This window comes from Bacillus sp. FSL K6-1003, assembly GCF_037964945.1.
Taxonomy (GTDB): domain Bacteria; phylum Bacillota; class Bacilli; order Bacillales; family Bacillaceae; genus Bacillus; species Bacillus mojavensis.
Window position 1 is genome coordinate 2815553 of the sequence record NZ_CP150176.1, and the last position, 115343, is coordinate 2930895.

Below are 115343 nucleotides of genomic sequence, written 5' to 3' on the forward strand. Positions count from 1 at the left end.
CGGCGTAAAGATCGTGCAGCAATCTTCAAATGGCTGGATGCTTGTTTCGTATGTGCCGATTTCCCGTGATTTCTCGATGATTTCTGTTTTATCCATGGCGATTAACGGACGCAGAATCGGTGTAGACGTTACCGCATTAATCGCGTACATGCTTTCAAGCGTCTGGCTCGCTACCTGCCCGAGGCTTTCCCCCGTAATAATCGCGAGCCCGTTTCTTTTTTCTCTGATTCTGTCGGCAATTTGAAGCATTAAGCGGCGGGTTGCCGTCATCGTATAGTTTTCAGGAATTTGTTTTTGGATCAGCTCTTGCGTCTTTGTAAACGGGACGATATGAAGCGTCATGCTTCCCCCGAAGCGAGACAGACACTTCGCTAAGTCCATCACTTTTTGTTTCGCACGTTCGCTTGTGTATGGCGGGCTGAAGAAATGGACAGCTTCTACTGAGAGTCCTCTTTTCATAGCGTAAAAACCGGCTACCGGGCTGTCAAAGCCGCCGGAAAGCATCAGCATTGCTTTCCCCGCTGAACCGACCGGAAGACCGCCGGCGCCTTTTTCATTGCGAATCGTCAAAAAGGTTGCTTCCTCCCTGATTTCAATTCTGAGCGGAATGTCTGGATTGCGGACATCAACTGTCAGACCTTCTGTATTTCGCAAAATATGGCCGCCGATTTCCGCGTTCATTTCATTTGTATCTAATTCAAACTGTTTATGCGCTCTCTTTGTCGCGACTTTAAACGTATCTCCAGGCTGATATTGATCCTTGATCGCCTGCAGGGCAGTTGTCTTAATATCATCAAGACGGCTCTCACACTTAATAGCCAGGCTAAAGCTTTGAATGCCAAACACCTGTTTCAAGTGAGGAAAAAGAGCCTCAGGGTCCACTCCATTTAATGTAATCGTCATACGATCCCGATTAGAAAAGTATTTTAATGTTGGATAGTCTTTCAGGACAAGCCTGACGTTTTGCTTTAAACGTTCAATAAAGCTTTTTCTGTTTTTTCCTTTGGTTGATATCTCCCCAAAACGAATTAATATATGATCGTAATTCATGTTCTACCTCATCATTTTTTTTAGTTTTTTGATGCCAGGCACAAGCGCGTTCATAAATGGCTCTGTCACATCGCTTGTCTGGCTGTAGTTTAAGCTGATTCTGATGCTGCTTCCGGCAATCTGCTCTCCCTTGCCCATCTGTAACAGGACTTTGCTCGGTTTATGTTCCTTTGCCGAGCAGGCTGATGTCGTTGAAACGAATATATCCTTTTCCTCCAGCATGTGCAAAAGCACCTCCGCTTTTATGCCCGGCACAGAAAAATTAATGATATGCGGGGCGCTATTGCTTTGAGGAGTATTTAAGACAACACCGTCTGAATCACTCAGCTTTTTCATAAACAATTCCTTTGCGGCCACCATTCTTTCAAGGTGATGATGATAATCATCAGCCGCAAGATTGATGGCTTTGGCTAGTGAAACCGCACCTGCTGTATGCTCGGTTCCTGCACGTATGCCTTTTTGCTGAGTACCGCCTGTTATCAGCGGGATAAGACGCGTTCCTTCCTTTACAAAAAGTGCACCTGTCCCCTTCAGTCCGTGGAATTTATGGCCGGATATTGAACAAAGATCAATGCCGGCATTCTCGATCGCCAAGGGAACTTTAAAGATGCCTTGCACATAATCAACGTGAAACAGAATGTTCGGATACTGCTTCAGCACTTCCCCGGCCTCTTCAATGGGCTGCACGGAGCCAACTTCATTGTTTACATGCATCATGCTGACAAGCACGGTATCTGGCCGAATCGCATCTTTCAGATCCTTAATGGAAACAAATCCATCTTCATTTACTGAAAGATAAGTTACTTCAAATCCGAATAGCTCTGTCAGCTGCTCCAAAGATTCAGTAACGGACGGATGTTCAATAGAAGTGGCAATGATATGCTTGCCTGTTTTTATCTTTGACAAAGCGGCTCCTTTTAAAGCCACATTATTAGCTTCTGTAGCACCTGATGTAAATACAATATCATAATTCTTTAGGCCCAAGGCTCTTTTTATTTGATTTTTGGCTGCCTGTAGCAGCTGTTCTGTTTCGGCTCCATATCGGTGCAAAGATGAAGGGTTGCCAAAATATCGGCTGCTAGTCTGTTCATAAACGTTCAAGACTTCATGATAAGGTTTGGTCGTTGAACTATTATCTAAATATATCATCTTTTTTTACTCCTTTATGAAAGCGGTACAAGGTATGATATTTATGTTACCATAACAAAATTTAATAGAAAATTACAAAAAGCTAGTATTGACTTCTAAATTTTTTACCATATAATAAGATTTGTTCGTTTCGTCATATTATCTGACAATTAATTGACAGAATATTTTAACATAATTATTAGGAGGATTTTCATGAAACACTCACTGCCTGTCAAAGATACCATTATTATTGGTTTCATGCTATTTGCGCTATTCTTTGGAGCAGGAAATATGATTTATCCGCCGGAACTTGGACAAGCAGCCGGACATAATGTCTGGAAAGCCATCGGCGGATTTTTACTGACCGGGGTAGGCCTGCCTCTTCTCGGAATTATTGCTATTGCATTAACCGGTAAGGATGCTAAAGGACTTGCTGATAAAGCTCACCCTGCATTCGGAACAGTATTTACCGTTGTACTTTATTTATCAATCGGACCATTATTCGCCATCCCAAGAACAGGAACCGTTTCTTATGAAATTGGTGCAGTTCCGTTTCTGACTGGCGTTCCTGAAAGACTGTCTTTATTAATTTTTACAATTATCTTTTTCGGCATTACTTACTATTTAGCGCTAAACCCAACCAAAGTCGTGGATCGAATTGGAAAAATTCTCACGCCTATTAAATTTACAATTATCTTAGTGATTGTTCTCAAAGCGATTATCACGCCAATGGGCGGTTTGGGCGCAGTTACAGAAGCATATACAGGTACACCGGTATTTAAAGGGTTTTTGGAAGGCTACAAAACAATGGACGCACTTGCCTCCATCGTATTTGGTGTTGTCGTTGTAAATGCTGTGAAAAGCAGAGGCGTTACACAATCAAAAGCTCTTGCCGCAGCCTGTATTAAAGCCGGAATAATTGCTGCATTAGGGCTGACATTCATTTATGTTTCTCTGGCTTACCTAGGTGCAACAAGCACGAACGCAATCGGACCTGTCGGTGAAGGAGCTAAAATACTATCAGCGTCGTCCCATTATTTATTCGGTTCATTGGGAAATATCGTACTTGGGTCAGCTATCACAGTCGCGTGTTTAACTACAAGCGTTGGGCTTGTCACTTCCTGCGGCACGTATTTTTCAAAGCTCATCCCTGCACTATCATATAAAGTTGTCGTTACCATTGTCACTTTATTCAGCCTGATTATCTCTAATTTCGGGCTTGCTCAAATTATCGCTTTTTCAGTTCCTATTTTATCAGCTATTTATCCGCTTGCCATTGTCATTATCGTTCTTTCATTTATTGATAAGCTCTTTAAAGAAAGACGTGAAGTTTACATTGCATGCTTAATCGGCACAGGATTATTCAGTATTTTAGACGGTATTAAAGCAGCCGGCTTTTCGCTCGGAGCTCTAAATACGTTTTTAAATGAGAATCTCCCGCTATACAGCCTTGGTATTGGGTGGGTAATTCCTGGAATTATCGGAGCAATTATCGGCTATATTCTTACCTTTTTCATCGGTACACCCAAACAACAGCTTAAAGAAATAAGTTAATATCATGGTCGTCTGCGTTACTGCGCAGGCGTTTTTTTAATAAAAAAGAGCCCGCTCATCAACTGCGGGCTCTTTTACGATCTGAATGTTAAGCGGATAAATCAGCTTTTATTTTTTTTACAGCACCCGGCGCAGCTTTCTCTACAGCTGCAGCCGCAATTTCATAGGACTGTTCATAATCATATGCGTAAAACCGTCTTTCCGCTTCTTTCAGCTGTTCAGATAAAATATGGTTCTGGCTTCTGAATCGGTTTCCGAACTGAATGATTTTTTCAATCAGCATAACCTGCTCTACCAATTCCTCTGATTCCCGGCTTGCCCTGTTCACGATATCTTCCGCTTCTTTCAGATGGGCTCCGGCTTCTTCCATATTTAAAGGAATTTCGTTTAATTGATTGACCGTCTCTTGAATGTGATGATGCGCGTTTTCCAGCATCTCTTGAATATGGCTTGGGATGCCCGGGATGTTGCTTATCTTCAGCAGTCTTGCAGTCTCAGAAATGGTTTTTTTCAGATTGCTGAGCGTCTCTCTCGCCTGCAGTTCTTCTTTTCTAAGAGCCTGCAGCTTTTCACGATAATCCGCATGGTCTTTTTTCACTTCTTCAATTTGCTTCTCAATTGATGCGACCTCTTCAACTAAAAGAGAGTAGGCGACATGCTCTGCATCCAGCTTATCTTTTACTGACGCAAGCAGCTTACCGACTTCATCAATGCGCTTTTCAAAGGCCTGCTGTTTGCCTAGCTCACCTGCTGTCAGTCTATAGCTTTCCTTCACCAGTTCAGTTTCCGCCTTTGTCTGCTCCTTCTCTTCTTTCAGCTTATCGTAAGCAATGATCAGCTCAGGCATTTTGCTTAACACAGATTGGCCTGCTTCAACTTCACCCTCGAGCTGCTGGTAAACAGATTGAATATTTTCGTCTATGAGCTGCAGTATGGCAGAGGCTTCATCAATATCCAGCTCAGTCATCAAAACATGTTCTGCCCGTTTCAGCTGATTTGACAGGTTTTCCAGTTCCTTATCAATCTGGATATGCTCAAGCTTATACCCTTTCTCTTTCATTTCGCGATATCCGTCTTTGAGCTTTGCAATCTGGCCCGGCAACGTCTGCTTGCAGTCGGCTAACAGTTTCGGCACATCATCTATGTACGACTGAAGCCGTTCAAGATTGCGATCCTGCTCAAGAAGAACTTTTCTTGCAGTAATGTAGTTCCCGCCCTCTGTCTCTTCTTCAAACTGTTTGATCCCGCTCCAGATCTCGTCAAGATCTGCTTCAAGGCTGTCATAAAGCTCTCCGTAAAGGTGGCTGTATGCCAGCAGGTTTTTTCGGGACTTTGAGTAGCGTTCTCTTACTTGTTCAATCTCTTCGCGGCTCTTTTCTTCACTTGTGACGAGATTGCTAATTTCCCGGAGTATCTTTTCAATGTTCGATTCCGCCGCTGTCAGGAGATCGTCGATATGAACGAGCACTTGATTGGCTTTTTTAAACCGGTATTTGTCCGCGCATTCTTCGGCATCATAAAGGAGCTCTTCAACTTTCGGCATATGGGCAGTGACAATCTCATCCCATTCTTCACGCCATTTCTCAAAGAACTCTTCTGTCTGCCCCGTCATTTTCAGATGTTTAATTTTGGACATTTCTTCCACTATCGATCGATTGAGAATTTCAATCTTCCAAGATTCCAAACGATCAATTTCCGTGTAGATTTTTTTCCTGAAAAAGTAGCCCGCTGCAAACAGCGCGAGCAGTACAATTAATAATCCAATGACAAACTCCATAATGAGCCCCCTTGCTGTTAACCTTAATCTGTCAGGGTGTTTTATTTATTCAGAAAGATTTCAGGATATGTATTGAGAAAAACTGTCGTTTTCATTGTTATTATGATACCATGTAACCAACATTTTTTGAGCAGAAATCAAAAACTTTTTGTGCAAAATCGGCAGGATTTGACTATTTTTTCACGGGGTGACACCAATGCTAAAGCGAGACGGACATATTCACACACCATTTTGCCCTCACGGAACAACAGACACACTCAGGCAATATGCGGAGGAAGCGATAAAAAAAGGCTTTCAATCGATTACGTTTACAGAGCACGCTCCTTTGCCTCCCTCTTTTACCGACCCGACACCGCAAAAAGACAGTGCGATGGCGCAAGCCTCTTTGGAACACTATATTAATGAAATTTCCGGTTTAAAAAGAGAATATCGCGGACAGCTTGACATACGGACCGGGCTCGAGGTCGACTATATCGCTGAATACGAAGGTGAAATCAAATCGTTTCTGGATGCATACGGCCCATTTTTAGATGACAGCATCTTATCCGTTCATTTTTTGCGCACGGGCTCGTCCTATCTGTGCCTTGACTATGATGAGCATACATTTAAAGAGCTGATCTCAGAGTGCGGAAGCATCGAAGCTGTATATGAACTGTATTACCGCAGCATTTATTCTTCTATTGTAACATCTCTCGGCACCTATAAGCCAAAAAGAGTCGGTCACATCACACTCGTCAAAAAATTCATCAGGCTGTTTCCTTATAAAATGTCAGATCATATTCGCAGACTTGTTTCTGAGTGCCTGAACGCTGTCGAGGAAAATGGAATGGAGCTTGACTTTAATACATCAGGTCTAAGAAAAACATACGCGGGGGATATTTATCTGGAGGACTGGATGATTGAGGCGGCGAAGCAAAAAAATATCCCGCTTGTGTTCGGGTCTGATGCCCATCAAGCGGGTGATGTCGGATACGCATATGTGAAGTTTACTGAACTGCGCTAATTTGTGACCGCATGTCTCCTGTCCGGAATACGCTTCTGATCCAAATCTTGATTTCTTCAAAATACATTTTATAAAAGTACGGCTCGTGCGGCTGCATATAGAGCACTTCTGAAATGTATTGAGGCTGGAGATAGGGCATCATCAAGAGAGATTTTAATTGAAGAATAAAATGAGGCAGCGGCAGCGTTAAATGTTCTCGCTGTTTTTCTCCTTCCTCAATAATCAGCTGGAAGATATACTTTTCCTTCATCAGGTACGTCGACATAATCTCTCTTATTAAAGTCGAATCAATGGTGACTTCCCGGTAGACAAACCGAGTTAATTGACGATTGTTATGCTGATAGGATAAAATATCGAAAACCAATTGGAGAAGCTGTTCCTGCGTGCTTTGAAAAGAGATGTTGCCTGCCGCTGTTTCAAGTGTTTTATTGTAGCCTTCGTAAAACTCTGAAACTAAGTGTTCCATCAAGCCTCCTTTGCCTTTAAAATAGTAGGAGATGTGCGCAACATTTACATCAGCTGACTTTGCGATTTCACGGACAGATGTGCCAGAAAATCCTTTTTGGTTAAAGAGCATGACAGCAGATTCAATAATTTTGTCTTTGGTGCTTACTTTCATACCGGCTCACTCCTTCCTCTTGTTACAAATTCAAGGAGAAGACCGGCTGTTCCTGTAAGAACTTATCGACAAATGCCGGCAGAAAAGCCGGGATTTTGTTTTATATTATAGAAAAAGTGAGGGTTTCCCATGTTTCATGTCGAACAACAATCCGGAGATAAAGAAAAAGACTATCAGCTTCTTCTAAAACAGCTCGAAGCCATAACAGAAGATGAAACAGATCAAATTGCAAACTACGCAAATGCGTCAGCACTGCTTTATCATTCATTGCCTGAGGTCAACTGGGCCGGTTTCTATTTTGCTAAGGAAGGGGAAGGACAGCTTGTGTTAGGGCCGTTTCAAGGTCTGCCGGCATGTGTCCGTATTCCTTTCGGTAAAGGCGTTTGCGGAACAGCATACGCAAACGGAAAAGTGGAGCGAGTTGCAGATGTAAACGCATTTCCGGGACATATTGCCTGTGATGCAGCATCTCAATCAGAAATTGTGCTTCCGATTCATGTAGACGGGAACCTAGTCGGCGTCTTGGACATTGACAGCCCTGTCAAGAACCGATTTGATGAGATCGATGAAAAGTATCTTTCACAATTTGTAAAAACCCTTGAAAAAGCTTTAGTGTAATGCATACAACAAAAGCCCAAAACATGTAGCGTTTTGGGCTTTTTTCATTTTTTTATCGACTCGTGAATCATCAAACGGTTTTTCCCGCTGCGTTTTGCGGTGTAAAGCGCTTCGTCTGCCTGGTGAACAAGTTCCTTCAAGGACTTTTTCGATTCTGAATCCCAGCAAGAGATCCCGCATGAAATCGTCACCTCAGGCTTTGTGCTTTTTCTCACTGCACAAACAAGCCTTTCGGTAATCCGTTTCCCGACGGCTACTGTCACATTCGGAAGGTAAACCGCCAGCTCCTCGCCCCCCCAGCGGGCGCCAACATCATGTTTTCGGATATTGCTTTTGATGACGGAAGCGACCTGTATTAAAATCTCGTCCCCTATCTGATGTCCGTACGTATCATTTACATTTTTAAAATTATCAATATCAACAAGAATAAACACGCCTTTTTGATGAATTTTCATGCTGTATTGAATTTTTTCATCTAAATAGACTCTTGAATACAGCTCTGTCAGCTGATCCGTTTTCACAAGATGCTCAAGGCGGTCGCGAAGCATCGAATTGGTCACAGCCAGCGTGGCGTGATGAATCAGCGCTTGGAACAGCTTGTACATTTCAAAGGTAAAAGCGTACATTTCCTTTTTCAGCAAAACGGCAAATCCCAAGAGCTGGTCATTCTCAATCATCGGAACAGCCATAAGCGAACCGTATCCGGCTTTTCCGAAAACAGACTGTCCATTTCCGATAAAAACACCCTTTTCTCCTTCGTACAGTTTTTCCTTTATTTCATTATATATATCAGACGACTTCGTTTCTTTAAAAAATGCTGTGCTCCCGGGAAGCAGTGTCTGCTGTTCAAAATGGTCAATATGGAAAAAACCCACTTCTTCAGCATGAAATGATTCAGCCATTCTCACAGCAAGATCGTTCATCGTATCCGTCAGCGTCAGCCGCTGGTTAAGACGGCGCGTTGTTTCATTAATTAATTCCAAGTTTGCAATACTTGTTTTGGATTGTTCATAGAGCTGGGCATTTTCAAACGCCTTACCCGCCGCATTTGCTATCAGTGACATTTCATCAAGGTACGCGTCGGTAAGGGGGCTGTCTCCCGCCCCATCTGCCATCAGCACGCCGTACGTTCCCTGCTGCCCTTTAATTGGAATGTAAGCGGTCGTTTCATTTTTCCGCAAAATGTCCCCGGATAGATAGACTTTAAGCGCAAAGGAATCGGCATCTTCCCCTTCCATATACAGCTCTGTTGCAGGAACACCTAAACATTGGTCCTGATCATGGGAAATAAACAGAGAAAATTGAAAGAGTGGAAACGTGGTGTGTAAGCTTTCAAGAAGCTTCTTCAGCACTTCCGTCTGATCGAGCAGCGAATGGAACAGTTCGGTCATCTTGTATATCTTTTTTTGATAGATTGTTTTGATATAAAGTCTTTCCTGTTTCATTGACTGATTCAAAAAAGAAGAAATCAAATCCGGAAGCTCTTCCGGAAACACTCCGTCCTGCCTGCATGTTAAATGAAAGCTCCTGCCGGAGACATGATCTTCAATAACAAAAAATGAGGCATTTATTTTCAATGCGGAAAAATGCACTTCCTCCTGTGCCATTTGTGCCATGTGATCAGATGGAGAAGGTAAAAGGGATACGCAAAGTGATGGAAAATATGTTTGAATAGCCGAAGTCAGCCATAAAAGAGAGTCGGTGAATGAGACCTTTTCAGATTTGGCTAATAAAAAATCGAGCATATGATAACGAAAGGCGGGTAATTGATCTTTTGTTTCTTCTATCATGTTTTATCACCTAAAAAGTTTACCACTAATTTTTGTTTATTATATCACAACAGCGAAGCAATAATGAACGAATGGTTGACTTCAAAACAAATAAATTATATAATGACCTTTGTGTGAAATATTGCAGCCTTTTTGTTCAGCTTCTATGTTTTCATTTTGTTCCTTATCAATAAGGTGTATCGTGTAACTCTCTGCTGCTGGAGCGAGGATACATGAAAACAAAATGTGCATGGTCGAATAGAACAGACGGTTTTTATTTTCCACAAAATAAAACCAAAGGAGGAGTCACATTATGGCTCGCTATACAGGTCCATCTTGGAAACTGTCCCGCCGTCTAGGAATCTCTCTTAGCGGAACAGGAAAAGAATTAGAAAAACGCCCTTACGCTCCAGGTCCACACGGCCCAGGACAACGTAAAAAATTATCAGAATACGGTTTGCAATTGCAAGAAAAGCAAAAGCTTCGTCACATGTACGGTGTAAACGAACGTCAATTCCGCACACTGTTTGACAAAGCTGGCAAACTAGCTGGTAAACACGGTGAAAACTTCATGATTCTTTTAGATTCCCGTCTTGATAACGTTGTGTACAAGCTAGGTTTAGCGCGTACTCGCCGTCAAGCTCGCCAATTGGTTAACCACGGTCACATTACTGTAGACGGAAGCCGCGTTGACATCCCGTCTTACCAAGTAAAAGCTGGTCAAACAATCGGTGTTCGCGAAAAATCAAGAAACCTTTCAATCATCAAAGAATCAGTTGAAGTAAACAACTTCGTTCCTGAATACCTTACTTTCGATGCTGAAAAGCTTGAAGGTACATTCACTCGTCTTCCAGAGCGTTCTGAACTTGCTCCGGAAATTAACGAAGCGCTTATCGTTGAGTTCTACTCTCGTTAATCGTTTAAAAACCCCCTGCCGCTATGCGGTCGGGGGGTTTTTTTCGTCTGCTTCTTCTACCGTTTCCTGCTGGACAACACTTTCTCTGGCCTGCTGCTCCCAATAATCCCGCTGCATTCTTTCTTTGGCGATCGTACACATGAGATTCACGGTGAGCTCTCCCTCCTATTGAAAAGGTGGTGAATGGTCGTGTTTGCCCTATCTAATATACTCTTTCCCTCAAATTCCTATGCACTAAACCAAAAACATCCTTTGCCAATTGGGCAAAGGATGTTTTTTTCTTATTTATACGTGACAAGGAAGTATTTTTTCTTCCCGCGGCGAAGCACAGTAAACTGATCTTCAATGCGGTCTTCAGCAGATAAAATATAGTCAATTTCTGTCTGGCGTTCACCGTTAATGTAAACGGCTCCGTTTTTAATATCTTCACGGGCTTGTCGTTTAGACGGTGACAGTTTCGATTCAACCAGCACATCTACGAGTGACAGTTCTTCAGCGCTGTCTTTTTCTAGAGAAGGCACATCTTTAAAACCGATTTTTACGTCTTGGGCAGAAAGCTCTTTAATATTGCCGCTGAACAATGCTTGGGAAATATTAATCGCTTGCTCCAGTGCCTCGCGTCCGTGAACGAGCGCTGTCACTTCTTCTGCCAGGCGTTTTTGCGCTTCACGCTTTTCAGGCGCTGTTTCAGTTTTTTCAGCGTATTCTTCGATTTCTTCTTTTGAAAGGAACGTAAAGTATTTTAAGTATTTCACAACATCACGGTCATCTGTATTGATCCAGAATTGGTAGAATTCATATGGAGACGTTTTTTCTTTATCTAGCCAAATTGCACCGCCTTCGGTTTTTCCGAATTTTGTGCCGTCCGCTTTCGTTACAAGCGGAATGGTAAGACCAAACGCTTTTGCTCCTTCTTCTTCAGATTTTCTGATCAGCTCAAGGCCAGCTGTGATGTTGCCCCATTGATCACTTCCGCCGATTTGCAGCTTACAGTTTTTCTCTCTGTACAGGTTTAAGAAATCATAAGATTGAAGAATCATGTAGCTGAATTCTGTGTAAGAGATGCCGGATTCGATTCTGGAGCTGACTGTATCTTTTGCCAGCATATAATTGATGCCGAAGTTTTTGCCGACGTCACGAAGGAAGTCGATCACATTCATGTTTCCGATCCAGTCGTAGTTGTTTGCCATAACAGCCGGGTTTTCCGCTGATTCAAAATCAAGAAATCTTGAAAGCTGATGTTTGATTTTTTGCGACCATTCGACAACGATATCAGCCGTGTTTAACGTACGCTCTGCTTTTTTTCCGCTCGGATCGCCGATTAAACCCGTCGCGCCGCCCACAAGCGCAATCGGATGGTGCCCCGCAAGTTGAAAACGGCGGAGTGTTAAAATTGGCAGCAGGTGCCCGATATGCAAGCTGTCCGCTGTCGGATCAAAGCCTGAGTACAGGCGGATTTTTTCTTCGTTCAGCTGTTTGTTCAGTCCTTCTTCATCCGTCATTTGCTGAATCAATCCGCGGAAGGATAAGTCTTCAAGTAAGTTTGTCATGAGATAAGGCTCCTTTTTTAATAAAATAAAAACGCCCCTTCGTGTAAACGAAGGGACGATTGATTATCGCGGTACCACCCTACTAATAAGAGCATACATACAGCTTTTTGCTCTTATCACTTTGCCTGATAACGGATCAGGTCCGTTCTTTCACTACTGAAAGCCTGAGCGGCTTTGTTTGCAAAAGCGGTTCATGAGTGTATTCGACATATCCGTCTGTGCTGATTTTCACCGGCCATCAGCTCTCTGGAACGTAAGGATATTCTACTTGTCTCAATCTTTACCTTTTCATATGAAGCTATATCATTTTTAACATAAATAAAATCCCGTGTCAACGGCGCCTTTTAATCCTCCATCGTTGACAGGTCTCCGGCCGGAAGATTCAGCTCCCATGCCTTCAGCACACGTCTCATGATCTTACCGCTCCGTGTTTTTGGAAGCTTATCCTTAAATTCAATTTCACGCGGAGCAGCATGGGCTGCAAGACCTTGTTTGACAAATTGACGGATTTCTTCCTTCAGTTTATCAGACGGCTCAAACCCTTCTCTGAGAGCGATAAAGGCTTTAATGATCTCCCCGCGCACCGGATCAGGTTTACCAATGACCCCCGCCTCCGCAATTGCTGGATGTTCGACAAGCTTACTTTCCACTTCAAATGGCCCGACGCGCTCACCGGAGGTCATGATGACATCGTCCACTCTGCCTTGGAACCAAAAGTACCCTTCATCATCCATGTAGGCAGAATCGCCCGACACATACCATCCGCCCGGCATAAAATAAGATTCGTATTTTTCAGGGTTGTTCCAAATCGTGTGCATCATAGATGGCCAGCCCTTTTTGATGGCGAGGTTCCCCATTCGATACGGCGGAAGCTCGTTCCCCTGATTGTCAACGATTGCTGCTTCTACACCGGGAATCGGTTTTCCCATCGAGCCTGGTTTTATATTCATGCAAGGATAGTTGCAGATCAGCTGTCCGCCCGTTTCTGTCATCCACCATGTATCATGAATCCGTTGGTTAAAGACTTTATGCCCCCATCTGATCACTTCCGGATTTAAAGGTTCACCGACACTCAGCACATGGCGGAGTGAAGTCAGATCATATTTGGCAGCCATATCATCTCCGGCTCCCATCAGCATTCGAAAGGCAGTCGGCGCGCTGTACCAGACGTTTACACCAAGCTGCTCAATCGTGCCATACCAGCTTTCCGGGCTGAATCGTCCGCCGACAATCACATTTGTCGCTCCGTTCAGCCACGGCGCAAAAATCCCGTACACCGTTCCAGTCACCCAGCCTGGGTCGGCCGTGCACCAGTAAATGTCCTCTTCCTTTAAATCAAGGACCCATTTTCCTGTCTGATACTGCTGAACCATCGCCTCATGGACATGAAGCACACCCTTTGGCGTACCCGTAGATCCTGATGTATAGTGAAGCAAATAGCCGTCTTTTTTGTCCATCCATTCAATGTCCAGTCTTGTGCTCTCATGTTTAGCCACTTCATCATAATGAATGATGTTTGTTCCGCTCTTTTCAGTCTGGCCGCCGACTATGAATATACGCTGTAAATCAGGGAGCTTGTCAACCGGAATCCTTTCTAAAAGCTCAGGCGTCGTGACAACAACCTTTGCCTCGCTGTTTTGAAGCCGGTCCTTAACAGCCCCCTCCATAAACGCTTCAAATAACGGCCCGGCGATTGCGCCGATTTTGATGGCACCTAGCATAATAAAATAAAGCTCGGGTGATCTCGGCATAAAAATAAAAACGCGGTCCCCTTTTTCCACATTTCCATACCGTCTCAGCACATTCCCGGCTCTGTTTGTTTCTTCTTTCATTTCTTTAAATGTGTATTTTTCATCCCGTTCTGCGTCCTTATAATAAAGCGCAACTTTGTTTTTTCGAAAAGATTCGGCATGACGGTCTATCGTTTCATAAGCCGCATTCAATTTCCCTGTCTTATGCCAAGAGAAATGTTTCTCTGCTTCGGACCAATCAAATTGCCGATACGTTTCTTCATAGTTTTTTAAATTATGATCCCCCTCTATTGCTGGCAACGCTTTCAAATTCATGTCCAAACATCCCCCTTTGCTGAAGTTGTCACATTTATTATAGTATATATTCATATTCTTCTCAATTTTTAAAATATAAACCATGTTGAAAACGCTTTATAATTTGTTATTCTTAAAGGAGGCATGTATTTTTTATAGAAATTGATGGGACGGTGAATCAGTGGAACATCATAAAACATATCACTCTGCAAACATCAAAACAGCAACCGGCTCCTTACTGATAGAAGGCCCTGTCTCTCCAGAGGAATTGGCAGGTTATGAGTTTCATAAGGATTTGACCGCATTTCGGCCGCCCCGGGAACAGCATGAAGCATTAGTCGATATTGCTGGCCTTCCTGAGGGACGCATTATCATTGCCAGAGACGGCCAAACCATTGTCGGCTATGTGACGTATTTATACCCTGATCCGCTCGAAAGGTGGTCAGAAGGAAATATGGAGGATTTGCTTGAGCTCGGAGCCATTGAGGTGGCGCCGGCATACCGGGGATGTTCTGTCGGAAAAACGCTTCTGACCGTCAGCATGATGGACGAACAAATGGAGAACTACATTGTGATGACGACAGAGTACTACTGGCATTGGGATTTAAAGGGGATGAAAAAAGATGTGTGGGAGTACAGAAAGATCATGGAGAAAATGATGAACGCAGGCGGATTGGTCTGGTTTGCAACCGACGAGCCTGAGATCAGCTCCCATCCTGCGAACTGCCTGATGGCGCGCATCGGAAAAAACGTCAGCCAGGAATCAATTGAACAATTTGACAGGCTCCGTTTTTATCATCGTTATATGTATTAACTGACACAGACAAAGGGGAAAAGATAATGATTGTTGAGCAAATCATGAAAAAGGATGTCATCACATTAACGAAAACGGATACGCTTGAAACGGCAATACACAAGCTGAAAGAATTTCATATCAGGCATTTGCCTGTTATTAACGAAGACCGCCATGTAATTGGGATGATTACAGACAGAGATATGAAACAGGCCAGCCCCAGCATTTTTGAAGAAAGCAAACGCAGCCGTTTTCTCACACGAAGCGTTGAATCAATTATGAAAAAAGACGTAGTATGCGCCCATCCGCTTGATTTTGTTGAAGAAATATCAGCAGTCTTCTACGAGCATGGCATTGGCTGCCTTCCTGTCGTGCACCATCAAAAATTAATCGGCATTCTGACAAAAACCGATTTGCTGCGGACTTTTGTAAAGCTGACAGGCGCTGACCAGCCCGGATCGCAGATTGAGATAAAAGTAAATGACATCACCAAAAGCCTCGCCGATATCAGCAGCCTCTGCCAAAGACTTCAGGTAAAAATACTGAGCGTTCTTGTCTATCCTCATGACGATTCCGGCGCAAAGGTGCTTGTATTTCGTGTCAAGACGATGAATCCGCTGCCGTTTTTGCAGGAATTGCAAAAAAACGGGCATCTCATCGTATGGCCGTCAGAGCATAGGGATCAGCTATGAGGGACAGTGTGTTCATTTATTCTCCCTCTTATCAGACCTATATGTTTCACCAGGAGCACCCCTTTAATCAGCAGCGTGTTCTCCTGACATATGATTTGCTCAAATCAATGGATGCCTTTGACGAGGGAGATATCGTCAGTCCGCGGCTTGCGGCGGAAGATGAGCTGGCTCTCGTTCATACGGACGATTATATCCAGGCAGTAAAGCTTGCCGGTGCCGGAAAACTTCCAGCCGAAGAAGGGGAAAGCTATGGGCTCGGTACGGAAGATACACCTGTCTTTGCAGGCATGCATGAAGCGGCCTCACTATTAGTCGGCGGCACCTTAACGGCTGCGGATTATGTCATGTCAGGGCAAGCACTGCATGCTGCCAACCTTGGGGGAGGCTTGCACCATGGGTTTCGTGGAAGGGCTTCAGGATTTTGCATATACAACGACAGCGCTGTAGCGATTCAATATATTCAGGAAAAATATCAAGCCAGGGTGCTGTATATTGATACGGACGCCCATCACGGAGACGGTGTGCAATTTGCATTTTATGATAACCCCAACGTATGCACCCTGTCCATTCATGAAACGGGACGGTATTTATTCCCCGGAACCGGTCAGATTCAGGAAAAAGGCAGCGGAAAAGGCTACGGATATTCCTTTAATATCCCGCTTGATGCTTTTACGGAGGATGATTCATTTATTGAAGCCTACCAGACAGCAGCTTCAGAAATCGCCGATTATTTTCAGCCGGATGTGATTATCAGCCAAAATGGCGCTGATGCCCATTACTACGATCCGCTGACTCATTTGTCGGCAACGATTTCCATTTACAATGAAATTCCGCGGCTTGCTCACGCACTAGCGCATCAATATTGCGGCGGAAGATGGATCGCCGTCGGAGGAGGCGGATATGATATTTGGCGAGTGGTGCCCCGTGCCTGGGCCCGAGTATGGCTTGAAATGAAAGGAATCGATCCGGGACATGACATACCACCTGAATGGATCGCAAAATGGCAAAAGCAATGCCCAGTCACCCTTCCGTCCAGCTGGAGCGACCCCGCCGATTTATATCCGCCGATTCCACGCAAGCCAGAAATTACAGAAAAAAATGCTCAAACCGTCAGCAAAGCGTTATATGCGGTACGATCAGAGCGCCAGGAGAAAACAAAATAAAAAAACGACCTTCACGAAGAGGTCGTTTTTGATTTTTTGATGACGATTTCCACACGCCGGTTTTCCTTCATATGTTCATTTGTTTTGTTATCCTTTACAGGCTTTGTATCCGCATATCCAACAGCGATAAACCGTTTTGACGGGAGTTTCTCTTTTGATGTGAAGTATTGAATGACCCCGCTTGCCCGTGCTGCGGATAGCTCCCAGTTGGACGGATACCTGTACGTTGAGATATTTCGGCTGTCTGTATGGCCCTCCACCTGAATATCATTTGGAATAGTCTGAAGAAGAACTGCAATTTGGTGAAGAAGCGTTTCGGCATTATTCAACACGTCAGCCTCACCCGAATCAAACAGCACCGCTTCCTGAAGAACGAGCACGACCCCGCGTTCATCCCGCTTTGCTGTCATTTTTGACTTTAGCTGATGCTCTCGAATGTATGTATTTACTTTTTGCAGCAGTTGATCCTGCTGATTCTCTTGCTTTTTCGCATCGGCTGACGGCGTGTCTTTTTGATCGATGGCTGTTTGGTCTGGCTGAAGCCCGCTGCCATCCTTTTGGATCGAGTTCACCGCTGCTTTAAATTTTTGCAGATCAATCTGCGACATCGAAAAAAGTAAAATAAAGAACACAAGAATCAGCGTAATCAGATCTGTAAAGGTTACCATCCAGCCGGAGGATGACTGATTGTTTTTCCTGCTTCCATTCCTTCGTTCAAAGCGCTCTCTTCTAAGCTTCATGTACAGATCCCTTTTTTGTCTTGACTTGATTAGGCTGCTTCCGCCATTCTTCCCGAGAGCTGAAAACGACGAGCTGGCTTTCCAGATTGCGCGGATTTTTTCCGGATTGTATCCCGATAATGCCTTCCACCATTACCTGTTTGATGAAGATTTCACTTTCTGTTTTTTCTTCAAGCTTGGCCGCAATCGGATTAAATACCATGTTTGCCAGCAATGAACCGTATAAGGTCGTCAAAAGTGCAACGGCCATATTGGGTCCAAGCATATCAGGGTCATTTAAATTTTTGAGCATCAGCACCAGCCCGACTAGTGTCCCGATCATGCCCCATGCCGGAGCGAATTCTCCCGCTTTTTCAAAAACGCGGCGCCCTTTGCGGTGCCGTTCCTCCATTGCTGCAATTTCTGAATCCATGACAAGCCGAATCGTTTCTTCATCCCAGCCGTCAACCGCCAGAAGCAGCCCTTTTTTCAAGAATGGGTCTCTGATTTCTCTAGCCTGGTCATCCAATGATAAAAGCCCATGTTTTCGTGCATGGTCGGAAAGGGAAACGAAGGTTTTCACAAGGTCCTTTACATTGTCTTCCTGGCGGATAAATGCCTGCTTTAACACAGTTGGCGTTTTTTTCAGCTCCCTCGGCGGAAAACTGATAAAAACCGCGGCGCAAAGCCCTCCTGTTACGATAAAGAAAGAAGTCAGATCTAGAAAAGAGCGGAAACCGCTTACTCCCGATCCGGAAATAATTCCAATTACAATAATAATCGTTCCTAACACAAAACCAACAGGTGTAAGATAATCAAAACGTTTCATCATTTCTCCTCACTCATACGAAAAAAGCAAGAATTCACCTTAGAGGTGAAGCTTGCTTTCTTGTTTTTCTTATGACTTGGTTGACTGTCTTAACTCTATACGATGCGGCAATTCGACAATATGCTCTTCCACCGGCTCTTTATTCATGAGCTTTGTCAGCAGTCTCATCGCAACCGCGCCAATATCATACGTCGGCTGAACTACTGTTGAAAGCTGCGGTCGAACCATCAAGCTTAATCTCGTATTATCAAAGCCGATAATGTCGAGATCCTCAGGAATGGACAAGCCTTGATCCTGTGCGGCATGTATAATGCCGAGCGCCATTTCATCAGTTGCAGAAAGAATCGCTGTCGGCTTTTTGTCCAGGCTCATGAGATGCTGAAGCGCCTCAAGTCCGGAATCATACGTGTAATCACCTTCAGCAACAAATTGTTCATGAAACGGAAGATTCGCCTCTTCAAGCGCCCGTTTGTAGCCTTGCAGTTTCTTTGAGCGGTTGATCGGTTCTGTCATCGAGCCAGAAACAAATGCAATATCAGTGTGCCCCTTATCAACCAAAAGCTTCACCGCGTCATAAATCGCCTGCTCGTAATCAATTGCGACTGATGGTGTTTCACCTTGCTCCTCAACAGAAGCGGCAAGCACAATCGGCACTGGGGAACGCTTAAATTCCGCTACATGCTCGTCCGTAATGTTTCCGCCCATAAATACGATGCCGTCGACCTGTTTGCCGAGCATTGTGTTTAATAAGTGCAGCTCTTTCTCCAAGTTTTGGTCAGAGTTGCTCAAAATGATGTTATATTTATACATTGTCGCGATATCTTCAATTCCTCGCGCAAGCTCTGAATAGAAAATGCTTGAGATATCAGGAATGATGACACCTACAGTTGTTGTTTTTTTGCTTGCAAGCCCTCTTGCCACCGCGTTTGGACGGTAGCCGAGACGGTCAATGGCTTCCAAGACTTTTTTTCTCGTTGTCGGTTTTACATTCGGGTTACCGTTCACGACACGGGAAACGGTCGCCATGCTTACATTAGCTTCTCTCGCTACATCGTAGATCGTAATATTGCTCATCCTAAAACCACTCCTTTTACTGGATACACTTATCCTTATCTATAGCATAAACACTTTATGTAGAGAAATGTCATAATGTCCGAATTTATGTCGTTTATGATTTGTAAGCGTAAGTCAGTAGTCTACATTATTTTTCATTATTCATCAAATTTAATTACTTCTCATGAAATTATACACGTTTTTATAGATGATGAAAACGTATACTTGAGTTTTATAATTAAATAAACGAGAAAGCGCAAAAAAAGGCCGCATATGCGGCCTTTTGTATTGATCTCATTCCATTAGGCGTTGACTTTCACCATTGGTTTCAGTTCATTCAGCCATTTTTCAAATTCAGGGATTGCCATTTGCTGAGCAGAGTCAGAAAGTGCGACTGATGGATCAGGGTGAACCTCTGCCATAACGCCGTCAGCACCGATCGCTAAAGCGGCTTTAGCTGTCGGAAGAAGGAGGTCACGGCGGCCTGTTGAATGTGTCACATCAACAAAGACCGGCAAATGTGTTTCCTGTTTCAGAATTGGCACAGCTGAAATATCGAGCGTATTTCTCGTCGCTGTTTCGTATGTTCTGATACCGCGCTCACAAAGAATAATTTGATCATTGCCTTGTGCCATAATGTATTCAGCTGCATTGATGAATTCCGAGATCGTTGCAGCAAGTCCGCGTTTCAGCAGGACAGGTTTTTTCACGGAACCTGCAGCTTTGAGCAATTCAAAGTTCTGCATATTACGCGCACCGATCTGAATTACATCAATATAATCAAGCGCTTCTTCAATATGAGCCGGAGTTACGATTTCGCTGATAACAGCCAGATCAAATTCGTCCGCTACACGTTTTAAGATTTGAAGTCCTTCTACACCGAGGCCCTGGAAATCGTATGGGCTCGTACGAGGCTTAAAAGCTCCTCCGCGAAGAATTTTAATCCCTTGTTTTTTAGCAGCCGCAGCCACTTCTGCTACCTGCTCATAGCTCTCAACCGCACATGGTCCGACGATAAATCTTTGCTGGCCATCTCCGACTTTTTCACCTTTGATATCAACGATTGTATCTTCAGGTTTTTTCTTGCGGGAAACAAGCAACGCTTTGCTGTGGTCTTCCTCCTGAAGCTCTAAACCTGCTTTAAAGATTTCTTTAAAAATGTGCTGGATAGTAGAATTTTCGAACGGTCCGTCATTGTTTTCAATGATTTTATTTAACATTGTACGTTCTCTGACAGGATCAAAGCGATTAACACCCTGCGCTTCTTTCGCTTTACCGATCTCTTTCACAACATTTCCGCGCTGGTTGATTAATTTTAAAATTTGCAAGTTTAATTCGTCTGCCTGCTGCCTTAGAAGCTCTAACTCTGTGTTGCTCATTTTTTTCATCCTTTCCCTGCACATTCATTTTTTATTTTGTAGTTAACATGCATCTTACTATAAGTAAAACCAAATGGAAATACTGAAATACAAAATTTTAAAAAAAGTCTACTTTATTACCCAAACGCTTTTAAGTGATAAAGTAATGTATGATGCTATCGTACATGATGTGACGAAAATGATCAATAGTTTTTTCAAAAAAAAAAAAGCGCCAGATCATACTGGACGCTTTTTTTCTAGGACAGATGCTGCTCAATCGCCGCTTCTGTAATTTGTGAATGTGAGGTATGCCACTTTACTTCACCGTTTTGGATCACGAAAACTTGAGGGCTTTCGTGCTTGACTCCGTATGTTTCTGCGATGAAATTTGACAGAGGCCGTGCCTCTTGTACTTGCAGATAGTAAGCCGGCACTTCTTCATGCTGATTTGCAAAGGCATCAAATTCGTGAAATGCGGCTTGGCTGATCGGGCATGTTAAGCTGTGCTTAAAAAACAAGAAAGTGCCTTCCTTTTCTGCAATACGTTTAAACTCTTCCTCAGATTGGATTAGCTGTTTTGCCATTAGTCAAGTCTGCTCCTTCCGGGCTCAGCGGTTGATGTGCTCGGCCTGTTTTTGTGCATCTTTCAGCTCGTCTTTTACGTCTTCTTTCGTTTGGAGGACTTGATCTTTTGCTTCGTCAGCCGCCTGCTTCGCTTCGTTTTTCATATCTTGCATAGCAGCTGATGACTCGGTATTGGCAGAATTTGAACGGTCTCTTAAATCTTTTACCTTGTTCATGATTTGTCCTGACTGATCTGCAACAAGCTGCGTGATGTTAGATGTTTTGTCTTTTGCAATGCTGACATATTGAGTGCCTTTTTCTTTTGCGTCTGCCGTCATTTTATCTGTTTTATCCCGCAGAGCGACAGCTTGATTTCCGAGATCGTCGCGAAGTTCTTTCCCAGATTTAGGTGCTAGGAAAAGCGCAGTGGTGGCTCCGATGATTCCTCCGATTAAAGTACCGATTAAAAAATCTTTACTATTAATTCCATCTTTGCTCATCATTATTCCTCCTCAAAGTGTTTTTCTCTCTTAAAGAGCTGATTTTTTCTTTTGCTTCCACTTCTCCCAAATTTCCATCGCTGCTTGGCTCCAGGTAACAACCTGATTGATTTTATCTTGGTTTTCTCTCACTGATGCCGATACAGAACCTGCCGCCTGCTTCATTGATGTATTGAACTGCTGTACAGAAGTTCCCACCCCTTGAACAGCATGAACGACCGTGTTCAGCTTTTCTGATTTTTCCTGAATGTCTTCAGCCAAGCGGTTGGTCTTATGTAAAAGCTCGGCAGTTTCAGTGGTAATGCCTTTCATTTGTCCCTCCAGCCCTTCTAGCGTGGATGCGACATGTTTTAATGTCAGCTGCAGTGACTTTAATGTTTTAGACAAATAGATCACTAAGACAAGAAATGCTACAGCGATTAATGCAACGCTTAAATAAAGAATGATTATCATCTTAGGCCTCCTTGCTGCAGGATATACTGCTGTTTACCCGTTATGTAAAATCATAAACATATGTGTTGGGCTGTATACATATTATTCTCCATTCCAGTTGAAAATCCTTTAAGAGGATTTCTCTTCAGATAAATAAAAAGCAGTGAGATCACTGCTTTTTATTATGCCATGACGTTTTCGTAGGCTCTCATATATTTTTGGATATCTCCTGCTCCCATAAAGATAAGAACGGCTTTATCATGAGCTTTTAAAACAGATGTATCATCTTCTTCAATCAGCTTGGCATTATTAATTTTTCCCTGCAGGTCGCCGATCGTCAGCTTCCCTGCGTTTTCCCGGGCTGACCCGAAGATATCGCATAAATACACACAGTCTGCCGCACTCAGGCTATCTGCAAATTCATCAAGGAATTGCTGTGTCCGCGTAAATGTATGAGGCTGGAATACCGCAACAATTTCACGCTCAGGATATTTCTGTCTTGCAGCCTCAATCGTCACTTTTATTTCTGTCGGATGGTGAGCGTAGTCATCAATTAACACTTGGTTTCCGAGCTGTTTCTCATTGAATCTGCGTTTCACGCCGCCAAATGATTTGAGGCCATGCTTAATAACACTGGCGTCAATTTCTTCATAATGGCACAACGCGATGACCGCCAATGAGTTCAATACATTATGATGGCCGTACGCAGGAATATAAAATGTGTCATAGAATGTATTGCGGACAAAGACATCGAAAGTTGTCCCTTCTGTACTTTTTACGATGTTTCTCGCTTGAAAATCATTTTCTTCTCCCGTGCCGTAATAAACGACAGGCACGTTCGCATGGATTTTCGGCAGATACTCATCGTCACCGCAGGCAATAATGCCTTTGTTAACTTGAAGAGCCATCTCCTGAAAAGCGTCAAACACATCGTCAATATTAGAGAAGTAATCAGGATGATCAAAATCAATATTCGTCATAATTGCATAGTCAGGCTGATAGCTTAAGAAATGACGGCGGTATTCACACGCTTCAAATACGAAGTATTCGCTGTTCTCATTTCCTGCGCCTGTTCCGTCCCCGATTAAGAAAGACGTTGGCTTTGCGTTTTGGATGACGTGTGCCAGCAGCCCCGTAGTTGACGTTTTGCCGTGCGCACCAGTAACCGCGACACTGGTGAACTTTTTCATATAGTCACCTAAAAACTTATGATAACGAATCACCGGAATTCCGTCAGACAGCGCTTTTTCAATCTCAGGATGCGTGTCTGGGAATGCGTTTCCAGCGATAACTGTCATGCCGGGTTTGATGTTATCCGCGCTAAAAGGAAGGACGGTGATGTTTCTCTTTTCAAGCGCCGTTTGTGTGAAAATGAATTTTTCGATATCCGATCCTTGGACAGTATATCCATTATCATGAAGTATTTGGGCAAGCGGACTCATACCCGTCCCTTTTATTCCAACAAAATGATAAACAGTCATAATTGTACCTCCAACAAACGTCTATCTGTTCCCCAGTATATGACGTTCATTTCAATTTGCGACCGCGGCGGCTGAAAAGCCGCCTGCGGCGTATCCTTATATTTTTTGTTATGTTCAGTATCCGGTTATTTCTTTCCGATTAAACCTGTATATCACAATTTCTATGCCCATCTGCTGTAAAGCGGCATAGGTGTTTAATGATCTATCCATTATCATACCATGTTTGCTGTGAAAATGAACCTATATTATTCGTTTATTAAATCACTTGCAGTGATCAGCACCTCTCGAGGCTTGCTTCCTTTCGCTTCAGAGATCATACCTTCTGCTTCCATCATATCAATCAGCCTTGCAGCCCGATTATATCCGATTCTGAATCTTCTTTGCAGGCTTGACGTGCTTGCACTGTTTTGCTCAACAACAAATTCACACGCCTCATAAAACAGTTCATCCTCTTCCTTTAAGGCAGAGCCTTGTCTTACCAATTCTTCTTGTTCAAACAAATAAGCTGGCGGCAGCTGGTTTCTGACATGGGAAACAACACGGTCAATTTCTCGGTCCGATACAAAGTTGCCTTGAAGACGGACCGGTTTTCCAGAACCGTTCTCTAAAAAGAGCATGTCTCCTTTACCGAGAAGTTTTTCCGCACCAGCCATGTCTATGATTGTTCGGGAATCAACCTGGCTGGAGACAGAAAACGCAATTCTCGTCGGGATATTCGCTTTTATCAGACCGGTAATGACATCGACTGACGGACGCTGAGTCGCGACAAGCAAATGGATTCCGCAGGCTCTTGCTTTTTGAGCAATTCGGGCAATGCTTTCTTCTACATCATTTGGAGCTACCATCATCAAATCTGCAAGCTCGTCAATGACCACAACTAAATACGGCAGTTTTTCGCCCGTTTGGTGATCGGAGGTTAATTGATTAAAACGATCAATATCGCGAACACCGGAATGGGCAAACAGTTCATAGCGCCGCTCCATTTCCTCAACAACCCATTTTAAAGCAGCTGTGGCCGCTTTGGCGTCTGTAATGACAGGGCTGACAAGGTGAGGAATCTTGTTGTAAGGCGCAAGCTCCACCATTTTCGGATCAATCAGCAGCACCTTCACTTCACTCGGATCAGCTTTATAAAGCAGACTCACTAAAATGGTATTGATGCACACGCTTTTTCCCGATCCTGTAGCTCCGGCGATAAGACCGTGCGGCATTTTTTTCAGATCAATGACAACAGGATTCCCCGAAATATCCAATCCAAGTGCTGACGTAAGCGGTGATGTGCTCGTCCTGAAAGCGGAACTGCGAATCATCTGGCGCAAATCAACAACCTTGCTCGTGCGGTTCGGCACTTCAATTCCGATCGTGTTTTTCCCCGGAATCGGCGCCTCAATTCGAATATCTCTTGCTGACAGGCTGAGTTTAATGTCATCAGACAGATTGGTGATTTTATTTACCTTTACACCCGGTTCAGGGTGTACTTCAAATCTTGTGACTGACGGCCCTTGCGTTACATGAACCACATTGGCCCGAACGTTAAAGTTTTTCAAAGTTAAATCAAGGAGCTGACGCTGCTCTTCTATCCACGCAGCATCGTCCTGAACTTGTGCTGGCGGCACATCAAGCAGTGAGACATTCGGGAACACATAGCTTCCGCGGCGCTCCCCTGCTTTTTGCTGTTTATGCGTATCGCTTTTCAGCATCATAACATTAAAAGGAACAGACGGTCCCTTCTGAAGTGCCGGACTTCGTTTAGGATTGTCACCAGACTTCTTGGCTCTGTTCTGCTGTTCTGCTGTAGCCGTGTGTCTTTCTGCCGCAGGGCTATCATCCGCCGCAGAATAGGATGGAGAACCCTCTTCTGTGCTATGTTCCGGTTGTGAATCACCTTCTATCTGGGCCACGGATGATCCAGGCTGGTTGTTTTCCTCTATCATTTGAGCTGATGCAGCTTCCGGAATGCTTTCTTCGTGAACAGTTGTTTCGCTGTCTGACTGTTCCTCTGCTTCTTGCAGGGCTTCTGGCACAGCCTCTCCCTCGTATCGTTCATTATGCACGAGAGGCTTTTCATGCTCATGGATTTCCATTTGTTCTGCTGGGGCTGAGAAGGTTTCAGCAGTTTCTGGATGAACGTTTCCTTCGTTGGCTGACGGCTCTTCCGCCTCAGTTCCAGCACCTGTCACAGTCCCTTCCCCATACCGCTCATCGGGTAAGAAATGCTCTTCCTTTTCAGGCTCTTGGATCTCTGTTTGTTTAGTCGAGACGGTGTCAGCAGTTTCTAGCACAGCTTCTTCATGGGCATTTACACCGTTGGCTGACAGGGTTTCTGCCTCCATTCCGGCACCTGTCACAGTCTCTTCCCAAGATGTTTCTTCGTGCAAGAAAGATTCTTCCTGCTGATCATTCATTTGCTCTGTTTCTTCTGACGGCATCTCAGCAGCTTTTGGAGCCATTTTTTCTCCAGCGGTTATTTTTTTGTCTGACAGCTCCTCTGCTGAGTGCTTTGCCATTGTTTCATTCGTACTTTTTTGGACGCCAGAAGGCTCTTCATCCAATCGGACATGTGAAAAGAGGGGTTCCTTCTGTTGCTGCGGCGGCCGGTCCGGCATCGAATAGCTGCGTTCGCGTTCGATTTCTTCTGAAAGCAGTGTTACCTTCTCTTCTACAGGTTCCGGCTTTTTTTGCTCACCTTTTTTTTCCGCAGATTGTTTCGGCATGTCCTTTTTCACAGATGGTTTTTGATTAAATCCATATACAGGCGAAGGGATATTTGTCGGTTTAAACGGTTTCTTGGCCGGCTCTGATTTTTCATATGTACGGTGCTCTTTTTCATTATTTGTGCGGTCTCTGTGCTGAGCAGCTCCCGAACGAGGCGCGGCTTGCGGTTCCTCCGATGGCGGGCGGCGCCTTCTCAAATCATTTTTTTGGTATCCGTCAGGCACAACCGGAAAACGGAACTTGCCTTTAGGATATTCGTAATATATTTTAGGATCTTCCAATCGTTTTAATTGTCCTTCGGAGTGATGCGATTCTTGCTGTTTCGGAACTTGAGCAGGTTTTGTCTCCCGTTCAGCATCCTCTTCACTCTCTCCTAAAAACAAATCAAAAAATTTATGAAGCCAACTCATAAGTCATCTCTAACTCCCTTATAGTTTTCTGGGACGATTTTTAGTATACCACTGCTTGTCGGCCCAGAAAAGATTAAGCTTTCAGCAAAACAAAGCCGCTAAACAAGAGCTTAGCGGCTTTTTTTACATGATTCGATTTTTTCGGCGTATTTATGGGAGTCTAAAACTGAAATGCGTCTCCAGCCTCATGGTCTCCTTCTAATACAAGGATTCCTTTTTCAGCAGGAGCGTCAGGCAATGCAAGCTCTTTTGCGGAGCAGATCATTCCGCTGGACGGTACGCCTCGAAGCTCAGCATCCTTGATGACAAGCCCGCTCGGCATCACAGCGCCGACTTTGGCAACAACAACTTTTTGGCCTTGGTCAACGTTAGGCGCGCCGCACACGATCTGAAGTGTTTCGTCCCCTACATTGACTTTACAAACGCTTAGTTTATCAGCATTCGGATGTTTTTCTTTTGATTCAACATATCCGACGACAAACTTTGGCGATAAATCAACGACTAATGTTTCTTCAATGCCGTTTCTGTTTAACGTTTCATTCACATCTTGAACGAATGTTTCTGAAAGGGCAACAGGGCCGTTTTCATCAATGGTTAAGTATGAAGACGCGTTAAAGATGTTAAAACCCGTCGTTTCATTTGTTTCGCTATTGAAAATTTTGACAACGTCGCCGTATTTTTCATAGCCTACTTGCTCGCGCGTTACGTCTTTTAGAGAGATCAGAAGTGTATCTCCCACACCTTCTTTATTATAAAAAGCGTTCATAAGTAAAAAATCCTTTCTAATCCTTTTTCGGACGGCTTTTTGCCAAGATAAACACCGGCTCCAGCTTTCCTTCATTGTATAGGAAAGAAAGCGCCGTAATCGGAACGGTGCCGCCTGCAAAGAAGCTCATCGACATTTGTCCTAAAATATCATACCCTGATTCATTCCGAATGTCAGCAAGTATCAGAACGTCCTGATGCGGAACAGAGATCGCTAGCTCACCTTTAGCATTTTGTTTATACTCATTTAAAATCGCTTCGTTCAGAATCCGGCTGGCGTCGTAACCGTCGTTTGCTCTGAAGAAGTAAAAGAGATTGCCGGCAACAGTATCCTCTTTGACAACCGTCGGCAGGGAGCGGAGGTTAAACGCAGCCGTTTCTCTGATACGCTCCTTCGTCCAGTTTTCTTTCTCCAGCATGCGCTGATCAATTAAACGATAGGTTTTGCCCAGATCAAGCGCGTAATAAATTCTTGTTTCTGCGGTATGCTCGTCATAAATAAGCGGAATCTCTTCGCTGGACTTGTCCGGAAAAGAGGTTGAGCGGATGACCGGATAAATACGGCTTTCCTTCCCGGTTATTTCCTGCGACTTTCCTTCCATAGCTGCCATGGCTTCTGATACATAATAAACGATCTCGTCAATGGCTTCGTCTTTTTTCAGTTCCCATTTTGCAATAATCGGCGGCAGGTCAAGCGTAATTCCTTTTTTAGTTGTTTCATCCTCAACACGGAGGGTGTCTTTTTCTCTGTCAAATAAAAAGGAGCGATTCTCGTGCTGAAGGCGCTGTTTCAATATGTCTGACAGCTTCCTTGAGGTCATTTTCAAACCGGATATCCTCCTTTACGCTTTTGCGAGAGAGTCAGTTAAAAACTGTTCAATTTCTTCTTTTGTTTTACGGTCTTTGCTCACAAAACGATTCACTTCTTTTCCTTCATTAAACACAACAAAGCTTGGAATGCCGTAAATCTCCCACTCTGCGCATGTATCAATAAATTTGTCGCGGTCTACATAGTAGTAAGTGAATTCAGGAAAATCTGCTTCCAATTCCGGTAGAAAAGGCTCTACAAAACGGCAGTCCGGGCACCAGTCGGCAGAAAACATAAATACAGCCCAATCATCCTTTACCGCTTTTTCCAGTTCTTGCGTTGTCTCGATTTTTTTCATCACATATCCCTCCAGTTGTTTATGTTCTTACATGTTAATTTATCGATACTCGTCCATTTGGATCATACCAAACTGCTTGCGGCAAAACCACTTATATGCAACGAATGAATATGTAAGATAAGCTTTCCCATTATCATTATCATATTTTATTTGCATTATCAAGCACGTTTCGTTTAACATTTTGTACATGAGGGTAAAATTGACAAATGGACATACAAAAGGAGGGATCCCGTTTGGAGTTTATCGTCTATTTAGCCGGGGAAATCCATAGCAATTGGCGTGAGGAAATCAAGGAGAAAACAAAATCACTGAAGCTTCCGATTACGTTTGTCGGCCCGATGGAGCACCACGACCGTTCGGACAATATCGGAGAAGAAATTATGGGCGCTCAGCCAAACGCAGTCTATAAGGACGACAAGGCTTCTGATATCAATAACTTCAGAACGGCTGTCTTGATGAATAAAGCAGACTTTGTGATTGCCTTGTTTGGCGAAAAGTACAAACAATGGAACACAGCAATGGATGCTTCCTATGCTATCGCAAAAGGTAAACCCCTGATCATTATTCGTCCTGAATCGCTCCATCACCCATTAAAAGAGCTTTCAAACAAAGCGAATATTACCGTTGAAACGGTGAACCAAGCGATTAAAGCACTTTCGTATGTATTTGAAACAAAATAAGAAAAAAGCTTGTCGACATGGCTTACAAGCCTTGCTCAACAAGCTTTTTCTACAGGTTTTACATATTTTCTTTAATTGCTTCAACCGTCTGCTTGTCACAGGCAGTTACGAGCTTTATCAGCATTTCTTTTGCCGCGGCGTAATCATCAATATGGATAATAGACGCATTTGTATGAATGTAGCGGGAGCAGACTCCGATAACTGCCGACGGAACGCCGCTGTTTGAAATATGCACTCTGCCTGCATCTGTACCGCCGCCGGAAACAAAGTATTGATATGGAATCTGATGCGTTTCAGCCATATCCAAAACAAATTCTCTCATTCCTCGGTGCATAACAGTTGTTCTGTCAAGGATGCGCAGCAAAAAGCCCTTCCCAAGCTGCCCAAACTGCTGTTTATCGCCGCTCATGTCGTTTGCCGGACTGGCGTCAAGCGCGAAGAACAAATCCGGTTTGATCATATGAGACGCTGTTTGCGCGCCTCTTAAGCCGACTTCTTCCTGAACGGTTGCGCCAGCGTAAAGCGTATTCGGCAGTTCTTTTCCTTGCAATTCCTTCAGCAATTCAATGCTCAATCCGCAGCCGTACCGGTTATCCCACGCTTTTGATAATATTTTCTTTTCATTGGCCATAATGGTAAACGGGCATACAGGGACTACCTGCTGGCCCGGTTTAATACCGATTTTGATGGCGTCTTCCTTATCATCTGCTCCGATATCAATCATCATATTTTTGATATCCATCGGACGGTTTCGCTGAGCATCTGTTAACAGATGCGGCGGTATGCTTGAAATAACCCCCGGAACAGGGCCGTTATCTGTTTGTATTTCTACTCTTTGCGCCAGCAGTACCTGACTCCACCAGCCGCCGAGCGTTTGGAACCTCAGTAATCCGTTATCTGTAATGGATGTCACCATAAATCCGACTTCATCCATATGTCCAGCCACCATGATTTTCGGCGCGTCCTCTCCGCCTTTTCTGACTCCGAAAACACTTCCCAGTCTGTCCTGAACGATATCATCGGCATATTTGGCAAGCTCCTGCTTCATAAACGCACGGACCTGATGCTCATTGCCCGGCGCTCCGGGAAGCTGCGTCAGTGTTTGGAAAAGCGCTTTCGTTTCTTGATTCATGTTTTCCCCTCATTTCTATGTAGTTCTTTTATTTTATTAGAAAAAATTCTGTTTTCCAAGCACTCTGATTGAATCTGCTCAATGAGCCGCGTATCGCTTAACAGGATTTGGCGGTTTCTGTATAATGAAAGTACGATCAATCAGGAGGTGCTTTATTTTGAAATTGCGTCATCTTCTTTTAGGAGCAGGACTTGGCATTTGTACGGCTGTTGTTGTGAAACAATATGTGATGAAGCCTTATATTTCTTCAGAAAGAGCGCTTCGTATCGTAAAATCCGCTTTTAAACAGCGTGGGCCGATTGATGGATCATGGATCTATACCCAGCCGGAGCCCTACAATGTGAATGGGGAAACCGTGCAGGTGTACAAGACCGGTGTTACACGGTCAGCTTTTGGAGAACTAGAGCAATATGAAGTGATGGTGGATGCGAAAACGGGGAGAATTGTAGATGTCATTGATACAATCGCGTCTTAACACCGGACAAGCGTAAAAGAGAGGAGCCGCTGCCCATGCAGCGGCTCTTTATATTATATCGCTCGAATCGGTTTGTATACCGGATACCACATCGCGTCCTGCACAGCCTGAATGATGTCCTCAGGCTCTTCAGTGGCCACGCCTTCCTTAATGGCGGTTTTAGCAACTTCAACTGCAACCGTTGCCGATACAGTCCGTAAATCTTCCACCTTCGGAAGCATCGGTGCGCCAGGCACTCCAACATTGACCATACTTGCGATCGCACGGGCACACGCTTCAAACATGCTGTCTGTAATCAATTTTGATTTGGTGACAATTGTACCAAGCCCAAGCCCCGGGAAGACAAGTGCGTTGTTGGCCTGTCCGATATGATACGTCACGCCGTTATAATCCACAGGCGGGAACGGACTGCCTGTCGTGATAAGCGCACGGCCTTCCGTCCATTCAATTAAATCTTGCGGTTTTGCTTCAGAAAGAGTCGTCGGATTCGACATTGGCAAAATCGCCGGCCGTTTTACGTGTGAAGCCATTTCTTTTACAATTTCTTCAGTAAATGCACCGGAAACTGTTGATGTACCGATGAGAATCGTCGGTTTCGCCTGACGGACCACCTCAAGGAGATCAATACCTCCGCCTTCGCCGTTGCGCTGATAATCTTTCACCTCATCAGCCTGACGGGCATAAGACTTTTGAAAATCAAGAAGCTGATCCATATCATCTGTTAACAGCCCGTTCCGGTCTATGCACCAAAAGCGCTGGTATGATTCTTCCTCACTAAGCCCCTCGCGCACCAATGCTTCACGCAGCTGTTCAGCAATTCCGATTCCGGCCGTACCCGCTCCGAATATCACGACTCTGTGCTCCTTCAGCGGCACTTTTGATGCTTTTGCACAGGATAAAACTGCCGCAAGTGAGACAGCACCTGTTCCTTGGATATCATCATTAAACGTACATACTTTATCTTTATAGCGTTTCAGGATGCTGCGCGCATTTTTCGCTCCGAAATCCTCCCAGTGAAGCAACGCATTCGGGAATGTCTCTCTCGCAAGTGAGACATATTCATCAATAAATTGGTCATAGCGTTCACCGCGAACTCTGGAATGCTGGTTGCCGACATAAAGCGGGTCGTTCAGGAGGCTCTCTTGATTTGTGCCCGCATCCAAAACGACAGCCAGCACTCTGCTTGGATCAATACCCGCAGCTGCCGTGTATACTGCAAGCTTGCCAATTGATATCGCTATACCGCCTACTCCCCAGTCTCCGATTCCTAAAATCCCTTCAGCATCGGTTGCGACAATTAAATCAATGGCATCACTTTTGTCTTTAAACTGTTTAAAGGCCTCTCTCATCCCTTCCGGGTCATCGATTGACAGATAGAGCCCTCTCGGCTTCCTGTATTCATGGCTGTATCTCTGAATGGCCGTACCTACTGTCGGCGTGTATACAATCGGGAGCATTTCTCCTAAGTGGTCATTTAACAAACGGTAAAACAGCGTTTCATTTCGATCGTGCAGTGCTGTCAAATAAACATTTTTACTTAAATCATCCGGCTGTGAGGAAAACTGTTCGTACGCTCTTTTTGCCTGTTCATCAATGGTCAATACCTTCGGCGGCAAAAAGCCATTCAATCCGAGCGCTTTTCTTTCCTCCTTTGTAAAAGCTACTCCTTTGTTCAAAAAAGGAACAGAGAGTACTTCAAGGCCTCTTAATGTTGTCTGAATTTCTCCTTCGTTCGTTACTTCGAATTGTTTCACCCTGCCTCTTCCTTTCTGAGCATAATTAGTACTAGGTTTGCTTTATTAGCCGGAAATCATGCAGGGTAAACATGAAAATATGCTATTGTTTCTTTCGTTTGAGTGATTCTGTAATCCTTTCGTCCCCATCCCATTTCAGTGCGCGATATTCGGCATCATGATAAAAAATAAACCATGCGTCTTTCTCCGCTGCATACGCCTGCCACTTTTGCTTTTGCGGTATAGAGGTCATCGGATAATCATCATAAGCCAGCACCCATAATGGATTGCGGTGGGCGTGTGTCGGCATCAAATCCGCCATATGTACCGCGGTTTCACCCGCATCCTCACATACAAGAACACAGTGGCCGTCACTGTGGCCCCCGGTATGATGCAGTGTAACTCCCTCTGTTATGGTGCAGGTGTTTTCAAAGGTTTTCACTTGGGCGGCAACAGCCTCCCAGTTTTCTTTCCAGTAGGTATTTTTCGATCTGATATTCGGATGGCGCATTTCATACCATTCAATAGATGAAGCGTAAATAACGGCATTTGGAAAAACCGAAACCAGATTATCGCCTTCGTATTCCGTCAATCCGCACGCATGATCAAAATGAAGGTGTGTCATGGCGATCACGTGAATATCTTCAACTGTTAATCCGAGCGCTGCTAAAGATGTTTTCACATTGGATTCTTGAGTCACACCGTAGTTTCTTTTTTGTTTTTCAGTCAGCTTGCCGGACCCGATACCGGCATCGACGATCACGTTTTTCCCGTCCTTTTGAATAAGAATCGGATCTGTCCTTAGTTCAATCTGGTTTTTTTCATTGACTGGATATTTTTTTGACCATAACGGCTTTGGAACAACACCGAACATGGCTCCTCCGTCCATGTGAGTCACCCCTCCGTCAAGCCAGGTTAACGTCGTGTTTCCAATTTTCATCGTTTCCATCTTCATCCCCCCTGTCATCATCGTAGCAAACAGCGCATAAAAAAAACAGACTCCTGCGTCAGAGTCTGTTTTACGCTCTCCATTCAACTTCAGCCCGATAAATCGGCTGGCCGAGTGCTGAGAATTTTTCTTCATATTCTGTCATGATGTTATCTTCCATATCGCTGTTATGCAGATCAAGACTGACATATGTCAGCAGCAATCCGTATTCCGAGAAGCTTTTCAGCGAGTACTCAAACAGACCGCGGTTGTCTGTTTTAAAATGAATTGCTCCGCCTTTCCCCATCACTTCTTCATATTTCTTGATAAAATGGGAATACGTGAGACGGCGTTTTTCGTGGCGTTTTTTCGGCCAAGGATCAGAAAAGTTTAAGTACACCCGTTTGACTTCACCCGGCTCAAACACGTCTGTCAACGTGTCCGCATCTATATTCAAAAGCTTCACATTCGGCGCTTCGCTATCTTTTACTTTCTGGACAGCAGTTACAATGACGCTTTTAAATAACTCAATGCCAATATAATTAATGTCGGGATTTTGTTTGGCCATTCCGGAAATAAATTGCCCTTTTCCTGTACCGACCTCGATATGGATCGGATTGTCGTTGCCAAACACTGTATTCCATTTTCCTTTATAATCAGCAGGATTGCTGATGGCAATATCTGCGTTTTCAGCCAAAAAGTCATCAGCCCAAGGCTTGTGGCGCATTCTCATATGATTGACACCTCTATCTATTATTTCGACTAACAACATACCATGAATTAAAAAGACCCGCAAGCTTGTTTTTAAAGGTGTGCCTTCACATAAAAAAAGAGGTTCCCGTCTGTCGGAACACTCGTGTCTCATGCATAAAACCATCCTGTTTTGAACAATTTAACCCGTAAGATACTGAAGGGATGTGTACCGTTTTATGGGTTTAAATTACGAGAATCAAGTTGATCTATTGAAGGACATTTTGACCGACCATCAATTAGACTGCTGCGGAACCGTCGCCGAATACGAACAGCTTGAACGTGTGATTAAATCGCTGATGGCAAACACCGAGATCGATTCACACTTAAAAAACGTGCTGGAAGATGTGTACCGATACAGCCAATCAGGAATATCGTCCAAATCCATCGACTCACACATACAAGAGCATCAGAACAGCTTGTCTCAATGGGTAGAGGAAATGGATTCATATTCCTGATTATTGAACAATCCGCTTCATCAGCATATGAAGTTCTTCCATTGCATCATGGAATTCTTTATCGTTTCCTTTGGATTTATGCCAAGCAATGTAAGTGATTGTTTCAGATAGCACATACCATGCCATTCTTAACCGAAGGCTTTCCGTTAACTCGATGCCGTACATGCCCAGCCAGCTCTCCCAAGCTGGCTTTTCAACGTAGTGGTACAGCAATGGCCCTAGATCCATCGCCGGGTCAGCGATCATGGCGCCGTCCCAGTCAATTAAATACAGCTGGTTGTCTTCAGACAATAGCCAGTTATTATGATTGACATCACAATGGCAAACGACTTTCTCACCGAAATGCACTTCATGCAGATGATCTTCTAAATACGTAATCCCTTCTTGAATCAGCGGCGAAGTTTGCTGCACAGCAAATACAGCCTGTTTAAGCTGAGACAGCAGAGCCCCTGGATTCAACGGTTCCTTTCCAAGTCTCTTCAGCATGTCCAGCAAGGCCTTTGATGTGTGTATTTTACGAAGCAATTCAGCAACGGACCGTCCGCTCATGTCTTTCGGCTTCAGCTCTCTGCCGGTCATCCAGTGCTGGGCCGTAATGACGTCCCCATTCTCCATCCGTTTTGTCCAAACCAGCTTAGGAACAATGCCTTCGGCGGATAAAACAGCTAAAAAAGGTGAGCTATTACGTTTTAAAAAAAGCTGCTGCCCGTTATGTTTCGCATAATATGCATCTCCTGTAGCTCCTCCGGCGGGGAAGATCTCCCAATCGCTACCTAGTAATTGTCCCAACCAGTTCATATCAATGTTCAACCCATCATTTCTTAAAATATTTTAGAATAAGGTCTATTCGTCTTCAGTGTATCCAGCGAATGCCTTTTTCGTACGAATCGTATGAAAAATAAAAAAGACAGCTATTGAGAGTCTCATATGCTAATCAATAGCCGTCTTTTAAATTTTAGCGCTATAGCACAAACTTCGTCAAGCAAAACTCGTAAGATCTCATGCTAAATATAAGATAACCGTTCCGATGCCGTTTACAGCAACCGCTTTCTTGATTTCTCCCGGATCAGCGCAAAACCCGTCAGTATCACATAGAAGCCGGTAAGCCTTATCTTTCGGCAGCTGCCATGTAACAGAATCAGGGCTGGCATGATGGAGGACAATGATTTCTTCCCATTCGTCGATTGCGCCGAGGCCAAACAGCCGGTATACAATAAGGTGCTCTTTGAGAGCCAGGCATTCAAGGCTGCGCTGAATATCCGCTGATGACGTAAGCCGGAATGCCGGATGCGCTTTTCTGAGCGAAATCAGCCTGCGGACATAATCAGCATCTTGCTTGAATGTTTCACGCCGCGACCAGTCCAGCTGGTTGATGCTGTCACTGGATTGATAGCTGTTTTCCACCCCCTGCTTCGTCCGGAAAAATTCCTGTCCGCTGTGAATAAACGGAACTCCCTGGGCCAGCAGAATGATTGCAGTCGCCAGCTTTTGCCGGCTTCTCTTTCGGCTGTCACTTTCTTGTGGAAGCGCGAGGCTCATTTTATCCCAAAATGTGTGGTTGTCATGCGACTCGACATAATTGATAGATTGACTCGGCGCAGACACAAGCGGAGCGGTCTCTTTCCATCCGGAAGATCCGGCAATCCCATGCATGACTGTTTCCGCTTTTTCGCCATTCCCAAGGGCAAAACCCGATGCCGCGATTTGAAAGGTATTCCCTTTAACAGCGTCACGAAACGAATCATTAAAAAAACCGACGCCCGGCATTTTTGAGGCATTCGCCAATGTCGCTTTCTGATCAGGCGGCAGCGGTGTTGCCAAATCCCAGCCTTCCCCAAAGAGAAGGATTCCGGGCTTTACCTCAGATGCTTTTTCTTTTATATGAAGAACCGTTTCGATATCTAAGATGCCGAGCAGATCAAAGCGGAAGCCGTCGACATCGTATTCCTTGAGCCAATACATGACGCAATCCGTAATGAATTTTCTCGCCATCCGCCTTTCTGAGGCGATGTCATTCCCGACGCCGGTGCCATTTGAAGGCATCCCGAATTGATCATGCCGGAAGAAATAACCGGGCACCGTTTTTTCAAAGGGCGAGTGCTCTCTTTGATATACATGGTTATAAACAACATCCAGGATGACACGCAGGCCATGCCGATGCAGGGTGTGAATCATTTGTTTTACTTCTTTGTTTCTTGTCTGAGGGTCGTGAGGATTGGAGGCATAGCTTCCCTCCGGGGCGAAAAAATGAAGCGGATTATAGCCCCAATTGTAGGCGGCAAGCGGGGTTTCTTCATTAACTCCGGCATAATCGTTTACCGGCAAAAGCTCGATATGCGTAACGCCAAGCTCTTTTAAATAAGAAAGTCCTGTAGAACTGCCATTTTTCGTTTGAGTGCCAGTTTCAGCAAGCGCCGCATACTTCCCCTTGTTCTGCATACCGCTGTTTTCATGAATGGAGAAGTCACGGACGTGCATCTCATAAATAATGGCATCAACGGGGTCTGAAAATGGTGTAAGCGAAGGAGCCGAGTTTGCTTGATCTGGGCGCAGCACGACCCCCTTCTCTCCGTTGACAGTCACAGCCTTTGCATACGGATCCACCGTTTCTGTCCATTCTAAATTGTTGCAGATCCGGTACACATACTCATAGCCGTGCAGATCTCCAACCACTGTAACGGCGTATACTCCATTTTCCATTCTTGTCATTTGGAACGTATGCCCGCTTTTTTCGGGATGTGACAGCTTGACGGCAGCTGACGTCGCAGCAGGCGCCCATACTTTAAATTCAGTATAATCCGAAGTGTAAACAGCTCCGAGCTCTCCGTCATAATAAAATGCAGCATCAAACGGATCCGTCCTGATCACTGCCCCGATTTGGAGATCGGTTACTCCGCCGCCGGATGCTTTGACATAATGCGTTTTCCCGAAAGTGACCGGCTGCTCAGCTACACATACATACTTGTATTTCCCTTCTATTTTCCATTCCTGACTGACTGTCAGAGGAATTTCCCCTGTATCTGTCTCTAACTGAAAAGGCGGCGTAAAGGTATCTTTTTGATCAGCAGGGATCAGAACCGTAATGATATTCATTTCATCGGCATACGCTTCAAAGCGGCGTTGGATACTGACCATCAGAATCTCTCTCCTCCAAAAACGTTTATGTTTTGATCCGTAACGGTGAGGGACTCGATGCCAGACGGAATGGGGTTGTACCCATGATTTCTCCGTCGGCATGGAACGGAATTTTGTCCTTCGTGTAAAACGTAATGTCTTTCGCTTTAAACATCGTCACGCCGTCCATTTTGGTGTGTTTTCCAAATGTCATCAAGCATAAAAACCAATACTTTTTCAAAAACGGCAGATTCTCAACAATGATGATATCAAATGCCTGTTCGCGCGGATTCGCAAGCGGGGCCGCCTTCATGCCGCCTCCGTAAAACGGATGATTGGAGACGACCGCAAACCAGACATGATGAAATTCCTGTGTCTCTCCTTCAATTGTACAAGCCAACGAAAACGGCTTAAAGGTAGCCGACGCGTACAAATGGGATAGCGGATAGACAAGAAAGCGGAGGCGCAGAAAATGGATCGCCCGTTTGAATGGAAATTCCAATGCCTTTTTATTGACGTATGCGTCAAAGCCGATTCCGATATGATTCAAAAAATAAAGAACCTGCGATTTATCCTGAAGCAAATTAACGCTTCCTAAATGAAACGTTCGCGTTAACGGACGCTTCAGCTGTCTGATTTCCTGAATCAGGTCTATTTTCTTAATGGAGAATCCTCTGGAAAAATCATTGTACGCGCCAGCCGGCACAAAACTCAGTTCGATATCATCAACATCTTTCAGTCCGTTGACGACTTCGTGCATCGTTCCGTCTCCGCCAATAACAATCAGGCGTTTCAGCTTATATTCCTGCATCGTTGAAATTTGCCGGGCGAGAACCTCGGCGTGTCCCGGATGCTCAGTTAAAAATGAGCGGTGCTCAATCTTTCGTTTCAGTAATTCCTTTTGTATCGACTTCCAAACACGCAGGCCTTTTCGGTGCCCTGCTGCCGGATTAATAATAAAAAACCATTGGCTCATCTTTCTCACCTGCTTATGTTATGAGAAAACCGCTCAAATCGTTCTGCTTTACTCCAGCCACTCTTGTCTGCGATAGGAGTCTGACAGGCAATAAGACAACATAGCCTTTGCAGCCTTTAATTGATGATGTTTTATCGGAGCAGTGTTTTTCTTCTGCTTCTCCATCCATTCCGCCAAGCCCCGTTTGTCCACTATTTCCAGACCGTACGGCGGTTCGGGGTAATCGATGTATGACGTTCTGCTCAGGAGTAATTTCGATACCGGAATATCAGCGCCTTTTTCCTTTACGATCTTCGACACAACAGATCCCGTCCGAAACAGACTCAACGCCGGATTTAATACCGATTCAGTCTGAGAGCCTGTTTTCTTCTCCCAAAAACGATGTTTAGATCCTATGTACACACTGTCTTCCTCTGCATCTATAAAAGAAACGCAGTAAATGTCAAGAGGTGAAATGATCACTATGCTTAATTCTACTGCCGCCTGCTGAATTTTGAGCACAGGCTTATACATAATAAAATAAGAATCTGGAAGCTGCTGGGCCAGAAAAAGCAAAATGCGGTCCTGCTTCACCTGGTTTGACAGATTTGACATCTCGGAAAGCGTAGAGCTTGCCCATTTGAGCTGAAATTCATATAAATGTCTTTTATAAAAGGAAGCAAGTGCCATCTTGCTTTTCGGCAGCCTTACATTTAGATCGTCTTCTTCCTCAAACCATTGGTGTCTCTCTTCTTGTATATCGGCTTCTATCTCTTCTTTTTTTCTTTTCAATGAAAATTTCTTCCGTTTCTGCACCGGTTCCGGCTGTTCAGCATTGGCTTGTCTTTCTTCATGCTGGCGCTCCGCTGCTTCTAATAGTGAAAGCCAGCGCTCTTTTTTCAGCCGTATAAACTGATTCATATAATGGTACGGATCAAGTTCGTATCTCGATATATAATCATATATTTTGATGATTTGTGCCATTTTGTTTCTCCACTCCGCATGAATTAAGTTAAAGGAAATTTGAATTTTTCCTCATATTTTGGTGATTGATTTAAGTGTATCTGAAATAGTGAAAATCGTTCAATAGCCGTTGAAACTTCACCGCTTTTAAACGGGACATGCGCCGGAAATCCCTCTTGACCTGTCCATTTTCTTGCCAGCGTCATATGGGGATGATACGCTCTCTTTTCCACTTTAAAGCCTGCTTGAAGAACAGCTTGTTTTGTATGCGCCCTCAGTGTTTCGAGCGCTGTATTCTCCTTCGGCTCCAAATGCAATACGCGCGGCTGCCTTCGGTCTCCGAACACATCTATTTTGTCAAATTCAATTGTAAACGGATTGGCATCTAAAGCGATCTCGGCAAGCGAGCCTTCAAGCTGATTGATTTGCGCTTCATCCGCCGCACCGAGAAAAATTAACGTGATATGGTAGTCAAGCGGGTGCACCCATTTTTGAAATGTGAGCGCTGGCTCGTTTTTTGCAGCCTGGTAAATCGGATTTGCAATTTCCGGCGGAATGGGCACGCCGATGAAATAATGAGGCCGGATATCTGACATCCGTCTGACACTCCCTTCTTTGACTGCTATTATTTTATCAATAAAGAGGCTGCGCGAATAGAGGAACCGCATATGAAAACACTCTCGCGCAAACGTTTATTATGTTAGGATATTATATGACACTTGTTTTATTCAGAAAGGAATGACAATGTTGAAAATCGTTGAAAACACTTCTGATCTTATAGGAGATACTCCGCTTGTGAGATTGAATCGGCTTCAGCCGGAAAACGCAGCACAAGTCTATTTAAAACTTGAATTTTTCAATCCAAGCGGCAGTGTGAAAGACAGAGCCGCTTACAATATGATCATAGAAGCAGAACAAAACGGCTTACTCAAGCCTGGCTCAGTTATCATTGAGCCGACCAGCGGAAATACTGGAATCGGACTCGCCATGAATGCGGCGGCCCGCGGCTATAAAGCGATTTTAGTAATGCCGGATACAATGACGAAGGAGCGGATCAACCTCCTCAAAGCCTACGGTGCAGAGGTTGTGTTAACTCCCGGATCGGAAAGAATGCCCGGCAGCATAAAAAAAGCAAAAGAGCTCGCCGAACAAATTCCGAACAGCTTCATTCCAATGCAGTTTGATAATACTGCTAATCCTGACGCGCATCGAAAAACAACTGCTCTTGAAATTGCCCGGGCAATAAAAGAAATCGGAAAACCGCTAGGCGCTTTTGTAGCTTCTTCCGGTACTGGCGGAACCATTACAGGAACCGGTGAAGCGCTAAAAGAACTGTTTCCGGATATTTTGGTTCATGTTGTCGAGCCTGCGGGGTCCCCGGTATTATCTGGCGGAAAACCGGGTGCGCATAAGCTGGTTGGGACAAGCCCAGGCTTCATCCCTCCCGTTTTAAATCAAGATGTGTATGATGAAATTATCAAAATCACTGATGAGGATGCGTATACGACAACCAGACGCCTAGCTGCGGAGGAAGGAATTCTCGTCGGGCCTTCTTCAGGCGCTGCCTGCTTCGCAGCAATTGAAGCAGCCAAACGTCTCTCTCCTGATCAAGTTGTTGTCTGTATGACAGCTGATACCGGAGAACGCTATTTATCAACTGATTTATGGTCATTTGTGTAAAAAAAGGACTGGCTTCAGAAGAAGCCGGTCCTTTTATTTTGCAAGTTCGTAGATGGCCTGCGCATATAAAGCAGTCGCTCTGAGGAGGTCATCAATTTCAATATATTCGTCCTTTTGATGCGCACTGTCGGGACGTCCGGGGAACAGCGGTCCGAATGCAACGCCGGCCTCCAAAGATCTCGCGTAAGTTCCCCCGCCGATTGAAATTAAATCAGCTTTTTTGCCCAATTGGCCTTCATATACCTTTTGGAGCGTTTTGACTAGCGGATGGTCTGCTGATACATGATGGGGCTTGCTGTCTTTAAATTCTCCAAGCTCAAATTCACTTGCGCTTTCAAATGCATCGCGGATCATTTTGCTTTCCGCTGTTACAGGATAGCGGATATTGATTCCAAGCTCGCCTCCCTGCCCTTCTGTATAGCGGAGTGTTCCAACATTTAATGTCAGCTCTCCGCTAATGTCATCCTCACAGGCGATATTCAGTTTCTTTCCTCTTGTATCATCTGAGAATTTATCTGTCACAACTTGAACAAAACGTTGTCCTGCTTCATCCAGCTCAGTTTGGCTCAAAAATTCTGCCAGTTTGATGCCGGCATTCACTCCATTGTTCGGTTCCATCGCATGGCAGGAAAGTCCGTGCATGCGCAATATCAGCTGACCGTTCTCAATCTCAGCTGCACCTTTTTGATCCGTCGCGCGGAGCATGTCTTGAAATGAGGCAAGAACCTCTTCTATATTTGATCCTTCGAGAACGGCTTCCGCAGCGTCTGGCACCATGTTTAAGCGAAGACCTGATGTAAACGAGGCAAGAACTGTTTCTGAAGCGGCTTTATTTGTATGGTGGTGCGGGATGAGAAGTGAAGCATCAATAATCCCTTTTTCCGCGTTAATAATCGGGAAGTCAGCATCTGGCGCAAAACCGAGAGTCGGCATTTCTTCGTGCTTGAAATAATGCTCCACACATCTCCAATCACTTTCTTCATCTGTTCCGATAATGATTCTGACACGTTTGGACAGCGGCAGATTCATGTCTTTGACGATTTTCAGCGCGTAGAACGCAGCCATCGTCGGACCTTTGTCGTCAATGGCACCCCTTGCATAAATCCGTCCGTTTCGGATGTCCGCTGAAAACGGGTCACTTGTCCATCCGTCTCCGGGCGGTACAACATCAACATGGCATAGAACGCCGACAATGTCTTCACCCTCACCCCATTCGATATGACCGGCGAACCCGTCAAGATTTTTTGTGGTAAATCCTTCTTTCTCTCCAAGCTCAAGCAAAGAGGTCAAGCTGGCATTTACCCCTTCTCCAAATGGTTTGCCGGGCCCGGCTGTTGTCTCGTCCATTACACTGTTGATTCTCAAGAATTCCTGCGTATCGCGAATCAAATCATCTTTTTTTCTGATCACTTCGACTTCCCAGTTCATAACGATCCCCTTTCTGCAATAAATCACTTGCAAAAACTAAATAAAACGAATAATATTAATGGTGTTTTGTTAAAACGTTCGTAATTGGAGGATACTATGTTTCATCTAAAAGAGCAGCAAACATCGATTAAACAAGAAATCATAGCTGGACTGACGACCTTTTTCACGATGGTCTATATTGTAGTGGTGAATCCGGTTATTTTAGCTAATGCCGGAGTTCCTTTTGACCAGGTCTTTACCGCAACAATTATCGCCTCCATTGTCGGAACGCTGTGGATGGCCCTGGCTGCAAATTATCCGATTGCCATTGCGCCCGGCATGGGCTTAAACGCTTACTTAGCCTATCACGTTGTAGGCGCAAGCGGCGGCGGCATCACGTACGCAACAGCTTTCAGCGCAGTATTCACAGCAGGGGTTCTCTTCATTATTCTATCGTTAACGCCTTTAAGAAAACAACTGATAGAAGCGATTCCAAACAATTTAAAATACGGCATCACAACAGGGATCGGGCTTTTTATTGCGTTTATCGGTTTACGGCAGGCAGGAATTATTACAGCTGATAAATCAAATTTGGTCACACTCGGCAACCTTCATTCGCCAGCGGTTATCTTAACGCTGATCGGCTTATTGATCAGTGTGATCTTGATGGTGCTGAATGTAAGCGGAGCGTTATTTATCGGAATGGCGGCTACCGCTTTGATTGCGTTTTTTACCGGCCAGCTGCATTTTCCTAAAGGCTTTATGTCTTTTCCGCATTTGCCTGAGGGATTGATTATTTCAAATCCGTTCTCCGCTTTTGGCGATGTGATCCATCACGGCCTGTACGCTGTCGTGTTTTCATTTCTGCTGGTAACGATTTTTGATACGACCGGTACAATGATTGGTGTGGCCGAGCAGGCCGGATTGATGAAAAACAACAAGCTCCCGAACGCGCGCAAAGCGCTGCTGGCTGATTCAACGGCAACCACAGTCGGTGCTGTTTTCGGCACAAGTCCGACAACCGCGTTTATCGAATCTTCAGCTGGCGTCGCAGCCGGGGGAAGAACAGGTCTTACGTCTTTCACTGTCGCGGTATTGTTTGCAGCTTCGATGTTTTTCAGTCCGCTTGTCAGCGCCTTATCCGGCATATCCGCCATCACCTCACCGGCTTTGATTATTGTCGGCAGCCTGATGATGGGTTCGGTGTCGAATATTAACTGGAAGGAGATGGACGAGGCATTTCCGGCATTTCTCGTTGTTCTGACCATGCCTCTTACATCAAGCATTTCCACAGGAATTGCCCTTGGCTTTATTTCGTATCCGATTGTGAAAGCAGCACGGGGAAAATGGAGAGACATTCATCCGCTCGTCCTTGTTTTTGCCGTTCTGTTTTTCATCCAGCTATTTATTCTATAACATACAGAAAACCCAAACGGCATCCGTTTGGGTTTTTATTTCATCAAAAAAGAGATAACGGCCGCTAAAAAGCAGCAGGAAACACAAGCATAGTGCAGCGTGTTCACACAGCTTTTTCTGGCCCGGTAATATTCATCACTTTCCTTATCAGCCCCAATTAAGATCGGCGCATCCATCACTTTGTCAAAAATTAGCGAAAGCACGTAACGGCAAACACCTGTATAAACCAGCAGCGCAACCACCTTAAGAAAGATGGGGGAAACGATCGTTAAAATCGCAAAAGCCGACAAAAGCATATACAGATGCCTCGCATACTCCCCATTCCTCAGCATGACTTTAAAAAACAATTCTTTATAGATTGTATACGTTGTCCGTTTCTTAAATATCCTTTTTGAATTCCGGAATAATAGTGGTTTTCTCCTCATCCTGTCCTTTACTCTCGGCATTCTCACATCCTGGCTTGTCATCATTACAAGACCTGCAAGAGTGAGCCTGATTTTTCTCTCCTCAAGCACCTCAGCCTCAAAAGCCGAAAACGAAGCCGTCTTTTTCAAACTGCGTATGTAAGCAAAAATAAAAAACATAACACCGACAAGCGAAAGCAAGTGCCACTCAGTAAAGGTAATCATGAGAAACGAACACGCAAAGAGCCCAGCCTTGAGAAAAAAGGCCGTGATCTGCCTCCAAATAGATCTTGGTTTCCTGATCCTTTCCTGCTTCATGGATAAAAAGACCGTATGAAGACCGAATGCATAGATCAATAGAGAAGCGCTTTCTGAAATCGTGACGCGTACAGAATCAATGATAAAGGGAAGTAAAAGAAAAAAGAGCAGGAGCCATTTGGCGAGCGTGAACAATAAGGAATACACCAATGCGTATTGTTTCATCTGGCGTATGATCGCTTTCTTTTGCAGTAAAAACACTTGGTCCGCTTCCAGTAAAAACGTATGTATGGAGCCTGTACAAACAATCAGTATACCGACAGCGTATAACCATCTCCATTCGACCCTCTCAGACCACTCGTAAAGAAGGCCGCTTCCGTTCGCCCACTCCACATACTGATAAATCACAAAAGCAAGCGCCGGCAGGACAATGTAGAGCGCAACCGTCCAATCAATGACAGCATGCAGCACCTTAAACTGATATCGATAAAAATCCAGCCATCTTCGAATAAAGAGAGACCGCCCCTTCATGCCTTTCCTCCTTGAATCGCCGTATAAAAACAGTCAAGCAATGACTGCCCGTCTAACCCTGTCTGCGCTTGAATATCCTTTAAAGTTCCATGAAGAAACAAAGAACCTTTATCAATCATGTAAAACCTGTCGCAGATTTTTTCAGCGGTATCAAGTACGTGTGTGCACATGAGAATGCCAGCTCCCCTTTCTTTCTCAGCCTTCAGCATGTCCACAAAGCGTTTTGTCGAAATCGGGTCAAGGCCGATAAACGGTTCATCAATCACATACATATCAGGCTTAGAAAGAAAGGCCTGAATCAGCATCAGCTTTTGCTGCATGCCCTTTGAAAATGTCACCGGCAACTCATGCATGACATGATCAAGCGAAAAGGTTTCAAGAAGACTTTGAGCCCGATATTCGAATTCACTCTGATCAATGCCGTGCAAAGTGCTGATCAGATCGAGATGCTCCCACAGCGTTAATTCCTCATAAAAGGACGGGTGCTCTGGAATATAAGCAAACGAGCAATCATTCCAAGCGATCGTCCCTTTAAAGTCTTGCGAGAGGCCGAGTATCGCCTTGATGGCTGTACTTTTCCCAGCTCCGTTCGCTCCAATTAATCCGACAAGCTCCCCTTCTCTGACTTCCAATAAAACATCGGTGAGCACTTTTTTTCGGCTTGTATACCCTGCTTGCTCTATCGATGCTTCCAACAACATTCTCACTCTCACTCACCCCCTAAGTCACATACGAAACAGAATAAAAAAAGTTTCTTTAACCATAATAATATTGTGCTGCAGTACATAGTAATCCAACAAGGATGGCGGCCAAACTCAAATTGGAAAAAATTTATCATACTTATTCCTAGATTCACTGCGGCGAAATCGTGTATAATGAAGGCAAATTATTTAAACATTACAGATGTCTGCCTTAGTTGCTATTCGTACGCAGTTGATTTCGTGAGTTGTGGTTAGTCAAGTCCATCCGATCTTATGATAGGGAGTGGTTTTTTGAAACCTTCAACAAACCGTATGCTAACTCGAATTAAATCAGTTTACATGTTTATCCAAGAAAAAGGTCTTGTGACAACACAGGAACTGGTTGACGAATTCGGCATTACACCTAGAACGATTCAAAGAGACTTAAATGTGTTAGCATATAATGATCTTGTTCATAGTCCAAGCCGTGGCAAATGGGAGACAACGAGAAAGAAAGTAAAGATTACCTCATAACATTAAAAATTACATAGGGCCGCCCTGTGAGCGGCCTGATAGATACAGGGCGAGGACGTTCTCAGCCTTGTTTTTGTATGCTTATATATAATAAAAATCCCGCATGTGAGATGCGGGATTTTTTCATACTTGCGGCTCGTTCAGCCTTTCAAGTTCTTCTTCTGTAAGCTCACGATATTCTCCCGGCGCTAGATCAGGATCCAAGGATACGCGTCCCATTGAGAGCCGCTTCAGATAAATGACTTCATTGCCGACAGCATTTGCCATCTGTTTGACTTGATGAAATTTTCCTTCTGTTATCGTCAGATATATCACGGTATGCTCTTTGTCGTTTGCCTTTATTTCTGCTTGTGCCGGTTTTGTTTTGTAGCCGCCTTCAATAAATACCCCATTCTCTAAGCTGGTGATATCTTCTGGCGAAATTTGCGACTTTAAGTGGACTTCATACGTTTTCGGAACATGCTTTTTCGGCGATAGCAGCCTGTGAGCGAGCTGACCGTCATTTGTCAGCAAAAGAAATCCTTCTGTATCCTTATCTAGCCGGCCGGCAGGAAACGGCTCAAATCTAAGTTCATCCGGCGTCAGCAAATCGACCACTGTCTTTTGCCGGCTGTCCTCAGTCGCTGACAGCACGCCCTGCGGTTTATTCATCATGATATAAATAAACTCGCGGTAATCAATCGGCTCGCCATAAACGGTCACCTCCTGTGCATCAGGGTCCACGTGTGCCTTGACATCTTTTGCCGGCTTTCCGTCGACCATGACGGCTCCCGCTTTTACAATCAATTTGACCTCTTTTCTCGAGCCATACCCGCTGTTGGCAAGCAGCTTATCTAGTCTCATGCCAATCTCTCCTTTCTATAAAAGAAAGCCCGCATCAAGCGAGCCCTCTCGTTTCAACATATTCTGTTACTCAGCGGCATGTCTGCCTTTCTTTAAGAACCCCGGTAAACGGCGGCCGAATATTTTCTGTAAAAAACCTAAACGATAAGCGCAATACAGGTAGACAGCTCCGCCGATCACAGCCGCAATCAGCACGACGATCGCAGCGTGCAGCTGGCCATCCTCGAAGGAGATGAAAAAGCTTAACACCCACTGGACGACTTTAACAGCTATCCCCATCACTGCTGACAAGAGCAGCATCAGAAGGCCCCGCTTCACTAATATTTTGTACGAATAGCCGGCATGCCGTTTGATCATGGTAAATCCGTATATCAGTGAGGCAGTATACCCGAGTGCCGTAGCTAAAATGGCACCGTCAGCCTGCATCAGCTTAATCAGCGGGACATTCAGCACAAGTTTGATCACGACACCGATCACCAGACTGACAACCGCAAATTTTTGCTTATTGATGCCCTGCAATATGGCGGCGTTGACAGTAAACAAAGAGAACAAGATCGCAACCGGCGAATACCAAAACAGGATGTCTTTCCCCAATTCAGGATGAAGGCTCTCTGATCCGTAAAAGAACGTATACACAGGACCTGCTAATACCGATATACCGACAACAGCCGGAATAATTAAAAACAGGATCGTCTGCATCGACTGATTGATCTGCTGATTTAACAGCTTGTAGTTTCTGCTTGTAAACGATTCTGTGATCGTCGGAATTAAGGTCAGTCCGAATGCCGTCGCTAGAGAAACCGGGATCATCACGAGCTTCTGCACGTAAAGTGTCAGAATGGCCATCATGTCCTGACTGATCGCTTGATGTCCCGCTTCAATCATCGCTTTGTTAAACGTATTTGTATCAATATAGTTATACAAAGGGATGGCTAGTCCGACAAACACGTAGGGAGCGGCATAGCTGAAGAGCTCGAAAAACATTTTCTTGTAGCTTAAATCTGCTGTAGGCCCCGTATTCGGCATCATCGCCAGCAGATTGCCTTTTCGCTTGTTCCAATAAATATACAATACGATCAGCCCGCCGAAGGCACCGATCAGCGCTGCGAAGGTTGCATAACCGACAGCGATCACAAGGCCGCCGTTTAAGACTTTCAAAATCAAGAAGGTAGCACTCAATAAGAAGATAATACGGACAATCTGCTCAACAACTTGAGAGACAGCCGTCGGCCCCATCATTTGATGACCTTGGAAAAATCCGCGCACAAGACTCATAATCGGCACAACTAAAAGCGCTAAGCTGACCATGCGGATGACATATACGACATGATCAATCGTCAAACCGTTATTATCTTTGCCCCCTAGCGATATTTCCGCAAAAAACGGAGCAGATAAATATAATATGAAAAAGGCAATCATTCCCGTTACAAGCATAACCGACATGCCCGCCTTCAGCATTTTTCTGCTTGTTTCATAATCCCCTTTGGAATTATATTTGGAAACAAATTTAGAAACGGCGGCTGGAAAGCCCATTGTGGCAATGTTCAAAAATAAAGTGTATTGATTGTATCCGTATTGAAATAACGCACCGCCTGTCGCTCCGACCATGATGCTGAAAGGAATTAAATAAACCATTCCCAGTATCCGTGAAATATATGTACCGAGCGTTAACACAAACGTGCCTCTTAACAGTTTGCTTGACATGTTTCCTCATCACCATTTTCTACGAAGATTCAACTTTTCTATTTTACCACAAATGGGCATATAGACGGTAATAAATACAAAAGCAATCTCAGGGAAGAATACAAGTTTGCGGCAAAATACGTTTAAGCAGAACCTGTCTTTCGCTATAATAGTACTGCGGACAGCGTTCCGCACACGAAATGTAAAAAGAAAGTTGATGATAAAGATGAAGCAGTATGACGTAATTGTAATCGGCGGAGGCCCTTCAGGTCTGATGGCTGCCATCGCAGCCGGGGAACAGGGCGCTGACGTTTTGTTAATAGATAAAGGAAACAAGTTAGGCCGCAAACTTGCCATATCCGGTGGCGGCCGCTGCAATGTGACGAACCGCCTTCCTCTCGAAGAAATTATTAAGCACATCCCCGGCAACGGCCGTTTTTTATACAGTGCGTTTTCCGAATTTAATAATGAAGATATTATCAAGTTTTTTGAAAATCTCGGGATCAAACTGAAGGAAGAGGATCACGGCCGGATGTTTCCGGTGACAGACAAAGCGCAAAGTGTTGTCGACGCGCTGTTAAACAGGCTGAAACAGCTGCGTGTGACGATTAGAACGAACGAAAAAATCAAATCTGTTACATATGAAGATGGACATGCGGCAGGCATTGTGACGAATAATGGCGAAGTGATTCATAGTCAGGCAGTCATTATCGCGGTTGGCGGAAAAAGCGTTCCCCATACCGGCAGCACGGGTGACGGCTATGAATGGGCCGAAGCCGCAGGCCACACAATAACAGAGCTGTTCCCGACAGAGGTGCCCGTCACATCTGCCGAGCCGTTTATTAAGAAAAAAACATTGCAGGGTTTATCGCTCAGAGATGTCGCCGTCAGTGTGTTAAACAAAAAGGGCAAAGCCATTGTCACACATAAGATGGACATGCTGTTTACTCATTTCGGCCTCTCAGGCCCCGCCATACTCAGGTGCAGCCAGTTTATCGTGAAAGAGCTGAAAAAACAGCCTGAAGTGCCCGTCAGAATTGATTTGTTTCCGGATATCAATGAAGAAACGTTATTCCAAAAGATGCACAAGGAGCTGAAGGATGCGCCGAAAAAAGCGTTAAAAAATGTGCTGAAGCCTTGGATGCAGGAGCGCTACCTCCTTTTCCTGCTCGAAAAAAACGGCATTTCGCCAAACATATCATTTTCTGAGCTGCCGAAGGAGCCTTTCAGACAATTTGTCAAAGACTGCAAGCAATTTACCGTTCTCGCAAACGGCACGCTGTCACTTGACAAAGCGTTTGTCACAGGAGGCGGTGTATCGGTGAAGGAGATTGACCCGAAAAAGATGGCGTCTAAAAAAATGGACGGCCTGTATTTTTGCGGCGAAATCTTAGATATTCACGGTTATACAGGCGGATACAATATTACATCTGCGCTCGTCACGGGCAGACTTGCCGGACTGAATGCCGGACGATTTTCCCTTACTTAAACACGAGATTTTCCAAACACTTACAGCATGCCGGGCATTTGAAAATTTCCCGCAAAAATGATAGGGTGAGATTTGTTTTGTTTCACCTGATTGCGGGGTAATTTACAGGAAGGAATGATCTGCCATCGTACGACCATACTAAGCCTGCGAGGAAGATATAGGCGTACACAAAAAAGTCAGAGGGTGAGAATGTTTGAAGAATATTTCTAGTGTATTTTGGATTGTGATTGTCATCACAGCCGCTGCCGTTTTGTGGGGCGTTATTTCTCCGGACAGCCTGCAAAACGTGTCTCAATCGGCACAATCGTTTATAACAGATTCATTTGGTTGGTATTATCTATTAGTTGTCTCTTTGTTTGTCGGGTTCTGTCTCTTTTTAATTGTCAGCCCGATTGGAAAAATTAAACTGGGGAAACCGGATGAAAAACCGGAATTCGGGTTATTATCTTGGTTTGCCATGCTGTTCAGTGCAGGCATGGGAATCGGCTTAGTATTCTATGGTGCGGCTGAACCGATCAGCCATTACGCAATTAGCTCTCCATCAGGTGAAACAGAAACCCCCCAAGCCTTCAGAGATGCGCTCCGGTACACGTTTTTCCACTGGGGACTGCACGCTTGGGCCATTTATGCCGTCGTGGCATTATGTATCGCATATTTTCAATTCCGCAAAGACGCGCCTGGATTAATCAGCAGCACACTGACTCCGATTCTCGGCGATAAAGTAAACGGCCCGATCGGTAAACTGATTGACTGTATCGCTGTTTTCGCTACAGTTGTCGGCGTTGCAACGAGTCTGGGGATCGGCGCAACTCAAATTAACGGCGGATTGAATTACCTATTCGGAATTCCGAATCATTTTATCGTTCAATTGATTTTGATTGTTATTGTAACAGTGCTCTTTTTACTATCGGCTTGGAGCGGGCTCGGAAAAGGCATTAAGTATTTAAGCAACACCAATATGGTGCTAGCCGGATTGCTGATGCTGTTTATGCTGGTTGTCGGACCTACCGTTTTGATCATGAACTCACTTACAGATTCAATTGGGCAGTATATTCAAAACATTGTTCAAATGAGCTTCAGACTGGCGCCGAACGATCCAGGCAAACGTGAATGGATCAACGGCTGGACGATTTTCTATTGGGCATGGTGGATTTCCTGGTCTCCATTTGTCGGCATTTTCATCGCTCGTGTATCCCGAGGCCGGACAATCCGTGAATTTTTGATCGGCGTCCTGGTGGCACCATGTATTTTGGCTTTCCTATGGTTCTCCATTTTCGGTGTTTCCGCAATGGACCTTCAGCAAAAAGGTATCTTTAATGTGGCGAAGCAGTCTTCTGAAACGATGCTGTTCGGAACACTGGATCACTATCCGCTGACAATGATCACGTCTATCCTGGCATTGATCCTGATCGCCGTGTTCTTTATCACATCAGCTGATTCAGCGACATTTGTGCTGGGTATGCAGACGACATACGGTTCATTAAACCCGGCTAACTCAGTCAAATTCAGCTGGGGTATCATTCAGTCTGCTATGGCAGCTGCGCTCTTGTATTCCGGTGGACTTGCTGCTTTGCAAAACACAGCGATTTTGGCGGCACTGCCGTTTTCAATTGTTATCCTGCTCATGATTGCTGCTCTTTATAAAGCATTGGCAAGAGAACGAAGAGAAATCAGAGCAGCAGAGAAATTCCAGAAACCGAGAAGCCCAAGAGTGAAAAAGGCTTAACCATAAAAAAGATCTTCCCGCAGTACGCGGAAAGATCTTTTTTATTTTCGATATAGAATGAGTGCGGAAAAACAGTAGAGCTGCTCGCCTTCAGGGTCGCACGCCGCTGAAACCGTATATTTGATATCAACCAGCTGCTCTTCCGATATTCCTTTTAAAAACGAATTGATCTCCGTTTGTAAATCTTTTTCATGCTCTTCATCAAACACTGCCACCTTCAGCATTTATCCGCTCTCCTTTCTCTATCACCCTATTCCATTTGGAATCAATATATGATAGAGAAATGTTTATCTCGTCTCCGGATGCAAAGCTTCTGGTGTAGGATGTTTCTTTGCCGGCTCATGATCCTGCTGCTCCAGCTTCACCAAGACGGCATAAGCAATCCTCATGTGGCAGTAGCTGATGAGACTGACGCTGAAAAAAGGGACAATTCCCGGCAGATAAGCAAGCAGGAAAAAGAGCGCAACAGTCAGCGCAAGCATGACGAGCGTATATTGTAAGTACGCCACACTCAGCAAGAGGGAAAACTTAAAATACAGGCGCTTCTTCCATTCAAAGTGGACGAGCAGCGGAAACACATAAAAAAGCATTGATACAAACAGAAAGCCAAATATCATAATGGCAAAGCGCAGGATATGCAATAAGAAGTGGCTTGGGTAAATAAAGGCCAAATCGATATAAATGATCAAACCGATTAACACCAGTACAGCACCGATCAGATTGGAACGGAGAAATTCAGCTTTGTATTCCCGCCAAAATGTCGGCAGCACCGGAATGTGATCCTGACCCTGAATCCATTTTCGCATGACAGCGAACAAAGCAGCAGTCGCGGGCATGACACCGAACACTCCGAGACCGATGATGGTAAAAAGCAGCCAAAGCAAATTGGTATACGCAAACCTCATGATCCATTCACAAAAACGCAGCACCCGTGCCATTGATCCGTCATGCTCCACGAAAGCCCCTCCTTTTCGCTTTTATACATTTTGCATGTGGAAAAGCTGTTTAATATCAATTGGTTTCTTTTCAACAACGGAGCGCCATATTCCCTCACCGACCGCGATAGAATAGGCTCCGGCTTCGGCTCCGGCCAAAATGTCATACTGGCGCAGCGGATCTTTGCCTATAAATAGATCAGCAAGCAAAAGCGGATCTCCTCCGCCGTGCCCTCCCTCATTTTTGACGACTTGAATGGTTTGCTTCGATTCAAAAAGAGGATAATACTCAATCGTCTGCTCGGGAAAAGCAAACGGGATTCTGGAAGGCTCATGGAATTCATTTGATTCAATACGTCCTTTTGTGCCGTTTATCGTAAGGCGATAGCCTTCGTATGGAGCGGAAAATATGATCGAGTAGCTTAACAGCGCACCGCCGTCATATTTGACAGCCGCCACATAGGTATCCTCAATGTCGATCTCATCGTCAAAAATGCACGCGTCAGGGCGATATGCGGTATATAAGCTTGATTGGTCTGCATCCGCCTTGAGATGATCATCCTTTACAGAAGCTTTAGAAGCACGGGGATGCCATCTTGCATAGTAATGGCATTTCTCTTTGACCCGGCATGTGCCGCAAAAACGCCCATCTTCTTCCGGCAGCGGATTCCACTCACTGTCCGGCCCGTAGTAATTCAACTCGCCGTAAGCAAATACCTCCGCCGGGTTTTGGCCGAGCCACCAATTCACCAGATCGAAATGATGAGTGGATTTATGGACAGAAAGACCGCCGGAAAATTGCCTGGATCGGTTCCAGCGTTTAAAATAGCTGGCGCCGTGATAGGTATCAATATACCAATTCAAATCCACAGAGGTGACCCTTCCTATTTTTCCTTCTAAAATCATCTCTTTGATTTTCCGATGAAACGGGCTGTAACGGTAATTAAACGCGACAGTAACCTTTCCTTTGCTTTTCGCTTCTGCCTCAAGCACCCGCTTTGCATCCTGCACCGTCGTTACCATCGGTTTTTCCGTTATGACATCCGTATCCCACTGAAGGCTTCTCAATATATAGGTGACATGGGTGTCATCCCTTCCTGTCACAATAACAATGTCTGGCTTCGAAACGCTCATCATACTGTCAAAATCTTCTTCTTTATACTCCGGTACGTGTGCAAGCTCCGGAAATGCCTCTTTGCAGACGGCAAATCGTTTCGGATCGGCATCCAGTAATCCCGTAATTTCATAAATGGTTGAAAACTGTTTGAGCAGCGGTTTGATAAACATGCTGAGGGCTCTGCTGCTTACTCCGCAAATGACGATGCTTTTCAATGGTCCCCACCCCTATCGGACTTCTGTTAATTGGGAAATCAGCTGCAGCGCTTCCTCTGTTTTTTCGGAGTATACAGGAATAAACGCCGCCATATTTCGATTCAGCCGAAAAGAATAGCCGTTCAGCTGTTTTTCCCCTTTCTCAATCCGAACGGCATAGACTGTTTTTTCTCCCGTTTTTTGATTTACGGCTGTATAAGGAGATGTTTTTTCCACTGGCAATTCGTCTAACGGCTGAAAATTTTCTGGATCATCGTATGCTGCAAACAAGTCTTCAGGCACGATAAAGACGTCACCCTCGTGAGCCGTAACTTCAGTCAGCAGCTTTTCCGGCAAAACAGGAAAGATATCCACCTTTCCGGTCCCCTGCCCAGCTGCCTCTTTTATTTTTTCTTGTACGCCTGCCTGGAGATCAGAAAAGAGGATGACATGCAATCCGTCCGGCCTGCTTGAGCATGATGCCAAAAAGAGCACTGAGACGATCACACAGAAAGCCGTACGTAAACCTGTCGTCATTTTTCTACTGTCCTAAAAAGACTCTCCGTCTCTGTCATGGCCAAAATAAACGCACCGGCCCCGTGCAGATCGTTTGTGCTTCTTTCGCGGCTGACATAATAGTCATAGAAACCGGCAGACGTTCCGACACAAATATCTTTGACGAGAAACGCACCGTCTTCTGTTGTTTCGGTTTTATGCTGAATCAAGCCTTGATACGCCTTTAACAGTGTTGTTTCGTAACCTCTGTCAAGATATCCTTTATTGATTCCTTTTGCGATTGCGTACATGTACAGGCAGGATCCTGAGCTTTCCAGCCAGTTATCGGACCTGTCGCCCTTATCAACGATTTGGTACCATAACCCCGTCTCCTTGTCTTGATAGCGGCAAATGCTTTCAATCATGTCCTGAAGCGTTTTTTTCCATACGCGACGGTTTGGATGCTTCTTCGGCAGCTCTTCAATCATGTCAGCGAGAGACATGACGTACCAGCCGATAGAACGCGCCCAGAATTCTGGCGAACAGCCTGTTTCTTCATTCGCCCAAGGCATTTTTTTCGCTTCATCCCAGGCGTGATAATAGAGTCCTGTTTTTGAGTCCTTCGTATGCTTCCTCATCAGTGATTCCTGCAGCACGACCTGATCAAACAGCTCTGGCTCCTGCTTCAGGTTGGCATATTTCAGCGCAAACGGCCCGCCCATATATAAGCCGTCAAGCCACATCTGATAAGGATAGCCGTCTTTATGCCAGAACCCCTGCTCAGACGTCCGGTTCAGCGTTCCATATAGTCCTCGCAGCCTTTTTGCGGCATTTACATACCGCTCATCACTCGTATGTTCATATAATGGAAAAAGAATAAGACCAGCTTGAATGGCGTCCAGCTCATCTCTTCTGAATAATAGATTGCCATAATCATCAATTAAGAGATCTGCATAAGCTTTCGCATACTCAAAATATCGCTTTTGTCCGGTTGCTTCCCACAGCCGCAATACACCGCATAAGAAAACACCTTGATGGTAGTGCCAGCGGTTTGCAGGCGGCAGCTCCTCCACTGTGTACGTGTTTATAATGGTTTTTGCCAATGCCTCCGCGTACGTAAGAGGCGATTTTACAGCGATTGATTGATCCATTGATCCCATCCCTTTCTTAATAAATTCCTTCCTCGCCGAATTTCTTTGCCAAACGATTCGCAAGCATGACCAAAATCAGCCCGACTGCCGCTTTAAATACGCCGACCGCTGTACTGTAGCTGAATTGGCCCTGTTTCAGCCCTGCAGTATAAACGTACGTATCAAAAATTTCCGCGACTTCTCTGTTTGTGGCGTTTAACAGCAAATATACATGCTCAAAGCCAAGCTCCAGCGTGTCCCCGATTTTCAAAATCAGCAAAACGACGATGACACTTTTGATAGCCGGCAGCGTAATATGCCACATTTGCCGCAGCCGTCCCGCTCCGTCCATTTTTGCCGCTTCATAAAGCTGGGGATCAACCGCTGTCATTGCAGCCAAGTAGATGATCGTTGACCAGCCCGCTTCTCTCCAGATGACCTGCAGAATATACAGCGGACGGAACCATTCTTCATTCAGCAGAAAATTGATTTTTTCGCCGCCAAAAAACGTAATCAGTTCATTAATCAGGCCTCCGTCTACTGTCAAAAGCACAAATGACAGCGATACAACAATGACCCAAGACATAAAGTGCGGAATATAAATCAGCGTCTGAACGAATTTTTTAAAGAGTGCGATCCGCACTTCGTTTAGAAGAAGCGCTAATAAAATCGGCACCGGAAAAAAGATGACCAGGTTCAAAGCAAAGAGCACGAGCGTATTTTTTAACAGGACAAAAAAGGTAGGCTCAGTAAACAGCCTGATAAAATGCTTCAGCCCGACCCACTCACTGCCCCAAATGCCGAGAAACGGCTGGTAATCCTGAAACGCAATCACGATTCCCCACATTGGAACATATTTAAAAAGCAAAAAATAAATACATCCCGGCAAAATCATAAAGTACAAATACTTTTGCTGCATCAGCTTATTTAGTAAGCGCTTTCTTTTTTCTTTTTTAAACATGACTGCGTCAACAGCCGGCGCTTGCGCTTCTGCTGTTTTCATCGTTTCAAAGCCTCCTTTCACGGGTTCTTGTTTTCACTGTAGCGCAGCCTGCAAAAGTCCGTCTACAATCATATGATCACATTCTGCCTGAGCCCTTTGTCATCAAGGGTTCCGCCTCTCTACCTGAAGAAAAGACACCGATATTAGAAAATGATTATTGACAATATCTATCAATCTTTGGATTAATTGTATTAAGGTGTTATGAAATGGGGGGTTTTATGAAAAGAAATCAATACAAGTTTTATTACAAACTCATCACGTTTTTTTGTTTACTCAGCACCATTCCCGTCATTTTGGTCGGTTTGTTTTCGTACGAGCACTCTCAGAAAACGGCCATCTCCAACGTTTCGGAGGAAAAACTCGACACACTCCAGCAGACCCAGCTAAGCATCGAGCACATCCTAAAAACCGTCGATCATTCTTTAACCCACTATGTGAGTTCGCCGCCTCTCCTCCGCACACTGTCCGAGCCTTTGCACTCTGACCAATTTCAAATCTATGACCAAGTGAACCAAGAGCTCAACTATTTGCAAAGCTTTGATACCGATTTGTCCAACATGACGCTTGTCAGCTATATGAAAAACTGGTACATGAACAATTCCGGTTTATACCGCATGAATACGGACTCCCTTCATGAAGCAGCCGAAGCCTATTCGAAAAACAAAGCGAGCCGGTCCTATTGGACGCTGGAAAAAAACAACCGTTTGATCTCCACAAAGGAAGGCGCTTCAGAAAGCTGCCGGTATAATATCAATTTGATTAAGCAGCTCCCGCTGAACAGCACAAACACGAAGGGACTGGCAGCCGCAAGCATCCCAAGCTGTTCGCTCGTTAAAAATATGCCTGATTATTCAAGCGCAAACAGCGTGTTTATCATTGATGAAAAAGGCCGTATCATCCTTCACAATAACATGTCTGATATAGGCGATTCTCTTCAGAACGACGACTTTGTCAACAAAATGCTGGCGCAAAGCTCCAAAAGCGGACAGTTTGAAACAGTCATTGACCGCATTCAATATAAAGTGACCTATCAAAAATCAGACTATAACACATGGACTTATTTTTCTCTTGTTTCCCTGCCAGAACTAAAAAAAGAAGCCAAGTCAATCGGCTGGATCACCTTTACGGTATGCTCTATTTTGTTAGCGCTTTCATTGTTGTTTTCTTGGCTGGGCTCCCGGCATTTTTATAAACCGATCCGGCTGCTTTATGACTCATTTGCGCGACACGGCGCCTTCCCAGAAAAACAGCCTCATCAAAATGAGTTTGAATTAATCGAGCAAAGCTTCAAGCAGCTCAAAAACAGAAATGACGACCTTGAAGAAACAATGAGACAGCAGGCCACTCATCTTCAGCAATATTTTATGGTCAGGCTTATGCTTGGAAAGCTGACGGATGAGGAGGTCAATAACCGCTTTGAAAGCCTCGGCTTAAAACAAAATTGGCGTCACCTCGCCTTGCTGGTGCTCCAAATTGACACGCTGAATCAGACACCGTATGAGAAAAAAGATATGGATCTTCTGTTGTTTGCCGTCAACAGCCTGATTGAGCGGAACATCCCGGCGGAAAAACGTCTTGCACCAGCGGTAGTTGATAAACAGCAGGCAACCATATTGATGAATGAGAGCGGGACAAAAGAGGAATTTATGGCCGAGTTGAATGATACTGCCCGGATGATTCAGGATACAGTTGAAGCTGAGCTGCACCTGTCTGTCAGCATCGGCGTCAGCCAGCCGTTTGGTGCATTAGCTATGGCAAAAAACGCTTATGCGGAAGGCTCAGAAGCGTTAAAATACCGGCTGAAAGCAGAAAACAAATCGATTATCTTTTATGAAGATCTGGATCAGAAAAAAACGTTCAAAACTCATTTTCCGAAGCAGCTTCAGCATGAGCTGTTCGATGCTGTAAAAGCCGGTGACAAGGAGAAAGCAGACAAATGCCTGCACGCGATTTTACAGTCGATTTTTACACACAACACCAACCCGTACCAATTTCAGATTGCAATCGCCCGTTTTCTGAACCATGTCATTGAGCTGATGCATGTGCTCGGAATTGAACTATTTGAGCTTGAAGAAAACAAAATGCTGTATGACCAAATTTTTGAGCTGAAGACATTCGAGGATACCGAAAACTGGCTGAAGCAAGAGTTCATTGATCCGATGACAGACAAAGTAAATGCCCGGGCCGATGCACAGTACAAAAATATTTCCGACAACATTATCCATATCATCCACCATGAGTTTGAATCCGATTTAACGCTGGACGAAATTGCCCGCAGGCTGCACTACAACCCGAACTACTTAAGCAGCATTTTCAAAAAAGAAATGGGCATTTCATTCAGCGAGTATGTCTCGAATTACCGTCACCATATGGCAAAAAGCTGGCTGGCTGAATCCGACATGGCGGTGAAAGACATAGCGGAAAAGCTCAAATACAAAAACTCGCAAAACTTTATCAGATCCTTTAAAAAGCTGGAAGGCATCACACCCGGCAACTATCGCCAGCAAAAAAGAAGCATATAAAAACCCAAAACCACTTGCACGTTTTGGGTTTTTCACTATTACTTTGTTTTTTTAAACGCTTCCTCGTATTCCTGAATAATCTGCTTTCCTCCGCTTGATTCCCATTTTTCAACTTCTTTATCAAACTGGCTTTCTGTGATTTCTCCAATCATATATTTATAGGTGGCATCGTCTATCATTTTTTTCAGTTCATCTCCGCGTTCAGACTCCGCGGCGGAATACAAGCTCTCTGCCGGATTGGAGACGATGATGTTTTCATTGTCTTCCGTCAGCTCCTCGTACGCTGTCCGCAGCGGATCACCGGTGTTTTTTAAGTAAGCTTTATCAATGGCGATTAAGGCGGACAGCGGCTGAATATCAGTCTGCCAATCTTTTACCTGGCTTTCTTTTCTTGTGAATGTTTTGCCTTTTCCTTTATTGTAATGGACCCCGTCAATGCCGTAAGTCATCAGACTGTAGACGTCCTCTTCGGCTATTCGGTCGAAGAACGCTAAAATCCGTTTCAGCTCGGCTTCTGATTTCACACTTGTTTTCGGGAAAGCAAATACACCGTTATGCCCTCCTGACGCCCATACACGCTCTTTTCCGTCAGGGCCTTTTATGCGGTTAATGATCTCCAGCTCCATTGATTTATCAGAGGCATTGTCACGCAAATTAACAGCGTCCACCATATTCCCGATATAGATGCCGGCCTTTCCTTGAGAAAACAGCTCCTGCTGCTGGGTTTTGCTTGTGACTGGAAAGTCTTTATTCATGTAGCCGTTATCACGCAGTTTTTTCATGTAATCCATTGTGTCTTTGTATTCTTTCGTCATGAAATCAGGCGTAAATTTTCCATTTGATTCCTTCCAGTCTGTCGGCATGCCTTCATATGAGCCAAGCGTCTTAAAAGCGCCGTAAATTAGATCATTTCGGTCAGTCAATCCGAATGTATCATCTTTTCCATCCTTGTCCGGGTCTTTCTCTGTAAACGCTTTGGCAACCTCATAAAGATCATCCAGCGTTTCCGGCGTTTTCAAATTCAAATTGTCCAGCCAGTCCTTCCGTATGACGATGCCTTGTCTCGAGAGGGGACGCTCTCTGTATATCCCGTAAAGCTTGCCATCGATTGTGACATTTTTATTAATGAGTTTATTCATCTTGTTTAAATTCGGATAATCTTTGATATAATCGCCGATTTCCCAGAACATTCCCGATCTGAAGGCATTCATGACAGACGAATTTTTAATGTCTTGAATCGTCACGATTTGCGGGAGATTGCCTGCTGCAAGCGCCGCATTCAGTCTGTCTTCTTTCACCGCATCAGGAACCCACGTGATGTCCAGTTCCGTATTTGTCAGCTTCTCAATTTCTTTGATCGCCCTGTCTTTCGGCGGCTGCTGGTGATACAAAATCGCCATCATAGACAGCTTTACCTTTGAATCCGAGTCCGCCTTGCCTTCAGCTGATGATTGATCAGCCCCTTTACAGCCCGCCAGCACTCCTCCGAGAGCAAACACAAGTACAAACAAAAGCACCCTCCATTTGTTTCCCATCATACCCCTCCGTTTCATATTTTTTATCCTTTGACAGAACCCAGTAAAGCGCCTTTTGCAAAATGCTTTTGAATAAATGGATAGACCAGCAGAACCGGTATGGTCGCTACCACTATCACTGCCATTTTGATCGTTTGCTCAGGCGGCGGGCTGCCCGAGCCCATTTCCGACATATCCCCTTGTACTCCGCTTGATACAATAACGATTTGGCGCAAAAGCACCTGAATTGGCCACTTAGCTGAATCATTTAAGTACAAGATCGCCGTCATATACGTATTCCAGTACGTCACCGCATAAAACAGTGAAATCGTTGCGATCGCTGGAAGAGACAGCGGCAGCACAATTTTGAAGAAAATGCCCAAGTCATTGCAGCCGTCAATTTTTGCGGACTCTTCCAGGCTCTCCGGGATGTTTTGAAAGAAGTTTTTCAGAATGATCAAGTTAAAGGCATTAATCGCTGTCGGCAAAATAAGGGCCCAGTAAGAATCAAGCAATCCAAGCGATTTGACCACCAGGAAAGTCGGAATCATTCCGCCGCTGAAGAGCATCGTAAATACGACGAGAAACATGAGCGGCTGCCGCCCAATTAAGTCGCGGCGGGATAAACCGTAAGCCATCAGTGAAGAAAGAAACATGCTGACCGCCGTGCCTACAACTGTCACAAACACAGAAACGAGCAAGCTTTTATAAATGATATCTGTCGAAAAAATGTAACGATAGGCATCGAGCGAAAAAGTGGTCGGTATTAAAATGAACTTTTTTGAAACCACTTCCTCTACTGTGGCAAAGGATGCCGCAATGACATGAATAAACGGAAGTACGCATATTAAAGCGAACATCAGCAAAAATCCGTAAATCAAAATATCAAACAGGCGATTTTTCAGTGAATGTGCGATCGTTCCCACCTCCTTTGTAAGCGTTGTCATTTTGTTAAAACGAGCTGCAGCATGTGACGATATCGTGTCTAAAATGTAGCAAATGTGTGATTGCCATGTCTATAATCATTTGAACACTGTCCCTTGCCCAGCGGCATCGGAATTGGCTTGTAACCGATCATAAAAGAAAAAGAGCATAATCTTAGAAAATGATTATGCTCTGTTATTGCCGTTCTCTTCTTCCTCTTTCAGAAGCTCGGCCGTATTGATTTGAGGTGTAAACCCAAGCTCCTGAACCGCGGATTCTATTGACCACGGCCTGCCGGGATTGTCAGAGACGGCGTAATAAGTGCCGTAACGGATATTCGTTTCAATGGCTGCTTTAAAAATCGACAGCAGGTCTGGATGGGAAAGAAGCGTTTTTTTCGTCCGGTCTTTCTCATGCAGTGTATCCATTTCATCTGTAACGACAGTTCCGATTCGAAGGTTGATAACAGAAAGCTTATTTTCCAGATAAAACAGGTGGCCGATATGTTCCGAGGTCAGCTTTAGGACGCCGTAGAGATTCTTTGACAGCGGATAGTCGTCGGTTGTGATTTCCCGCCCTAAGAGTGAATGCCCGTCCTTTTCGTACACATCTGTCACATGATTGCTGCTGGCGAAAACAACCTTTGGAATGCCAAGCTCTGCTGCCGCTCGGCACAAATAGTAGGTTGCTCTATAAAAAATATCCGTCATTTTTTCAAATTCAGCTACATCCATGACATCATATTTGATTTTGACAGCGAGTAAATTCACGATCACATCTGTATCTCTCGGAATCTTCTTTAATAGATCTTCATAGTTTGATGCGTCTGCCTGAATAGCGTGTGTTATGCCATCGTAACGGTTTTTATCCAGCACCGTCACCTCGTACTCAGACATAAGCCCTTCAGCCAATATCCGCCCAATCACACCATTTCCGCCAGCGATCAGCACTTTTCTCATATGTTCACTCCCCTTTTTTATAGATTGCCCATTTTCCCAGGGGATGACACTTTTTCAGCATTCATGGCTTCCTTTAGCCTTCATTAAAAAGTAACTGGCAGCTCCATAAGCGCTCTAAAACCAATTAGCTTCCGGTATCGCACTTCAGAAACAGCGAGCTGCAGGCTTGGCATGCGCTGCAGAAGAGTGTTGATTGCAATTTGTGCTTCTAACCGTGCCAGCGAAGAACCTATACAAATATGGTGGCCCTGCCCGAATGAAAGATGGGGATTAGGGCTTCTGGTGATATCGAACTCATTGGCATGCGCGAATACTTTTGGATCTCGATTGGCAGCCCCCAGCAGAACATAGACTTGCTCCCCTTGACGAATCATTACGCCATTCATTTCAATCTCTTCTGACGCAACACGGGCTGTCATTTGTGTGGGGCTTTCATAGCGTAAGCATTCCTCAACTGCGGTATGAATCAGAGCTGGGTTTTCTTTGAGCTGCAAAAACTGTTCTCGATGCTGCAGCAGACAAAGAATTGAGTTGCTGATGAGATTCACTGTTGTTTCGTGTCCGGCGATTGCCAGCAATATACACGTTGACGCCACTTCCTCTTCCGTCAGCTTATCAGCCTGTTCTTCCTTCAGCAGCATGCTGATCACATCATGCTGCGGATTTTGTTTCCGTTTTTGAATGAGCTCTCTAAAATACTCCTTCATCTTTCCTGTGATCTGATTGCCGTCTGTTAACACCTTTCTTGATCGGGTTAAATCAATTGTTTGAACGAGGCTTGACGCCCACTCTTTACATTGATCCCTTTCTTCTGCCGGCACACCTATGATCTTAGCTATAATGCAGCTTGCCAAAGGAAAAGCAAAGTCAGAAATCAGCTCCATCTTTTTTTCACCTTGCACTTGATCAAGCAAATGATGGACAGTTTCATTTATAAATGGGCGATAGCACTCTGTCATTCTCGGAGTAAATACCCCGCTGACCGGTAGACGCAGACGCCTATGATCAGGCTGATTCTGAAACAGCATCATCTGCTTCTGGACATGATTTAGATCCTTATATTTCATAGACGTCTCGGGCAGCGGGACACGTGTTTTGAATCTGGTATCTTTCAGAATTGCTGCCGCTTCCTCATATCCCGTGACATACCAGCCTGGATACTTTAAAACATTCCCTTTATATAAAGGGTGTACAGAACGTAATGTGTCGTAATAAGGATAAGGGTTTTTAAAAAACGCAGAAGGTGTAAGTGAAATTGGAATTGTCATATGCTCCCTTTCATGATTCTGACATCATCATTTTGACTCTATAAAAATAAAAGCAATCGACATGACACCGATTGCTTCTATTCTTGCTTTCAGCTATTTGCACTTAAACTGGCTTTCATTTCTTCGACCGATTCTACTTCAAATCCTAAATCACTCAGCATTTTATGATCCTCCGTCTCCTCCTGTCCGGAAGTCGTTAAATAATCTCCGACAAAGATGGAGTTGGCGGCGTACAGCCCCAATGGCTGCAATGAGCGGAGATTGACCTCTCTTCCACCAGAAATGCGGATTTCTTTTGACGGATTGATATAACGGAACAGCGCCAGCACTTTTAAACAATACAGCGGGTTTAATTCATTTACGCCTTCTAATGGTGTGCCGTCAATCGCATGCAAGAAATTCACCGGAATGGAATCTGCGTCAAGGGCCTTCAAGCTTTGTGCGATATCAATGACATCCTGCTTCGTTTCCTTCATCCCAATAATGGCGCCTGAACATGGAGACATGCCGGAGGTTTTTGCAATCTCAACCGTATTGACCCTGTCCTCGTACGTATGTGACGTGGTAATGTTTGAATGATTTCTCTGAGATGTATTGACATTATGATTATAGCGGTCTACTCCGGCTGCTTTCAGCCGTTTCGCCTGCTCCGGCTTTAACAGCCCGAGACACGCACAAACTTTCAGCCCATACGTCTCTTTTATTTCCTGTACTGCTTCTACGACCTGATCGACCTCTCTGTTGGACGGCCCCCTGCCGCTTGCCACGATACAGTATGTACCTATGTTCAAATCATGCGCCCGCTTTGCGCCTTCCAGAAGGGTTTCCTTTTTCACCATCCGGTAAGTCTCAATCGGCGCTTTCGAAATCGCAGACTGGGAACAATAGCCGCAATTCTCCGGACAGAGCCCTGATTTTGCATTCATAATCATATTGAGCTTCACTTTTTTTCCATAAAATCGTTTTCTGATGTGAAAAGCTCCATGCATCAAAAGCAAGATGTCTTCATCTGGACAGTTTAAAATAGAAAGCGCCTCTTCGTTGGTCACCTCTGCTCCGCCCAGCACCCTGTTTGCGAGTTCCATCCATTGATTCATTCTCCTACCCCCACTTGATTCATCAGTAATGATAGATCGATATGGTCTTTTACCATATGAAGAACCGTTTCTTTCGTCACGTTGGCAAGCTTAGGCGTTACCCCTAAAATCGGCACACCGCATAAGCGCTCAATCATCTCAGGATTGGTTTTTTCATCATGATCAGGAGAATCACTGATCCCATTGATGACAATTCCGGCAATTGGAAGACTCATCCTTTTCGCATATTGGACAGTTAAAAAGGTATGATTAATTGTTCCGAGATGAGGACGCGCCACAATGATCAGAGGAAGCTGCAACGCTTTCATGACATGACTGACTAAAAAATCCTCTCCCAATGGCACAGAGATTCCGCCCGCACCTTCTACGATGAAGCATTCATGTTTTTCTCTTATCCGCTCCCAATGGCGTAAGACTTCTTGCATTTTGACAGCCTTTCCCTCCATCTTTCCTGCAACGTATGGAGCTAGCGGCTCTTTGAATGCAAAAGGCGTAATCTCTTCATGTGAGAGACTCGTTTGCGACATCTCTTTCAGCAGGCTTGTGTCACTATTCGGATGATGACGAGAAATCCCGCTTAAAAATGGTTTAAATACTCCGACATCCATCTTATTTTCTCGCAATAAAGCTGCAAGACCGCTGGATATCACCGTTTTCCCAACTTCTGTATCTGTTCCTGTTACAAAAAAACCTCTCATGGAATGATGTTCAGCTCCTTTCCAATTGAACGAAATGCTTCCAGCAAATGATCAATATCCCTTATACTGTGCCCAGCTGTGATGGTTAAGCGGATACGGCTCTCTCCTGGCGCTACGGTCGGCGGCCGAATGGCAGGGGCGTAGATTCCCTTGTCCTGCAATTTTTCAGCAAATGTGACCGTTTTTCGGGTATCGCCCATGACCACCGGAATAATCGGTGTATGATGCCCCTTCACCGTATAGCCCATGTGCTTCAGATTCGTTTTGATCATCTGGATATAAGAAAATAAAAGCTCCCGTTTATCCTTGCTGGCTTCAATGATGTCTAACGCCTCATGGGCAGCTGCACAGCTTGCCGGCGGAATAGCGGTTTGAAAGATAAACGTTCTGGCATGGTTCAGCAGAAAGTCGATGATTACAGCTGAACCGGCAGCAAAACCTCCTTCCACTCCGGCAGCTTTGCTTAGCGTGCCGATGACAATGTCAGGACACACACCGAAATGGTCACTCGTCCCTCCTCCTGATTCACCCAAAACACCTGTTGCATGCGCATCATCAACAATGACATAAGCATGATAGCGTTTAGCAAGGGCGATGATCTGACGAAGAGGGGCAATCGTGCCATCCATGCTGAATACCCCGTCTGTGACGATAAAACGGCGCTGGTACCGCTGTGTTTCTCTCAGCTTTTCTTCAAGATCCGCCATATCGATATGACGATAAATACACGTATCAGCCTTAGACAGGCGGCAGCCATCGATAATACTTGCATGATTTAACTGATCACTTAAAATGACATCGCCTTTTTCAGGTAACGAAGAAAGAACACCGACATTGGCTAAATAGCCGCTTGAAAACAGTAAAGCCGCTTCTGTCCGTTTAAAACCGGCAATCTTTTTTTCGAGTTTTTCATGCCAGATCGAATTGCCTGTCGTTAAACGCGAGCCGCTGCTTCCTGCTCCAAATTGCTGCAGTGCTGCTTGGGCTGCAGAGATCAAACGGTTATGGTTTGCCAGACCTAAATAATTGTTTGACGACCAGACCGTTTGATTTTTGCCATTCATCGTTCCCTCTGGAATTGGAGGCCCGTTCATTGTTCTGAGTGTACGGTATACGCCGGCTCCCTTCGCTTTGTCTAACCGGCTGCTTAACCAGCTGTCAATGCTCAAGGCTCGTTACCTCTTGGATCGCTTCTTTCATAATAGACACCATTGCTTCTAGCTCTTCAGCTGTACTGGCAAGCGGAGGCAGAAATGCAATCACATCGCCGAGCGGTCTTGTCAGCATCCCCAGCTCTCTCATTTTCAAAGAAACTTTGTACCCCACACGCCGATCAGCAGGATAAGGCTGTTTAGTTTCCTTTGATTGAACAAGCTCTGCACCGCACATAAAGCCGAGCTGCCGAATATCCCCAACATGAGGAAGAGTATGCAAGTCTTGAAGAAGCAAATGGAGCTTTTCACTTTTTAGCGCAACTTGTTCAACGATGTTTTCAGATTCAAATAATCTCAGGTTTTCAAGAGCAACCGCACAGCCAAGCTGATTTCCTGTATAGGAGTGACCGTGGAAAAAGGTTTTTTGTTCTTTATAATCATCGTAGAATGCATGGTAGATGTCTTCGGTGGCAAAGGTGACAGCTATCGGCAAATAGCCTCCTGTAATGCCTTTTCCGGCAGCCATTAGATCAGGCTGAACATTTTCGTGCTCACATGCAAACATTTTCCCCGTCCGGCCAAAACCAGTGGCAACTTCATCAACAATCATTAAGACATCGTAAGCTGTACAAAGCTGGCGCACCCCTGACAAGTATCCTTCCGGCATCACAATCATTCCGGATGCTCCTTGAACCATTGATTCAATAGAAAGCGCTGCAATTTCGCGATGGTGTTCCTTTAGCAGCTGTTCAAGCGCATAGAGACACTCATCACGGCTCTGCACAGGATCACCGCTTTCAGAGCGGTATACATAAGGGATCGGAGCTTTATAACTGTCAAACATTAACGGGCCATAGACGTGGTGGAACAGTTCAATAGAACCAACACTGACGGCACCAATCGTATCGCCGTGATATCCATTTTTCATTGCGATAAATTTTTGTTTCTCAGGCTTTCCGATGTTCTTCCAATATTGAAACGCCATTTTTAAAGCAATTTCCATCGCTTCTGCACCGCTGTCTGAATAAAAAACACGCGTTAGCTTCTCCGGACTGATCTCAATTAATGTCTCGGCAAGTTCGGTCGCCGGAACGTTGGTCATGCCCAATAATGTGGAGTGAGCAATTTTTCCAAGCTGTTTTATGATGGCCTCATCTAATTCCTTTTTGCGGTGCCCGTGCACATTAAGCCAAACGGAAGAAAAGCCGTCATAATATTCCTTGCCGTTTATGTCTTTTACTTTGATTCCGTTGCCGCTCTCTATGATCAAGGGATGTTCATCATAGTCTTTCATTTGAGTAAAAGGCAGCCAAAGATGCTTTTTACTTTTTTCTATCAAATCTTGAGTCATCATCTTCCCCCCAATCAATGAAAATAGGCTGCTTTACCAGATAGTTTATGTAACTATTTACATTTTCTGAGCCGTCAGCAAAAAAGATGCGGCAGCCATCTTCATTCCCGTATTCTTTCATTGCTGTAATACGCTGATAGCCCAGTTTATGACTTGCAACATAGCCTGTTATGTAATCAGGGTCATCCGACCAGCATAATTCTGCAACAGCTGCCGGATGATCACTCACCTTTGAAGCAAGCGCAAGGGCCTCTTTTATTCTTGAATTGGACGGCATGTTATTGCGGAGCGCCCAATTTTCAAAATTGGCGTCCGGCCAATCCATTCTGGACACCCGCACACCTTTTTCGTGTGTTTGATCAATTCGTTTGCCAGTGTGAATATCAACCACCACCGCTCCCCTGATACCTGACCATTCAGAAATTTGTTGATATGCTTTTTCAATCACTTTTCTTGGAACACCCGCTCTCTCCAATAAGAATCGGGCAAGACTTTGTCCCTCTTCCGGGGATTCTACTTTATTTGTCTTCTTTGCTAATGGATGAATCGTCTTTACCGGCTCATGAACCTCTTCAAATTGAATTTGCATAAAATCCGGTTTTCCTCTTGAGTGGGATAATCCTTTTTCTAGTAAGGCATTCACCGTACGTTTCATATTATCGAACGTGATAAGCCGTTCTCCGCCGGATATATGCTTACCACCATCTTCGTGAGACCCATTCATAGAAGCTCTCATTCTGACACTGTAAAATGTTTCTTCTTGCATACCTTCTCGCCCTTTCAGCTTTGATTACAGAAGAAAGTAAACTATTTGTTAACCATTTATTAATTAAGGTTAACAAATAGAATACTATTATGTATATACAATTCTGTCAATATCAGAACGCCATTAAAAATCTATTTATCATGTATATTCCTGATACCTGTATTAATCCACTAGAAAAAGAAGAGACGGGCAGACGCTCGCCTCCTCACCTGTATAGAATCATTTCAGACAAACACTCAAAGCCTGCCTTTTTCACTGTCACAGCCACTTTTTCAAAAACCGAAGGGCTTCATGTCTCATCATAGCTGTCTCAAAATGCCCTGAAGCGGAGCGCACCATACGGTAACGATCAGAAACCCCTTTCTCAGCATACAAAGCTGTTAATTCTTTTTCGATTTTGTTCACACCCTCAACGGGTGTTAACCGATCATGTATGCCGACAAGACTAAGGTGCGGGCGTGGTGCGATCAGGCTTTGGATATCTGATGCAGAAAAGTGCTTGGCAAGCGCCGGAACGTAATAATAAAAGCCATGCCGGTCAAGGTTCTGTGTTTCAATCAGTACATGATGGTCAACCTGACTGCATAAATCCACACATGCCTTAATCCGTTCATCAAGCGCCGCTGTCCACCAAGCCATCAAGCCCCCCATAGACATGCCGATCGTTCCGATTCTGTCAGGCTGAATATCAGGACGGCTCTGCACATAATCAATGGCTCTTATACTGTCGTAAATCATCATGCCCCACATCACCCTGCCTGTGAGAAGCATCTCTTTAAAAATCTCGCTTTCTGTTTTTCCCCGTCTGTCTCCAAATCCCCAATGGTCGATTGCCAATACCGCATATCCGAGAGAAGTCAGCTCCCGAGCAAACGAGGGCGCCTTCAAATAATCCGCTCCCTCAAGCAGTTCACTTTTTCCCCGGTCATACTGCCCTCCATGTGAATGCTGAAAGAATATAACCGGGCACCGTCCTTTTGCCGCTTTCGGCTTCACAAAATATGCAGGCACCTTTTCAAGCCCATTTATATCAAGCAACAGCGTTTCAATCAAATATCCCTCTTTTTCCTCAATACGCAGCGTTTCCGCACCCGTATCCTTCCAATCAGGCAAATCACCAAGCAATCGAAACAGCAGCTCTCTTTTTTCGTTACTCATCCCATCACCCTCCCTCTTCGCTTATCTTCAATGTACGAGACAGATTTGTTTTTCCCTTTATTTTTTCACACAGCATATAGAAACAAAAATCGTAGTTTACTAAACTTTTACTAAATATAACGAAATATTCTGAAATTCATTATTGTAACCGCTTACTTTCATATGATAGTATCAATTTATCAAAAACGCATGAGTAAAATATGTCTTTCGTTTTAGTAAATCTCATCACATGAAAGGGAGCAACCATGGTTCGGATAAAAGATATCGCCTTAAAAGCCAACGTTTCAAGTGCTACTGTTTCGAGAATTTTAAATGAAGATCATTCGCTTTCTGTTGCGGGTGAAACGAGGCAAAGAGTAATCAGTATCGCTGAAGAGCTAGGCTATCAAACTGTCGCTAAACGCCGAAAAGCCCGCGGACAAAAACAGCGCGCTCAGCCGCTTATCGGGGTGCTGAGCTGCTTATCTCCCGATGAAGAACGGCAGGATCCTTATTTTTCTTCTATTCGCAAAGGGATTGAAAAAGAATGCTTTGAACAGGAAATTTTCATTACAAACTCCATCCATCTCGGTTCCTTCCAGGAGCATATGTTTCGGGAATTAGACGGCATCATTGTGATTGGCCGTGTCCATGACGAAGCCGTTCAACATATCAGCGGCCGATTGGAGCATGCCGTGTTTATCAATCATTCTCCAGATCCGCAGATATACGACTCGATAGGGATTGATTTTGAAGCCGCCGCACGCCAGGCAATTGATCACCTTTTCGATTTAGGTTACAAACGACTAGGCTATATCGGCGGGCAGGAGAAGGAACATACACTGAGGGACGGCCAAAGCATTCGCAGAACAATTGAAGACAAACGCCAGACTGCCTTTTTGCAGTCCGCCAATCCTCAGCCTGAACACGTCTTGGTCGGCGATTACAGCATGCGCGAGGGCTATCGTCTGATGAAAAAAGCCATCACTCAAGGCAATCTGCCGGAAGCCTTTTTTATCGCAAGTGATTCTATGGCTATCGGGGCATTAAAAGCACTTCGGGAAGCCGATCTGCATGTGCCGCGGGACACAGCCATTGTCAGCTTTAACGGCATTGAAGAAGCCGAGTTTGCCAGCACACCTTTAACCACGGTGAAAGTGTATACAGAGGAAATGGGCCGAACAGGCGTAAAACAGCTTCTCGACCGCTTTAACGGCCGAATAATTCCTCATCAAGTCACCCTGCCGACAACACTGATCATCAGGCAAAGCTGCGGATACACAGCTAAGGAAGTGACGCAAGAAAAACGTTCATCAAGATCATAAGGAGGAAAAGATGAAACACATATTTGTTTTATTTCTCTCTCTTATTCTGCTGATTTTGCCGGGCTGCTCATCTGAAGAAAGCACTGCAGATACGGGCAAAAAGACGTTAACCATTTATTCTACGATGTCAACGGACAGTGAAAGAAACACATTCAGAAAACTAGCCGCAGCGTTCGAAAAGGAAAGCGGCATTCGCGTCAGCATTCATTTCCCAGGCAATGACTATGAAAATATGATGCGTGTCAGAATGGCCGCCAATGATCTGCCTGACCTCTTTGATACTCATGGCTGGGGGAAAATCAGGTACGGGGAGTATACAGCCGATCTCCGGGATATGGACTGGACTCAGAAACTTGACCCGAATTTAAACAGCATTCTTAAAAACAAGAGCGGAAAGGTATACGCATATCCGATCAATCAGGCAAAGGACGGCCTGGCATACAACCGCAATATATTAGACCGCTTCGGCATCGATCCGCCCGAAACGATGGATGCTTTTATAAAAGCATTGAGAACGATTAAAGAAAAAAGCAATGGAGACATCGTTCCTTTCTGGTTCGCCGGATATGACAAAAGCTCTTTCGCCCAATATTATGACCAATTCGCAACACCTCTTCTCATCACAGACCCTGCCCATAATGAAAAGAAACAGCTCATTGACGGCACCTTCAATTGGAGCAAATTTACTTATCTATCAGATACCCTCAAACAAATGCAGAAAGAAAAACTCATTAATATCGATGCCGTAACAGCAAAAAAATCACAGCTCATTGAGTTGATGGCTCAAAATAAAATCGCTTTTACCATGCAGGGCGGCACCCTCGGTCAAGACGTCGCCCAAATTAACCCGAATGTACAGGTTGGGATTATCCCGACACCAGCTATACACCCCGGTGATGACCCGATATGGATTGACGGCGAGCGCTATACACTGGCAGCATGGAAAGACTCGCCTCATTTAAAGGAAGCAAAGCGATTTATCGCCTTTATGGCTCGTCCCGCCCATGCGAAAGAAATGGCTGAAGCCACCTCGCTTCCTTCAGGGCTGACCAATGTAAAAGCTGACATTTTCTATGCCAAAGACTATCAGCATTATCAGAATATGAAAGTCGAACCTTACTTCGACCGATTGTACTTGCCGAACGGGATGTGGGATGTGATGGGAACGGTCGGCCAGGAGCTTGCGGCAGACATTTTGACACCCAACGAGATTTCTAAAAAGCTGGGAAGAGAATATAAACGACTCCGGGAGCAATCTGAAACACAGGGAGCTGAAAACAATGAGTGAGATCGCCAGAGACGCACATGTGAAACAGGTCAAGCCGAATAAACAATCCTCACTTTGGTGGATGTATATTCCGGCTCTGCTCTCCGTTTTGATCTTCATGATTTATCCGTTTATAAAAGGCGCTTTTATCACCTTCACAAACTGGAACGGTTTTTCTCAGGTTTATCAGTGGGTCGGTTTCGCTCAGTATGAAAGACTGTTTGCTGATCCGGACACATGGCATATCTTAAAAAATACGCTGCTATACGGACTCGGCAGCACCTTTTTTCAAAACGTCATTGGGCTCCTGTACGCTCTGTTATTGAATCAAAGCATAAAAATGAAAGCGATAACAAGAACAATTGTGTATTTGCCGGTTATGATCAGTCCGCTCATTATGGGCTACATTTGGTACTTCTTCTTTTCTTATGACGGAGGCGCGCTTAATGACCTGCTTGGCATTTTCGGCATCAGCCCGATCAACGCGCTCGCCAGTCCGTCTTCGAACCCATGGATCATCGTCATGATTAACACGTACCAATATGTCGGCATCGCCATGATTGTCTATTTGGCAGGCCTGCAAAGCATTCCGAAAGATTACTATGAAGCAGCGGAAATGGATGGCGCGACACGGGGCCAGCAGTTTTTCGGCATCACCCTGCCGCTGTTAATGCCCTCGATCACGATCAATATGGTCATCAACATTATCGGAGGCTTAAAGCTGTTTGACGTGATTATTGCGCTCACTGCAGGCGGACCCGGAAACGCGTCGCAATCGATGTCAACGTTTATGTATGACCTGTATTTTAAACGGCAGGATGCCGGCTATGCTGCGACACAAGGCATATTTATGGCATTTGTCATTTTGATCATCAGCTTTTGCGCGCTTGCGTACTTTAAAAGAAAGGAGACGGAAATGTCATGAGAGCCGCCCGCTCAAACAAACTGCGGTTGATTACACTTCTTGCTGCCATTGTAGCCTGTGCGCATTTCATTCCTTTTTACATTCTGCTGACCACTTCATTGAAAGCAAAAGGAGATTACAGTTCCAAATGGCTGTTTCCAGCTGATATTTCCTTTCAAAATTTTTCTGAGGCATGGGAGCGCGCTTCACTAGGCAACTCGTTTATCAACACAATCATCATCACAGGCGTTTCGGCATTGTTATTAATCATATTCGGCTCACTGGCCGCCTACCCTCTTGCCAGGCGGGAAACCAAACTGAATAAAGCCGTTTTCGCGCTGCTGATTTCAATTATGATCATCCCTCCGTTAACGTCCATGGTGCCTTTATACAGAATGGTCGTGGACGCCGGTATGGTCAATACACACGCAGTCGCCATTTTGATTAATACAGCGGCGTATATGCCGTTAACCGTGTTTTTGTATTCCGGCTTTATCCGTTCGACCATTCCAAAAGAGCTTGAAGAAGCGGCAAGAATGGATGGAGCGGGAATGCTGAAAATCTTTTTTGTGATCGTGTTTCCTTTGCTGAAGCCGATCACTGCCACCATCTGTATTATTTCCTGTGTCTTTATATGGAATGACTATCAATTTGCGATTTTCTTTTTACAGGATCAGAAGGTGCAGACACTTACTGTTGCAATGGCCGGGTTTTTCGGAGAAAACGCCAACAATCTGCATTTGGTCGCCGCAGCTGCCATCATGGCGATGCTGCCGATGGTCATTCTGTTTCTGGCGCTGCAAAAATACTTTATTGCCGGACTGTCATCAGGAGCGGTAAAAGGATAATGAATTAAAGGAGGAACCGACATGAAAAAAATCACATTTATCGGTGCAGGGAGCACAATTTTCGCAAAAAATGTTTTAGGAGACTGCTTGTTAACGGAGGCGTTAAATGGGTTTGAATTTGCGCTTTACGACATTGATCCAAAACGCTTGCAGGAATCTCAGCTTATGCTCGAAAATTTGAGAGACCGCTATAATCCGAGCGTCGTTATCAACAGCTATGATGACAGAAAACTGGCTTTGCAGCATGCGGGCTATGTGATTAATGCCATTCAGGTCGGAGGCTATAAACCAAGCACAGTCATCGATTTTGAGATTCCTAAACGATACGGATTACGGCAGACAATTGCCGACACGGTGGGCATCGGCGGGATATTCAGATCACTCAGGACTATCCCCGTGTTATTTGATATCGCAAGAGATATTGAGGAAATGTGCCCCGACGCCTGGTTTTTAAACTATACAAACCCAATGGCCTCCCTGACTGGCGCTATGCTTCGCTATACGGATGTGAAAACGATCGGGCTGTGCCACAGCGTCCAAGTGTGTACAAGAGATTTATTTAAATCTCTCGGTATGGAGCACGCTGGGATTGAAGAACGAATCGCAGGCATCAATCATATGGCATGGCTGTTGGAAGTGAAAAAGGACGGCGCTGATTTATATCCCGAAATCAAAAAGAGAGCGAGAGAAAAGCAAAAAACAAAGCATCAAGATATGGTGCGGTTTGAATTGATGGATAAGTTCGGTTATTACGTCACGGAATCATCAGAGCACAACGCAGAATACCATCCTTATTTTATTAAGCGAAACTATCCTGAATTAATCAACGAGCTGCAGATCCCGCTAGACGAATATCCAAGAAGATGCGTGAAACAGATAGAAGATTGGGAGAAAATGAGGGATGACATTGTTAACAATAAAAACCTCACCCATAAACGTTCAAAAGAATATGGCTCAAGAATAATAGAAGCGATGGAAACGAATCAGCCATTTACCTTCGGAGGAAACGTGTTAAATACCGGGCTTATCACAAACCTTCCTTCCAAAGCGGTCGTCGAAGTAACATGCGTCGCCGACAGAAAAAAGATAACCCCGTGCTTTGCAGGAGAACTGCCTGAGCAGCTCGCAGCGTTAAACAGAACGAATATCAACACACAGCTGATGACCATTGAAGCTGCTGTTACACGGAAAAAAGAAGCTGTCTACCAGGCAGCTATGCTTGACCCGCATACAAGCGCAGAGCTGTCCATCAATGAAATTATTTCGATGTGTGATGATTTATTTGAAGCGCACGGCGATTGGCTTCCAGCATACAAATAAAAAAACTAGGGGTGATCTCTCCCCTAGTTTTTCGGTTTCGTTTCGCCTTCCCAGACCATCATGCCGCCTTCTACGTTGACTGTTTTAAAGCCTTGCTCATCCAAATACTTGCAGACATTCATGCTGCGCATTCCTGAGCGGCAGATAAAAGTGTACTCTTTGTCTTTATCGAGGGTGTCCATTTTTTCAGGAATATCTCCCATGCGAATATGAACCGCTTGCGGGATCATGCCTTCCGCAACCTCTTCATCTTCTCTGACATCAATCAAATACAATTCTTCATCCGCCTCGATTTTTTCTTTCAGATCGGCAGTGCTGATTTCATTTATTTTCAACCGATAACACTCCTATTCACGATGATGACTTTAAGTATACCAAAGTCCGTCAGTCGATTTCTATTAAGAGACTGATGAAAAAAATCCCCTTTTTGACCAAGGGGATTTTTTCAGGATTAGTTTGCCACAATATTGACAAGCTTGCCAGGCACCGCGATGATTTTACGAATGGTTTTGCCTTCAAGCTGCTCTTTGACCTTTTCATCTGCTTGAGCAAGCTGTTCCAGCTGTTCCTTCGTCGCATCTGCAGGAACCTGTAGTTTCGCTTTCACTTTTCCGTTCAGCTGAACAACAATTTCAACTTCATCGTCAACAAGTTTAGCTTCATCATATACAGGCCAAGCCTCATATGCAATCGTACCGCTATGGCCCAATTTCTCCCACAGCTCTTCCGCGAGGTGAGGCGCGATAGGAGATAGGAGCTTCACAAAGCCTTCCATATATTCCTTCGGCAGCTCTGACGCTTTATAAGCCTCGTTGATAAAGACCATCAGCTGAGAAATACCTGTGTTAAAACGCAGGCCCTCATAGTGATCTGTCACTTTCATGACTGTTTCATGATAGACGCGCTCCAATGTTTCACCAGCGCCTTCAACAATTTTTCCATTTAGCTCTCCGCTGTCTTCAACAAACAGACGCCATACGCGGTCAAGGAAGCGGCGTGCGCCGTCTAAGCCTGATTCAGACCAGGCAATTGAAGCATCAAGCGGTCCCATGAACATTTCGTACAATCTCAGCGTATCAGCGCCGTGAGATGCAACGATTTCATCAGGGTTGACAACGTTCCCTTTTGATTTACTCATTTTCTCGTTGTTTTCACCGAGAATCATTCCTTGGTTATACAGCTTTTGGAACGGTTCTTTCGTCGGCACTACACCGATATCGTATAGGAACTTGTGCCAGAAACGGGCATACAGAAGGTGAAGCACAGCATGCTCCGCGCCGCCGATATACATATCAACCGGAAGCCATTTTTCCATTTTCTCAGGTGATGCCAGCTGATCCGGATTGTGCGGATCAATGTAGCGCAAGAAATACCAGCAGCTTCCCGCCCATTGCGGCATTGTATTCGTTTCTCTTCTTCCTTTTTTCCCTGTTTCAGGGTCTGTGACTTCAACCCACTCTTTAATGTTCGCAAGCGGTGATTCGCCGGTGCCGCTCGGTTTGATTTCGTTTGTTTTCGGCAGAATCAGCGGCAGTTCTTCCTCCGGCACAGCTGTTGACGTTCCGTCCTCCCAATGAATGATCGGAATCGGCTCGCCCCAGTAGCGCTGGCGACTGAAGAGCCAGTCGCGCAGACGGTAAGTGACTTTCTTTTCGCCGTTTTTCGTTTCTTCCAGCCAAGCGATCATTTTTTCAATCGCTTCCTGTTTAGTAAGTCCATTCAGAAAATCAGAGTTCACATGCTCGCCGTCACCTGTGTACGCTTCTTCTTCAACATTTCCGCCTTTCACGACTTCCTTGACTGGAAGGCCGAATGTGTTGGCGAATTCAAAATCACGCTCATCGTGACCGGGAACAGCCATGACTGCACCAGTTCCGTATGAAGCAAGAACGTAATCTGCGATCCAGATCGGCAGTTTTTCACCGTTTACAGGATTGATCGCATAAGCTCCAGTGAAGACGCCTGTCTTTGTTTTCGCGAGATCCGTGCGCTCAAGGTCACTCTTTGATTGAATTTCTTTGATATAAGCTTCGACAGCTTCTTTTTGCTCAGCAGCTGTGATTTTTTCAACCAAAGCATGCTCCGGAGCAAGGACAGTGTATGTAGCGCCGAACAATGTATCAGGTCTTGTTGTAAACACCGTAAATGATTCATCATGTCCATCTATGCCAAAATGAACGTGCGCACCTTCAGAACGGCCGATCCAGTTGCGCTGCATGTCTTTAATGCTTTCCGGCCAATCAAGCTCTTCCAAGTCATCAAGAAGCCTGTCCGCATAAGCTGTGATTTTCAGCATCCACTGCTTCATCGGGCGTCTTTCGACCGGGTGGCCGCCGCGTTCACTCTTTCCGTCAATGACTTCTTCGTTGGCTAGAACCGTACCGAGTGCGGGGCACCAGTTAACCGGCACCTCATCAACGTAAGCAAGACCCTTTTCGTATAGTTTTAAGAAAATCCATTGTGTCCATTTATAGTATTCAGGATCTGTCGTGTTGATTTCACGATCCCAATCATATGAAAAACCGAGCGCCTGGATTTGGCGGCGGAAATTATCGATATTCTGCTTCGTAAACACTGCCGGATCATTCCCGGTGTCGAGGGCGTATTGCTCAGCCGGCAGACCGAATGCGTCCCAGCCCATCGGATGAAGGACGTCATACCCCTGCATGCGCTTCATGCGGGAGAGGATATCCGTCGCTGTATAGCCCTCAGGGTGTCCGACGTGAAGACCCGCTCCAGACGGATAAGGAAACATGTCCAGTGCGTAAAATTTTTGTTTCTCATTATGATCAAGAGTGGCAAATGTTTTGTTTTCCAGCCAATAATTTTGCCATTTCTTTTCTATCTCTTTGTGCTGAAAACTCAAAGTAAAAACCTCCTTCTGATTGAATACGGCGTTTATGTTCAAGTATTGACGGGACAGGGAGGATTATATTCAGAATATTCCCAAACTAAAAAAAACTCCCTCATCCCTAAAAGGGACGAGAGACTTTCGTTTTCCCGCGGTACCACCCTCGTTAGCGCGGCAGACGCCGCACTCACTTGATACTTTTAACGCAGTTATGCGTCAGCGGCTTTTCACCGCTGCAACTCTGAGGTGAGTTCGGAAACAAACTTGATTGACTTTCACCAGCCGTCAACTCTCTGAAACAATATCTGCTTCTTACTGCTCCTCTTCATTGTTCTTTTCGCAACCGTAATCTTAACTGTATTTTATAGAATTCTGTTCATAAGTGCAAGCAGGTTTGTATACAATGGGAATGTACCCTGAACGGGCGAAGATTGAGGACAATTATTCTGGTGGAGTTTTGGTTTGACGTTTCGACTCGGCCGGTTCGCCGCCGCTGTTCATTTCTCTTACAAAATCAAAGCTTCTGAGAACAGCTTCACCGCCGTAGCCTGAGATTATGGATAAGATGACAAGTTGAATTCCTGAATCGGGGTCAGCGGATAGTACAAGTAAAATGGAAGCCGTCATGCCGATAAACCAATCTTCCAAAAATCCAAGATAGATAAACCGCTTTGTCATCCTGGGTTTCTCCAGTCTGCCTCTCTTTTTCACATGACCGAGAATCCCCATGATTCCTCCAATTACACAAGCAATTAATACCTGATGCAGCATCTTCATCATCACCTTCCTAAAGCCCTTATTTCGTAAAGCGACTTCAGGCCATCCAGCCCCCTTAAACGATTCCGATGATTTTCGATATCTACATACTGGCAAATCTGAAAAAAGCTTGTTTCTTCCATTATATGTGAACACATGATCGGTAAGCTTGATGCATTAGATTCATTTTTCACCCAGTGACATTTACCTAGTCACTTATTTAGCATGTAGAAACCTTTCCGTTCATATGTTCAAACTCTGTTCTTATTTTTAGTGTATACGAGGACAAGCCCGAATGACAAACAACAAACTGCGCTTGCTTGAATCAGAACATGTGTTGTGCTACGGTTACTGTAGAATTCATTAAAAAAAGGGGAATATCAGGCTTTCGCACAGCAAGCTGGCGGCCTAAGGGGGAATTATATGGGTAGTTTTCAATCATTCGGAATAAAAGGACAGCTGGACGTCATCAAAAAAGCGCTTGATCACGCGCGAGTCGGTGTAGTGATTACAGATCCTGCACTTGAAGATAATCCGATTGTCTACGTAAACCAAGGCTTTGTTCAAATGACCGGTTATGAGGCCGAGGAAATTTTAGGAAAGAACTGCCGCTTCTTACAGGGGAAAGATACAGACGCTGGTGAAGTGGACAACATCAGAGCCGGTTTACAAAATAAAGAGCCCGTTACAGTTCAGATTCAAAACTATAAAAAAGACGGAACGATGTTCTGGAATGAGTTAAATATTGATCCGCTGGAAATAGAAGACAAAACCTATTTTGTCGGAATCCAAAAAGACATCACCAAGCAAAAAGAGTATGAACAGCTTCTCGAGGATTCCCTCACAGAAATTACTGCACTTTCAACTCCTATTGTGCCGATTCGCAACGGCATTTCGGCTCTTCCGCTAGTCGGCAACCTGACAGAGGAGCGATTTAATTCCATCGTCAGCACATTGACGAATATTTTATCAACATCCAAAGATGATTATTTGATTATTGATTTATCAGGATTGGCCCAAGTAAATGAACAAACCGCCGACCAGATTTTCAAGCTGAGCCATTTGCTGAAATTGACCGGAACAGAATTAATCATTACCGGCATTAAGCCCGAATTGGCCATGAAGATGAATAAGCTGGATGCTAATTTCTCATCGCTGAAAACATATTCTAATGTAAAGGATGCCGTGAACGTGCTTCCGATTATGTAAAAAGATCCCGCTCATCCGGCGGGATCTTTCTTATGAAGAAGAAACTGAAGCCTGCTTATTCGCTTTATCAGCTGATTTTAATCGTTTGTCGTATAAAATCGTCGTGACTATGCTGATCATAAGCAAAACCAAAAGAGATAAAACGAGAGCGTGAATGCCGGAATGATCGACGAGCACACCTCCGAACAAAGGCCCTATCATTCTGCCACCTGTCGCAGCGCTGTTCACAAACCCTTGATAAAACCCTTCTTTCCCTTTAGGCGCAAGCTTGTTGGCAATCGTTGGCACCGCAGGCCAAACAAGCATTTCCCCGATGGTCAAGATCACCATGGCAGCCAAAAACATTGGAAATTGCTTCGCAGTCAGCAGCATGCTGTAAGACACAATAAAAATGACAAAACCAATGATCATTTGCGCTTTTAGCGATTCAGCCCATTTTTTCACAAAAAAGCTGACAAGCGGCTGTCCAACCACAATTAAAATTCCGTTAATCGTCCACAGCACACTATATAAAGAAAGAGACATTCCGATACTTTGCGTGTACGATGCGATGGTGGTAGACCATTGAGAATATGCCAGCCACCCGAGCACATACCCGCTGCTCAATATGACCAGAGCCGTAAATTTCGTTTTGCTGCTTACAGCGTCATAATCAAGCACAGACGTTTGAGACACATCCTTCGTCTGAATGTTTCGAAATCCGAAATATACGATAAAGAAAAAAACCACATACAACGCGGCATTCGCCAAAAATACGTATGAAAACGAGAAAGACGCCACCACGCCGCCAAGCGCAGAACCGACGGCAACGCCTGCGTTTTGCGCGACATAAATCGCATTAAATGCCCTTCTTCCCCCTTCAGGCCACACTGATCCAGCCATTGCGTAACTGGCCGGAAAAACAACACCCGAACCAAACCCGACAATTGTAAGCAGCACAATATAAAACGGCCAATCATGAAAAAAGACGAGACCCACCAGACTTGCTAACGTAATCGCAATTCCGAGCATGATGGATTTAAACCCGCCGATTTTATCAAACAAAAACCCGCCGCATAAATTCCCTGCCACACTGGCGCCGGAATTCAGCATAAGGACAATCCCCGCGACCGTTAACGACTTTCCTAAATGATTATGAATATAGATCGTGTTAAGCGGCCATAAAAAGGATGCCCCCGTCACATTAATAAACATCCCTATCACTAAAATTTTCAATGCGCGCGGCATACTGATCCCCCTTTCTTATCTATAAAAGCTCATGAAAAAACGGAAACCTCAAAAGGCTCCGTACGAATCCAGTTATCATAGCACATTCATTCTATCTGTCTATCTCATATTTTTCAACAGATGAGTGTGAAAAAATCTAACAAATATTACTCAAAAATTGTAAAATAAATAGAAAAAGGGGTAAATTTCATGGAAATGGCATTCGCATTCCTCGGTTTTTTTGCATTTCTCTTTTCACTTGGCTATGGAGTATACCATCTCGTCAGATATGTGCTGAAAAAGGAAAAACGATTCTCTAAAAAACTCTTTTGGCCGCTTTTCATTGGAGGCCTCATTCTGCTCTTCACTGGAGCAGCTTTGTCAGAACCTGACGCCGCAGCAAATGCTGATAAAAAATATTCAGCTATAAACACTGAATATAAAAGTCTTAAACAAGAGCATGAAGCACTTGAGAAAGAGTATGAAGCCATCAGCTCTGAAGCAAAGAAACTGAAAGACAATACAAAAGATCAAGACAAGCTCAAGCAGCTGGAGAAAGAAAATAGTGAATTAAAAAAGACTCAGAAATCATTAAAAGCAGAAAATAAAGAACTTCAAGAAAAACAAAAACAGCTCAAAGAAGATACCAAAACAGCAAAGGCTGAAAATGAAACCCTTCAACAAGATAAAACAAAACTTGAAAAGCAATTAAAAGAGGCACAAAACCGAACAGCCAGCACGAAAGAAAACAGCGAACATTCTTCAACCAGCACGAATAAAAGCAACGAAACCAGCTCAGCTGATACAGCAGAAGGCTGTCTTATCAAAGACAGCAAAAACGGCATCTATCATACGCCGGGCAGTACATACTATGACCGGACGACAGACCCTGCTGACATGTTTTGTTCAGTGGAAGAGGCTGAGGCAGCCGGGTATCGGGCGCCGAAACGATAAACAGTAAAAGCTCCAGTTTCTCTGGAGCTTTTACTGTTTTACAATGCCGACTTAATCACCTTTTTATAATAAAGAACCGACAGAATACCGAAAATAGAATAGAGTGCAGTATATAACACCATCACCATAATCATCGGCGACCATACCTCTGATCCGAATAAGAACCAGCCGGATTGAACGGCAAAGTAACTGTGAAAGAGGCCGATCACCAATGGAATGCCGAAGTTATACATTTGTTTGATGCGTATCCCCTTCAGCAGGTCTCCCTGTGTAAAACCGAGTTTTCTTAGGATGGTATAGTTCGGTTTTTCTTCTTCACTTTCACCCATTTGTTTAAAGTAAAGGATACACCCTGAGGTGATGAGAAATGTTAATCCTAAGAAACCAACGATGAACATGACCATACCAAAAAGAGATTTTTGCGCAATACTTGTATCCAGCCTTGATAAATGTAGATCTTTCTTGTTCACCTTTTGAAAAAGCTCATTTGCTTTTTCAAGCTGATCTCCATGTTTCATATTGATGCCGATAAATTCAGATTGCGCCAGCTGAATGCGAGGGTCTTTATCTTTGTTCAGCTGTTTAAACAGGTTGTCATCTACTATGACTGCAGGCATTCCCCCGCTTGTAAACGTGTAGGATACAAGAAACTCTTCTCTTAATCCTTTATAGTGTAATGATTGTGTCTCATGCTTGCTTTTGACTTTAATGCTGCCGGAGTCTTTTAAAACCATTATTCTTTGCAGCAAGTCGGTGTAGCCTGAGAAAACCGCTTCCCCAGCCGCCACATCCACGCCTTTTACATCTTTATCGCTAACAACAGCGAGTTGTGTGTTGGCGGGATCGCTCTGCATCTCTTTCGAAGGTCCATCCATGATATTTGTGAGATCAACAGACGATTGCAGGACAGGCATTTCTTTTTTGACGTACGACATGTCATTTTCACTCAAACTGCTTTCAAATCGTTTGGCATCTTTCTCATTCATGAATGAAAAATCCGCCGCTACATTTTGTTCAGCAGTCTTTTCTGCCGAGTAATACGAAATATAAGCAAGGGATAACAGCCCGATGGCGAGCGCTGAAACGGTTGTGATAATCGTCAGCAGCAACGCGTTCGATTTCATTCTGAACATAATTGATGACAGTGACAGAACCTCTGAGATATTCAAGTAGCCGCCCTTGCTTTTCCGAATGATGTTCGAGATAAACGTAACCGATCCTTTATAAAAGAGAAACGTCCCGATAATGACGGACCCTAAGATAAGACTCATTGCGAAAAACAGTTCGTTTATGGTCTTGAATTTTCCGCTAAACAGCTCAGAAGACACGTAGTATCCCGTTAAAATCAACACGATGCCTAGCGCACCAATCAGCATCTGGAAAAAAGAGATTCTCTTCACTTTATCCTCAGTGGAAGACGTTACGTTAAACAAAGATAAAATGCTTTGTTTTTTGATAAACGTATAATTCATGATCATAATCAAAAGATAAATGCCGCAGAACACAATGATTGTTTGCACCAAGGCTTGCTCAGAAAAATGCAGTTTCGCATCAGCTTTGACATCGACGATTTTGAACAAGATCATGAGCACAAGCTTTGATATTGAAAATCCGGCAAAAACCCCGATGGCTAACGAGCCGAAATACAGCATGATATTTTCCGCACTTAAGATACGAAAGATTTTGTGCTTTGTCATTCCGATTAGTTGAAACAGCCCGATCTCTTTACTCCGTCTTTTAATAAAAATGGTATTGGCATACAAAATAAAGATTGATACAACAGCCACAAGTAAAATTGAAGCGGTTTTAATAGCCGCGGCGCCTTTAATGGAAGCTTTTACTTCATTAATGGACGGGTCATATTGGAGTGTGACAAATGCGAAATAAAGCGCCACACTAAAGATTAAGGCAAACACATAGAGGTAATAATTCCTGATATTCTTTTTCAGATTTCGCAGAATGAGCTGATTAATGTTCATGCTGCACCCCGCCTAACACGCCTTGTGTTTTCATGATATCCTGGAAAAACGTCTGCCTGTCTTGGCCCCCTTTATTCAGCTGCGTATACATCAAACCATCCTTAATAAAAATGACTCTGCCGCAGTAGCTCGCTGCAACGGGATCATGGGTAACCATAATAATTGTGGCGCTGCGTTTTTGATTGAGCTGGCTCAGTTTATTTAATAGATCAGAGGCTGACTTCGAATCGAGCGCGCCGGTCGGCTCATCAGCGAAAATAATGCTCGGGTCATGAATAAACGCTCTTGCGGCGGATGTTCTCTGCTTCTGGCCGCCGGAAATTTCATTCGGGTACTTATCCCGCAATTCATAAATTCCCAATTCCTTCGCCACTTCCTCAAACTTGCGGTGTGCTTCCTTTTTAGATATTTTCGTGATCGATAACGGCAGAAGGATATTTTCTTTCACTGTTAATGTGTCTAACAAATTGTAATCCTGAAAGATAAAGCCTAAGTGCTGTTTTCTAAATTCAGCCAGCTGCTTTTCCTTCAGGGACGTCATTTCATTTCCGTTAATGTTGATCGTTCCGTGACTGACCTTATCTATCGAGGACAGAACGTTAAGCAAAGTGGTTTTGCCCGACCCTGAAGCACCCATAATGCTGACGAATTCGCCCTTTTCAATGTGAATATCGATGCCCTTCAGCACTTCCTGTTTATTCAGCTTATTACCATAGCTTTTTCGAATTTTATTCGCTTCTAAAATCATCATGTCCGTAGTCTCCTTTATATTGGATACTGTTATTATAAAAAGGATCGACGGGCTTTTCCTTCGATTAGGCGAACAAAAAAGAAAAGCATGTGACATTTTCGTCACATGCTAATGACATGTTCGAATTGATTTCGTTTCGGAAAGGTTAAAGTAAAGGTTGTTCCAGCTCCAAGCTCTGAACGCACATCGATATCGATCAACAACGGTTTTGCGGCTCTCTTTGCCAGATACAGCCCCATGCCCGTAGAAGACTGATTATGATGATCGGTTGTAGATGTAAACCCTTTATCAAAAATTCGTGAGACATCTTTCCTGTCAATGCCCCTTCCAAAATCTTTTACCTCAAGAACCTTCCGCTCGTCTTTTTCATAGCTGTTGATCACAATATCAGCTGCTTCACTGTATTTTACGGCGTTGGTCAGCAGCTGCCTGATGATAAAGGACAGCCATTTCGCATCGCTCAAGACTTCCTCTGCCTCCAGCTGAATATCAAACCCGATTCCTTTCTGTATACACCACGATTGCAAGTCTCTGATCTCTTTAATAATCAAGGGCTTAAGCTTGATCATCTCTAAAGACAGATCATTTTCGATAAAGGACATGCGCTTTTGATGAAGCTGCTGATCAAGAAGCAGATGGATGCGCAGCCACTCATACGATAGCTGGGATTTTAATGATGGTTCTTCCATCCGATCGATGATTAAATGCAGTGCTGTTAATGGCGTTTTGACCTCATGTATCCACGCCATCAGTTCATCTTTTTCATTTTCTAATGCCAAGCGATTCCGCAATGCAGATTGCTTCAATTGTTCCGTTTGTCCGGTGATGCTTTTTTCAATCAACTCTTCAAACGGCGTCTCCGGTTCACTTATGGCGGTGACATCAAGATTATTTTCCCATTCTTCAAGGCTTTTATAGAATGCGGTTTCTTTCCGAAAACGGATAATAACAAACACAACAAAGATCAGGACACACAAATAAACAATATAAAGAACATTTTCAAATGGAATAGATGGATCGACAAAGGCAATCAACAAAATCAGAATTTGCTGCAGCAAAAATGCGGCAATCCAGCTTCGTCTTTCAATCAGGAATGCTTTAATCATAGAAATGATCCTCTTCCTTCGCCATGTAGCCTTGGCCGACCTTCGTCTCGATATATGTCCCAAGTTGCAATTCATCCAATTTTTTCCTCAGGCGGTTGACATTGACGGTCAGCGTATTATCGCTGACAAAGCGCTCATCATTCCACAGGCTTCTGATTAACTCCTCACGGCTGACAATCTTGTTTTTTTGTTCAATTAAGTGTTTTAAAATAAACATTTCATTTTTAGTCAGTTCAACAGAGCCTTTGTCATTGCTGACGAGGTTCTGCTCCGCGTCTACAGCAGCCCCGCACCATGTTTTCAGCGTGCCGGGCTCCGTATTATAGTGGTATACACGCCGGAAAATGGCTTGGATTTTCGCAATCAGCACATCAAAATGAAACGGCTTTTGAATAAAGTCATCCGCTCCCAGCTGCATCGACATGACCATATCAGCAGGGTGGTCACGGGAGGATAAAAAGAGAATCGGAACATTTGACCGGGAACGGATCAGCCGGCACCAATGAAACCCATCAAATTTAGGGAGCTGAACATCAATAATGACGCAATCGGGTTTGATTGACGCAAATTTCTGCATCACTTGGCTGAAATCCTGAATGCCGTATACATCATAGGACCATCCCGTTAAACGCTCCTTGATTTCATGAAACAGCGATTTATCATCTTCTATCAGCAAAAGTTTAAACAATGGACTCACCGCACTTTTTCCTTTTTTTATGTCAAGTGTATAGCAAATCTTGTTGATGCGCTATACAGAAAAAGCCGGCTGGTTCAGCCGGCTTTTCTTGATTACAACTCTCTTCTTAATGCTGTCAGCACGTTGGTTTTTGTTGCTTTTCGGGCTGGGTTCATACCCGAGATCACAGCGACACCGCCGCAAATCACAACCGCAATGATGACAAGGCTGAGCGGAATATAAGAAAACGTATAATTCAGATCGCCCGCTTCGCCTCCGCTTGTCGCCGCGAGAATCATCGGAACGGCCAGATTGACAAGGTAACTCACGCCGTAAGAAATGATAATTCCGATCACACAGCCTAAAATTCCGATATACGCACTTTCCATCAAGAACATTCGGCGAATGATAGACGGACTTGCCCCAATCGCTTTCATAATGCCGATCTCCTGCGTTCTTTCTGTAACCGCCATCGTCATCGTGTTAAATATTCCAATGGCTGAAATGATAACCGCGATACATCCGACAAAGATCAGGCCGATTTTGAAGACCATGAAGAAGGTGTTGGCTCCTTCAAGCTCGGTAGTAACTGATGTGACATAGTATCCGTCATCTGTTAGATCATTTGTCAGCTGTTCCACATTCTCAAATTTATCAGCATAAACGCCAACATTTTTTTCAACATTTCCGCCCTTGAAGTCCAAAAATTCCGAAAAGTCCTTCTTGAACTGGTCACTAATGAAGATGTTTGAATCCTCCATCCAATCTTGAGATGGTTTTTTTGTAATACCGACAATTTTAAAGTCATACGTTTTTGTTTTCGTAACATCCCCTGTTTTAGGATCTGTTTTTGATACACTTAATTCAATCGTTTTGTTCAGGATGTCTTTCGTGTAGCCCTTTGGTTCTTCTATATCCTCGGGGTTTCCTTTTGCTTCTTCGATTTTTTTGTTATATTCTTCAGATTCTTTTTTCGTCAATAATCTCTTTGCAAAGTCGTATCCAACTACGATTTCATTTTCCGACTTTGCGACTCTTCCTTTTTCTAATTCCATATTTGCTTTTAATTCATCGTTCATATTGGTAAAAATGAGATTAGAGCTTTCATTTGTGCGATTTCCTAAAGTTGCTTTGTTTGGCTCATACACTTGCGTTCGTTCTACAACTGACCTTACATGATCATACTTCTCTAAATCAGCTTTATTAATAGGCTTATCCCCTTCCTTGCCCATTACACTGACTTTAGTCACAATTTGCTGGCTCATCGTCATATCTGTGATCGTCTTTTGAATCCCAAATCCTACGGACGACAGCACAACCAAAAACGCACACGCCATTGTTGTCGCAAGAATGGTCATAAAGACGCGGAGCCTGTTTTTCTTCATATTTCTTCTGATAAAATGAACCTGATCCTTAAATCTCAACGGTAATACCTCCTTTTAACACACCGTCATGCAACTGGAATTTTGAGTGTCCGATTGAAGCCACTTCATCATCATGAGTAATAATCACAAATGTAATGCCCCGCTCACGGTTCAGCTGCTGAATCAATTCCAGCACTTCCTGTTCCGTTTCTGAATCAAGGCTTCCCGTCGGCTCATCCGCTAAAATAATCGACGGATTTAAAATCAGCGCTCTCGCAATGCTGACACGCTGCTGCTGTCCGCCCGACAGTTCATTAGGATAGTGAGCGGCATGGTTTTCAAGACCGACGCGTTTCAGCATATCCTGTACCTTTTTCTTGCGCTCTGACGGCTTGATCCCTTTTAACGCCAGCGGCATTTCAACATTCTCATACGTCGTTAAGCCCGGGATGAGCTGAAAGCTTTGAAAAATAAACCCAAAGTGTTCAAGGCGGAACTGAGCCCATTCCTTTTCATTAAAGCCCGTAACATCAGTTCCGTTAATCACAATACGCCCTTTTGTCGGTGTGATGTAGCCTGATATCAAATTCAGAAGTGTTGATTTTCCTGATCCGCTTCGTCCGACGATACAGGCGATTTCTCCTTTCGCCACAGTCAACGAGACATCTTTTAAGACAGGCACTTCATTCTCACGGCCCTTTTTTCCAATCGTGAAAGAATGGTTAATATGCTGAACTTCAATCATCTTTTCTCTCTCCCTTATAAATGTTTTGTTTTTTTATAAATCGCAAAATAGCTGATAAGAAAACCAATCACGGCGCCAGCAGCCATGCCAAATATGTAGCCGACGAAGCTTTCCGTTGCGGCAAATCCAAAATACCCGAAGCCCATGATTCCAATGATAATGACAATGACCTGTACCGGGCGGTCTAGCGGTTTCCACAAAAAGAAATATCCGTTCCGTTCATTAGACAGTTTGACAAAACTGATGTAGCCGATGATGTAAAAGATGATCGTCATGATGGCCGGAATCACTAAATAATGTGGAGAATCCTCAACCCAATTCGGCACAGCGTAAGTAACCGGAAATAGATACTGCACCCATTCGGGCACAGGGCCATGTATAAACTCTACTGTTCCGCCAAGAAGGATTTCCAGGTTGATAGCAGGAAGAGTCATGAGCAAAAAAGGCAAAATCGTAACAGTAGCTGAAACCAATAGCTGGGCAAAAATATGGCCTGTCAAAGCTCCCCCCGCCATGACCAGAGAATAAGCCAGCAAACTGATGATGATCATTCCCAGGCTATAGTGATGAAAATAAACGGCTTGCTCGGGTTTCAAAAGCACTAGGAGCAAAACAGATAAAACATATCCAAAGATTTGCGGTGCCACAATCACAATACCGCCAGTCAGAAACTTCGCATTAAATATCTGGCCTCGCGTATAAGGAAGGCTTAATGTAAAATCAAAGAGGCCCTTGCTTCGTTCTATTCCAAGCTGGCTGACAGCCAAAACGACACCCCAAATCCAAAAGAGTGAGATAAATGTGCCATTTAAATAGTTAATCGTAAATACGCAGGTTCCGACCCACTCGTTCTGATTAGCCACGCAGCCTTGATATGAGGTGTACGTATTTAAAACGGTAAAAGGATTGCTAAGCATAAATACCAAGAAAATCATGGTTAACAGAGCTTTATTTTGCTTCCACTCTTTATAAAACAGCCCGGAATCCGGCACATCACTTCCCTCCAAACCTAAGTGTTTTTTAATTTTTAGTTTTCTTATAAATAGAGAAGTAGCTCACAAAAAATCCAACTACAGCTCCAAAGATCATTCCAAAAATGTAACCAATAATGGAATGTCCGGCAGAATATCCAAACAAACCAAATCCGAGAATGCCAAAAATGATAACCAAAATTTGTACCGGACGGTCTAATCTCTTCCAAATGAAAAAGTATCCGTTTCGCTCACTTGGATGCTTTTTAAAGCTGATATAGCCAATCAAGTAAAACAGAATGCTCAAAATAGCTGGAATCAATAAAATAAATCCGTTATCAAAAATCCAGTCATTTCCAACATAAACAAAAGGAAATAGATACATGAATTTGTTTTCCAATTCATAATAACCTTTTATGGAAGAGAAAAACTCATATATATGGAAATTAAAAACGATCTCTAAATTGATTATCGGCAATGCAATCATTAAATACGGCAATATAGCTGCAGAAAACGCCGTTAACAGCTGGGCAAAAGCATTACCCGTTAACGCTCCGGCGGCCATCACCAGTGAGTAAGTCATAAAGCTAATCACGATCACCCCAACGCTGCTGTGCTCAAAATAGTAGACGTGTTCAGGGCTATAAACAAGAATTAGCAGCCATGCAAGTAAAAAGCCAATCAATTGAGACAGTACAATCACAAAACTGCCTAACCAAAATTTCGTCTGGAAAATGTGGCTTCTGTTATATGGGAGGCTTAATATAAAATCCATCGTGCCTTTCGAACGTTCCATGCCCAGGAAGCAGACCGCCAAAATGACACCGGGCACCCAGTTGAGATCTATCAGATTGCTTATGGAATAATTCACAATAAAATCACAATATTGCGGGTCTAGGCGGTCAAAGCATCCTTGATAAGATAAATACGTATTAACGATAGAAAGCGGATTTGCCAGCACCAAAAACACAATACTTAACAAAATCACCACTTGATTCTGCTTCCACTCTCGATAGAGGAGACCTCGGTCTACCATCTCCGCTTCCCTCCAAACTTCGCGATGAATACTTCTTCCAAGTTGACAGGAAGCTCATTCCACACTTTTGGCTTCAGCTCTCTTAAAAAGCTCTTTTTCTCCTCATCGCTTTTTGGGATCAGCACCGTATAGAACACACCGGCCTGATCGAGCATCGGAATGTTTTGCTCTCTGATGGCCAAATTGACATCTGTATCGAAGGCCATTTGAATTTTAATGTATTCTTCTTTTAACTCATCAATATCCATGACGTTGGTCAGTCTGTTATCTTCGAGAAAACCAATTCGGTTGCACATCCGTTCAATATCCTCAAGGCGATGGGAGGTGATCAGGATGCTCGTATCACGCTCAGCCACTTCATCGACCATCAGCTGCAGTACATCATGCCTTGTCACTGCATCTATTCCGTCCGTCGGCTCATCAAGAAGAATCAGCGCCGGTCTCGCCGCAAACGATAGAACGAGTGACAGCTGTTTTTTCAAGCCCGTCGACAGCTCACGGTACTTTTTCGTTTCCGGAATTTCGTATCTGTTCATCAGCTCATTCGCGTAGGTGACATCAAACTTCGGATAAATCCTTCTCAGGATGTCAACAAGCTGCTTGTATGTATACTTGTCATAAAAAGGATTCTGAACAGGCATGTAGATGATATTCTGTTTCACCTTCGGATGCTTTTTGATTTCTACGCCGTCAAACAGAATCGTTCCGCTGTCCGCGAAAATAATTTGCTGGATTAAACGGAGCATCGTCGTTTTACCCGATCCGTTCCGGCCGAGCAGCCCGAAAATTTCCCCTTTTTCAATTGTTAAAGAAACGTCTTTTAATACTTGATTGCCGTCAATCGTCTTTGACAGCTGTCTTAATTCAATCATCACTCTCGCCCCCTTTCACATCAGCGCTGATTTCCTTTATCCATTCTTGCAGTTTCTCCAGCTCAACCCCCGCATAATGTGCATCGATGATGAGCTGTTTGAGTTGCTCTTTAATCATCGTCATCTTCCCTTCAACCAGTGTCGTTTTTGCATTTTCCGATATATAGGTCCCTCTGCCCCGCAGCGTTTCAATAATACCCTCTCGCTCAAGCTCTTTGTACGCTTTGCTGACAGTATTCGGATTCGCAATAATGATCGTCGCCAATTCTCTGACAGAAGGAAGCTTATCACCAGGCTTCATGATCCCTTTCAAACAAAGCTCTTTCATTTGCTGAATAATTTGTTCGTAAATGGGCGTTGAGCTTCTTGGATCGATTTGAATCATTTACTTCCCTACTTTCTATACGATCTGAACCTTTCATAAATAAAACGAATCAATTATACTTTTTTGCCACTCAAAACCGATCATCACAAGGACAAGAAAAAAAGAACAAGCGATCATAGATGCCGCGATCAGCATTGGCACGTTACGTTTGTTTTGTTTTTTATGTTTCATAACTGCCTCCCTTAAATTCAATATATAAATGATTTTCATTAGTGTCTATAGTGTATTACTTCAATTAGTACACTTAACACAATAAATACTTTGCAGTGCAAAGTCAATCCTTTTTTACAAAAAAACGGACCCTTATCAAAAGGGTCCGTTTCTTACACATCAAGAGGGTGCTGCAAGATCATATTATTTTGCAAAGCTTGAAGCTGAAGTCTCATTCTGTACAGCTGTTCTCTCTGCTGATCATTTGATGACAGCCATAGTTTATTCAAGGCATTTACCGCATTTTCAATCTGCATTTGCGCATCACTGTATTCTTGGTCGTTATAATGCTCTTGTTTAGAAGCGATTTTCAGCTGTTCTTCAGCATAATCATACGCCTGCATACATTGTTGGAGATGTTCATCTACTGATTGTCTTGTTGCCACAGTAACCCCTCCTCTTGGTAATGGAAACTTTCCATCATCCATAGTGTAGCCTCATCAGACATGATTCAATAAAGAAATTTATGGTCGATATTCATTTGTTCTCATATGAAATGCGTGCTACAATTTTAGGATGCAATTGTACGCAAGGAGGCACATTAATCGTGATTCAGAACAATCCTTTTCCTTATTCAAATACGGAAAAACGCTATCATACATTAAATTATCATCTCAGAGATCATTTCGGGCATAAGGTATTTAAAGTAGCGCTTGACGGCGGCTTTGACTGCCCGAACCGTGACGGCACTGTCGCTCACGGCGGCTGTACCTTTTGCAGCGCTGCGGGCTCCGGTGATTTTGCAGGAAACCGGGCCGATGATTTAATGACGCAATTCCACGACATTAAAAACCGCATGCATGAAAAATGGAAGGACGGGAAATATATCGCTTATTTCCAGGCTTTCACCAATACACATGCGCCAGTTGACGTGCTTCGAGAGAAATTCGAGTCTGTTCTCGCGCTTGACGATGTGGTCGGCATTTCAATCGCCACACGGCCGGACTGCCTGCCGGATGACGTTGTTGAGTATTTGGCAGAACTCAATGAACGCACGTATCTCTGGGTGGAGCTCGGGCTTCAGACAGTTCACGAACGCACAGCTCTTCTGATTAACCGGGCACATGACTTTGACTGCTACGTTGAAGGTGTGAACAAGCTAAGAAAACACGGCATACGCATCTGCTCGCATATTATCAATGGACTTCCTCTGGAAGACCGGGACATGATGATGGAAACGGCAAAAGCAGTGGCAAATTTGGACGTACAGGGTATTAAAATCCATTTGCTGCACCTGCTGAAGGGCACGCCGATGGTGAAACAATACGAAAAGGGAAAGCTGGAATTCCTCTCTCAAGACGATTATGTGCAGCTCGTCTGTGACCAGCTTGAGGTCATCCCGCCAGAAATGATCGTACACCGTATCACTGGTGACGGGCCGATTGAATTGATGATTGGGCCAATGTGGAGTGTGAACAAATGGGAAGTGCTCGGCGCTATCAATAAAGAACTTGAAAACCGCGGCAGCTACCAAGGTAAGTTCTTTCAGCGTCTTCAGGAGGAATCAGCCTTATGATTCTGAAAAAGATTCTTCCTTACAGTAAAGAGCTGCTGAAAATGGCCGCAGGGGACGGAGACATTGTTGTTGACGCCACAATGGGGAACGGGCACGACACCCTGTTTTTAGCTGAACTTGTCGGTGAAAACGGCCATGTATACGCATTTGATATACAAGAATCAGCAGTGGCCAATACGAAGGAGCGGCTCGGTGACACCTATCAAAACCGGACAAATTTATTTCATAAAAGCCATGACAAAATTGCTGAATCACTTCCGCAGGAAACACACGGGAAAGTAGCGGCCGCTGTGTTTAACCTTGGCTATCTGCCAGGCGGGGACAAATCGATTACGACAAACGGCAATTCAACGATTCAAGCAATTGAACAGCTTCTCAGCATCATGAAAGATGAAGGCCTGATTGTTTTGGTCGTCTATCACGGCCATCCGGAAGGCAAAACTGAAAAAAACGACGTGCTCGACTTTTGCCGGGACTTGGATCAGCAAGCAGCCCGTGTCTTAACATACGGATTTATCAATCAGCAAAATGACCCGCCGTTTATTATTGCGATCGAAAAAAAAGCTCAAATCAGCAAATGATTTGAGCTTTTTTCTTTGAGTTTTTCATCCAGGCTATCTTTTGAAACTTTCTGTAGGCTCTGCCGTTGATATAAAAGAAAAAGGAGGTTTTTCCGCTTGCTTTGATCAGCTTCTTCGCGAGCCGGCCCATTTCCTTTTGGCCCGCCACTTTATCATCAGACAAATAGACACCCAGCAAGCCGCGGTTGATTAAGCGGTGAAAGTTTTCGTGCGGAATGCCGTGCAGATGTTCATCGGCTTTCTGAATAAAGTGCTGCAGCCGATTCATCATTTCTTCATGCGACTGATAATACGAGCAGAAATTCAAGTCCCCTTCAAGCAAGTCCTCCTCCTGGTCAATCAAATAATCAAGCAGAATATGAAGACCTTGTATGTAAGGAAAATAACTGTTGCGGATTTTTTTTGCGGTGCTTTCAGTAAAATCAGGCTGAAACGAATATGCGACAAGACAGAAAATGCCTAGCGTGGAGCCTGCACAAGCTGAGAATTCATACCATTCCATCTCAGGAAGCTCTGATTCATATTGGGTAAACCACTTTTCAAGGCGCGGGACGCGCTCATGCTCTACAACGTGCTTATGCACCTGCAAATCGCAATAATAGCCGCAAAGCTCCAGCAAATAAGGTTTAATCATGTCGTAGTGTTCAATAGAACCGAGGACACGCTGGCACGTTTTCACCAATTCCTGCAAATATCCGCTGTCATCCTGCTCGTCCCTGAATTGATAATAATTTTGCGGTTCAGCTCCCACTGTCAACGCGTCCTGCATAGAGGTGTGAAGCATTCGAAAATCTTCCGGGTCAAGTGAGGTGCTGCGGTCGCACAAATTGTCCAGGTAGTCGCTGATTGTTTGATATGCGATGATGAACTCAACACATTTCTGCTTATGACTCCCTGACAATAAGGCCAATATGCCGCCGCCTTCACAGTGAAACGTTTTATCTCGAATACTTGCGGTTGCCTGTGCTTTTAATTCACTGTTTTTAATTGCTTCTGATTTTTGCTTCCATATGTTCAGCTCTTGATGAACGAGCGGAAAAATTTCACGATATACTTTGGCCATCAGTCCAAAAGGATGTTCCGGTACTGTCAACACATGCACCCCCCAGTTCAAATATATTGATCAGTAAATGCTCTTGCGGCTTTAAAAACGTCTTCTCTTTCCGGTTCATTAAATATTTCATGATAAAGCCCTTCCCATTCTCTATATGACTTATTGTGGGAAGCAACCCCTGAAAACCACTTGATGACCTTCGTTTTGTCGACCAGCTTGTCATCTCCGGCCTGCATGACTAGAAGTGGCACCCTTAGAAAAGCCTCTGTCGGCACCATGGCAGACTCGATAGTTTTTAACAACTCTCTGTACCATCTGACAGAAACCTTCGTGACAAAAAGGGGATCGTTCTGGCCTGCTTCGATGACATCTTCATTCCGTGTCGCCATATCAATCGATAATCCTGAATCAACTTTAAGCGACGGAGCAATGACATTCAGCCCCTTCGATGCAAGATCAAGCACTTTATTGACTTTAATTTGCAGCCCGAGACACGGTGATGATAAAATAATTCCCGTAATGCGGGGGTTTCTCTGCTGTTTAAACCATTCAATCGCGATCAGGCCGCCCATGCTGTGGCCGAGAAGAAAAACAGGCAGTTCAAAGGTTCGCGCTTTATCGATCCAAGTATCTACTTCATCAATGTATTCTTGAAATGAGTGAATATGACCCCTGGCCCGGGTGGTTGTCCCTTGTCCCGGCAGATCACCCATTACAACGTGATAACCCGAAGATCTCCACATTTCACTCAGCCATTTATACCGTCCATGATGTTCACTTGCCCCGTGGATTATAACAATCACTGCCACAGGTCTGTCTGCTTTCCAGGTCCACATGCGGTTCACCTCATACAAAAATTAAATAGAGAAAGAAGGATGAAAGATATATGATTTACCCTTATAAGGAATACACGCCAAAAATCCACCCAACGGCTTTTGTAGCCGATAATGCAACAATTACCGGTGATGTGGTCATCGGAGAACAATCCAGCATTTGGTTCTCAGTGGTCATAAGAGGAGATGTAGCCCCGACCAGAATCGGTAACAGAGTCAATATCCAAGATTTAAGCTGCCTCCATCAAAGCCCGAACCGGACGCTTCTCATTGAAGATGACGCCACGATAGGCCATCAAGTTACACTCCATAGCGCCGTGATCCGCAAGAACGCCTTAATCGGCATGGGTTCAATCATCTTAGACGGAGCCGAAATCGGTGAAGGCGCCTTTATCGGTGCCGGCAGTCTTGTTCCGCCGGGAAAAATCATTCCTCCAGGCCATCTTGCCTTCGGCCGCCCGGCAAAAGTCATCCGCCCTTTGACGGATGAAGACCGAAAAGACATGCAAAGAATACGGTCTGAATATGTAACAAAAGGTCAATATTATAAATCACTTCAGCAAATGTAAGACCAGCTTCGTTTTACTTTACCATTTTTCAAAATATTATTTAAGCGATAACCATCGCTGACCCGAACCAAATAGCAGTTCGGGTTTTTAATTTTCCATAAAACGTTCACAAATCAAAACAAACGTGTGACTTTTATCTTATCATAAAAAATGAGACGCCACTGTAAGCAGTCTCTGCAAAAAACTTATTCCTATTCTCTGCTCTCTATGAGTAGCTTTACTTAAACAAAAAAGAGCCCGCCGGGAGCTCTCTTTGTCAGCTGATCTGTTGTTCAGTTGACACAGCTGCGTTTTTCTTATGAAAGCCTTTGCCATAATAAACGGCTATCAAAATCAGAAACCAAATCGGACCGACAATAACGGCGACTCTTGTTTCCGGACTATAAGCCATCAGGATAATGACAAATGCTAAAAAGGCCAATGATAAATATGACGTGAATGGGTAAAAAGGCATTTTATATTTTAATTGCTTTTGATCCTTTGGCTGCATGCCCTTACGATATTTGATCTGAGAAAGCAAGATGATCGCCCATGTCCAAATCGCCCCGAACGTGGCAATGCTTGTGACCCAAGTAAATACCTTCGCAGGCACAATATAGTTTAACAGCACACCGACTAATAACGCACCCGCAGAAGCCAGTACGGCCTTACCCGGAATGCCGCCTTTGGTCAGCTTACCGTATGCTTTTGGCGCCTCGCTCTGCTCCGCTAAGTTAAAGAGCATGCGTCCGGTGCTGAATATGCCGCTGTTGCAAGAAGACAGCGCTGCCGTCAGAACGACAAAGTTAATGATGCCTGCCGCATATGGAATCCCCACTTTTTCAAACGTGAGTACAAAAGGGCTTCCTTGTGAGCCGATTTCCTGCCACGGATAAATGGACATGATCACAAATAAAGCACCGACGTAAAAAATCAGGATACGCCAAAATACCGTATCAATCGCTTTCGCTAATGACTTTTGCGGGTTTTTGACTTCGCCGGCCGTCACCCCTATCATCTCAATGCCTAAATACGCGAACATCACCATTTGAAGTGACAATAAAACCCCTTTTATTCCATGAGGAAAAAATCCGCCGTTGCTCCATAAATTACTGATGCCTGTAGCAATGCCTCCATTGCCGACGCCTGCAATGATCATTAATAAACCGACAGCAATCATAGAAAGGATCGCGACAATTTTAATCAAAGCGAACCAAAACTCCAGCTCTCCATACGCTTTCACGGCCAGGAAATTGACACCAGTCATAATCACCAGCGCCGACAATGCCCAAATCCAATTTGGCACATCCGGAAACCAGTATCCCATATAAATTCCGACAGCGGTGATTTCCGCCATACAGGTTACAACCCATAAGAACCAGTAATTCCACCCGGTTAAGTAGCCTGCGAGCGGACCTAAGTAGTCACGTGCGTACCTGCTGAAGGAGCCCGCGACCGGCTTTTGAATGGCCATTTCCCCAAGCGCCCTCATAATAAAAAACATAACCAGACCGCTGCAGGCATATGCCACCAAAATTCCTGGCCCTGCTAATTGAATAGCTGATGCGGAGCCAAGGAAGAGTCCCACTCCTATGGCAGCCCCTAAAGACATTAAAGAAATATGCCTTTCTTCAAGACCGCGATGCAATTCTTGTTTTTGTTTTTGCATGTTCCCTTCTCCCCTAGAAAAAATATCATTAAATCATTCTTCTGAATATTTTGCACGAATGTGCAGGGTAATCAATGATGATGGAGAAATACTGGTATAATAACAAGGCTTTCGACGAATCGAAAGCCTTATCTGTTAAACAAAGATGACTTCTTTAGGCTGATGGCTCAGCTCTTCAGGCATATACCGTTTTTCGATATTGATGCTGTGCCAGATCATAAAGATGAGCACTGTCCAAATTTTACGGCTGTTATCAGCCTTGTCGGCACAATGGTCTTCAAGAAGCTGAAGAACGTAATCCTTATGGATATAAGCGTCCGTTTGGCTTTCTTGAATAATGCTGCGCACCCATTCGTTCATTTCGTTTTTCAGCCAATGACGAATCGGTACAGGGAAACCGAGCTTTTTGCGGTTCAATACGTGATCCGGCACAATTCCTTCAGCAGCTTTGCGAAGGAGATACTTCGTCGTACCATTCTTTGTTTTCAATTCATCAGGAATTTTAGAAGCAACGTCAAATACGACTTTATCAAGGAACGGCACACGCAATTCCAAAGAATTCGCCATTGTCATTTTATCCGCTTTTAGCAAGATGTCGCCTCGCATCCAAGTGTGGATATCGACATACTGCATTTTGTTAATATCGCTGTATGAGCTGCTTTCTGTAAAGTAAGGCTTCGTCACATCGCGATACGAAAGGCTAGAATCATAGTGCTTCAGCAGCTGTTCCTTCACGGATTCTTCAAAGATCTTCGCGTTGCCGATATAACGCTCCGGAAGCGGTGTACAGCCGCGCTCAAGCAGGCTCTTTCCTCTCATTCCCTCAGGCATAACCGCCGCTACGTGCAGAAGCATCTTTTTCAAGCCGGACGGAATGCGTTCAAACGGTTTAAGAGAAAGCGGTTCACGGTAGATGTTGTATCCGCCAAACAGCTCGTCCGCACCTTCGCCAGATAACGCAACCGTTACGTGTTTTTTCGCTTCTTTCGCCACGAAATACAATGGAATCGCAGCCGGGTCTGCAAGCGGATCATCAAAGTGCCATACGATTTTAGGAAGCTCGTTCATATATTCTTCCGGAGAAATGACTTTGCTGATATTTTCAATGCCCAGTGCAGCGGCAGTTTCTTTCGCTACATCAACTTCACTGAAGCCCTGCTGTTCAAATCCGACTGAAAATGTTTTTAAGCTTGGATGAAATTCTTTCGCAACGGATACAATAAACGAAGAATCGATTCCGCCTGAAAGGAATGAACCGACGGGCACATCACTTCTCATATGAACTTTTACAGAGTCATAGATAGCGTCTCTGACTTCTTTGACAAGTTTATCTTCTTCCGTCTGAACAGGCTGGAAACGCGCCTTGAAATACGTTTTGAATGTGATATCGCCGTCAGGGCGGATTGTAAACTGAGAACCCGGCTCTACTTTTTTCACATCAATATCAAGCGTGCTTGGCTCAGGAACGAATTGGAAAGACATATACTGCTGTAATGCTTCTTTATCTATTTCAATATCATTTTGTGCTGCCATTAAACTTTTTCTCTCTGAGGCAAAATAAACCTGATCATTGATCGTTGTGTAATACAACGGCTTAATGCCGAATGGATCTCTTGCTCCATAAAGCACATGATCGTTTTTATTCCAAATCAGAAAGGCAAACATGCCGCGCAGCTTGGAAGCCGCTTCTTCTTTATAGTGACGGTAAGTCGCAAGAAGAACCTCTGTGTCCGAATCTGTGTTGAAAGTATAGCCCTTTGCTTCAAGCTCTTCTCTCAGTTCGATATAGTTATAGATTTCCCCGTTAAAAATAATCCAATATTTCTCATCTTCATATGATAAAGGCTGTCCGCCATTTTCCACATCAATAATGCTGAGCCGTCTGAATCCGAATCCAACGTGCTCATCATGGTAATATCCATCACTGTCAGGACCGCGGTGAACGATCATTTGGTTCATTTGTTTGATTAGTTCTTCTTGATCAGCGGTTTGAGTTAACGGATGCTTGTTAAAAACCCCGACAAATCCACACATAGTATTGCCTCCATATTTAAAATTGTCATCATTGAACCCCTATTTATAGACGCTGTGAACAGTATTTGGTTTCACAGTTATGTAAAAAAATAAACATGGATACATCGATAAAAAAGGGAAAGCCGCTTAACCAGTAAGCGGCTATAAAATTATTCTCCTAACGCTTCTTTACGCAGCTGTTCCGCTTTGTCTGTACGCTCCCACGGAAGGTCAACATCGTGGCGTCCAAAGTGGCCGTACGCAGCAGTCTGTTTGTAGATCGGACGGCGTAAATCAAGCATTTTGATAATGCCGGCAGGTCGTAAATCAAAGTTATTGCGAACAACTTCAATCAGTTTTTCCTCTGAAGCTTTTCCGGAACCAAATGTATTGATTGAGATGGACACAGGCTGTGCAACACCGATCGCGTAAGCAAGCTGCACTTCACATGAATCTGCAAGCTCAGCCGCAACGATGTTTTTCGCAACGTATCTTGCAGCATAAGCAGCTGAACGGTCTACTTTCGTCGCATCTTTACCAGAAAACGCGCCGCCGCCGTGACGTGCGTAGCCGCCGTACGTATCAACGATGATTTTACGTCCTGTAAGCCCTGCATCCCCTTGAGGTCCTCCGATGACGAAACGGCCTGTAGGGTTAATGAAGTATTTTGTTTCTTCATCAATTAATTCTTCAGGAACAACCGGATTGATGACATGTTCTTTAATATTGCGCTGAATTTGCTCAAGCGTAATTTCAGGATGGTGCTGAGTTGAAATAACAATCGCGTCAATGCGGACAGGTTTGTTATTTTCATCATACTCAACCGTTACCTGTGTTTTGCCGTCAGGGCGAAGGTAAGGAAGAACATCTTCTTTACGCACTTCACTCAAGCGGCGGGCTAGTTTATGAGCAAGTGAAATCGGAAGAGGCATAAGCTCTTTCGTTTCGTTGCACGCATAACCGAACATTAAACCTTGGTCACCCGCTCCGATTGCTTCGATTTCTTCGTCGCTCATTGTGCCTTCACGGGCTTCAAGTGCTTGGTCTACACCCATTGCAATATCAGCAGACTGCTCGTCAATTGATGTCAGGACCGCACATGTTTCCGCATCAAATCCGTATTTTGCACGTGTGTATCCGATTTCTTTAATCGTTTCACGAACTGTTTTTGGAATGTCAACATACGTAGAAGTTGTGATTTCTCCGCTGACAAGAACCAGCCCAGTTGTCACAGACGTTTCACAAGCAACACGCGCGTTAGGGTCTTTCTTTAAAATTTCATCTAAGATGCTGTCAGAAATCTGGTCACAGATTTTATCCGGATGCCCCTCCGTAACAGATTCTGATGTAAATAAACGACGATTTTTACTCATGATTTGCTTCCTCCTGCACAAGGCCTCCCGAAAGACCTTATATATATGATACGGAACTCGCTCCCTCTTATACAATGTTACGTTTATATTAGAGATGTTAATTGGCATATTTATGAAATAAAAAAACCTTTTCCGTTCGAGGAAAGGGTTTGGTCTTTGTGCCTTTCACTCTTATCGCTCAAGGAATCATTCAACCTTGCATCAGGTTAGCACCTTGGTTGTCTCACGCAGTTTGAACATAATGAATAATAGAGAAACCGGTTGCTGGGCTTCATAGGGCCTGTCCCTCCGCCAGCTCGGGATAAGAGTATCCGCTCAATGAAATATCTTATCGTAAAAGGGTTTGCAATGTCAATATGAATCAGGAGAAATAGACGCCTTTATTGCGGAAAACAATGGAAGTGCACACACAAAAAACGATAAATAGTATAGACTATTTGAAAATATATGTTATACTAATTCACAATTAGCAACACACAAATAAAATGATAAAGGAAGGTTTCTTATGAACTCAGTTGATTTAACCGCTGATTTGCAAGCCTTATTAACAAGTCCTAATGTGCAGCATAATTTATCTGCAGCTCAGCTTACAGAAAAAGTACTTTCCCGTAACGAAGGCATTTTGACATCCACGGGTGCTGTCCGGGCGACCACAGGCGCTTACACTGGACGTTCGCCGAAAGATAAATTCATTGTAGAAGAAGCAAGCACAAAGAGTAAGATCGATTGGGGTCCGGTGAATCAGCCTATTTCCGAGGAAGCATTTGACCGGCTGTACACGAAAGTTGTCAGCTATCTGAAACAACGAGATGAGCTGTTTGTTTTTGAAGGATTTGCCGGTGCTGATGAAAAATACAGACTGCCGATCACGGTCGTTAATGAATTTGCATGGCACAATTTATTTGCCAGACAGCTGTTTATCCGTCCAGAAGACAATGATAAAAAAACAGTCGAACAGCCGTTTACCATTCTTTCCGCTCCGCATTTCAAAGCGGACCCAAAAACAGACGGCACACATTCAGAAACCTTTATTATTGTTTCTTTCGAAAAGCGGACGATTTTAATCGGCGGAACGGAGTATGCCGGAGAAATGAAAAAATCGATTTTCTCCATCATGAATTTCCTGCTGCCTGAGCGAGATATTTTATCCATGCATTGCTCCGCTAATGTCGGTGAAAAAGGCGATGTCGCGCTTTTCTTCGGCCTGTCGGGAACAGGAAAGACCACCCTTTCGGCGGATGCTGACCGGAAACTGATCGGTGATGATGAACACGGCTGGTCGGACACTGGTGTCTTCAATATCGAAGGCGGGTGCTATGCCAAGTGCATTCATTTAAGCGAAGAAAAAGAACCGCAGATTTTTAAAGCAATTCGGTTTGGATCCGTTCTCGAAAATGTTGTTGTAGATGAAGATACGCGTGAAGCCAATTACGATGATTCCTTCTATACAGAAAACACACGTGCTGCTTACCCGATTCATATGATCGACAACATTGTGTCTCCAAGCATTGCGGGCCACCCGTCAGCGATTGTATTTTTGACGGCTGATGCATTCGGCGTTCTGCCGCCAATCAGCAAGCTGACGAAGGAGCAGGCTATGTACCACTTCTTAAGCGGTTATACGAGTAAACTAGCCGGAACCGAACGCGGCGTCACGTCTCCTGAGACGACATTCTCCACATGCTTCGGTTCACCGTTCCTTCCGCTCCCGGCTCATGTATATGCGGAAATGCTCGGCAAAAAGATCGACGAACACGGCGCAGACGTTTACCTTGTCAACACAGGCTGGACCGGCGGCGGCTATGGCACAGGGGAACGCATGAAGCTTTCATACACACGGGCGATGGTAAAAGCAGCGATTGAAGGCAAATTAGAAAATGTACAAATGACCACTGACGATATTTTCGGCCTGCACATCCCGGTTCATGTTCCAGGTGTTCCCGATCACATCCTTCAGCCGGAAAACACGTGGAATAACAAAGAGGAATACAGAGAAAAGGCTGCGTATCTGGCAAACGAATTCAAAGAAAACTTCAAAAAGTTCACAAATACAGATGCCATTGCGCAAGCAGGCGGGCCACTCGTTTAAAAAGCAAAAGCCAAGAGCAATTCAGCTCTTGGCTTGTTTTAATTGACTGTATGCAAGGAAGTCAGCTTGTACGTAATGATTGTCCGCCCGTCTGTCCATTCAAGCTTCTGCACTTCAGCTGTGCCTGACTTTTCACCAGACTTTGTTTTGCTCACATCCATCGGAATCTCCATCGGATAAATGCGATACCCGTCTTTCTCTAATCTGAATATATTTTCATCTATGCGAACTTCTTTTCCTTTTGTCACAATTAATGTATTAAATTCCACAGGCATTCCCAAATTGAAATCCCCTTTCGTTCTCTTTTTTCTATATCATAACATATTTCACCGTCAGCGGTTTTTCATCCATTGCGTGAGCTGCCGCACAATACGCCGGTTTTCCTTCGGCGGAAAATAATGTGTGAATGTACTGTAATACCACGTCTCTACAGGCTTGTGCAGCTGTTTTAATTTCTCCTCAAATAAATAGGAATGCTGAATGGAAACATTTTGATCTTTTTCTCCGTGAATTAATAAAACGGGGGCTTCAATTTTGTTCACTTGATCAAAAGGCGTTCGCCATTTGTATTCGTCAGGCACCTTTTTCGGCGTTCCCCCAATTACTCTTTTCATCATTCTGCGCAAATCCTGCCGCTCCTCATATGTAAGATTCATATCACTGACGCCTCCCCACGAAACGAATGAAGCCGCATGCCGTCCCATTTCAATCGCAGTAAGCATTCCCATTATGCCGCCTCGGGAGAAACCGAAGATATGAATTCTGCCCTTTTTTACTTGAGGATGCTGCTGAAGCAGGCGAAAAGCAGAAAAAGCATCCTCTCTGTCTTCTCCTGCAAAATCCTCGTTGCCTTCTCCTCCCTGGTTCCCCCTGTAAAAGGGGGCAAATACAACAAATCCTTGGGACGCAAACTGGATAATTCGGCCCGGTCTGACCATTCCAACGCTCTTAATGCCGCCGCGCAGATATAAAAATCCGTCATATCGCCCAGGTGCCGCCGGCTCCGCCAGCAGCCCTTTCACTTTTAAGCCATTTGAAAGGTAGCAGATGGAATACAAGCGCACATGCTTGCTCGGCGACGGAAATCTTCTTTTCTCAACAATCAATGCTCCCGCCTCCTTTTTCTTTATTCTTTCCTGTCTTTAAAAATAAATCCTGTAACGCCGGATTAGGCATTCACACATTTTTATACCCATCATACGATATGTAAAGCAAAAAAGGATATTAACTTGATGCTAAATAAGGAGGTTGTCATGTGAACAAATGGTTAAGGCTGGGCTGTTTCTGCGTTTGCAGTGTGTTTCTCATCATTGCCCTGAGTGCTTGCAAGCAGGAAGAAACACTCACGAAAGTAAAAGTAGCCGAAGTGACCCATTCCATTTTTTATGCACCTTTATATGTTGCAGAATCTAAAGGCTTTTTCAAGGATGAAGGCCTTGATGTTGACGTCAATACGACCTGGGGCGGCGATAAAACGATGACTTCGCTTCTTTCAAACGGCTCGGACATTGCGCTTGTCGGATCAGAAACATCCATTTATGTCAAAGCGCAAGGAGCTAAAGACCCTGTCATTAACTTCGCACAGCTGACACAGACAGACGGAACGTTCCTTGTCGCAAGGGAAGATGCCGAAAATTTCAACTGGGACCAGCTGAAAGGGAAGACGTTTCTCGGCCAGAGGAAAGGCGGTATGCCGCAAATGGTCGGCGAGTATGTGCTGAATCAACATCACATTGACCCGCAAAAGGATATTGACCTTATCCAAAACATAGACTTCGCCAATATATCCAATGCCTTTGCTTCTGGAACCGGTGATTATGTCCAGCTTTTTGAGCCAACTGCTTCACTCTTTGAGAAAGAAGGCATTGGTCACATCGTTGCTTCGTTCGGAGAAGAATCAGGCCAGGTTCCTTATACGACATTTATGGCAAAACAAAGCTATTTAAAGAAAAACGAAGATACAGCCGTCAAATTTACGAGAGCTATTTATAAAGCCCAGCAGTGGATAGGTAAACACTCAGCAAAGGACATTACAGAAGCGATTAAAAATGAATTTGACGATACAGATCCAGATGTCATCGAAATGTCCATCGAACGCTACAAAAAACAACATTCTTATTCTCCAGACCCACTTCTCAACGAAAAAGAATGGGAACTGCTCCAAACAATTATGGATCAGTCAGGTGAACTGCCAAAGCATATTCCATACAGTGAACTTGTGAACAAACAAATCGCCGAAAAAGTCACCTCAGAAAAATAGGAGGCGCCATCTATGTCTTTTTTACATGTCGACCATGTAACCCATACTTATTTTTCTTTGAAAGAAAAAACGACGGCCGTACAAGACATTCATTTCGATGCCGATAAAGGCGATTTCATCTCCTTTCTCGGTCCGAGCGGCTGCGGAAAAACAACACTGCTTTCCATAATTGCAGGCCTGATCGAACCTTCGGAAGGCAGAGTTCTGATTGAAGGCCGTGAGCCGAATCAAAAAGAACATAACATTGGCTACATGCTTCAGCAGGATTACTTATTTCCCTGGAAATCCATTGAGGAAAATGTGCTCCTCGGTTTGAAAATCGCCGACACACTTACTGAAGAAAACAAGGCCGCAGCACTTGGTCTTTTGCCGGATCTGGGTCTCGTTGATGTTGAAAAGAAATATCCTAAGGAGCTGTCAGGCGGGATGAGGCAGCGGGCCGCGCTTGCAAGAACTCTTGCCCCAAACCCAAGTCTGCTTTTGCTTGATGAGCCATTTTCCGCGCTTGATTTTCAGACGAAGCTGTCTTTGGAAAACCTCGTTTTCCGCACATTAAAGGAGTATCAAAAAACAGCGGTGCTTGTCACTCATGATATAGGGGAAGCGATTGCGATGAGTGATACCATCTTTTTATTTTCTAATCAGCCGGGCACCATTCATCAAATTTTTACAATCCCTAGAGAATTGGCTGCGATGATGCCTTTTGACGCCCGTCAGGAGCCATCCTTCCAGACGCTGTTTCAAACAATATGGAAGGAGCTGAATTCTCTTGAGAAACAGCAAAGAAACAATTGATCTGCTTCATGAGCAATTTCAATTCAAACAGAAAAAAGAGAAATGGAATGTGCATTCTTTTCAGCTTGCGATATTTATCCTCTTTTTCTCCGGATGGGAGATCGCAAGCAGACAGGGCTGGATTGATCCTCTGATCTTCAGCTCGCCGTCAGCCGTGTGGCGTTTACTGATTGAAAAGCTTGCTGACGGCTCATTGCTGTCGCATATCGGCGTTACTTTATTTGAGACGGTGCTTGGCTTTTTGCTGGGGACTTTCCTGGGCACGTGTCTTGCCGCGTTGTTATGGTGGTCCAATCGGCTTGCCAGGATATTAGATCCATATCTGGTCATTTTAAATGCTATGCCGAAAGTGGCGCTCGGGCCTATCCTGATTGTCGCGCTCGGTCCCGGCTTTGTCAGCATTATCGCGATGGGGGCGGTCATTAGCGTCATTATTACAACCATCGTCGTTTATACCGCCTTTCAAGAGGTGGATGAGAACTATATTAAAGTAATGAAAACATTCGGCGCAAACAAGTGGGTTATTTTTAAAGAAGCGATTCTTCCCGCATCTTCGCCCGCTATTATTTCAACATTGAAGGTAAACGTCGGTTTATCGTGGGTCGGTGTCATCGTAGGCGAATTTCTTGTTTCAAAGGTCGGATTAGGATACATGATTATTTACGGATTCCAAGTCTTCAATTTTACACTCGTCTTCTTAAGCTTGTTGATTATTGCTATATTTGCCACTCTGATGTATCAGGGCGTAGAACTGTTAGAGAAGAAATGGACGAAGGGCAGAACATAAAAACCCGGCAGATAGCCGGGTTTTTAGTTGATCCATCCCGCTTCTTTCAGCTTTTTCAAACTGATGGGAAGCACAGAATCCTTCATAATAAAGCTGAATTTTTTATTACGGGGCAGGTTTTCTGGAAGTTCTTGAAACAGAACCGGTCCTTTCGTTTCAAAGTAATCGGCTTGCTTTTCAAGCTTCTCTATATCTGCAAAATATATATTTTTCACAATAACCTTTTCTTTTCCGAGAACTTTATACTGTCCGAGATACTTGAGGCTTTTCACTCTCGCCCCTGTTTCTTCCTTTACTTCTCGAAGCGCCGCCTCTTCCGCGCACTCCATCGGTTCCACTTTCCCGCCCGGAAACTCAAAGCCTCTGTCCTCATGTTCTGTCAAAAGCCATTTGTCACCAAAACGGCAGATGACCCAGACATGCTTCGGGCTGTCCGAAAAGGGCTGATTGTCAAAGGAGAGCTGAACAGTATTCTGATAATAATCTTTAAACTCGTACATGTTTATCCCTCAAATCCGTTCCTAGCTATCTTCCATACATCATACCACAGTTACGTTTCTTCGGTAGCTTTTTATCAAAAAATAAGGGAAACCCAGCGCGCCATCCGGATTTGAAACGTTAGACCAGCTCGTACAGCTTTCGGCCCCATCTCTTGTTAAAATGTGTAAATGACTGGCGCTCTGGGCTTTATTATGACCCGCGAACAGTTAAAAGTTACGGTTTGCGTCTGAATTTATTTTTTAGCGTTTCTAATAGATCCACAAGCATTTCCGGAACGGGTATACCGAGAGAGCTGGCTGTCACAACAATTTGCACAGATTCATAAAGAATATAAAACATAATGGCCAAGTCACGTATCGATCCCTGTGTATTTAGCAGCTGGTCAAAAAAGTGGCAGACAGAGATCAGAGCCAACGTAACTAATTTTTTGACAAAACGGGCAAAAACCTTCTTTAACACCAGTTTGTGAATAATTGTTTCCTTCAAGGTCGTACTGATAAATTCAATTGCCATAAGAGACAGCAATATGAGGAATGAGTACTGAAAACCTCCGAAGAAAAACCCCGCTGCTGAAACGCTGACTGCAATTAACGAAAAGATGCCAAAGTCTCTATCCATTTATCCCAACATCCTTTCACAGAAACGGCCTTACCATATACTATGGAAAGCATGCCGAACGGATTGGATTTTTCAGAAAAATGGACTAGTTGTCGCCTATTTTTGCGAGCAAACAAAAACCGGACATCTTCACGAGATATCCGGCCTTTCTTTTCTATTATCCAAGGTAAGCTTTCAGCATCCAGTTATGTTTTTCAATATTTTGATGAATTGCAAGAAGCATGTCCCCTGTTGTTTCGTCTCCGACCTCGTCGGCTAAGTCCATGCCGCTTTTCAGTTCTTCCGCGATAACTGTAAAATCATCATACACACTCTGAACCATTTGTTCTGCTGTTTCGTTTCCGTTCGCTTCTTTTACTGAAGCTGTTTCCAAAGATTCTTTCATTGTCGCGATCGGTTTTCCGTTCAAAGCCAAAAGACGCTCTGCCAAATCATCAATATAAGTTGCAGTCTCGTTATAAAGCTCCTCAAATTTTTCATGAAGTGTAAAGAAATCTTTTCCTTTTACATACCAGTGATAATTATGTAGTTTCACATACATGACTGTCCAGTTGGCTACTTGTTTGTTCACGGCTTGAATTAATTGTTCTGACATATTATCGTCCTCCTTGTTTATATTAAGTGTATACCCTTCATATCGTACGCTAAAACCTTTATTTTACCCGTCTGACACAATGTCTTCCACTATGTTACAATTATTGAAAACGGGAGGTGGAATCATGACGCTTCTCATCACGATAAGTATTCTGATTGTGCTGGCTGTTTTGCTCATAAGCGTTTGGACGACTGTAAAAGCCTATAATGTAAAGCACACGATTGACCCTCCTCAAGAAGGAAATGCTCCCGATTCAGATCCAAAAGGTCAATGATGGTGTGATTGATCTTCTTCAGGTTTCTTGATGGCAGCATCGGCGTCTCCGACTTGGACTTTTAAGGTCGGCATGCTGTGCTGTTTTTTTGCAGTTACATGAGATTGTACAGTGTATACGCCATCTTTCTTAAACTCCGTCTCAAATCGGTATACGCCATCTTCCTGTTTGGCTTTAAACATCTTGCTGTCATTTTTTTCTCCGTCTTTCCATACCTCAAATTCCACTTCATCAGCATCTGTCACCGCTTCATCTCCGTAAGAAACCGCCGCTTCATAAGCAGCATGCTCTCCCGGCTTCACTTTTTCCGGTCCGGTGAGTTTTACATCTAATACTTCAGGCGTCTCAGCTGCTGTATGTGCTTTGTTCTCCTCTGATCCGCACCCATTCAATAAAAAAACAGCAGAAAAAAGTACTGCAGCGACCATCTTTTTCATTCCATCACCCTTTTCGTGTTTACCTCAATAGTAGCAAACGCTTACAGCAAATGGTATACAAAATCTGCACCGTCACAAAAAAGACCTTTTTGCCCGAAAGCAAAAAGGTCTTTTTTCTATTTAGCCAAATACTTTTAGCAATTCTTCTTTATCCTGTGACAGCCAGAAACGCATCAAACGTTTTGCGCCTTCCAGGTCATGAAGCTTCGCCTGGCCGCACTGCTTTTCATTGGCAGCCGGAATTTCGGTAATTTCTACCGCTTCCTTCATTGTGTCTTCAAGCAGATCAACGATTTCCGCAGGAGTCGGCTCACCGCTGACAACAAGATAGTAGCCGGTTTGGCAGCCCATTGGTGAAATATCAATAATATCAAAATGATCATATTTCTCAGCATGAGTGCGAATCGTAAACGCAAGCAAATGCTCGAGGGTATGGATTGTATCAGGCTTCATTGCCTGTTTATTCGGCTGGCAAAAACGAATATCAAATTTATTTACAACGCCGTCTGTTCCTACTTTATGCACACCGCAATGTCTTACGTATGGGGCAACAACAGCATTATGATCAAGTTCAAAACTTTCTACTGAAGGCATAATGGCACTCTCCCTTTTTTTAAAATGTATATTTATTATAACATACCTTTCCGATAAGAATTATCGAATAACTTTTCAAACCGCGTTATTTTTCTTATACTTGCATCAGAAAGGTTGCTGAAGACACATGAAAACCATATTTATTGCTCTGATCAGAGGGTACCAAAAATTCATCTCGCCGCTGACGCCGCCAACATGCCGCTTTTATCCGACTTGTTCACAATATGGAATCGAAGCCATTAAAACACACGGCGCCCTTAAAGGCGGATGGCTGACTCTCATACGGATTTTAAAATGCCATCCATTTCATCCGGGCGGTGTCGACCCCGTCCCAGAAAAAAAGCGCAAAGATTAATCGTTATAGCCATTTACGACAACATCCAGTTTTCCTGTCTCAGGATTAATGACTAAACCATGGACAGGCACAGTTTCCGGGAACAGCGGATGATGTTTGATGACGTCCACACTGTCTTTTACGCTCGCTTCTACTGAATCGAAGCTTTTAAACCATTGATCAAAGTCGACTCCGGAGTACTTCAGTGTTTCGATGCGTTCTTCCGGTATTCCTCTTTCCTTTATTTTATTGAGCATGCTTTCGCTGCTGATTTTGCTCATGCCGCAATCGTGGTGTCCGATTACACAGACTTCATCGGCGTTCAGTTCGTACACTGCTACCAGTAAACTTCTCATAATGCTTCCGAACGGGTGTGTAACAAGCGCACCGGCACTTTTTATAATTTTGATGTCACCATTTCGCATATTCATCGCATGCGGCAGCAATTCAACCAAACGAGTGTCCATGCAAGAAAGAATCGCCATTTTTTTATCTGGGAATTTTGATGTTTGATACTTTTCATAATCTTTATGTTCAATAAAAGTTTTATTAAATTCAAGAATATCATTGAGAAGACTCATAGCGGTATTCCTTTCCGGTCTTTTTTCTCCAATATATCACAGCCACTGCCTTTCGTCATCCTACCGGCATGATGTTGAGACCAGAAAAAAAGGCACGCCCTGCGGCTGCCTCATTTTCCCATGTTGTATCTTTTGTTGAACTGCTCGACTCTTCCGCCTTTTTCATTGAATTTCTGGCGGCCTGTATAAAACGGATGAGTATCTGAGCTTACCTCTACTTTAATAACCGGATATGTGTTTCCATCTTCCCACTCCGCTGTTTCTTCCGATGTTTTGGTAGACCTGCTCAAAAAGCGGTATCCGCTGTTTACATCCTGAAATATTACTTTGTGATTCTTTGGATGAATTCCTTCCTTCATGTCTATCTCTCCTTATTAAATCGTAATAATTACGTTTTATTTTATAACCTAACAAACATTTTGTCAATCTCCTTACATGTTTCCCGATCTTTCGCTTCATAAACCTCAAGCTTTTAAGAACAGGAAGAATAATCTAACCGAGGAAGCAAATAATAAACCCATATTACATACAGATCGTTTTGTGAAAGGTGGTTTATTATTGTGGATGATTTAGTTTTGGCTAGGAGTCTTTTTGGTACGACAATGGGCTTTCATATCATTTTCGCAACCTTGGGAGTCGGTCTGCCGCTCATGATTTTAATAGCTGAATTGATCTATCAAAAAACGAAGGATGACCATTATGCCATCATGGCGAAGAGATGGACGAAAGCACAGGCTGTTTTGCTGGGGGTCGCCATTCCGACCGGAACCATTGCCGGTACTCAGCTCGCGCTTTTATGGCCGGGTTTTATGGAAGTCGTCGGCCGGGTCATGTCGCTGCCATTCCAAATTGAAATCTACGCTTTTTTTATCGAAGCCCTTTTTATGTCGATTTATGTATATGCCGCAGACCGTTTATCGCCGGTTATGAGGATTATCGCTGTTGTTTTTGTGCTGATCGGGGCCGCGGCGTCCGCGATTCTGATCACGAATGTCCATGCCTTTGAAGGAACACCAGCCGGATTTAAAATGACAAACGGAAAGATAACTGATGTTGATCCGTGGGCCGCGTTTTTTAACCCAAGCTTTTTTGTAACCGCCGGCCATGTCGTTCTGTCTGCGTTCATGACAGGAGCCTTTATCGTTGCTTCTGTTGCCGCATACAAAATGATCCGGTCCAGAAAAAAAGAAAACGTCTATCGCTTTCACCGTAAAGCCCTGCTGCTCGCGCTGACGGTCGGCGGTATCTTTTCATTGATAACAGCCTTAAACGGGCACGAATCAGCACAAATGCTGCATGAATATCAGCCGGAAAAGCTCGCCGGAGCAGAGGGCCTTTTTGAAACAAGATCCCATGCCCCGCTTGCAATCGGAGGATTTACCGATCCGGAGGAGGAAAAAGTGAAATGGGCAATCGAGATTCCGTGGGCATTAAGCTTTTTGGCAGCCAACAGTTTTGACACTGTTGTAAAAGGATTAAATGCGTTTCCGAGAGACGAATGGCCGCCGCTTTTTATTCACACGTTGTTTAATGCGATGGTTGGTGTCGGAATGCTTCTTATTCTTTATTCCATTATCGGTGTCGTCTGGAGAAAAGTATTAAAGAAAGATCGTTTTCCAACCTGGCTGCTGGTGATTTTCATGACAGCCGGTCCTCTCAGCATGATTGGTATTGAATTTGGCTGGATTTTCGCATGTACGGGGAGACAGCCGTGGGTCATCTATCATCTGCTGAAGACATCAGATGTTGTCACGACGACAGGCTCGATCGGAGTGCTTTTCCTGTTTTTCACCTTCGTTTACGCCGTGTTGGGCGCAGCTGTCGTTTATGTACTGCTTTACTATTTCAAAAAGCACCCTGTGGATGAGGATTTAAATACAGCGGAGTCTTAATAGCTTCGCAAACAGGAAACTAAATGGAAGGAAGATCGACAAATGGACATTTCAACGGACGCTCTGATCGCCATCTCAATTATTTGGGGTTTTGTGTTTATTTATGCCGTCATGGCCACAATGGATTTCGGAGCGGGATTTTGGTCTATGATCTACTTAAACAAGGAGCATATGAAGGCGACTGATATCGCGAATCGCTTTCTATCGCCGACTTGGGAGGTCACTAACGTCTTTATCGTGGCCATTGTCGTTGCGCTTTTCAGCTTTTTTCCAGGTGCAACGTTTGTGCTCGGAACTGTTTTATTAATTCCCGGCAGCATTATTTTATTGCTTTTAGCAATCCGAAGCGGTTTTCTCGTTTTTTCAAACACAGCGAAGGAAAGGAAATTGTTAAGATATATTTCCGGCATCTCCGGTTTTATTATTCCCGCTGTTCTGATTTTGGTTCTTCCGGTGACACATGGTGGATTTATCGAAAGCACAGACGGGGTA

General features: G+C 44.2%; 115 protein-coding genes, 1 riboswitch and 2 other annotated features (2 of these 118 running past the window's edge). Of the genes, 34 read left to right on the top strand and 81 right to left on the bottom strand.

The annotated features are described in order from the left end of the window. Both thiI and NSU16_RS14420 read right to left on the bottom strand, forming a co-directional pair. On the bottom strand, window positions 1–1050 hold the 5' portion of the coding sequence (thiI, locus tag NSU16_RS14415; RefSeq protein WP_010335307.1) for a tRNA uracil 4-sulfurtransferase ThiI. Its footprint begins 156 nt before the window's first position; only the first 1050 of its 1206 coding nucleotides appear in the window; it begins with the start codon at window positions 1048–1050; the stop codon falls past the left edge of the window. A gap of 3 nt (window positions 1051–1053) precedes the next feature. Beyond that, on the bottom strand, window positions 1054–2199 hold the full coding sequence (locus tag NSU16_RS14420) for a cysteine desulfurase family protein (protein ID WP_339191301.1): 1146 nt from the start codon (window positions 2197–2199) through the stop codon (window positions 1054–1056). 192 nt (window positions 2200–2391) lie between these two features. Between NSU16_RS14420 and brnQ the strand changes: the two genes are divergently transcribed. Further along, the gene (gene brnQ / locus NSU16_RS14425; RefSeq protein WP_010335308.1) at window positions 2392–3732 is read left to right on the top strand and encodes a branched-chain amino acid transport system II carrier protein; all 1341 of its coding nucleotides are present in this window, start codon (window positions 2392–2394) and stop codon (window positions 3730–3732) included. Window positions 3733–3820: 88 nt separating this feature from the next. On the opposite strand, the gene ezrA is transcribed toward brnQ, so the two are convergent. Next, window positions 3821–5509, bottom strand: a complete 1689-nt coding sequence (ezrA, locus tag NSU16_RS14430; RefSeq protein ID WP_168748524.1) for a septation ring formation regulator EzrA — start codon at window positions 5507–5509, stop codon at window positions 3821–3823. A 196-nt stretch (window positions 5510–5705) separates the two neighbouring features. On the opposite strand from ezrA, the gene hisJ reads away from it, so the two are divergent. Next, complete coding sequence (gene hisJ / locus NSU16_RS14435; RefSeq protein WP_339191303.1) at window positions 5706–6512, top strand: histidinol-phosphatase HisJ; 807 nt, start codon at window positions 5706–5708, stop codon at window positions 6510–6512. Here the strand turns inward: hisJ and refZ are convergent. Then, window positions 6496–7131 (bottom strand): transcriptional regulator RefZ, encoded by a 636-nt coding sequence (gene refZ / locus NSU16_RS14440; protein ID WP_010335311.1) that lies wholly within the window; start codon window positions 7129–7131, stop codon window positions 6496–6498. The two genes, hisJ and refZ, sit on opposite strands and share 17 nt — an antisense overlap. Window positions 7132–7260: 129 nt before the next feature. Here refZ and NSU16_RS14445 point away from each other — a divergent pair, with 129 nt between their 5' ends. Beyond that, complete coding sequence (locus NSU16_RS14445) at window positions 7261–7749, top strand: GAF domain-containing protein (RefSeq protein WP_168748526.1); 489 nt, start codon at window positions 7261–7263, stop codon at window positions 7747–7749. A 44-nt stretch (window positions 7750–7793) separates the two neighbouring features. Here the strand turns inward: NSU16_RS14445 and NSU16_RS14450 are convergent, their stop codons facing one another. Further along, window positions 7794–9539 (bottom strand): diguanylate cyclase, encoded by a 1746-nt coding sequence (locus tag NSU16_RS14450; RefSeq protein WP_339191305.1) that lies wholly within the window; start codon window positions 9537–9539, stop codon window positions 7794–7796. 292 nt (window positions 9540–9831) lie between these two features. On the opposite strand from NSU16_RS14450, the gene rpsD reads away from it, so the two are divergent. Continuing rightward, window positions 9832–10434 (top strand): 30S ribosomal protein S4, encoded by a 603-nt coding sequence (gene rpsD, locus NSU16_RS14455; RefSeq protein ID WP_010335313.1) that lies wholly within the window; start codon window positions 9832–9834, stop codon window positions 10432–10434. A 21-nt stretch (window positions 10435–10455) separates the two neighbouring features. On the opposite strand, the gene NSU16_RS14460 is transcribed toward rpsD, so the two are convergent. The 3 genes from NSU16_RS14460 to acsA all read right to left on the bottom strand — a co-directional run bounded on the left by NSU16_RS14460 (window position 10456) and on the right by acsA (window position 14050). Then, entirely contained in the window at window positions 10456–10584 is a 129-nt protein-coding gene (locus tag NSU16_RS14460) for a hypothetical protein (protein WP_032731292.1), read from the bottom strand. Between the two features lie 131 nt (window positions 10585–10715). Continuing rightward, window positions 10716–11984, bottom strand: a complete 1269-nt coding sequence (gene tyrS / locus NSU16_RS14465) for a tyrosine--tRNA ligase (RefSeq protein ID WP_095714526.1) — start codon at window positions 11982–11984, stop codon at window positions 10716–10718. A gap of 48 nt (window positions 11985–12032) precedes the next feature. Then, window positions 12033–12274: a binding site (T-box leader), on the bottom strand. Between the two features lie 54 nt (window positions 12275–12328). After that, entirely contained in the window at window positions 12329–14050 is a 1722-nt protein-coding gene (gene acsA, locus NSU16_RS14470) for an acetate--CoA ligase (protein ID WP_339191308.1), read from the bottom strand. Window positions 14051–14210: 160 nt separating this feature from the next. Between acsA and acuA the strand changes: the two genes are divergently transcribed. The 3 genes from acuA to NSU16_RS14485 are packed head-to-tail and all read left to right on the top strand — an operon-like array spanning window position 14211 to window position 16677. After that, window positions 14211–14843: an acetoin utilization protein acetyltransferase AcuA gene (gene acuA / locus NSU16_RS14475; protein ID WP_168748530.1), complete on the top strand. Its 633-nt coding sequence runs from the start codon at window positions 14211–14213 to the stop codon at window positions 14841–14843. A 26-nt stretch (window positions 14844–14869) separates the two neighbouring features. After that, window positions 14870–15514: an acetoin utilization AcuB family protein gene (locus NSU16_RS14480; RefSeq protein WP_268448340.1), complete on the top strand. Its 645-nt coding sequence runs from the start codon at window positions 14870–14872 to the stop codon at window positions 15512–15514. Further along, a complete protein-coding gene (locus NSU16_RS14485; RefSeq protein WP_339191310.1) occupies window positions 15511–16677 on the top strand; it encodes an acetoin utilization protein AcuC in 1167 nt (388 codons plus the stop codon). Before NSU16_RS14480 ends, NSU16_RS14485 begins: the two co-directional genes overlap by 4 nt. Before the next feature lie 11 nt (window positions 16678–16688). Here the strand turns inward: NSU16_RS14485 and motS are convergent, their stop codons facing one another. The 13 genes from motS to NSU16_RS14550 all read right to left on the bottom strand — a co-directional run bounded on the left by motS (window position 16689) and on the right by NSU16_RS14550 (window position 28825). Then, window positions 16689–17417, bottom strand: coding sequence for a flagellar motor protein MotS (motS, locus tag NSU16_RS14490; protein WP_268505277.1), 729 nt, complete (start codon window positions 17415–17417; stop codon window positions 16689–16691). Further along, a complete protein-coding gene (gene motP, locus NSU16_RS14495) occupies window positions 17407–18225 on the bottom strand; it encodes a flagellar motor protein MotP (RefSeq protein ID WP_286059854.1) in 819 nt (272 codons plus the stop codon). The genes motS and motP overlap by 11 nt, the downstream gene beginning before the upstream one ends. Window positions 18226–18294: 69 nt before the next feature. Continuing rightward, entirely contained in the window at window positions 18295–19299 is a 1005-nt protein-coding gene (gene ccpA, locus NSU16_RS14500; protein WP_339191313.1) for a catabolite control protein A, read from the bottom strand. A 281-nt stretch (window positions 19300–19580) separates the two neighbouring features. Further along, window positions 19581–20657, bottom strand: coding sequence for a bifunctional 3-deoxy-7-phosphoheptulonate synthase/chorismate mutase (locus NSU16_RS14505; RefSeq protein WP_024122514.1), 1077 nt, complete (start codon window positions 20655–20657; stop codon window positions 19581–19583). Between the two features lie 236 nt (window positions 20658–20893). Beyond that, entirely contained in the window at window positions 20894–21220 is a 327-nt protein-coding gene (gene ytxJ / locus NSU16_RS14510; RefSeq protein WP_010331506.1) for a bacillithiol system redox-active protein YtxJ, read from the bottom strand. A 24-nt stretch (window positions 21221–21244) separates the two neighbouring features. Further along, the gene (locus tag NSU16_RS14515) at window positions 21245–21700 is read right to left on the bottom strand and encodes a YtxH domain-containing protein (protein WP_010331507.1); all 456 of its coding nucleotides are present in this window, start codon (window positions 21698–21700) and stop codon (window positions 21245–21247) included. Window positions 21701–21730: 30 nt separating this feature from the next. After that, on the bottom strand, window positions 21731–22153 hold the full coding sequence (locus tag NSU16_RS14520) for a DUF948 domain-containing protein (RefSeq protein ID WP_148962358.1): 423 nt from the start codon (window positions 22151–22153) through the stop codon (window positions 21731–21733). Between the two features lie 161 nt (window positions 22154–22314). Further along, entirely contained in the window at window positions 22315–23613 is a 1299-nt protein-coding gene (gene murC / locus NSU16_RS14525) for a UDP-N-acetylmuramate--L-alanine ligase (protein ID WP_339191315.1), read from the bottom strand. A gap of 245 nt (window positions 23614–23858) precedes the next feature. Continuing rightward, a complete protein-coding gene (locus tag NSU16_RS14530) occupies window positions 23859–26738 on the bottom strand; it encodes a DNA translocase FtsK (protein WP_339191319.1) in 2880 nt (959 codons plus the stop codon). Between the two features lie 160 nt (window positions 26739–26898). Then, window positions 26899–27504, bottom strand: a complete 606-nt coding sequence (ytpR, locus tag NSU16_RS14535; protein WP_268505286.1) for a YtpR family tRNA-binding protein — start codon at window positions 27502–27504, stop codon at window positions 26899–26901. A 16-nt stretch (window positions 27505–27520) separates the two neighbouring features. After that, on the bottom strand, window positions 27521–28330 hold the full coding sequence (locus tag NSU16_RS14540) for a DUF1444 domain-containing protein (RefSeq protein ID WP_026014592.1): 810 nt from the start codon (window positions 28328–28330) through the stop codon (window positions 27521–27523). Window positions 28331–28345: 15 nt separating this feature from the next. After that, window positions 28346–28669: a thioredoxin family protein gene (locus NSU16_RS14545; protein ID WP_010331513.1), complete on the bottom strand. Its 324-nt coding sequence runs from the start codon at window positions 28667–28669 to the stop codon at window positions 28346–28348. 39 nt (window positions 28670–28708) lie between these two features. Next, window positions 28709–28825, bottom strand: a complete 117-nt coding sequence (locus NSU16_RS14550) for a hypothetical protein (protein ID WP_125825412.1) — start codon at window positions 28823–28825, stop codon at window positions 28709–28711. A 77-nt stretch (window positions 28826–28902) separates the two neighbouring features. Here NSU16_RS14550 and NSU16_RS14555 point away from each other — a divergent pair, with 77 nt between their 5' ends. Next, window positions 28903–29349 (top strand): YtoQ family protein, encoded by a 447-nt coding sequence (locus NSU16_RS14555; protein WP_010331514.1) that lies wholly within the window; start codon window positions 28903–28905, stop codon window positions 29347–29349. Between the two features lie 58 nt (window positions 29350–29407). On the opposite strand, the gene NSU16_RS14560 is transcribed toward NSU16_RS14555, so the two are convergent. Next, a complete protein-coding gene (locus NSU16_RS14560; RefSeq protein ID WP_168748539.1) occupies window positions 29408–30481 on the bottom strand; it encodes a M42 family metallopeptidase in 1074 nt (357 codons plus the stop codon). Between the two features lie 157 nt (window positions 30482–30638). On the opposite strand from NSU16_RS14560, the gene NSU16_RS14565 reads away from it, so the two are divergent. After that, a complete protein-coding gene (locus NSU16_RS14565; RefSeq protein WP_010331516.1) occupies window positions 30639–30956 on the top strand; it encodes a PepSY domain-containing protein in 318 nt (105 codons plus the stop codon). 53 nt (window positions 30957–31009) lie between these two features. On the opposite strand, the gene NSU16_RS14570 is transcribed toward NSU16_RS14565, so the two are convergent. From NSU16_RS14570 to trmB, 3 genes are all read right to left on the bottom strand, one after another. Beyond that, window positions 31010–32710: an NAD-dependent malic enzyme gene (locus NSU16_RS14570; protein WP_339191323.1), complete on the bottom strand. Its 1701-nt coding sequence runs from the start codon at window positions 32708–32710 to the stop codon at window positions 31010–31012. Window positions 32711–32792: 82 nt separating this feature from the next. Then, window positions 32793–33638 carry an MBL fold metallo-hydrolase gene (locus NSU16_RS14575; RefSeq protein WP_339191326.1) on the bottom strand — a complete coding sequence of 282 codons (846 nt, stop codon included), beginning with the start codon at window positions 33636–33638 and terminating at the stop codon, window positions 32793–32795. 70 nt (window positions 33639–33708) lie between these two features. Beyond that, window positions 33709–34350: a tRNA (guanosine(46)-N7)-methyltransferase TrmB gene (gene trmB / locus NSU16_RS14580; RefSeq protein WP_032731296.1), complete on the bottom strand. Its 642-nt coding sequence runs from the start codon at window positions 34348–34350 to the stop codon at window positions 33709–33711. A gap of 196 nt (window positions 34351–34546) precedes the next feature. Between trmB and NSU16_RS14585 the strand changes: the two genes are divergently transcribed. Continuing rightward, window positions 34547–34825 (top strand): YtzH-like family protein, encoded by a 279-nt coding sequence (locus NSU16_RS14585; RefSeq protein WP_010331520.1) that lies wholly within the window; start codon window positions 34547–34549, stop codon window positions 34823–34825. On the opposite strand, the gene NSU16_RS14590 is transcribed toward NSU16_RS14585, so the two are convergent. The 5 genes from NSU16_RS14590 to thpR all read right to left on the bottom strand — a co-directional run bounded on the left by NSU16_RS14590 (window position 34826) and on the right by thpR (window position 40453). Further along, the gene (locus tag NSU16_RS14590; protein ID WP_168748543.1) at window positions 34826–35623 is read right to left on the bottom strand and encodes a phosphotransferase family protein; all 798 of its coding nucleotides are present in this window, start codon (window positions 35621–35623) and stop codon (window positions 34826–34828) included. A gap of 201 nt (window positions 35624–35824) precedes the next feature. Continuing rightward, the gene (pulA, locus tag NSU16_RS14595; RefSeq protein WP_339191327.1) at window positions 35825–37960 is read right to left on the bottom strand and encodes a type I pullulanase; all 2136 of its coding nucleotides are present in this window, start codon (window positions 37958–37960) and stop codon (window positions 35825–35827) included. Between the two features lie 25 nt (window positions 37961–37985). Next, window positions 37986–38915 (bottom strand): YegS/Rv2252/BmrU family lipid kinase, encoded by a 930-nt coding sequence (locus NSU16_RS14600; protein WP_010331522.1) that lies wholly within the window; start codon window positions 38913–38915, stop codon window positions 37986–37988. Between the two features lie 48 nt (window positions 38916–38963). After that, a complete protein-coding gene (locus NSU16_RS14605) occupies window positions 38964–39878 on the bottom strand; it encodes a hypothetical protein (RefSeq protein ID WP_339191329.1) in 915 nt (304 codons plus the stop codon). A 23-nt stretch (window positions 39879–39901) separates the two neighbouring features. Continuing rightward, complete coding sequence (thpR, locus tag NSU16_RS14610) at window positions 39902–40453, bottom strand: RNA 2',3'-cyclic phosphodiesterase (RefSeq protein WP_339191331.1); 552 nt, start codon at window positions 40451–40453, stop codon at window positions 39902–39904. Window positions 40454–40601: 148 nt separating this feature from the next. On the opposite strand from thpR, the gene cysK reads away from it, so the two are divergent. After that, a complete protein-coding gene (cysK, locus tag NSU16_RS14615) occupies window positions 40602–41537 on the top strand; it encodes a cysteine synthase A (protein WP_029441392.1) in 936 nt (311 codons plus the stop codon). A 33-nt stretch (window positions 41538–41570) separates the two neighbouring features. Here the strand turns inward: cysK and pepV are convergent, their stop codons facing one another. After that, entirely contained in the window at window positions 41571–42965 is a 1395-nt protein-coding gene (pepV, locus tag NSU16_RS14620; RefSeq protein WP_339191333.1) for a dipeptidase PepV, read from the bottom strand. 96 nt (window positions 42966–43061) lie between these two features. Between pepV and pbuO the strand changes: the two genes are divergently transcribed. After that, window positions 43062–44360, top strand: coding sequence for a hypoxanthine/guanine permease PbuO (pbuO, locus tag NSU16_RS14625; RefSeq protein ID WP_268445377.1), 1299 nt, complete (start codon window positions 43062–43064; stop codon window positions 44358–44360). A 35-nt stretch (window positions 44361–44395) separates the two neighbouring features. On the opposite strand, the gene NSU16_RS14630 is transcribed toward pbuO, so the two are convergent. Further along, window positions 44396–45553 carry an ABC transporter permease gene (locus NSU16_RS14630; RefSeq protein ID WP_339191335.1) on the bottom strand — a complete coding sequence of 386 codons (1158 nt, stop codon included), beginning with the start codon at window positions 45551–45553 and terminating at the stop codon, window positions 44396–44398. Further along, entirely contained in the window at window positions 45550–46260 is a 711-nt protein-coding gene (locus tag NSU16_RS14635; protein WP_010331528.1) for an ABC transporter ATP-binding protein, read from the bottom strand. Before NSU16_RS14635 ends, NSU16_RS14630 begins: the two co-directional genes overlap by 4 nt. A gap of 285 nt (window positions 46261–46545) precedes the next feature. On the opposite strand from NSU16_RS14635, the gene NSU16_RS14640 reads away from it, so the two are divergent. Continuing rightward, entirely contained in the window at window positions 46546–46767 is a 222-nt protein-coding gene (locus NSU16_RS14640; protein WP_003152337.1) for a DeoR family transcriptional regulator, read from the top strand. Between the two features lie 123 nt (window positions 46768–46890). On the opposite strand, the gene NSU16_RS14645 is transcribed toward NSU16_RS14640, so the two are convergent. Together NSU16_RS14645 and NSU16_RS14650 are read right to left on the bottom strand one after the other, a co-directional pair. Next, window positions 46891–47610: a pseudouridine synthase gene (locus NSU16_RS14645; protein WP_339177724.1), complete on the bottom strand. Its 720-nt coding sequence runs from the start codon at window positions 47608–47610 to the stop codon at window positions 46891–46893. Between the two features lie 66 nt (window positions 47611–47676). Further along, complete coding sequence (locus NSU16_RS14650; RefSeq protein ID WP_010331530.1) at window positions 47677–49314, bottom strand: polysaccharide biosynthesis protein; 1638 nt, start codon at window positions 49312–49314, stop codon at window positions 47677–47679. A 205-nt stretch (window positions 49315–49519) separates the two neighbouring features. Here NSU16_RS14650 and NSU16_RS14655 point away from each other — a divergent pair, with 205 nt between their 5' ends. Both NSU16_RS14655 and NSU16_RS14660 read left to right on the top strand, forming a co-directional pair. Then, window positions 49520–50782: an NAD(P)/FAD-dependent oxidoreductase gene (locus tag NSU16_RS14655; protein ID WP_339192696.1), complete on the top strand. Its 1263-nt coding sequence runs from the start codon at window positions 49520–49522 to the stop codon at window positions 50780–50782. 193 nt (window positions 50783–50975) lie between these two features. Beyond that, window positions 50976–52508: a BCCT family transporter gene (locus NSU16_RS14660; RefSeq protein ID WP_044153788.1), complete on the top strand. Its 1533-nt coding sequence runs from the start codon at window positions 50976–50978 to the stop codon at window positions 52506–52508. Between the two features lie 41 nt (window positions 52509–52549). Here NSU16_RS14660 and NSU16_RS14665 read toward each other — a convergent pair whose 3' ends face one another. From NSU16_RS14665 to rmgP, 6 genes are all read right to left on the bottom strand, one after another. Then, window positions 52550–52732, bottom strand: coding sequence for a sporulation protein Cse60 (locus NSU16_RS14665; protein ID WP_003325003.1), 183 nt, complete (start codon window positions 52730–52732; stop codon window positions 52550–52552). Window positions 52733–52795: 63 nt separating this feature from the next. Continuing rightward, window positions 52796–53464: a YesL family protein gene (locus NSU16_RS14670; protein ID WP_168748553.1), complete on the bottom strand. Its 669-nt coding sequence runs from the start codon at window positions 53462–53464 to the stop codon at window positions 52796–52798. Between the two features lie 21 nt (window positions 53465–53485). Further along, window positions 53486–54775, bottom strand: coding sequence for a Gfo/Idh/MocA family oxidoreductase (locus NSU16_RS14675; RefSeq protein ID WP_326196351.1), 1290 nt, complete (start codon window positions 54773–54775; stop codon window positions 53486–53488). Window positions 54776–54787: 12 nt separating this feature from the next. Further along, window positions 54788–55291 carry a lipoprotein YteS gene (locus tag NSU16_RS14680; RefSeq protein ID WP_339191336.1) on the bottom strand — a complete coding sequence of 168 codons (504 nt, stop codon included), beginning with the start codon at window positions 55289–55291 and terminating at the stop codon, window positions 54788–54790. After that, window positions 55288–56409 carry an unsaturated rhamnogalacturonyl hydrolase gene (gene rmgQ / locus NSU16_RS14685; protein ID WP_339191338.1) on the bottom strand — a complete coding sequence of 374 codons (1122 nt, stop codon included), beginning with the start codon at window positions 56407–56409 and terminating at the stop codon, window positions 55288–55290. Before rmgQ ends, NSU16_RS14680 begins: the two co-directional genes overlap by 4 nt. Before the next feature lie 7 nt (window positions 56410–56416). Beyond that, window positions 56417–57382 carry a polygalacturonan/rhamnogalacturonan ABC transporter permease gene (rmgP, locus tag NSU16_RS14690; protein ID WP_229146464.1) on the bottom strand — a complete coding sequence of 322 codons (966 nt, stop codon included), beginning with the start codon at window positions 57380–57382 and terminating at the stop codon, window positions 56417–56419. A 206-nt stretch (window positions 57383–57588) separates the two neighbouring features. Here rmgP and NSU16_RS14695 point away from each other — a divergent pair, with 206 nt between their 5' ends. Then, window positions 57589–59904, top strand: coding sequence for a helix-turn-helix domain-containing protein (locus NSU16_RS14695; protein WP_339191339.1), 2316 nt, complete (start codon window positions 57589–57591; stop codon window positions 59902–59904). A gap of 38 nt (window positions 59905–59942) precedes the next feature. On the opposite strand, the gene NSU16_RS14700 is transcribed toward NSU16_RS14695, so the two are convergent. From NSU16_RS14700 to NSU16_RS14745, 10 genes are all read right to left on the bottom strand, one after another. After that, window positions 59943–61439 (bottom strand): extracellular solute-binding protein, encoded by a 1497-nt coding sequence (locus NSU16_RS14700; RefSeq protein WP_010331539.1) that lies wholly within the window; start codon window positions 61437–61439, stop codon window positions 59943–59945. Between the two features lie 23 nt (window positions 61440–61462). Then, on the bottom strand, window positions 61463–62323 hold the full coding sequence (locus NSU16_RS14705; protein ID WP_026014595.1) for a carbohydrate ABC transporter permease: 861 nt from the start codon (window positions 62321–62323) through the stop codon (window positions 61463–61465). Between the two features lie 204 nt (window positions 62324–62527). Beyond that, on the bottom strand, window positions 62528–63301 hold the full coding sequence (locus NSU16_RS14710; RefSeq protein ID WP_339191340.1) for an NAD(P)-dependent oxidoreductase: 774 nt from the start codon (window positions 63299–63301) through the stop codon (window positions 62528–62530). Window positions 63302–63384: 83 nt separating this feature from the next. Then, window positions 63385–64569, bottom strand: a complete 1185-nt coding sequence (locus NSU16_RS14715; RefSeq protein WP_339191342.1) for a cytochrome P450 — start codon at window positions 64567–64569, stop codon at window positions 63385–63387. An 89-nt stretch (window positions 64570–64658) separates the two neighbouring features. Then, a complete protein-coding gene (gene bioB / locus NSU16_RS14720; protein ID WP_168748561.1) occupies window positions 64659–65666 on the bottom strand; it encodes a biotin synthase BioB in 1008 nt (335 codons plus the stop codon). Then, the gene (gene bioD / locus NSU16_RS14725; RefSeq protein ID WP_339191344.1) at window positions 65663–66364 is read right to left on the bottom strand and encodes a dethiobiotin synthase; all 702 of its coding nucleotides are present in this window, start codon (window positions 66362–66364) and stop codon (window positions 65663–65665) included. The genes bioB and bioD overlap by 4 nt, the downstream gene beginning before the upstream one ends. Continuing rightward, complete coding sequence (gene bioF / locus NSU16_RS14730) at window positions 66361–67533, bottom strand: 8-amino-7-oxononanoate synthase (RefSeq protein WP_268472181.1); 1173 nt, start codon at window positions 67531–67533, stop codon at window positions 66361–66363. The genes bioD and bioF overlap by 4 nt, the downstream gene beginning before the upstream one ends. Beyond that, window positions 67523–68869 carry an adenosylmethionine--8-amino-7-oxononanoate transaminase gene (gene bioA / locus NSU16_RS14735; protein WP_268447717.1) on the bottom strand — a complete coding sequence of 449 codons (1347 nt, stop codon included), beginning with the start codon at window positions 68867–68869 and terminating at the stop codon, window positions 67523–67525. Before bioA ends, bioF begins: the two co-directional genes overlap by 11 nt. Beyond that, on the bottom strand, window positions 68841–69635 hold the full coding sequence (gene bioW / locus NSU16_RS14740) for a 6-carboxyhexanoate--CoA ligase (protein ID WP_339191345.1): 795 nt from the start codon (window positions 69633–69635) through the stop codon (window positions 68841–68843). The genes bioA and bioW overlap by 29 nt, the downstream gene beginning before the upstream one ends. A 258-nt stretch (window positions 69636–69893) precedes the next feature. Then, window positions 69894–70793 carry an alpha/beta fold hydrolase gene (locus NSU16_RS14745; protein ID WP_339191347.1) on the bottom strand — a complete coding sequence of 300 codons (900 nt, stop codon included), beginning with the start codon at window positions 70791–70793 and terminating at the stop codon, window positions 69894–69896. 245 nt (window positions 70794–71038) lie between these two features. Here NSU16_RS14745 and NSU16_RS14750 point away from each other — a divergent pair, with 245 nt between their 5' ends. From NSU16_RS14750 to melA, 5 genes are read left to right on the top strand one after another with little or no spacing between them, the layout of a single operon-like run. Further along, on the top strand, window positions 71039–72097 hold the full coding sequence (locus NSU16_RS14750) for a LacI family DNA-binding transcriptional regulator (RefSeq protein ID WP_339191349.1): 1059 nt from the start codon (window positions 71039–71041) through the stop codon (window positions 72095–72097). Between the two features lie 10 nt (window positions 72098–72107). Next, window positions 72108–73385, top strand: coding sequence for an ABC transporter substrate-binding protein (locus tag NSU16_RS14755; RefSeq protein ID WP_339191350.1), 1278 nt, complete (start codon window positions 72108–72110; stop codon window positions 73383–73385). Beyond that, window positions 73378–74289, top strand: coding sequence for a sugar ABC transporter permease (locus NSU16_RS14760; RefSeq protein ID WP_326332258.1), 912 nt, complete (start codon window positions 73378–73380; stop codon window positions 74287–74289). Before NSU16_RS14755 ends, NSU16_RS14760 begins: the two co-directional genes overlap by 8 nt. Next, window positions 74286–75116: a carbohydrate ABC transporter permease gene (locus NSU16_RS14765; protein ID WP_339191352.1), complete on the top strand. Its 831-nt coding sequence runs from the start codon at window positions 74286–74288 to the stop codon at window positions 75114–75116. Before NSU16_RS14760 ends, NSU16_RS14765 begins: the two co-directional genes overlap by 4 nt. Window positions 75117–75137: 21 nt before the next feature. After that, a complete protein-coding gene (melA, locus tag NSU16_RS14770; RefSeq protein WP_339191353.1) occupies window positions 75138–76436 on the top strand; it encodes an alpha-galactosidase MelA in 1299 nt (432 codons plus the stop codon). A 23-nt stretch (window positions 76437–76459) separates the two neighbouring features. On the opposite strand, the gene NSU16_RS14775 is transcribed toward melA, so the two are convergent. The 3 genes from NSU16_RS14775 to NSU16_RS14785 form a co-directional block, all read right to left on the bottom strand. Next, window positions 76460–76771, bottom strand: coding sequence for a rhodanese-like domain-containing protein (locus NSU16_RS14775; protein ID WP_339191355.1), 312 nt, complete (start codon window positions 76769–76771; stop codon window positions 76460–76462). A 116-nt stretch (window positions 76772–76887) separates the two neighbouring features. After that, on the bottom strand, window positions 76888–79302 hold the full coding sequence (leuS, locus tag NSU16_RS14780) for a leucine--tRNA ligase (RefSeq protein WP_326190905.1): 2415 nt from the start codon (window positions 79300–79302) through the stop codon (window positions 76888–76890). Window positions 79303–79410: 108 nt separating this feature from the next. Beyond that, window positions 79411–79625: a binding site (T-box leader), on the bottom strand. Window positions 79626–79728: 103 nt separating this feature from the next. After that, on the bottom strand, window positions 79729–80064 hold the full coding sequence (locus tag NSU16_RS14785; protein WP_003223352.1) for a DUF4257 domain-containing protein: 336 nt from the start codon (window positions 80062–80064) through the stop codon (window positions 79729–79731). Window positions 80065–80466: 402 nt separating this feature from the next. Here NSU16_RS14785 and NSU16_RS14790 point away from each other — a divergent pair, with 402 nt between their 5' ends. After that, window positions 80467–81252 carry a blue-light photoreceptor gene (locus tag NSU16_RS14790; RefSeq protein WP_010331556.1) on the top strand — a complete coding sequence of 262 codons (786 nt, stop codon included), beginning with the start codon at window positions 80467–80469 and terminating at the stop codon, window positions 81250–81252. Between the two features lie 30 nt (window positions 81253–81282). Here NSU16_RS14790 and NSU16_RS14795 read toward each other — a convergent pair whose 3' ends face one another. After that, window positions 81283–82479: an MFS transporter gene (locus NSU16_RS14795; RefSeq protein WP_010331557.1), complete on the bottom strand. Its 1197-nt coding sequence runs from the start codon at window positions 82477–82479 to the stop codon at window positions 81283–81285. Between the two features lie 189 nt (window positions 82480–82668). Between NSU16_RS14795 and NSU16_RS14800 the strand changes: the two genes are divergently transcribed. Further along, entirely contained in the window at window positions 82669–83412 is a 744-nt protein-coding gene (locus NSU16_RS14800; RefSeq protein ID WP_339191357.1) for an LMBR1 domain-containing protein, read from the top strand. 38 nt (window positions 83413–83450) lie between these two features. On the opposite strand, the gene NSU16_RS14805 is transcribed toward NSU16_RS14800, so the two are convergent. The 12 genes from NSU16_RS14805 to NSU16_RS14860 form a co-directional block, all read right to left on the bottom strand. Then, window positions 83451–85391, bottom strand: a complete 1941-nt coding sequence (locus NSU16_RS14805; protein ID WP_339191359.1) for an FtsX-like permease family protein — start codon at window positions 85389–85391, stop codon at window positions 83451–83453. After that, window positions 85381–86142 (bottom strand): bacitracin ABC transporter ATP-binding protein BceA, encoded by a 762-nt coding sequence (gene bceA / locus NSU16_RS14810; protein ID WP_168748575.1) that lies wholly within the window; start codon window positions 86140–86142, stop codon window positions 85381–85383. The genes NSU16_RS14805 and bceA overlap by 11 nt, the downstream gene beginning before the upstream one ends. 101 nt (window positions 86143–86243) lie before the next feature. Next, complete coding sequence (locus tag NSU16_RS14815; protein WP_339191360.1) at window positions 86244–87248, bottom strand: sensor histidine kinase; 1005 nt, start codon at window positions 87246–87248, stop codon at window positions 86244–86246. Next, complete coding sequence (locus tag NSU16_RS14820; protein WP_339192697.1) at window positions 87241–87936, bottom strand: response regulator transcription factor; 696 nt, start codon at window positions 87934–87936, stop codon at window positions 87241–87243. The genes NSU16_RS14815 and NSU16_RS14820 overlap by 8 nt, the downstream gene beginning before the upstream one ends. A 101-nt stretch (window positions 87937–88037) precedes the next feature. Next, window positions 88038–89348 (bottom strand): ABC transporter permease YtrF, encoded by a 1311-nt coding sequence (gene ytrF / locus NSU16_RS14825; RefSeq protein WP_326203265.1) that lies wholly within the window; start codon window positions 89346–89348, stop codon window positions 88038–88040. Further along, a complete protein-coding gene (ytrE, locus tag NSU16_RS14830; protein ID WP_168748578.1) occupies window positions 89338–90033 on the bottom strand; it encodes an ABC transporter ATP-binding protein YtrE in 696 nt (231 codons plus the stop codon). Before ytrE ends, ytrF begins: the two co-directional genes overlap by 11 nt. Window positions 90034–90047: 14 nt before the next feature. Then, complete coding sequence (locus NSU16_RS14835; RefSeq protein WP_268505330.1) at window positions 90048–91025, bottom strand: ABC transporter permease; 978 nt, start codon at window positions 91023–91025, stop codon at window positions 90048–90050. A gap of 28 nt (window positions 91026–91053) precedes the next feature. Then, window positions 91054–92040 carry an ABC transporter permease YtrC gene (ytrC, locus tag NSU16_RS14840; RefSeq protein WP_268447724.1) on the bottom strand — a complete coding sequence of 329 codons (987 nt, stop codon included), beginning with the start codon at window positions 92038–92040 and terminating at the stop codon, window positions 91054–91056. Beyond that, window positions 92034–92912, bottom strand: coding sequence for an ABC transporter ATP-binding protein YtrB (gene ytrB / locus NSU16_RS14845; protein WP_326218193.1), 879 nt, complete (start codon window positions 92910–92912; stop codon window positions 92034–92036). Before ytrB ends, ytrC begins: the two co-directional genes overlap by 7 nt. Continuing rightward, on the bottom strand, window positions 92905–93297 hold the full coding sequence (ytrA, locus tag NSU16_RS14850; protein WP_010331568.1) for a GntR family transcriptional regulator YtrA: 393 nt from the start codon (window positions 93295–93297) through the stop codon (window positions 92905–92907). Before ytrA ends, ytrB begins: the two co-directional genes overlap by 8 nt. Window positions 93298–93330: 33 nt before the next feature. Then, entirely contained in the window at window positions 93331–93468 is a 138-nt protein-coding gene (locus NSU16_RS14855) for a hypothetical protein (protein ID WP_010331569.1), read from the bottom strand. A gap of 152 nt (window positions 93469–93620) precedes the next feature. Then, complete coding sequence (locus NSU16_RS14860; RefSeq protein ID WP_010331570.1) at window positions 93621–93893, bottom strand: YtzC family protein; 273 nt, start codon at window positions 93891–93893, stop codon at window positions 93621–93623. 161 nt (window positions 93894–94054) lie between these two features. On the opposite strand from NSU16_RS14860, the gene NSU16_RS14865 reads away from it, so the two are divergent. Both NSU16_RS14865 and NSU16_RS14870 read left to right on the top strand, forming a co-directional pair. Further along, a complete protein-coding gene (locus NSU16_RS14865; protein WP_268472156.1) occupies window positions 94055–95023 on the top strand; it encodes a TIGR01212 family radical SAM protein in 969 nt (322 codons plus the stop codon). Next, window positions 95020–95604, top strand: a complete 585-nt coding sequence (locus NSU16_RS14870; RefSeq protein WP_339191364.1) for a class I SAM-dependent methyltransferase — start codon at window positions 95020–95022, stop codon at window positions 95602–95604. Before NSU16_RS14865 ends, NSU16_RS14870 begins: the two co-directional genes overlap by 4 nt. Here the strand turns inward: NSU16_RS14870 and tbcS are convergent. Together tbcS and NSU16_RS14880 are read right to left on the bottom strand one after the other, a co-directional pair. Further along, on the bottom strand, window positions 95594–96697 hold the full coding sequence (gene tbcS, locus NSU16_RS14875) for a tetraprenyl-beta-curcumene synthase (protein WP_168748583.1): 1104 nt from the start codon (window positions 96695–96697) through the stop codon (window positions 95594–95596). The genes NSU16_RS14870 and tbcS overlap by 11 nt on opposite strands. A 17-nt stretch (window positions 96698–96714) precedes the next feature. Then, a complete protein-coding gene (locus NSU16_RS14880) occupies window positions 96715–97494 on the bottom strand; it encodes an alpha/beta hydrolase (protein WP_168748584.1) in 780 nt (259 codons plus the stop codon). Window positions 97495–97544: 50 nt separating this feature from the next. Between NSU16_RS14880 and NSU16_RS14885 the strand changes: the two genes are divergently transcribed. Then, window positions 97545–98060, top strand: coding sequence for a gamma carbonic anhydrase family protein (locus NSU16_RS14885; RefSeq protein ID WP_168748585.1), 516 nt, complete (start codon window positions 97545–97547; stop codon window positions 98058–98060). A 256-nt stretch (window positions 98061–98316) separates the two neighbouring features. Here the strand turns inward: NSU16_RS14885 and alaP are convergent, their stop codons facing one another. The 3 genes from alaP to metK form a co-directional block, all read right to left on the bottom strand. Continuing rightward, window positions 98317–99708 (bottom strand): alanine permease AlaP, encoded by a 1392-nt coding sequence (gene alaP / locus NSU16_RS14890; protein ID WP_010331576.1) that lies wholly within the window; start codon window positions 99706–99708, stop codon window positions 98317–98319. A 135-nt stretch (window positions 99709–99843) separates the two neighbouring features. After that, window positions 99844–101742, bottom strand: a complete 1899-nt coding sequence (gene asnB, locus NSU16_RS14895; RefSeq protein ID WP_010331577.1) for an asparagine synthase (glutamine-hydrolyzing) — start codon at window positions 101740–101742, stop codon at window positions 99844–99846. Between the two features lie 149 nt (window positions 101743–101891). Then, window positions 101892–103094: a methionine adenosyltransferase gene (metK, locus tag NSU16_RS14900; protein ID WP_010331578.1), complete on the bottom strand. Its 1203-nt coding sequence runs from the start codon at window positions 103092–103094 to the stop codon at window positions 101892–101894. A gap of 168 nt (window positions 103095–103262) precedes the next feature. After that, a riboswitch (SAM riboswitch) is annotated at window positions 103263–103402 on the bottom strand. Window positions 103403–103599: 197 nt separating this feature from the next. Between metK and pckA the strand changes: the two genes are divergently transcribed. Then, complete coding sequence (gene pckA / locus NSU16_RS14905; RefSeq protein ID WP_268447726.1) at window positions 103600–105183, top strand: phosphoenolpyruvate carboxykinase (ATP); 1584 nt, start codon at window positions 103600–103602, stop codon at window positions 105181–105183. Between the two features lie 38 nt (window positions 105184–105221). Here the strand turns inward: pckA and NSU16_RS14910 are convergent, their stop codons facing one another. Together NSU16_RS14910 and NSU16_RS14915 are read right to left on the bottom strand one after the other, a co-directional pair. After that, window positions 105222–105464: a DUF2584 domain-containing protein gene (locus NSU16_RS14910; RefSeq protein WP_010331580.1), complete on the bottom strand. Its 243-nt coding sequence runs from the start codon at window positions 105462–105464 to the stop codon at window positions 105222–105224. 51 nt (window positions 105465–105515) lie between these two features. Continuing rightward, the gene (locus NSU16_RS14915; RefSeq protein WP_168748588.1) at window positions 105516–106289 is read right to left on the bottom strand and encodes a prolyl oligopeptidase family serine peptidase; all 774 of its coding nucleotides are present in this window, start codon (window positions 106287–106289) and stop codon (window positions 105516–105518) included. Window positions 106290–106438: 149 nt separating this feature from the next. Between NSU16_RS14915 and NSU16_RS14920 the strand changes: the two genes are divergently transcribed. Genes NSU16_RS14920 through NSU16_RS14930 form a run of 3 tightly spaced genes read left to right on the top strand, consistent with a single transcriptional unit; the run spans window position 106439 to window position 109025 of the window. Further along, window positions 106439–107443, top strand: coding sequence for an ABC transporter substrate-binding protein (locus tag NSU16_RS14920; protein ID WP_339191367.1), 1005 nt, complete (start codon window positions 106439–106441; stop codon window positions 107441–107443). 12 nt (window positions 107444–107455) lie between these two features. Next, window positions 107456–108238 carry an ABC transporter ATP-binding protein gene (locus NSU16_RS14925; RefSeq protein WP_339191369.1) on the top strand — a complete coding sequence of 261 codons (783 nt, stop codon included), beginning with the start codon at window positions 107456–107458 and terminating at the stop codon, window positions 108236–108238. Then, window positions 108213–109025 (top strand): ABC transporter permease, encoded by an 813-nt coding sequence (locus NSU16_RS14930; protein WP_168748589.1) that lies wholly within the window; start codon window positions 108213–108215, stop codon window positions 109023–109025. The genes NSU16_RS14925 and NSU16_RS14930 overlap by 26 nt, the downstream gene beginning before the upstream one ends. Before the next feature lie 23 nt (window positions 109026–109048). Here the strand turns inward: NSU16_RS14930 and ytkD are convergent, their stop codons facing one another. The 3 genes from ytkD to NSU16_RS14945 form a co-directional block, all read right to left on the bottom strand. Then, on the bottom strand, window positions 109049–109525 hold the full coding sequence (gene ytkD, locus NSU16_RS14935) for an RNA deprotection pyrophosphohydrolase (protein ID WP_168748590.1): 477 nt from the start codon (window positions 109523–109525) through the stop codon (window positions 109049–109051). Between the two features lie 214 nt (window positions 109526–109739). After that, window positions 109740–110144 carry a holin family protein gene (locus tag NSU16_RS14940; RefSeq protein WP_010331586.1) on the bottom strand — a complete coding sequence of 135 codons (405 nt, stop codon included), beginning with the start codon at window positions 110142–110144 and terminating at the stop codon, window positions 109740–109742. A 157-nt stretch (window positions 110145–110301) separates the two neighbouring features. Then, a complete protein-coding gene (locus tag NSU16_RS14945; protein WP_010331587.1) occupies window positions 110302–110739 on the bottom strand; it encodes a Dps family protein in 438 nt (145 codons plus the stop codon). Between the two features lie 124 nt (window positions 110740–110863). Between NSU16_RS14945 and ytzI the strand changes: the two genes are divergently transcribed. Continuing rightward, window positions 110864–111013 carry a YtzI protein gene (gene ytzI, locus NSU16_RS14950; protein ID WP_229146404.1) on the top strand — a complete coding sequence of 50 codons (150 nt, stop codon included), beginning with the start codon at window positions 110864–110866 and terminating at the stop codon, window positions 111011–111013. Here ytzI and NSU16_RS14955 read toward each other — a convergent pair. Together NSU16_RS14955 and NSU16_RS14960 are read right to left on the bottom strand one after the other, a co-directional pair. Then, window positions 111007–111450 (bottom strand): FixH family protein, encoded by a 444-nt coding sequence (locus NSU16_RS14955; protein WP_339191371.1) that lies wholly within the window; start codon window positions 111448–111450, stop codon window positions 111007–111009. The two genes, ytzI and NSU16_RS14955, sit on opposite strands and share 7 nt — an antisense overlap. Window positions 111451–111570: 120 nt before the next feature. Continuing rightward, window positions 111571–112044 (bottom strand): S-ribosylhomocysteine lyase, encoded by a 474-nt coding sequence (locus tag NSU16_RS14960; protein ID WP_010331590.1) that lies wholly within the window; start codon window positions 112042–112044, stop codon window positions 111571–111573. A gap of 127 nt (window positions 112045–112171) precedes the next feature. Here NSU16_RS14960 and yidD point away from each other — a divergent pair, with 127 nt between their 5' ends. Then, window positions 112172–112399: a membrane protein insertion efficiency factor YidD gene (gene yidD, locus NSU16_RS14965; protein ID WP_010331591.1), complete on the top strand. Its 228-nt coding sequence runs from the start codon at window positions 112172–112174 to the stop codon at window positions 112397–112399. Here the strand turns inward: yidD and NSU16_RS14970 are convergent. Next, the gene (locus tag NSU16_RS14970; protein ID WP_010331592.1) at window positions 112396–112959 is read right to left on the bottom strand and encodes a carbonic anhydrase; all 564 of its coding nucleotides are present in this window, start codon (window positions 112957–112959) and stop codon (window positions 112396–112398) included. The two genes, yidD and NSU16_RS14970, sit on opposite strands and share 4 nt — an antisense overlap. 110 nt (window positions 112960–113069) lie before the next feature. After that, entirely contained in the window at window positions 113070–113318 is a 249-nt protein-coding gene (locus NSU16_RS14975) for a type B 50S ribosomal protein L31 (RefSeq protein WP_010331593.1), read from the bottom strand. A gap of 201 nt (window positions 113319–113519) precedes the next feature. Here NSU16_RS14975 and NSU16_RS14980 point away from each other — a divergent pair, with 201 nt between their 5' ends. Both NSU16_RS14980 and NSU16_RS14985 read left to right on the top strand, forming a co-directional pair. After that, window positions 113520–114851, top strand: a complete 1332-nt coding sequence (locus tag NSU16_RS14980) for a cytochrome ubiquinol oxidase subunit I (protein ID WP_010331594.1) — start codon at window positions 113520–113522, stop codon at window positions 114849–114851. Between the two features lie 42 nt (window positions 114852–114893). Continuing rightward, a protein-coding gene (locus NSU16_RS14985; protein ID WP_168748592.1) for a cytochrome d ubiquinol oxidase subunit II crosses the window boundary here: on the top strand, window positions 114894–115343 show its start. The gene runs 594 nt beyond the window's last position; 450 of the gene's 1044 nt are visible here — the first part of the coding sequence; it begins with the start codon at window positions 114894–114896; the stop codon falls past the right edge of the window.

Bases quoted from the DNA above. Each gene is read 5' to 3' on its own strand.
- NSU16_RS14420 (WP_339191301.1), bottom strand. From the start codon at position 2,199: ATGATATATTTAGATAATAGTTCAACGACCAAACCTTATCATGAAGTC.
- brnQ (WP_010335308.1), top strand. From the start codon at position 2,392: ATGAAACACTCACTGCCTGTCAAAGATACCATTATTATTGGTTTCATG.
- ezrA (WP_168748524.1), bottom strand. From the start codon at position 5,509: ATGGAGTTTGTCATTGGATTATTAATTGTACTGCTCGCGCTGTTTGCA.
- hisJ (WP_339191303.1), top strand. From the start codon at position 5,706: ATGCTAAAGCGAGACGGACATATTCACACACCATTTTGCCCTCACGGA.
- refZ (WP_010335311.1), bottom strand. From the start codon at position 7,131: ATGAAAGTAAGCACCAAAGACAAAATTATTGAATCTGCTGTCATGCTC.
- NSU16_RS14445 (WP_168748526.1), top strand. From the start codon at position 7,261: ATGTTTCATGTCGAACAACAATCCGGAGATAAAGAAAAAGACTATCAG.
- NSU16_RS14450 (WP_339191305.1), bottom strand. From the start codon at position 9,539: ATGATAGAAGAAACAAAAGATCAATTACCCGCCTTTCGTTATCATATG.
- rpsD (WP_010335313.1), top strand. From the start codon at position 9,832: ATGGCTCGCTATACAGGTCCATCTTGGAAACTGTCCCGCCGTCTAGGA.
- tyrS (WP_095714526.1), bottom strand. From the start codon at position 11,984: ATGACAAACTTACTTGAAGACTTATCCTTCCGCGGATTGATTCAGCAA.
- acsA (WP_339191308.1), bottom strand. From the start codon at position 14,050: ATGAATTTGAAAGCGTTGCCAGCAATAGAGGGGGATCATAATTTAAAA.
- NSU16_RS14480 (WP_268448340.1), top strand. From the start codon at position 14,870: ATGATTGTTGAGCAAATCATGAAAAAGGATGTCATCACATTAACGAAA.
- NSU16_RS14485 (WP_339191310.1), top strand. From the start codon at position 15,511: ATGAGGGACAGTGTGTTCATTTATTCTCCCTCTTATCAGACCTATATG.
- motS (WP_268505277.1), bottom strand. From the start codon at position 17,417: ATGAAGCTTAGAAGAGAGCGCTTTGAACGAAGGAATGGAAGCAGGAAA.
- motP (WP_286059854.1), bottom strand. From the start codon at position 18,225: ATGAAACGTTTTGATTATCTTACACCTGTTGGTTTTGTGTTAGGAACG.
- ccpA (WP_339191313.1), bottom strand. From the start codon at position 19,299: ATGAGCAATATTACGATCTACGATGTAGCGAGAGAAGCTAATGTAAGC.
- NSU16_RS14505 (WP_024122514.1), bottom strand. From the start codon at position 20,657: ATGAGCAACACAGAGTTAGAGCTTCTAAGGCAGCAGGCAGACGAATTA.
- ytxJ (WP_010331506.1), bottom strand. From the start codon at position 21,220: ATGGCAAAACAGCTAATCCAATCTGAGGAAGAGTTTAAACGTATTGCA.
- NSU16_RS14515 (WP_010331507.1), bottom strand. From the start codon at position 21,700: ATGAGCAAAGATGGAATTAATAGTAAAGATTTTTTAATCGGTACTTTA.
- NSU16_RS14520 (WP_148962358.1), bottom strand. From the start codon at position 22,153: ATGATAATCATTCTTTATTTAAGCGTTGCATTAATCGCTGTAGCATTT.
- murC (WP_339191315.1), bottom strand. From the start codon at position 23,613: ATGACTGTTTATCATTTTGTTGGAATAAAAGGGACGGGTATGAGTCCG.
- NSU16_RS14530 (WP_339191319.1), bottom strand. From the start codon at position 26,738: ATGAGTTGGCTTCATAAATTTTTTGATTTGTTTTTAGGAGAGAGTGAA.
- ytpR (WP_268505286.1), bottom strand. From the start codon at position 27,504: ATGAACGCTTTTTATAATAAAGAAGGTGTGGGAGATACACTTCTGATC.
- NSU16_RS14545 (WP_010331513.1), bottom strand. From the start codon at position 28,669: ATGAAAAAAATCGAGACAACGCAAGAACTGGAAAAAGCGGTAAAGGAT.
- NSU16_RS14550 (WP_125825412.1), bottom strand. From the start codon at position 28,825: ATGCAAATAAAATATGATAATGATAATGGGAAAGCTTATCTTACATAT.
- NSU16_RS14560 (WP_168748539.1), bottom strand. From the start codon at position 30,481: ATGAATCAAGAAACGAAAGCGCTTTTCCAAACACTGACGCAGCTTCCC.
- NSU16_RS14575 (WP_339191326.1), bottom strand. From the start codon at position 33,638: ATGGAAACGATGAAAATTGGAAACACGACGTTAACCTGGCTTGACGGA.
- trmB (WP_032731296.1), bottom strand. From the start codon at position 34,350: ATGAGAATGCGCCACAAGCCTTGGGCTGATGACTTTTTGGCTGAAAAC.
- NSU16_RS14585 (WP_010331520.1), top strand. From the start codon at position 34,547: ATGGGTTTAAATTACGAGAATCAAGTTGATCTATTGAAGGACATTTTG.
- NSU16_RS14590 (WP_168748543.1), bottom strand. From the start codon at position 35,623: ATGAACTGGTTGGGACAATTACTAGGTAGCGATTGGGAGATCTTCCCC.
- pulA (WP_339191327.1), bottom strand. From the start codon at position 37,960: ATGGTCAGTATCCAACGCCGCTTTGAAGCGTATGCCGATGAAATGAAT.
- NSU16_RS14600 (WP_010331522.1), bottom strand. From the start codon at position 38,915: ATGAGCCAATGGTTTTTTATTATTAATCCGGCAGCAGGGCACCGAAAA.
- NSU16_RS14605 (WP_339191329.1), bottom strand. From the start codon at position 39,878: ATGGCACAAATCATCAAAATATATGATTATATATCGAGATACGAACTT.
- thpR (WP_339191331.1), bottom strand. From the start codon at position 40,453: ATGTCAGATATCCGGCCTCATTATTTCATCGGCGTGCCCATTCCGCCG.
- cysK (WP_029441392.1), top strand. From the start codon at position 40,602: ATGTTGAAAATCGTTGAAAACACTTCTGATCTTATAGGAGATACTCCG.
- pepV (WP_339191333.1), bottom strand. From the start codon at position 42,965: ATGAACTGGGAAGTCGAAGTGATCAGAAAAAAAGATGATTTGATTCGC.
- pbuO (WP_268445377.1), top strand. From the start codon at position 43,062: ATGTTTCATCTAAAAGAGCAGCAAACATCGATTAAACAAGAAATCATA.
- NSU16_RS14630 (WP_339191335.1), bottom strand. From the start codon at position 45,553: ATGAAGGGGCGGTCTCTCTTTATTCGAAGATGGCTGGATTTTTATCGA.
- NSU16_RS14645 (WP_339177724.1), bottom strand. From the start codon at position 47,610: ATGAGACTAGATAAGCTGCTTGCCAACAGCGGGTATGGCTCGAGAAAA.
- NSU16_RS14650 (WP_010331530.1), bottom strand. From the start codon at position 49,314: ATGTCAAGCAAACTGTTAAGAGGCACGTTTGTGTTAACGCTCGGTACA.
- NSU16_RS14655 (WP_339192696.1), top strand. From the start codon at position 49,520: ATGAAGCAGTATGACGTAATTGTAATCGGCGGAGGCCCTTCAGGTCTG.
- NSU16_RS14665 (WP_003325003.1), bottom strand. From the start codon at position 52,732: ATGCTGAAGGTGGCAGTGTTTGATGAAGAGCATGAAAAAGATTTACAA.
- NSU16_RS14680 (WP_339191336.1), bottom strand. From the start codon at position 55,291: ATGACGACAGGTTTACGTACGGCTTTCTGTGTGATCGTCTCAGTGCTC.
- rmgQ (WP_339191338.1), bottom strand. From the start codon at position 56,409: ATGGGATCAATGGATCAATCAATCGCTGTAAAATCGCCTCTTACGTAC.
- rmgP (WP_229146464.1), bottom strand. From the start codon at position 57,382: ATGAAAACAGCAGAAGCGCAAGCGCCGGCTGTTGACGCAGTCATGTTT.
- NSU16_RS14695 (WP_339191339.1), top strand. From the start codon at position 57,589: ATGGGGGGTTTTATGAAAAGAAATCAATACAAGTTTTATTACAAACTC.
- NSU16_RS14700 (WP_010331539.1), bottom strand. From the start codon at position 61,439: ATGGGAAACAAATGGAGGGTGCTTTTGTTTGTACTTGTGTTTGCTCTC.
- NSU16_RS14710 (WP_339191340.1), bottom strand. From the start codon at position 63,301: ATGAGAAAAGTGCTGATCGCTGGCGGAAATGGTGTGATTGGGCGGATA.
- NSU16_RS14715 (WP_339191342.1), bottom strand. From the start codon at position 64,569: ATGACAATTCCAATTTCACTTACACCTTCTGCGTTTTTTAAAAACCCT.
- bioB (WP_168748561.1), bottom strand. From the start codon at position 65,666: ATGAATCAATGGATGGAACTCGCAAACAGGGTGCTGGGCGGAGCAGAG.
- bioD (WP_339191344.1), bottom strand. From the start codon at position 66,364: ATGAGAGGTTTTTTTGTAACAGGAACAGATACAGAAGTTGGGAAAACG.
- bioA (WP_268447717.1), bottom strand. From the start codon at position 68,869: ATGACTCAAGATTTGATAGAAAAAAGTAAAAAGCATCTTTGGCTGCCT.
- bioW (WP_339191345.1), bottom strand. From the start codon at position 69,635: ATGCAAGAAGAAACATTTTACAGTGTCAGAATGAGAGCTTCTATGAAT.
- NSU16_RS14745 (WP_339191347.1), bottom strand. From the start codon at position 70,793: ATGAGTAACGAAAAAAGAGAGCTGCTGTTTCGATTGCTTGGTGATTTG.
- NSU16_RS14750 (WP_339191349.1), top strand. From the start codon at position 71,039: ATGGTTCGGATAAAAGATATCGCCTTAAAAGCCAACGTTTCAAGTGCT.
- NSU16_RS14755 (WP_339191350.1), top strand. From the start codon at position 72,108: ATGAAACACATATTTGTTTTATTTCTCTCTCTTATTCTGCTGATTTTG.
- NSU16_RS14760 (WP_326332258.1), top strand. From the start codon at position 73,378: ATGAGTGAGATCGCCAGAGACGCACATGTGAAACAGGTCAAGCCGAAT.
- NSU16_RS14765 (WP_339191352.1), top strand. From the start codon at position 74,286: ATGAGAGCCGCCCGCTCAAACAAACTGCGGTTGATTACACTTCTTGCT.
- melA (WP_339191353.1), top strand. From the start codon at position 75,138: ATGAAAAAAATCACATTTATCGGTGCAGGGAGCACAATTTTCGCAAAA.
- NSU16_RS14785 (WP_003223352.1), bottom strand. From the start codon at position 80,064: ATGAAGATGCTGCATCAGGTATTAATTGCTTGTGTAATTGGAGGAATC.
- NSU16_RS14790 (WP_010331556.1), top strand. From the start codon at position 80,467: ATGGGTAGTTTTCAATCATTCGGAATAAAAGGACAGCTGGACGTCATC.
- NSU16_RS14795 (WP_010331557.1), bottom strand. From the start codon at position 82,479: ATGCCGCGCGCATTGAAAATTTTAGTGATAGGGATGTTTATTAATGTG.
- NSU16_RS14800 (WP_339191357.1), top strand. From the start codon at position 82,669: ATGGAAATGGCATTCGCATTCCTCGGTTTTTTTGCATTTCTCTTTTCA.
- NSU16_RS14805 (WP_339191359.1), bottom strand. From the start codon at position 85,391: ATGAACATTAATCAGCTCATTCTGCGAAATCTGAAAAAGAATATCAGG.
- bceA (WP_168748575.1), bottom strand. From the start codon at position 86,142: ATGATGATTTTAGAAGCGAATAAAATTCGAAAAAGCTATGGTAATAAG.
- NSU16_RS14815 (WP_339191360.1), bottom strand. From the start codon at position 87,248: ATGATTAAAGCATTCCTGATTGAAAGACGAAGCTGGATTGCCGCATTT.
- ytrE (WP_168748578.1), bottom strand. From the start codon at position 90,033: ATGATTGAAGTTCAGCATATTAACCATTCTTTCACGATTGGAAAAAAG.
- ytrC (WP_268447724.1), bottom strand. From the start codon at position 92,040: ATGGTAGACCGAGGTCTCCTCTATCGAGAGTGGAAGCAGAATCAAGTG.
- ytrB (WP_326218193.1), bottom strand. From the start codon at position 92,912: ATGATTGAATTAAGACAGCTGTCAAAGACGATTGACGGCAATCAAGTA.
- ytrA (WP_010331568.1), bottom strand. From the start codon at position 93,297: ATGATTCAAATCGATCCAAGAAGCTCAACGCCCATTTACGAACAAATT.
- NSU16_RS14855 (WP_010331569.1), bottom strand. From the start codon at position 93,468: ATGAAACATAAAAAACAAAACAAACGTAACGTGCCAATGCTGATCGCG.
- NSU16_RS14870 (WP_339191364.1), top strand. From the start codon at position 95,020: ATGATTCTGAAAAAGATTCTTCCTTACAGTAAAGAGCTGCTGAAAATG.
- NSU16_RS14880 (WP_168748584.1), bottom strand. From the start codon at position 97,494: ATGTGGACCTGGAAAGCAGACAGACCTGTGGCAGTGATTGTTATAATC.
- NSU16_RS14885 (WP_168748585.1), top strand. From the start codon at position 97,545: ATGATTTACCCTTATAAGGAATACACGCCAAAAATCCACCCAACGGCT.
- alaP (WP_010331576.1), bottom strand. From the start codon at position 99,708: ATGCAAAAACAAAAACAAGAATTGCATCGCGGTCTTGAAGAAAGGCAT.
- asnB (WP_010331577.1), bottom strand. From the start codon at position 101,742: ATGTGTGGATTTGTCGGGGTTTTTAACAAGCATCCGTTAACTCAAACC.
- metK (WP_010331578.1), bottom strand. From the start codon at position 103,094: ATGAGTAAAAATCGTCGTTTATTTACATCAGAATCTGTTACGGAGGGG.
- pckA (WP_268447726.1), top strand. From the start codon at position 103,600: ATGAACTCAGTTGATTTAACCGCTGATTTGCAAGCCTTATTAACAAGT.
- NSU16_RS14925 (WP_339191369.1), top strand. From the start codon at position 107,456: ATGTCTTTTTTACATGTCGACCATGTAACCCATACTTATTTTTCTTTG.
- ytkD (WP_168748590.1), bottom strand. From the start codon at position 109,525: ATGTACGAGTTTAAAGATTATTATCAGAATACTGTTCAGCTCTCCTTT.
- NSU16_RS14940 (WP_010331586.1), bottom strand. From the start codon at position 110,144: ATGGATAGAGACTTTGGCATCTTTTCGTTAATTGCAGTCAGCGTTTCA.
- NSU16_RS14945 (WP_010331587.1), bottom strand. From the start codon at position 110,739: ATGTCAGAACAATTAATTCAAGCCGTGAACAAACAAGTAGCCAACTGG.
- ytzI (WP_229146404.1), top strand. From the start codon at position 110,864: ATGACGCTTCTCATCACGATAAGTATTCTGATTGTGCTGGCTGTTTTG.
- NSU16_RS14955 (WP_339191371.1), bottom strand. From the start codon at position 111,450: ATGAAAAAGATGGTCGCTGCAGTACTTTTTTCTGCTGTTTTTTTATTG.
- NSU16_RS14960 (WP_010331590.1), bottom strand. From the start codon at position 112,044: ATGCCTTCAGTAGAAAGTTTTGAACTTGATCATAATGCTGTTGTTGCC.
- yidD (WP_010331591.1), top strand. From the start codon at position 112,172: ATGAAAACCATATTTATTGCTCTGATCAGAGGGTACCAAAAATTCATC.
- NSU16_RS14970 (WP_010331592.1), bottom strand. From the start codon at position 112,959: ATGAGTCTTCTCAATGATATTCTTGAATTTAATAAAACTTTTATTGAA.
- NSU16_RS14975 (WP_010331593.1), bottom strand. From the start codon at position 113,318: ATGAAGGAAGGAATTCATCCAAAGAATCACAAAGTAATATTTCAGGAT.